Here is a 115,343-nt window from a genome sequence, read left to right as displayed (position 1 = left end):
GCGCGGCAACCTGCGGCATCGTCTGGTTAAGAATACGCGCCCCCTGGCTGCCACCGACCACCAGCACGCGAATCGGACCCATGCGGCCACTCAGACGTTCTGCGGGCAAAGGCAGTGCCAGCACATCGGTGCGCACTGGGTTGCCAACGACATCCGCGGTGGGAAATGCACCCGGAAAAGCTTGCATCACTTTGGTGGCGATTTTCGCCAGCCATTTATTGGTCAGCCCGGCAATACCATTCTGCTCGTGCAGTACCACAGGGATACCGCAGCTCCACGCCGCGAGACCACCCGGTCCGGAAACATATCCGCCCATACCGAGCACCACATCCGGCTGCCAGTTTTTCATGATGCGGCGCGCCTGACGCCATGCATTGAAAATTCTGACCGGTGCCAGTAACAAAGCTTTCACGCCTTTTCCGCGTAAACCGCTGATGCGGATAAACTCAATCTCGATGCCATGCTTCGGTACCAAATCCGCTTCCATGCGATCAGCGGTTCCCAGCCAGCGTACTTGCCAGCCCTGTTCGATCAGGTGATGGGCCACTGCCAGACCCGGGAACACATGTCCTCCGGTTCCGCCGGCCATCACCATCAGCCGCTTGCTACTCATCGAGCACCTCGGGTAAACGCCTGTGCTTTTGCCAGACGCGTTTCATAATCAATACGCAATAAAAACACGATGGCAGTCGACATGATGATCAGACTCGAACCACCGTAACTGATCAGCGGCAATGTCAGACCTTTGGTCGGCAGCATACCTGCAGCTGCACCGACGTTAACCAGCGCCTGGAAGCTAAACCACACGCCAATTGAACAAGCGAGGAAGCCCGAAAAGCGCTGATCGATCTCCAGAGCACGGCGACCAATCGACATCGCGCGAAAAGCGACGAAGAATACCATCAACAGCGCTAAAACCACACCGACATAACCCAACTCTTCACCAATAATGGAGAAGATAAAGTCGGTATGTGCCTCCGGCAGATATTCCAGTTTCTGCACCGAGTTGCCTAAGCCCTGTCCCCAGAATTCACCTCGGCCAAAGGCCATCAGGGACTGCGTCAGCTGGTAACCGCTGCCGAAGGGATCTTCCCATGGGTTCCAGAAGGAGGTCACACGGCGCATACGGTAAGGTTCAGCGATAATCAGCAGGACCACGGCGAAAATACCGGAGCCGATAATCGCCAGGAACTGCCACATCTTCGCCCCCGCGAGGAACAGCATCGCCAGCGTGGTGACGAACAACACCACCACGGTGCCGAGGTCAGGCTGTGCCAACAGCAAGACGGCCAGCACCACCATCACGCCCATTGGCTTGCAGAAGCCCCAAAAGTTATTTCGCACCTCTTCCACCTTGCGCACCAGATAACTGGCGAGATAGCAGAACAGCGAGAGCTTCGATAACTCCGCGGGCTGAATACGTAAGGGGCCGAGCGCGATCCAACGTGATGCACCGTTAACGGAGCTGCCAACCACCAGCACGATCAGCAGCATCACCACCGATGCCATCAACATCACGTTGCTGTAACGCTGCCAAAAATCCATTGGCACGCGCAGTGTCACCAGCGCCATCCCCAAAGCGAGCGCGATGTAAAACGCGTCACGCTTGGCAAAGTAGAACGGGTCTTCATTCAGACGCTGCCCAACCGGCATTGACGCCGACGTCACCATCACAAAACCAATGATCGCCAGGCCAAAGGTCAGCCACAGCAGCGTGCGATCGTACAACACTACCGGCGCGTCATCATTTTCACGACCGCCCATCACCCAATCGCGTAAGCGAACGGAGAGGAAGCTGGCAATACTGGCACCCGGAATGCGCATCAGCTCAACTCCTTCGCCAGTTGCGCGAACTGATCGCCGCGCTGTTCAAAATTACGGAACTGGTCAAGGCTGGCACACGCAGGGGAAAGCAGCACCATATCGCCGGCTTTAACCTGAGGGGCAATCAACGCCATCGCTTGCTGCATGGTCTCAGTGCGCGTGGCAATCTCCGGGCGCAGCGCGGCGAGTGCATCACCGTCGCGACCGAAGCAAAACAGCTGTACGTTGTCACCCTGCAGATAAGGCGTCAGGGTATTGAAATCAGCCGACTTGCCGTCACCGCCCATCAGCAGCCACAACGTGCCTTTCACCTGCAAGCCGTTGAGTGCCGCTTCGGTGCTGCCGACGTTGGTGGCTTTGGAGTCATTAATCCAGCGCACGCCGTTAGCTTCATGCACCAGTTGGAAACGGTGCGCCAGGCCGGTGAAGGTGGTTAACGCTTTCAGGCTTGATGCGCGTGGAATATTGACGGCATCAGCCAGCGCCAGTGCAGCGAGGGCGTTGGTGTAGTTATGTTGCCCCACCAACGTCATATCATCGGTGTTCAACACGCGTTCGCCCTGGGCACGCAGCCAGGTGCTGCCTTGCTGTTGCGTCAGATGGTAGTCGCCAAGGTTAATGCCGAAACTGACACAGCGCACGTCAACGCCACGAACGGGCATGGTCATGCCATCGTCGGCATTCACCACGCAGATGCGGGCATTTTCATAAATGCGCAGTTTCGCCGCGCGATACTGCTGCATACCCAACGGATAGCGATCCATATGATCTTCAGTCACGTTGAGGATGGTCGCCGCTGCGGCCTTTAAGCTGTAAGTGGTTTCGAGCTGGAAGCTGGAAAGCTCCAGTACATACAGCTGCGCCGGGGATTTCAACAGGGTGAGTGCGGGCAAGCCAATATTGCCGCCCACCCCTACCTGCCAGCCTGCCGCACGCGCCATCTCGCCCACCAAGGTGGTGACGGTGCTTTTGCCGTTCGATCCGGTGATGGCGACAATCGGTGCCTGCGCTTCACGGCAGAACAGTTCGATATCGCCGACGATTTCAATCCCGGCATCCGCAGCTTCACTCAACGCCGGATGCGCTAACGCGATGCCCGGGCTGGCGATGATCAAATCAGACGCCAGCAACCAGTCACTGTTGATACCGCCAACATAGCGTTCTACCGACTCAGGCAGTTTATCGAGGCCCGGCGGAGACACACGGGTATCCATCACGCGAGGCGTAACGCCCTGCGCGAGGAAGAAATCAACACAGGATAGGCCGGTAATGCCTAATCCGATGATGACGACTTTTCTGCCCCGATAGTCAGCCATGATTAACGTACCTTCAGCGTTGCCAGGCCAATCAGCACCAGCATCAGTGAAATAATCCAGAAGCGCACAATCACGCGCGGCTCCGGCCAGCCTTTTAATTCATAGTGGTGGTGAATCGGTGCCATGCGGAAAATACGCTGACCGCGCAGCTTGAACGATCCCACCTGCAAGATCACCGACAGGGTTTCAACCACAAACACGCCGCCCATGATCACCAACAAGAACTCCTGACGCAGCAGCACCGCGATGGTACCCAGCGCGCCACCCAGCGCCAGTGAGCCGACATCACCCATAAAGACTTGCGCCGGGTAGGTGTTGAACCACAGGAAGCCCAGCCCGGCACCGACGATGGCGGTACACACAATCACCAGTTCACCCGCGTGACGCAGATACGGAATATGCAGATATTCAGCAAACTTCACGTTACCAGTCGCCCATGCCACCAGCGCAAAGCCTGCGGCGACAAACACGGTTGGCATGATTGCCAGACCATCCAGACCATCGGTAAGGTTTACGGCATTACCGGTACCGACAATCACAAAGTAGGCCAGCAACACATAAAACAGGCCCAGCTGCGGCATGATGTCCTTAAAGAACGGCACCACTAACTGCGTGGCTGGCGTGCCGTGTCCTGCGGCATACAGGGCAAAAGCCACGCCCAGCGAGATCACCGACATCCAGAAGTATTTCCAGCGGGCAATCAGACCTTTGGTGTCTTTGCGTACCACTTTGCGATAATCATCGACAAAACCAATTACGCCAAAGCCCACCAGCACCGCCAACACACACCACACATAAGGGTTGGAAGGATAAGCCCACATCAGCACCGAAACGGTAATCGAGGTGAGGATCATGATGCCGCCCATGGTCGGCGTACCACGTTTACTGAAGTGCGACTCTGGACCGTCGTTACGTACCACCTGGCCAATCTGCAATTTCTGCAGCCAGGCAATCAAACGCGGTCCCATCCACAGCGAAAGGAACAGAGCGGTCAGCAGGCTGACAATGGCGCGAAACGTCAGATACGAGAAGACGTTAAAGCCGGAATAAAGTGCGACCAGATGTTCGGCCAGCCAGACTAGCATGTTCCTTTCTCCTGTAAGCTCTCGACGACCTGCTCCATGGCGGCGCTACGTGAGCCTTTAACCAAAATAGTGATGTCCCGATGTTGGGACAGCAAAGTGCGTAAACGTTCCGTCAGATCGGCTTTAGTGGCGAAATGTTCGCCTTTACCGCTGCTTTCACCGATCAATCGGCTCAGCGTGCCGGTACTCAACACACAATCAATACCCGCTGCCTTCGCGGCTTCCCCTACCTGCTGATGACATTGTTCGGCTTCATCGCCCAACTCGGCCATATCCCCGACCACCATCACGCGATAGCCCGGCATATCGCCTAACACTTGCGCAGCCGCCGTCATGGAACCGACGTTGGCGTTGTAGCTGTCATCGAGCAGTAACTGATTGTCAGCAAGACGAATCGGGAACAGGCGGCCCGGCACGGGCTGCAGGGTTTTCAGGCCAGATTGAATCGCGCTCAGCGGCGCATCAACCGACAGTGCCAACGCTGCCGCCGCGAGTGCGTTGGCAATGTTGTGACGTCCGGGTAAAGGCAACGCCACAGCAATGTCACCGCGCGGAGTAAGCAGGGTAAACAGCGTGGCATCCGCACGCAGCACAATGTCGCTGGCGCGGAATTCCGCCTCTGCCATCGGTTGCGGGGAGAAGCGCCACAGCGTTTTATCGACAAACTGTGATTGCCAGTTGGCGAGGTCATTGCTCTCGGCATTCACAATCGCGGTGCCATGTACTGGCAATCCGCCAAAAATTTCGCCTTTGGCTTTCGCCACGCCAGCCAGTGAACCGAATCCTTCCAGGTGCGCCGCGGCCAGGTTATTCACCAGCGCGGTTTCAGGGCGCACCAGATCGGTGGTGTAAGCAATTTCGCCTTGATGATTGGCACCCAGCTCAATCACTGCGTAATCATGATCCTGCGTCAGGCGCAGCAGTGTCATCGGCACGCCAAAATCATTGTTCAGGTTGCCCGCGGTGTACAGGGTCTCACCACACTGACGCAGAATTGCCGCCGTCATCTCTTTGACGGAGGTTTTGCCAGATGAACCGGTCAACGCCACCACACGGGCTTTCGACTGCTGACGTACCCAGGCACCTAGCTGACCAAAGGCAATACGCGTATCCGCGACCACCACCTGTGGCACATCCACCGGCAAGTGCTTACTTACCAGCAGTGCCTTGGCACCATTAGCGATGGCATCCTTCGCAAAATCATGTGCATCAAAACGTTCACCCACCAGCGCCACAAACAGACTGCCGTCGGCGACCTTACGCGTGTCGCTCGTCACATCCGCAATGGTCAGGTCTGCGCCCAGCAATTCACCGCCGCTAATCTCTGCCAGTGTTTTCAATGAAATCGGAATCATGCCATCACCCCCAGCAAGCGGGCGACAGTTTCACGGTCGGAGTAATCAAGGCGGCGGTTGCCAATAATTTGATAGTCTTCGTGGCCTTTACCGGCCACCAGCACGATGTCATCAGCGCTGGCTTGCATCACCGCGTTAGTGACCGCTTGCGCACGTCCTGCAACGATGCGAGCGCGGCCGGGATCGAGCAAGCCAGTCAGAATATCGTTAACAATCGCGCCAGGCTCTTCGCTACGCGGATTGTCGTCAGTGATCACCACAATGTCAGAGAACTGCTCGGCAATCGCGCCCATCAGTGGACGTTTGCCTTTGTCACGATCGCCGCCACAGCCAAACACGCACCACAGCTTGCCTTTGCAGTGCAAACGAGCGGCTTCCAGCGCTTTTTCCAGCGCATCGGGAGTGTGAGCATAATCCACCACTACCGTGGGTTTTTCTGGCGCGGTGAATACTTCCATGCGACCGCATACCGGCTGCAACTGCGAGGCGCTTGAGACCAGCGCCTCCAGCGGATAATCGAGCGTCAGCAAGGTCGCTAAGGCCAGCAACAGATTGCTGACGTTGAATGCGCCCATCAGGCGGCTGTCAAATTCACCGTTACCCCAGCTTGAGCTGAACTGAATATGCGCACCGCCATCGTGATAGTTCACTGCGGTGGCTTTAAGCCAGCGACCACGGCAACCCGGCTGCAAATTGTCGCCCATGGTAACGGCAACCGCATCCGGTAATTTTTCCAGCCAGCGGCGGCCCACTTCGTCATCGGCATTGACGATCGCAGCGTTCACCAGATGCTCAGAGAACAGCAGCCATTTCGCCGCTTCGTAGCTCTGCATATCGCCGTGATAGTCAAGATGATCGCGGCTGAGGTTGGTGAACACGGCGGCGGCAAACGGCAGCGCAGCCACACGGTGTTGCACCAGACCGTGTGAAGAGACTTCCATCGCCGCCAGAGTTGCGCCCTGCTCGACCAGATCATTCAACACATGCTGCACATCAACCGCAGAGCCGGTGGTGTTTTCGGTAGGCACCAACTGACCATACAGGCCATTCCCCACCGTGCCCATCACTGCGCCGGTTTCGCCTAGCAGGTTGGCCCACTGAGCAATGAGCTGTGTTGTGGTGGTTTTTCCATTGGTACCCGTCACGCCGATCAATTTGAGTTTTTCAGCAGGCTGCTGATAAAAGCGCCCGGCCAGTGCAGAGAGACGCTGCTGCAACTGCGCCAGATAGATAACCGGGACGCCGTGCATCTCGCGGATATCTCCATCGCTGGCTTCGCCCTCGGCTTCGGCAATCACTGCCGCTACGCCCTGAGCAATAGCTTGCGGAATAAAACGACGTCCATCAGCATGATGGCCCGCCACGGCGATAAACAGATCGCCAGCAGCCGCTGCGCGGCTATCCAGTGTCATGTCACGGAGTGGACGCGCCGGCGCACCCGGCACCCACGGGGCCAGTAATTCGCGCAGGTTACGATCGGTCACTTGATTCCTCACTTCTGTTCTTCACCAACTCGTTCTTATCAATTGTTGGCAACGCATCAGGCTCGATGTTCATGGTACGCAGCACACCGCCCATGATGGCGCCAAACACCGGTGCAGAAACCGCACCACCATAATATTTACCGGCCTGGGGATCGTTGATCACCACCACCAGTGCAAAACGAGGGCGACTGGCAGGCGCAACGCCTGCGGTGTAAGCAATGTATTTATTGACGTAGCGTCCATCCGGCCCGACCTTTTTGGCGGTACCGGTCTTGATAGCGATGCGATAGCCTTTGATAGCGGCTTTCACACCACCACCGCCAGGCAATGCAACGCTTTCCATCATGTGCATCACCGTTTTCACCAGGTCTTCCTGGAAAACGCGTTCACCCGCCACCGGCGGGTCAACTTTGGTGATCGACAGCGGGCGATTGATGCCATAGCTGCCAATGGTTGCGTAGACTCGCGCTAACTGTAACGGCGTTACCATTAGCCCGTAGCCGAAAGAGAAGGTGGCCCTCTCTATGTCAGACCACCGTTGTTTTTGAGGGTATAAGCCACTACTTTCCCCGACCAGCCCCAAATTGGTCGGTTTACCCAGTCCAAAGCGCGCGTAAGTTTCTACGAGTGCTGAGGAGGGCATCGCTAACGCCAAACGTGAAACCCCGACGTTACTCGACTTCTGTAAAACCCCGGTAAGGGTCAATTCGTTATAGCGCGCCACGTCTTTGATCTCATGACCATTCACGCGGTACGGCACGGTATTCAGGACGCTGTTCTCTTTCACCACACCGCGTTGCAGTGCGGTCATCACCACCATCGGCTTCACTGTGGAGCCTGGCTCGAAGATGTCGGTAATCGCGCGATTACGCATCACATCTTTCGGGGTGTTGCTGAGATTATTGGGGTTGTAGGCTGGGCTGTTAGCCATCGCCAGCACTTCACCGGTGTTCACATCCACCAGAACCGCGGTACCCGACTCCGCTTTGTTAAACGCCACAGCATTATTCAGTTCACGGTAAACCAGCGCCTGCAAACGCTCATCAATGCTCAGTGTCAGGTTGTGAGCAGCGCGGCTGTCTACCGAAGAAATATCTTCAATCACGCGGCCATTGCGATCTTTACGCACGGTACGTTCGCCCGGTGCACCGGTCAGCCATTTGTCGAAGCTTTTTTCGATTCCTTCGATGCCCTGACCATCAATGTTGGTAAAGCCAATCAGATGCGCGGTGACCTGGCCTGCAGGGTAATAGCGGCGTGACTCTTCACGCAGGTAAATGCCTGGCAAACGGAGTTTTTTGACATACTCACCAATCGCCGGGTTGACCTGACGTGCCAGATAGATAAAGCGCCCTTTCGGGTTTGCGTTGATGCGTGCAGCCAGTTGATCCAGTGGGATCGATAGCGCATCGGACAGCGCTTTCCAGCGGCTATCCAGAGAGACCCCGCCATGTTCTGCCAGCTCTTTGGGATCGGCCCAGATCGCATTCACCGGCACACTCACGGCTAAAGGACGACCTGCACGATCGCTTATCATCCCACGAGCAGTAGGAACGGATTGCACACGCAGGGAACGCAAATCCCCTTCTTTCACCAGCTTGTCAGGATTGATCACCTGCAACCACGCAACGCGTGACAGCAAGCCGCCCAGAGCCAGTAAAATACAGCCGCACAGCAACGCAAAACGCCAGCTTATAAAGCTGGCCTTATCTTCCTGTTTTTTTAACTTCAGCGTTTTGCCTGCGCCGCTCATTGAAATCTGCGATTCCTTATTTCTGCACCACAATATTTTCCTGTGAAGGATCAACATGCTGCATCTGCAGCTTATCGGTTGCTATCCGCTCTACCCGGCTGTGATCGCCAAGCGCATTCTCTTCCAGAATCAGGTTACGCCACTCGATATCGAGGGCATCGCGTTCTAATACCAATTGCTCACGCTGTGCCGTCAACAGACGGGTTTTATGCGTGGTGGTCACCACCAGAATCGAGGACACCAGCACCGCAACCAGCAGCAACACCGGGATCTTGCCGAATCGCAGCAAGTCACCCCCAATGACGCCGGGCAGGCTATGTCGCTCGTTTCCAATCATGTCGCGGTCCTTTCAGCAATACGCAGGACTGAACTGCGTGCGCGTGGGTTTTCATTCACTTCAGCTTCGCCAGGAATCAGCTTGCCCAGCGTTTTCAATTCGCGTCCACCCAGCGCTTTTAGCTGGCTTTCAGTCATTGGAATACCCGCTGGCACTTGTGGGCCTCGGCTTTGATCGCGCATAAAGCGTTTCACTAAGCGGTCTTCCAGTGAGTGGAAGCTGATAATGGACAACCGACCACCCGGTGCCAGTACCGACATCGCGCCTTTCAACGCGGTATCAATCTCTTCCAGTTCGCTGTTGATCCAGATACGGATCGCCTGGAAGGTGCGCGTTGCCGGATGCTTAAATTTGTCTTTGACTGGCATCGCAGCGGCAATCACCGTGGCTAACTCTTTGGTACGCGTCATTGGCTGTTCGCGGTTGCGTTCCACAATGGCGCGTGCGAGGCGTTTGCCAAACTTCTCTTCACCGTAGGTCTTAATCACAAAAGCGATATCGGCCTCTTCCGCGCTCATCAGCCACTCTGCGGCAGATTGTCCCCGCGTCGGGTCCATGCGCATGTCCAGTGGGCCATCACGCATGAATGAAAAACCGCGCTCTGCATCATCTAACTGGGGTGAAGAGACGCCCAGATCCAGCAATACGCCATCGATCTTGCCCGTCAGGCCACGCTCTTCAACATAGTCAGCCAGGGCGGAAAACGGCCCGTGCACAATCGAAAAGCGCGGGTCCTGGATTTCAGCGGCAGCAGCGATGGCTTGCGGATCGCGGTCAATCGCCAGTAACTGTCCATTCGCGCCAAGCTGCGAAAGGATCAGGCGTGAGTGACCGCCGCGACCAAAAGTGCCGTCAATGTAAATGCCGTCTTCCCTGATATTGAGGCCGTTAACCGCCTCATCCAGCAGCACTGTGGTGTGTTTAAAATTATCCTGCATAGCTATAGCGACAAGTCCTGCAACCGCTCAGATAAAGGCTCCTGAGCTGACTGTTCTGCGTCAATATCGTCCTTAACTTGTTGATACCAGGTCTGTTCATCCCACAGCTCAAACTTGTTGAACTGTCCAACCAGCATCACTTCTTTGGTGAGGCTCGCATGTTGGCGTAGCGTATTGGCCAGCAACAAACGACCTGCATTATCCATCTGACATTCACTGGCATGCCCTAACAGCAGTCGCTGCACGCGACGTTCATTCGGATTCATGCTGGATAAGCGCGCCAGTTTTTTCTCAATGATTTCCCATTCGGGCAGGGTATAAAGCAACAGGCAGGGCTGATGGAGGTCAATGGTGCACACCATTTGACCCTGAGACTCTGCGACGAGCAAATCACGATAGCGCGTAGGTACCGCCAGTCGGCCTTTGCTGTCGAGATTGACTAACGTTGCCCCACGGAACATGCCAGCCTTACCCCTCAGTCACCCGTTTTCACCACTTTATCCCACTTTTTACCACGAAACGAGTTTACGGAGCCTATGAAATCCTTGTCAAGCCGCAACGACAAGTGAATATCACTCTTTACAAGGGATAGAATTATTTAGTGGAGGGAAATGACAGCTGAAGAATGGCAAAATAAAAAATTAACCTAATGAATAATGGAATAAAAATTTTCACGATTTGAGAAATGGTGAAAAATAAAGCGCTTTTACCGCGAAAGATAATTATCCCGGGATATGCGACAGCGGCTGCATTTTAGGGGATTTCTGAAAGGAAGCCCAGCACCATCGCGCCAGCTCTGCTACGCATCACTGTTGAAGATGTAAACAAGTAAGAAAATGTAGCGCTGTTAATTCGTTAGCAGAGGTGGCGATAATTTACGCTTTTTTACCGCAATCCGCTGGCAATAAAATATTTGCAGGATGAATAAACGCGGGCAAGCTTCTGCCCACGATTTCATTTTGTGCGACGACTTAATTGTCCTCGGCGGAATAAATTTCGACGAATGCGGGTTAATCCCGGCTTGGGTTTCCGCGGTTCATCCAGCGAGGCTAATACTAATTCCAGCACGCGCTCGGCCACATCACGGTGACGCTGCCCAACGGCCAGCACCGGACACTCAAGGAAGTCCAGTAATTCGTGGTCGCCAAAGGTGGCGATCGCCAACTCAGTCGGCAAGCGTCCTTCACGTTTCAGTGTGACGTCCATCACGCCCTGCAACAGACCAAAAGAGGTGGTAAACAGGGCTTCCGGCATCGGATGATCTTCGAGGTATTTCTCGAAAAGCGTGGCAGCAGCGGCACGGTCAAAGCTATTACAGTAGAGGTAATCGATAGGACGTTCGTCATCTTTCCACGCATCACGGAAGCCCATCTCACGCAGAAAACTTACCGATAGCTCCGGAAGCGCCCCGAGGAATAGCACATTCTTCACCGGAAGCTGACGCAATTCAGCGGCCAAAGCATGTGCATCGTCCTGATCGGCTCCCACCACGCTAGTGAAGTGTTCACGATCCAGCGCACGGTCAAGCGCGATAATTGGCAGTGGATCGTTGATCCAGCGCTGATAGAACGGGTGCTCAGGAGGAAGTGAGGTTGAAACGATAATCGCATCCACCTGACGCTGCAGCAGATGCTCGATACAGCGCATTTCGTTATCAGGCTGATCTTCTGAGCAGGCAATCAGCAATTGATAGCCACGCTGACGCGCCTGGCGCTCAAGGTAGTTCGCGATACGCGTGTAACTGGTGTTTTCCAAATCAGGTATGACTAAGCCAATCGAACGCGTTCGACCCGCGCGCAGGCCCGCCGCAACGGCATTGGGGTGATAATTGTATTCACGCACCACCGCCATCACTTTTTCAACGGTTTTGTCGCTGACACGATACTGCCGCGCTTTGCCATTAATGACATAGCTGGCCGTGGTGCGCGACACGCCCGCCAGGCGCGCAATTTCATCCAGTTTCACGATGACACCTTAATTCTGATTAGCTATGGCTGGCGGAAATGTCCGCAGTGTAGCTAGGGGTAAAACATTTGTAACATCTAACCGCAGAAAACTACGCTGAGCAACCGCTTTTATCTGGCAGCTATCACAAGCGCATAAAATAAAAAAAACCCGGCATTACGCCGGGTTAGCTTTGATACACAATGGTCACATGGCGGAATTAACGCATCACGCGGTCGCCACGCGAGACGCCAACAATACCCGAGCGTGCCACTTCAACGATCTCAGCGACGTCGCGCACCGTGTTGAGGAAGGCGTCGAGTTTATCACTGGTGCCCGCGAGCTGAACCGTGTACAGCGTTGGTGTGACGTCAATAATCTGACCACGGAAAATCTCCGCGCTACGCTTCACTTCTTCACGGCCATAACCGCTCGCCTGGATTTTCACCAACATGATTTCACGTTCAACGTAGGCACCCTGCCCCAGTTCGCTGACACGTAACACGTCCACCAGCTTGTGCAGTTGCTTCTCGATTTGCTCCAGCACTTTCTCGTCGCCGACGGTCTGAATGGTCATGCGTGAAAGTGTAGGATCGTCCGTTGGTGCAACCGTCAGGCTTTCGATGTTGTAGCCGCGCTGAGAGAACAGGCCCACCACGCGAGACAATGCGCCGGATTCATTTTCCAGCAGAACTGATAAAATACGACGCATAATTATGTCCTCTCCGTTTTGCTCAACCACATCTCGTCCATCGAGCCACCACGAATCTGCATTGGATACACGTGCTCGCTGCCATCAATATTCACATCCACAAACACCAGACGCCCTTTCGCCAGGGTATCCAATGCCAGCTGTAGCTTCTCTTCCAGCTCGGCAGGATGGGCAATCGAAATCCCCACATGGCCATAGGCTTCCGCTAAACGCACGAAGTCAGGCAGAGATTGCATGTAAGATTGCGAGTGGCGACCGGAATAGATCATGTCCTGCCACTGCTTCACCATGCCGAGGAAGCCGTTGTTCAGGTTCAGCACCAACACCGGCAGATCGTACTGCAGCGCGGTCGACAGCTCCTGAATATTCATCTGGATACTGCCATCGCCGGTAACACAGATAACGGTTTCATCAGGCAGCGCCATTTTCACGCCCAGCGCCGCTGGCAAGCCGAAGCCCATGGTGCCGAGACCGCCGGAGTTGATCCAACGACGCGGCTTGTCGAACTGATAGTAAAGCGCAGCAAACATCTGATGCTGACCCACGTCAGAGGTGACGTAAGCATCGCCTTTGGTCAAACGCCAGATGGTCTCAATAACTGCCTGCGGTTTGATCTTGTCACTGGTGCGGTCAAACTCCAGACACTTGCGGCTACGCCAGCCATCAATGGTCTGCCACCAGTCACGCAGGCTATCCAGCTCTTGTTTGGCATCGCTTTGCGCCAGCATTTCCAACATCTGAGACAGCGTTTGTTTGGCATCGCCAACAATCGGAATATCCGCGCTCACCGTCTTCGAAATCGACGTTGGGTCAACGTCGATATGCATGATGGTGGCGTTCGGGCAGTATTTCGCCAGATTGTTGGTGGTACGGTCATCAAAACGCACACCAATGCCGAAAATCAGGTCGGCATTGTGCATCGTCATGTTGGCTTCATAAGTACCGTGCATGCCGAGCATGCCCACACACTGACGGTGTGTGCCAGGGAACACGCCCAGCCCCATCAGCGACGTGGTCACTGGGATGTTCAGCTGTTCTGCCAGTTGCAGCAGTTCCGCTTCACAGCCTGACATAATTGCGCCACCACCGGCGTAAATCACCGGTTTGTGTGCGGCCAGCAACGTTTGCAGAGCACGCTTGATTTGCCCTTTGTGACCCTGAATGGTCGGGTTATATGAGCGCATGCTCACTGTTTCCGGCCAGACATACGGTAATTTGTTCGCAGGATTCAGGATATCTTTTGGCAGATCGATCACCACCGGGCCTGGGCGACCACTTGCTGCCAGCCAAAAGGCTTTTTTCAGCACGGTTGGGATCTCTTCCGCGTTTTTCACCAGGAAGCTGTGCTTCACCACTGGACGGGAAATCCCGACCATGTCGCACTCCTGGAACGCATCGTAACCAATCAATGAAGAGGGTACCTGTCCCGACAGAATCACCATCGGAATAGAATCCATGTACGCGGTAGCAATACCGGTAATCGCATTGGTTGCGCCCGGGCCTGAGGTGACCAGCACCACACCGACTTCGCCGGTTGCGCGCGCCAGACCATCAGCCATATGAACTGCGCCTTGCTCATGGCGAACCAGTACGTGGTCAATACCACCGACCGTTTGCAGCGCATCATAAATATCGAGCACCGCTCCGCCCGGATAGCCGAATACTTGCTTAACGCCCTGATCGATTAACGAACGGACGACCATTTCGGCTCCTGACAACATCTCCATTTTCTGCCTCCAGGCTTGAGGATCAGCACCCAGCAACGCGAATTATCCCTGCGCGACTGGCATACCGCTCTCTATTCGCCAATTAAGATCAAAATCTTATGTTTATGCTCAGAACACAGAATTCATTTCTGTCTTCCAGGTACAGGGAATCTACTTTTAGGCTGCGTCCCGCCATTATTCGCGGTGCCGTCACATCCCAAAAAGCCGTTATCAAGGCGGAGGGTGAAGGCCATAGTGGGCCTATGGCCAAACCCGACAACGATGAGAACGGCTTTTTGGGATGCGACCCGTAGGGCTGGAGCTAAATGGCCTTGCAGCTGCGTTATTCATCACGTATTTGGGCCCACCAAACCTCGTGATTCATGCCTTGCCGCAAGGCCATTTAGCATCCAGCGGCATCCACGAATAATGGCGGGACGCAGCCTGAATTCTTTTAAGAGTAGGTCGATTACCATAACCGTAGAAAACCCGCCCTGCAAACGTCAGGACGCCACGGCGCGCTTAATCCGGCAGAAAAGGCACTGACGCGTGATAATTGCTCGCGAGGATTAAACTAATCGGACTGCACAACCACAGAGGAATATGCTGGTTTGGCGATTATTTGCAGCGTGTTCTAAGAAATATGATTTTCATATTGCCTGACCGCTCAGTCCACAATTTCCCCTGAGAATTACTTTCTGGCGTGATTAACTTTGAAATCCTGTATTCGCATGACATTGTGCTATGCAATGCGCTGAACGCTCTGTATAAAACCACATATATCACCAAGAAAAACAATTAAAATTCAACACCTTAAAGTTAATTGGCTTTTTTAAAAGATTTTTTAGGATGATTAACCCCTTCAGGCAGCAGCTAATTAACGCCAATGCTCTGCACAGCCAGATATTCACAGCAGATCGCCCTTAGCCACCTTAAGAAATACCCTTTCACTTAGGGTTGACTTCCCGCCGCAATCCCAGTATCAATATGGGCAACACAAAATTTACGAGGTTCGAATCATGTCCCGTTCTTTCCGTCTACTCGGTCTACTACTAAACGCATTCAGTTTGCGCGGTAGACTTGTGGGCGGAATCAATCACTGATTCGAACCTGAAGAAGTTTAAGAAACCCGCGCCGATGCGCGGGTTTTTTTATGCTCGCAACGGCGAAGTTAAAGCAAAAGGAAGATGACCATGAGCCAGCAAGTTATTATTTTCGATACCACTCTGCGTGACGGCGAACAAGCATTACAGGCCAGCCTGAGTGTTAAAGAAAAACTGCAGATCGCCTTGGCACTGGAACGTATGGGCGTGGATGTAATGGAAGTCGGTTTCCCTATTTCCTCACCTGGCGATTTCGAATCGGTACAGACCATCGCCCGCTCGGTGAAAAACAGCCGTGTTGCCGCTTTGGCGCGTTGCGTTGATAAAGATATCGATGCCGCTTACGAAGCACTGCGCGTTGCAGAGGCATTTCGTATCCACACCTTCCTCGCCACTTCGCCGATGCATATCGCCACCAAATTGCGCAGCACCCTGCCCGAAGTGATTGAGCGCGCGGTAGCCTCTATTAAACGTGCCCGTAACTATACCGACGACGTAGAGTTCTCTTGTGAAGATGGTGGACGCACGCCGATCGACGATTTGTGCCGCGTGGTCGAAGCCGCTATCAACGCAGGCGCCACCACCATCAACATTCCGGACACCGTTGGCTACACCTTGCCGCATGAATACGCCAACATCTTCAGCCAACTGCGCGAACGTGTACCAAATATCGATAAAGCGATTTTGTCGGTTCACACCCACGATGACTTAGGTATGGCCACCGGCAATGCGGTTGCCGCAGTATTGGCCGGTGCTCGCCAGGTTGAAGGCACGATCAACGGTTTAGGTGAGCGCGCCGGCAACTGTGCGTTGGAAGAAGTGATCATGACGATTAAAACCCGCCAGCAGATCATGAATCTGCATACCAATATCCATCATCAGGAAATCTACCGCACCAGCCAGTTGATCAGCCAGATCTGCAACATGCCGATTCCGGCCAACAAAGCCATCGTCGGCACCGGTGCTTTCGCCCACTCTTCTGGCATCCACCAGGATGGCGTATTGAAGAACCGCGAGAACTACGAAATCTTGACGCCAGAATCTATTGGCCTGCACAAAATCCAGCTGAACCTGACCTCTCGTTCAGGCCGCGCGGCGGTAAAACATCGCATGGAAGAGATGGGCTACAAAGATTCCGACTACAACGTGGATGCTTTGTACGATGCCTTCCTGAAGCTGGCGGACAAAAAAGGTCAGGTATTCGATTACGACCTGGAAGCCTTGGCCTTCATTAATAAGCAGAACGAAGAGCCTGAATATTTCCAGTTGAAAGAGTTCAACGTGCAGACCGGTTCGAGCGTCACTGCTACCGCCTCTGTCCAGCTGGGCTGTGGTGAAGAGACCAAAGCGGATGCAGCGACCGGTAACGGTCCAGTTGATGCGGTTTATCAAGCCATCAACCGTATTACCGGTTTTGAAGCTGAACTGGTGAACTACAAATTAACAGCGAAAGGTCACGGCGAAAATGCCCTGGGCCAGGTCGATATCGTCGTTAATTACAACGGTCGTAAATTCCATGGCGTTGGTCTGGCGACCGATATCGTCGAATCTTCTGCTAAAGCGATGGTGAATGCCCTGAACAACATCTGGCGTGCCAAGCAGGTAGAAAAAGAATTGCAGCGTAAATTTAAAGATCAGAAGGAAACGGTGTAACTATGACTCAGTCTTACCATATTGCGGTAATGCCCGGCGACGGAATCGGCCCGGAAGTAATGGCGCAGGCCATGAAAGTGCTCGATGCGATTCGCGCGCGTTTCGATATGCGCATCACCACCAGCGAATATGACGTGGGCGGTATCGCCATCGATCGTCACGGTGAACCTCTGCCACCGGCCACCGTTGCGGGTGCTGAGCAGGCCGACGCGATTCTGTTCGGTTCAGTGGGTGGACCAAAATGGGAACACCTGCCACCAGCCGCTCAGCCTGAGCGCGGTGCACTGCTGCCGTTGCGTAAGCACTTCAAGCTGTTCAGCAACCTGCGCCCTGCTGCCCTGTACAAAGGTCTGGAAGCGTTCTGCCCACTGCGCAGCGATATCGCAGCACGCGGTTTCGACATTCTGTGCGTGCGTGAATTAACCGGCGGTATCTACTTCGGCCAGCCAAAAGGTCGTGAAGGCAGCGGCCCACACGAGCGTGCTTTCGATACCGAGGTGTATCACCGCTTTGAGATTGAACGTATCGCCCGTAACGCCTTTGAAGCTGCACGTAAGCGCCGTAACAAAGTGACTTCCGTTGATAAAGCCAACGTGTTGCAGACCTCCGTAATGTGGCGTGAAATCGTCAACGAAGTGGCAAAAGATTACCCGGATGTGCAGTTGAGCCATATGTACATCGACAACGCCACCATGCAGCTGATTAAAGATCCATCACAGTTTGACGTGCTGCTGTGTTCTAACCTATTCGGTGACATTCTGTCAGATGAGTGCGCGATGATTACCGGCTCAATGGGCATGCTGCCTTCTGCCAGCATGAACGAAGAGAGTTTTGGTTTGTACGAGCCCGCAGGCGGCTCTGCGCCAGATATCGCCGGCCAGAATATCGCTAACCCGATTGCCCAGATTCTCTCGCTCTCTATGCTGTTGCGTTACAGCCTGAATGCGGATGACGCAGCGAACAGCATCGAGCGTGCGGTGAGCCGTGCGCTGGAAGCGGGCCATCGCACCCGCGATTTGGCCGGCAACGGCCCAGCCGTGAGCACAGATGAGATGGGCAGCATCATTGCCGGTTTCATCGCTGAGGAAAAATAATAAAATGAAAAGCTTATACCAGAAATTATTTGATGCACATGTCGTCCACGAAGCACCAAACGAAACCCCGTTACTGTACATCGATCGCCATTTGATCCATGAAGTGACGTCACCGCAGGCCTTTGATGGCCTGCGCGCCCACGGCCGCAAAGTGCGCCAGCCGTCAAAGACGTTCGCCACCATGGATCACAACGTTTCAACCCAGACCAAAGACATTAATGCGTCGGGTGAGATGGCGCGTATTCAGATGCAAGAACTGATCAAGAACTGTGCTGAGTTCGGTATTCAGCTGTATGACCTGAATCACCCGTTCCAGGGCATCGTGCACGTGATCGGGCCTGAACAAGGCATGACGTTGCCAGGCATGACCATTGTCTGCGGTGACTCTCATACCGCCACGCATGGCGCGTTCGGTTCACTGGCCTTCGGCATCGGGACCTCTGAAGTGGAGCACGTCTTCGCCACACAGACCCTGAAACAGGGTCGTGCCAAAACCATGAAGATTGAAGTCCAGGGCGAAGCTGCCACGGGCATCACCGCAAAAGACATTGTGTTGGCGATTATCGGTAAAACCGGCAGCGCCGGCGGTACCGGTCATGTGGTGGAGTTCTGTGGCCCGGCGATTGAAGCGCTGAGCATGGAAGGCCGTATGACGCTGTGTAATATGGCGATTGAAATGGGCGCGAAAGCTGGCCTGGTCGCGCCAGACGACACCACTTTCGCGTATCTGAAAGATAAGCAGTTCGCGCCAAAAGGCGAGCAGTGGGAAGAGGCCGTAGCTTACTGGCGCACCCTGAAGTCCGACAGCGATGCCAAATTCGATACCATTGTCACCCTGAACGCGGCTGATATCGCACCACAGGTGACCTGGGGCACCAACCCAGGCCAGGTGATGGCGGTGGATCAGGCTATCCCGAATCCACAGTCCTTCGCCGATCCGGTTGAGCGCGCCTCTGCCGAAAAAGCCTTGGCTTATATGGATTTGCAGCCAGGCATCAAACTGACCGACGTAGCCATCGATAAAGTGTTTATCGGTTCCTGCACCAACTCACGTATTGAAGATCTGCGTGCGGCTGCCGCTATCGCTAAAGGCCGCAAAGTGGCACCAGGCGTCGTCGCGATGGTGGTACCGGGTTCCGGTCCAGTGAAGGCGCAAGCCGAAGCGGAAGGTCTGGATAAAATCTTCCTAGAGGCGGGTTTTGAATGGCGTCTGCCGGGTTGCTCCATGTGTCTGGCGATGAACAACGACCGTCTGAATCCAGGCGAGCGTTGCGCATCCACCAGCAACCGTAACTTTGAAGGTCGTCAGGGCCGTGGTGGTCGTACTCACTTGGTGAGCCCGGCGATGGCTGCAGCTGCGGCGGTAACCGGTCGTTTTGCCGACATTCGTGAATTGACTCAGGGAGCTTAAGCCATGGCGAACAAATTTACTCAGCACACCGGGATTGTGGCCCCACTGGATGCCGCCAACGTCGACACCGATGCCATCATCCCTAAGCAGTTCTTGCAGAAAGTGACCCGCACCGGGTTCGGCGCGCATCTGTTCCACGACTGGCGCTTCGAAGATGACGCCGGCACCGTGCCCACCGCCAGCTTCGTGTTGAATAAACCGGAGTTTAAAGGCACCAGCATTCTGTTGGCGCGTGAAAACTTCGGCTGTGGCTCATCCCGTGAGCACGCTCCTTGGGCACTGACTGATTTCGGTTTCCATGTAGTGATTGCACCAAGCTTCGCGGATATTTTCTACGGCAACAGCTTCAACAACCAGTTGCTGCCAGTGAAATTAAGCGATGAAGAAGTTGATGAGATGTTCAAACTGGTTGCCGCGCAGCCGGGTGTGACATTCACGGTTGACCTGGAAGCGCAGACGGTGACGGCGGGTGATAAGACCTATAGCTTTGAAATCGACAGTTTCCGTCGCCACTGCATGATCAATGGCCTCGACAGCATTGGCCTGACGCTGCAACACGAAGCGTCCATTGCCAACTACGAGACCAGCCAGCCCGCGTTTTTACGTTGATATAAACAGGTGCGCATGATGCGCACCCTACGTAAAATGTGCCCTAAGGTCGCCATTTATGGCGACCTTTATTTATTGCGCATCCCGCACGCGTGACGCCAGTCCCAACGCGACTATCGCCATTACCAACGCCAGCCAGTACACCGATTCATGTCCGAAGCGCTCACTGAGCGTGCCTTGGATCAATCCCGCAATGATTAGACCGGTCGAAATGGACGTGGTGAACATTGTGGTAGCCGCACCGGCGCGTCCCGGCATCAAATCCTGGAACCACAGCATGCCAATCCCCGCCACAATGCCGATAAACGCGGCATTAAACAGTTGCAGCACCATCAACGCCGTGCGCGAATGGAACAGCACCAAACCGAGATAAAACAGAATGGCCGCCACCAGCGCCAGCAGCACTAACTTGCGTTTGCCAAACCGTTTTGCGTAGTGACCGGCCAATAGCATGATAGGGATCTCCAGCCCAGCCGCGGTACCCATCAACAGACCTGCCAGCTTTTCCGGCAGGCCCAACGTTGCGCTGATATACAGCGGCATATCGATGATATACATGGTGTTACACGCCCACATCACCACCGATGCGATGAATAGCATGCGCACCTGGCTGTCTTTCCATGGGCTGAGCTGGGTCAGCACTTGCTCGGGTGTGGCTGCAACACGCGGCACTGATGGCAGCGTGCGCCAGATCAGCAGCAAACTCAGCAGGAAAATCGCGGCCGCCACGCAAAACAGCGTCACGAAACCGTAGTTGAGCGCCAGTGCAAAAGAGAGCGGCGGGCCAATCACCCACGCCAGGGACAGCTGCGCACGCATCACCGAACTGAACATCACCACTTCACGTGCCGACTGATCGGCATACTCACGTGCCAAGGCAAAGATCTGCGGAATCGCCACGCTAGCCAGTCCTGACAGCAATACGCCCACACTAATTAACGTCAGATAGTGACGGTTAAAGGCGAACAACAGGGCATTGAGCACCGCCATCAGACAGCAAAAAAGGATCAAATTACGCCGGTCACCCCGGCTGTCCGAGCGCTTCGCCATCAACAGGCTAATCACAATCCCGGCTATGGCGTTAATGGTGAAAAACAATCCCACCCAAAACGGCCGCACCTGCACTTCACGCGTCAGGAACAGACTGAGCGTGGGTGCCTGTAAGGCCCCTGCCACACCCGTCATAAAGGACACAGCCATAAAAGAGAGATAAACCGGATTGAGACGGCGCTGGCGCGTTAACAGCGATTTCATGCAGAAATCCCTTTGAGGAGAATCGGACAACAGAAAAGAGGGTAGAAGATTCCACAGCAAAACGAAAAAAGCCAGCAGAGAAAACGCTGCTGGCGGTGAAAATGCACCCTACTCAGAAAGAGGTTCTACGTCGGCAGAACCGCTGGCAGAGCGCCATTCATTGCTGAATGCCTCCCGCTCTTCCATTGCTGGGCAGTATGCCTCTAATATGGGGCAGGAAAAACTGAGCGATTCTGAGAAGGAGTTCCCCTTTTATGTCCTCTGCGCGACTGCAACAGCAGTTCATCCGCCTGTGGCAAAGCTGCCAGGGCCAGGATCAGGAAACCACACTAAGCGAGCTGGCCGATCTTTTACACTGTTCACGACGCCATATGCGTAACCTGCTCAATGCCATGCAGGCCGCAGGTTGGCTGATCTGGCAGGCAGAGGCGGGGCGCGGTAAACGCTCCACTTTAAGTTTCAATTACACCGGTTTGGCACTCCAGCAGCAGCGCGCCGAGGATCTGCTGGAGCAGGATCGCATCGAGCAGTTGGTGCAACTGGTGGGTGACAAGGATCAGGTGCGCCAGATGATCGCCGCCCACCTTGGGCGCAGTTTCCGTCAGGGGAAACACATCCTGCGCGTGCTCTACTACCGCCCATTGCCTAATCTGCTGCCCGGCTCGCCGCTGCGTCGCTCTGAAACCCATCTGGCGCGACAAATTTTCAATGGCCTGACGCGAGTAAATGAGGAAAAGGGGGAAGTCGAACCGGATATCGCCCATCACTGGCAGCAAACCTCACCGCTGCACTGGCGATTCTTTTTGCGACCGGCGATTCGCTTTCATCATGGTCGTGAACTGGAGATGGAAGATATCATCGCCTCGCTGGACCGCGTGCGCACCCAGCCGCTGTTTTCCCATATCGAGAATTTGCATTCCCCGGCGCCCTGGACGCTGGATATCCACCTGAGCCAACCTGACGATTGGTTGCCCTGGCTGTTGGCTAGCGTCAGTGCCATGATCCTGCCGCGCGAATGGCCCACGCTGCGCCATTTTTCACGCCAACCCATCGGCACCGGACCCTACAGCGTGGTGCGTAATCAGCAGACACAGCTAAAAATCGCCGCCTGGGATGACTATTTTGGCTATCGCGCCTTAATTGATGATGTGTCTATTTGGGTATTGCCTGAGATCAGTGATGAACTGGTGTACGCCGGGGTGAAACTGCAGGGTGAAACCGCGGATGAGAAGTCCGAAGAGAGCCGGCTTGAAGAAGGCTGCTATTTTCTGCTGTACGATCAGCGGTCCGAACGTGGACGCGATGCCCATTTTCGCCGCTGGGTCAGCTATCTGTTCAATCCCATCGCCCTGCTGAACCATGCAGGAGTAGGTTATCAGCGCTACTGGTTCCCGGCGTACGGTTTACTGCCGCGCTGGCACCATCGTCGCGACCTGACGCCTGCCACAAAACCTGAAGGGTTAACGCAACTGACACTGAGCTGGTACAGCCATCATGTCGAACATGAGGGCATCGCAAATGCGTTACGTCCGCTACTGGCGGAACAAGGTGTTGAGCTAATTACCCAAGAACTCAGCTATGAAGCGTGGTTCGAGGGCGCGGGTGAAAGCGATATCTGGCTCGGCAGCGTCAATTTTACGTTACCACTGGACTACGCACTGTTTGCCCAACTGTACGAGCTGCCGCTGATGCATCACTGTGTGCCCATTGACTGGCAAGCCGATGCTGAACAGTGGCGACAAAAAAACCTGCCTCTGGCCGAATGGAGCAAACATCTGGTCAACAATGACTTCATCCATCCGCTGTTTCACCACTGGTTATTGCTTGAAGGTCAACGCAGTATGCGTGGGGTGCGCCTGAACACGCTCGGCTGGTTTGACTTTAAATCGGCCTGGTTTGCGCCGCCGGAGTTGTGAGGCTTTCACGCTGTCACAGAAGTGTCTAAACTAGGCCGTTCTCAACGGGGTGCCCTTTTCGGGCTGAGATAAACCCGTCGAACCTGATCCGGTTAATACCGGCGTAGGGATTTGAGATGTCCATTAACTCAGATCCTTTGCGACTCGAACTTATTATTCTCCTTAAGGAGCGCAAAGTGTTAAACAAAGTCCTGCCTCTGGTCCTGCTGGTTGCTGCCCCGGCTTTCGCCGCAAAACCAGTACTCACCGTGTATACCTATGATTCCTTCTCTGCGGACTGGGGCCCTGGCCCAGCGGTTAAAAAAGCCTTTGAAGCTGAATGTGGCTGCGAGCTGAAATATGTCGCCCTGAAAGATGGTGTGTCACTGCTCAACCGCGTGCGCATGGAAGGCAAAAACAGCAAAGCTGATGTGGTGCTGGGTCTCGACAATAATCTGGTGCAGGCCGCCGAGAAAACCGGCTTGTTCGCCAAGAGCTCCGTGGACACCAGCAAACTCCAGTTACCGGATGCCTGGCACAACGACACCTTCATTCCGTTTGACTACGGCTACTTCGCATTCGTTTACGATAAGAACAAGCTGAAGAACCCGCCGAAAAGCCTGAAAGAGTTGGTGGAAAGCCCTGAGAAGTGGCGCGTGATTTATGAAGATCCGCGCACCAGTACGCCAGGCCTCGGTTTACTGCTGTGGATGCAGAAAGTGTACGGCGATCAAGCACCTGACGCCTGGCAGAAGCTGGCAAAAAAGACCGTCACGGTCACCAAGGGTTGGAGTGAAGCCTACGGTTTGTTTCTGAAAGGGGAAAGCGATCTGGTGCTGAGTTACACCACCTCTCCGGCTTACCACATCATTGAAGAGAAAAAAGAGAACTACGCGGCAGCACCTTTCAGCGAAGGGCACTATTTGCAGGTGGAAGTTGCAGCTCAACTCGCCAGCAGCAAGCAACCGAAACTGGCGCAGCAATTTATGCAGTTTATGGTCTCTCCGGCCTTCCAGCAGACCATTCCCACCGGCAACTGGATGTATCCAGTGATTAAAAGCGATCTGCCAGCGGGTTATCAGTCATTGTCCAAACCGGCGACGGCGCTGCAGTTCACACCTGCACAAGTTGCTGACCATCGCGCCGATTGGATCAGCGCATGGCAACGCGCCGTTAGCCAATAATGCCCGGTTGGTTGATTCCTGGCACGGCCATCGCACTCCTACTCTGTGCGGTGGCGCTGCTGGCCTTTGGCGCGCTGGTCGTGGCCGCGCCAGTGACAGACTGGTGCGCCCTGCTCACTGACAGTTATCTGCATCATGTGCTGGCGTTCTCCTTTGAGCAGGCGCTGCTGTCGGCCCTGTTCTCCGTGCTGCCCGCCATTTTGCTCGCGCGGGCGCTCTATCGCCGTCGCTTCCCCGGACGAACGCTGTTGCTACGCCTTTGCGCCATGACGCTGGTGCTGCCGGTGCTGGTCGCGGTGTTCGGGCTGCTCAGCGTCTACGGTCACAGCGGCTGGCTGGCCCAACTCTGTGCTCTGTTGGGCCTTGATTACCGCTTCTCACCTTATGGTTTGCAGGGCATTCTGCTGGCGCACGTGTTCTTCAATCTGCCTTTGGCCACGCGCATTCTATTGCAGGCGCTGGAGAATATTCCCGGTGAACAGCGCCAGCTGGCCGCACAGCTTGGTCTGCGTGGCTGGAACCAGTTTTGTCTGCTGGAGTGGCCGTGGTTGCGCCGCCAAATCCTGCCCACCGCCGCGCTGATCTTTATGCTGTGCTTTGCCAGTTTCGCCACGGTGCTGGCGTTGGGTGGTGGCCCGCAAGCCACCACGCTGGAGTTGGCGATCTATCAGGCGTTGAGTTTCGATTACGATCCCAGCCGGGCGGCGCTGCTGGCACTGCTCCAGCTCGGTTGCTGCTTAATGCTGGTGCTGTTAAGCCAGCGCTTTAGCAAAGCCATCCCCACGGGCAGCCAGAACATTCGCGGTTGGCGTGACCCGCAGGATTCCTGGCAGGCACGCATCAGCGATACCCTACTGATTGGCCTTGCGCTCTTGCTGCTCCTGCCGCCCTTAGCCGCAGTGGTTGTTGATGGCTTACGCGGCGGCGTGGCGGGCGCGCTGCAACAACCTGCGCTGTGGCAGGCGACCTTGACGTCACTGCGCATCGCGCTCGGTGCCGGGCTGCTGTGCGTGATACTGACCATAATGCTGCTGTGGAGCAGCCGAGAATTACGCCAGCGCCAACGTAAGGTGGCGGCTCAGGCGATGGAACTGAGCGGTATGCTGATTCTGGCGATGCCCGGCATCGTGCTGGCCAGTGGATTCTTCCTGCTGTTCAACGCCACGGTCGGTTTGCCACAGCGGGCCGACGGGCTGGTGATTTTCACCAATGCGTTGATCGCCATCCCTTATGCCATGAAAGTGCTGGAAAACCCGATGCGCGATATCAATACGCGTTACAGCCAGCTCTGTGCTTCGCTCGGCATTGCCGGGTTTAATCGCCTGAAAATGATTGAACTGCGCGCGCTGAAGCGCCCATTGGCCCAGGCGCTGGCATTTGCCTGCGTGCTCTCCATCGGCGATTTCGGTGTGGTCGCGCTGTTTGGCAGCGCCGATTTCCGCACCCTGCCGTTCTATCTGTTCCAGCAAATTGGGGCCTATCGCGGTGAGGATGGTGCCGTCACGGCACTGCTGCTGTTATTGCTGTGCCTGTTACTCTTTACTCTGATGGAAAAATTGCCGGGTCGCCATGCTGACACTGAATAACCTCACCTACCTGTACCAACACTTGCCGATGCGCTTCCGTTTCGAGGCGCAGGCGGGTGAGCGCCTGGCGATCCTTGGCCCCAGTGGCGCGGGTAAAAGCACCTTACTGAGTCTGCTGGGCGGCTTCCTGCCCGTCAGCCAGGGAACCTTGATCATGAATGGCGTCGATCACACGCGCAGCGTCCCCTCGGCGCGACCGGTATCGATGCTGTTTCAGGAGAACAATCTGTTCCCGCACCTCACGGTGCAGCAGAATCTGGGATTGGGTTTACACCCCGGCCTGAAACTCACGCCGCAACAGCAGCAACAGATCGCCGCCATCGCCGAACAAACCGGTTTGCAAAGCCTGCTGACGCGCTTACCCGATCAGCTGTCAGGCGGTCAGCGTCAACGCGTCGCGCTGGCGCGCTGCCTGCTGCGCAATCAGCCAATCTTACTGCTGGATGAGCCTTTTTCCGCGCTCGATCCGGCACTGCGCGGTGAGATGCTGCAACTGGTGCGCTCGGTGTGCGAAAGTCGCAACATTACCTTGCTGATGGTGTCGCACAGTCTGGAAGATGCGCAACAGATTGCCCCACGCAGCCTGGTGGTGGTGGATGGTCGGATTTACTGGGATGGCAGCACAGAAAGTTTGATCAACGGTGAGAGTGAAGCGGCCGCCATCCTTGGCGTGAGAAAGTCTTAAGCGAAGAACACCTTCCACAGCAACTGACGGAAGATCGGCATCATCGGGTGGTATTGAATGGCAATAAATGCCGCCACGCCGATGGCTGCCGACAGCGGTGCCAGCCAACGCAGACGGGCGAGCGGCAGATATTTGGTCGCCCAATCGATCGTTTTGCCACTGCGATACCAACGCCACAGCAGCCAGCAACCCAGCCACACCAGCACCGCAACCAGCAACAGCAGCCATTTGAAGTTGCCTCCTTGCGCCGCCTGCGGCACATCAATCGCCACACCCGCCAAAATACCCGGCATCAGATAGGCGGGCGGCCAGAGAATACAGCCGATCAGGTTAGGCGGCAGGAACTTGCGTACCGGCAGCTCCAGCATGCCCGCCGCCAGTGGAATCAGTGGTCGGGTCGGACCGACAAAGCGCCCCACCAGGATGGTGAACATGCTGTGTTCGTGCAGAGCATGCTCGGTTTTATCCAGCAAGCCTTTATACTTTTTCAGATATTTCCAACGATGCAGCGGCCCCTGAAACTTCCAGCCGATACCGTATGACACCCAATCGCCGATTAGACAACCGGCAAAACCAGCCGCCCAGGCGGGATAAAGGCCAATCTGTCCGCTACCGACCAGCGCCCCAAGGCTGGCCATCAATACGGTGCCTGGTAACAGCAATCCCACGAACGCCAGCGACTCCAGAAAAGTGACCAGCGCCACGGCAAAGAGGGCGAACTCCAGCGATTGCGTAAACAGGTGTTGAATCCAGGCTTCCATAACTATCCTCTGCGGAATATAGAGGCTGGATTGTCCGGAGCCAGCGCCACAGCGTCAAGCCAAGATTTGTACGTCAATATTGACAATTCAGCCAACAGCACACTGTATAAACATCCATGATATACTCAATGTAATTCAATCTCTGGAGTTCACGTGACCGATCCGCGCGCAGGTTTTCTACTCACCCGACACTGGCGAGACACGCCAACCGGCAGCGAAGTGGTGCTGTGGCTGGCCACCGACCAAGGGCCACAACGCCTGGTGCTGCCCGCGCAGGAGTCGGTGGCGTTTATTCCGGAAGAGTTTCGCAGCCAAACCGAAGCGCTGATCGCTGATGAGCGCCATACGCGTCTGCAAGCACTGACCCTGAAAGATTTTCGTCTCCGTCCGGTATTTGGTCTCTATTGCCGCAGCAACCGCCAGCTGCAAAATCTGGAAAAGCGCCTGCGCGAAAATGGCATCTCCGTGTATGAAGCGGATATTAGGCCGACTGAACGCTATTTAATGGAGCGTTTTATTACCGCGCCAGTGTGGTTCAGCGGTGACGTTCGCGGCGACAGCGTGGTCAATGCGCGCCTGAAACCGCATCCTGATTATCGTCCGCAGCTGAAATGGGTGTCGCTGGACATTGAAACCACCGAGCACGGCGAACTCTACTGTATCGGACTTGAAGGCTGCGGTCAGCGCCAGGTTTACATGCTCGGTCCGCCAAACGGCGATGCCAGCGCGCTGGATTTCGACCTGATCTATGTGGACAGTCGCCCCCAGTTGCTGGAGCAGCTCAATGCCTGGTTTGCGCGTCACGACCCGGATGTGATTATCGGCTGGAGTGTGGTGCAGTTTGACCTGCGCGTGCTGCAAAAACATGCCGACCGTTATGGCATTCCGCTGCGTTTAGGCCGGCAAAATCAAGCGCTGGAGTGGCGTGAGCACGGTTTCAAACCGGGTGTGTTTTTCGCCCAGGCCCAAGGGCGGCTGGTGATCGATGGCATTGAAGCGCTTAAATCAGCGTTTTGGGATTTCCCCTCATTCAGCCTCGAAGCGGTATCGCGTCAATTACTCGGTGAAGGCAAAGCCATTGATAACCCCTGGCAGCGCATGGAAGAGATCAACTGGCGTTTTGCCCATGACAAACCGGCATTAGCGAAGTACAACCTGAAAGACTGCGAGCTGGTGACGCGCATCTTTCAGCACACTGCCATCATGCCGTTTCTGTTGGAACGCGCCACCGTCAATGGCCTGGCGGTGGATCGCCACGGGGGCTCGGTGGCCGCGTTCGGTCACCTCTATATTCCGCGCATGCATCGCGCCGGGTTTGTCGCGCCTAATCTCGGTGAAGTGGCCCCCGAAGCCAGCCCTGGCGGCTACGTGATGGATTCACGTCCCGGTCTTTATGATTCGGTACTGGTGCTGGACTACAAAAGTCTCTACCCCTCGATTATCCGCACGTTCCTTATAGATCCGGTGGGTCTGGTTGAAGGGCTGGCACATCCGGATGATAAAGATTCGGTGCCCGGTTTCCGCCATGCGCGCTTCTCGCGCCATACACATTGCTTACCGGCGATTGTGCAGCAGATTTGGCAAGGGCGTGAAGCCGCAAAGCGCGAGGGCAATCAACCCTTGTCGCAGGCATTAAAGATCATCATGAACGCCTTTTATGGCGTGCTCGGCACCAGCGCCTGCCGCTTCTTTGATCCTCGCCTGGCGTCATCGATCACCCTGCGCGGGCACGCCATCATGCAGCAAACGCGTCAACTGATCGAAGCCGAGGGTTTTGATGTCATTTACGGCGATACCGATTCAACCTTTGTCTGGCTAAAAAGCGCGCACAGCGAAGCTGATGCCGCAGCGATTGGCCGTCGCCTGGCAGAACAGGTCAACAGCTGGTGGCAGCAACATCTGCAGCAAACCTACGGGCTGGAGAGTGCACTGGAGCTGGAATACGAAACCCATTTCAGCCGCTTCCTGATGCCGACTATTCGCGGGGCCGAGCAAGGCAGCAAAAAGCGTTACGCCGGGATGATTCGTACCGACGGCACGGAACGATTGGTGTTCAAAGGGCTGGAATCGGTGCGCACCGACTGGACGCCGCTCGCACAGCAGTTCCAGCAAAATTTGTATGGTCGCATTTTCCGTGGCGAGCCCTGGCAAGACTATATCCGTGAAACGGTAGCCGAGTTGCTGGCGGGCGAACTGGATGATCAGTTGATCTACAAAAAACGGCTGCGTCGGGCGTTAAAAGATTATGAAAAAAATGTGCCGCCCCATGTGCGAGCAGCACGTATTGCCGATGAGCAAAATCGGAAACTACAGCGCCCGCTGCAGTATCAAAATGGCGGCTCCATTCGCTATGTGATGGCGACCGCTGGCCCGGAACCGCTGGAAGCACGCAGCACGCCCCTCGACTACGATCACTACGTCACCAAGCAGTTACAACCGGTGGCGGAGGGCATTTTACCCTTTGTTGGCGATGACTTTGCTACACTCATTACTGGGCAGTTGGGGCTTTTTTGACAGGTGACGAATGCCTTGCCATCCAGTACCATAGCGCCCTTCCTGATTCTCACCGCAGATACAATCTGACCAAACTCTCGTTTGGCGGCGATGTATTGCCTGAGTACAGGTGAACTTCTTTATGGCATGTCAGAGAGTCGAGCTAAAAATATATGGTTTTTACACTGGGTCAACGCTGGATTAGTGATACAGAAAGTGAACTGGGACTGGGAACGGTTGTGGCGATTGATACGCGCATGATCACCATGATGTTTCCAGCAACCGGCGAAAACCGCCTGTATGCCCGCAATGATGCGCCCGTCACGCGTGTGATTTTTAATCCGGGTGACACCATCACCAACCACGAAGGTTGGCAGATGAGCGTCGATGAAGTCCGTAACGATAACGAATTAATGACTTACATCGGCACACGTCTCGACACCGCAGAAAGCGGCGTGGTGATGCGTGAAGTGATGCTGGATAGCAAACTGGTATTCAGCAAGCCCCAAGACCGTCTGTTTGCCGGTCAGCTCGACCGCATGGACCGCTTTGCGCTGCGTTTCCGCGCGCGTAAATACCAGAGTGAGCAGTATCGCTTGCCGATCAGCGGCTTACGCGGGATGCGCACCAATCTGATCCCCCATCAGCTGCACATCGCCCATGATGTGGGTCGCCGTCATGCCCCTCGCGTTTTACTGGCCGATGAAGTGGGCTTGGGTAAAACCATCGAAGCCGGGATGATTATCCAGCAGCAGTTGCTGGCTGGCCGCGCCGAACGTGTGCTGATCGTGGTACCGGAAACCTTGCAGCATCAGTGGCTGGTTGAGATGTTACGTCGCTTCAACCTGCGCTTTGCGCTGTTTGATGATGACCGTTACACCGAAGCGCAGCACGACAGTGACAACGCCTTTGAAACCGAGCAGCTGATTATCTGCTCACTGGACTTCGTGCGTCGTAATAAACAGCGTCTCGAATTACTGGCCGATGCCGAATGGGATCTGTTGGTGGTCGATGAAGCCCACCACCTGGCCTGGAGCGAAGAGGCACCCAGCCGCGAATACCAGGTGATTGAGCAGTTAGCGGAGAAAACCCCAGGCGTGCTGTTGCTGACCGCCACACCTGAACAGCTGGGCCTGGAGAGCCACTTCGCACGTTTGCGCCTGCTGGATCCCAATCGCTTCCACGACTTCAGCCAGTTTGTGGCTGAGCAGCAGAACTATCGTCCGGTGGCCGATGCCGTCAGCTCGCTGCTCGCCGACCACGCGATCAGCAAAGAAGAGATGAACCTGATCAACGACCTGATCGGCGAGCAAGATATTGAGCCGCTGCTGCAGGTCGCCAATAGCGATCGCGACGGCAAAGAGGACGCGCGCAAAGAGCTGGTTTCCATGCTGATGGATCGCCACGGCACCAGCCGCGTCCTGTTCCGTAACACGCGTAATGGCGTGAAGGGCTTCCCAAAACGCGAACTGCATCAGATCCGTTTGCCACTGCCCGCGCAGTATCAAACCGCGATCAAAGTCTCTGGCATCATGGGAACGCGTAAAAGTGCTGAAGAGCGTGCGCGCGACATGCTGTATCCAGAAAAGATTTACCAAGAGTTTGAAGGTGATAGCGGCACCTGGTGGAACTTCGATCCTCGCGTTGAATGGTTGATGGGCTATCTGACCAGCAACCGTAAAGAGAAAGTGCTGGTGATCTGCGCCCAAGCCGCTACTGCACTGCAGCTTGAGCAAGTGCTGCGTGAGCGCGAAGGCATTCGTGCCGCGGTGTTCCACGAAGGGTTATCGATTCTGGAACGCGACCGCGCAGCGGCCTTCTTCGCTTCTGAAGAAGAAGGTGCACAGGTGCTACTGTGCTCAGAAATCGGATCGGAAGGTCGTAACTTCCAGTTCGCCAGTCGCCTGGTGATGTTTGACCTGCCATTCAACCCGGATTTGCTGGAACAGCGTATTGGTCGTCTCGATCGTATCGGTCAGATGCACGATATCCAGATTCTGGTGCCGTGGCTGGAAAAAACCGCACAGGCGGTGCTGCTGCGTTGGTACAACGAAGGGCTGGATGCGTTTGAGCATACCTGCCCAACCGGTCGCACCATTTACGACAGCGAATACAGCAAACTGATTGAATTCCTCGCGGCACCAGAGAACCCGCAAGGTCTGGATGAGTTCATCACAGAAAGCCGGAAACAGCACGACGCGCTGAAAGCCCAGCTGGAACAAGGCCGTGACCGCTTGCTGGAGTTGAACTCAAACGGTGGTGAAGCGGCGCAAGTGCTGGCGAATGCGATTGGCGAGCAGGATAACGACACCGATTTGGTCAACTTCGCGCTGAATCTGTTTGATATCGTCGGTATCAATCAGGAAGACCGCAGCGACAGCTTAATCGTGCTGACCCCCTCCGATCACATGCTGGTGCCGGATTTCCCAGGCTTACCAGAAGACGGCTGCACGGTCACGTTCAACCGTAACCAGGCGCTGTCACGTGAAGATACCCAGTTTATCACTTGGGAACATCCGCTGATCCGCAACGGTCTCGACCTGATTCTGTCGGGCGATACCGGCAGCTGCGCGCTGTCGCTGTTGAAAAACAAGGCGCTGCCAGTGGGCACGCTGCTGGTTGAGATGATTTACGTCGTGGAAGCCCAGGCGCCGAAGAGCCTGCAGCTCACCCGCTTCCTGCCGCCGACACCGGTACGTTTGCTGATGGACCGTGCCGGTAACAACCTGGCAGGCAAAGTGGAGTTTGAAAGCTTCAACCGTCAGCTGAATGCCGTTAATCGCCACACCGGCAGCAAGCTGGTTAATGCGGTTCAGCAGGAAGTGCACGAGATTCTGACGCAGGCCGAGAAGATGATTGTGCCGGAAGCACAGGCATTGATCGCTGCCGCGAAAGTGGAAGCGGATGAGAAGCTGAGCGCCGAGTTGTCACGCCTGGAAGCGTTGAAAGCGGTCAACCCTAACATCCGTGATGATGAGGTTGAAGCGCTGGAAAGCAATCGCGAGCAGGTGCTGGAAAGCCTGGGCGATGCGGGCTGGCGTCTGGATGCGCTGCGTCTGATCGTCGTGACGCACCAATAATCGCTTAAGGTCATTACGACATGTTGATGGAAGCCTACAATCCGCCGCTGGAACCCTGGTTACATATTCTGTATCAGGACGAGCATATTATGGTGGTGAACAAGCCAAGTGGCTTGTTGTCCGTGCCGGGCCGGCTTGAGGAGCATAAGGACAGCGTGATGACGCGCATCCAGCGTGATTTTCCTCAGGCGGAATCGGTACATCGACTGGATATGGCGACCAGCGGTGTGATCGTAGTGGCGCTGAATAAAGCGGCGGAGCGAGAGCTAAAGCGTCAGTTCCGTGAGCGGGAGCCTTCTAAGTACTATGTGGCCCGCATCTGGGGCCATCCTGCTGCTGAAGAGGGTTTGATTGACCTACCCTTAATTTGTGACTGGCCAAATCGGCCAAAGCAGATGGTCTGCTTTAAGAATGGTAAAGCCGCGCAGACCGAGTATCAGGTGCTGGAGTATGAGGCAGGAAACAGTGCTCGCGTGCGGCTTAAGCCGATTACCGGACGCTCGCATCAACTGCGCGTGCATTTGCTGGCACTGGGCCATCCGATTCTGGGCGATCGTTTTTATGCCCACGAAGAGGCATTAGCCATGGCCGAGCGTTTGCAGTTACATGCGGAGTCCCTGACGATCACCCATCCGGCCTTCGGCAATAGCATGACGTTTAAGCAGCCAGCGGATTTTTAACGGCTTCCCTTATCCCAGCCTTCTCCCGCAAGCGGGAGAAGGTGACGTACAGTGTGATGTGTCAGTCTGAAGCTTTAATAGAAATTCGCTCGATCAGCCCTCTCGCCCGCTTGCGGGAGAGGGCCAGGGTGAGGGGAAAAAAGCCCTACTTAAACCCCTTTTCCTTACGAATCAGATCATAAGCCGCCTGAATCTCCTGCGCTTTCTGCTTCGCCATCTCCATCATTTCCGGAGGCAATCCTTTCGCCACCAGTTTATCCGGGTGGTGCTCGCTCATCAGTTTGCGGTAAGCCCGTTTGATGGTGGTGCTGTCGTCACTGCTCTTCACGCCGAGCACGCTACAGGCATCCTCTAACGTTGGCCCACGTTTCGCCTGCTGATAGGCACCGCCGTAAGACGAACCACCGCCGCCAAACTGTTGCCCGCCTTCCATCATGCGCAGGAACTGATCAAATTGAGTGCGCGAAATACCCAGCTCTTCAGCGATCACATACAGCACCTGACGCTCGTTGGGATGCAGCGATCCATCGGCGAACGCTGCCTGAATCTGAATTTCCAGAAACATCCTAATCAGGTCGAAACGGCCAAAACAGGCGCTACGCAGCTCACGCAATTTATTCCGCAACGGATAGTCGCTCTGCTTGCCTTCGCGGAATGCCCTTTGGGCAGCCACGCGTGCATCGCCATGCAACTGCATACGATCCATAAATAAAGAAGCAATCTGAATATCAGCTTCGGTGACGCGTCCTTTTGACTTGGTCAAATGGCCCATCACTTGAAAAGTGGTACTGAAAAACAGCGTTTGTCGCGCCTGATTGTTGGCGAAATAACCCTGTCCTTTTACACTGCGCACCTTGTCAAACATATGGCCAATGAGCAGACCCAGTACAATGCCCCAAAAGCCTGCCCCGGAAAGTAAGCCGAGAGCCAGACCAATAACTTTTCCCCAGTAGCGCATAAACTCCTCAATTCGCCATGCTTGCGGCTGAAAATTGCATTATCATACCTTTCATTTACTTCAGTGCCTAACAGCAACGCGATCAGACAAGGATTAACACTGGCACAACGCCGGGCAGTAAGTTAGTCTCTGAGCCGATTGTCGGCATGATGCCCGTTCTCATGGAAATCCCGAACCGCGTATGAAAAAACAGATACCTACCCTGCTGGCAACCATGATTGGTGCAGCGCTCTACAGTCAGCAGACGTTCGCCGACGACCTTATGTCGCAGTGTATGCTGGGCGTGCCGAGCTACAACCGTCCACTGGTCAGTGGCGATACCAATTCGTTGCCTGTCACCATTCACTCTGACTCGGCCAAGGGTAACTACCCGAATGACGCGGTTTTTACTGGCAATGTTGACGTGCAGCAGGGCAATAGCCGCTTACGCGCCGATGAGATGCAACTGCATCAGCGCCAGCAGGATGGGCAAACCACGCCAGTACGTACAGTCGATGCGCTGGGTAATGTGCACTATGACGACAATCAGGTCATCCTGAAAGGTCCGAAAGCATGGTCCAATCTTAATACTAAAGACACCAACGTCTGGAACGGTGACTATCAAATGGTCGGCCGTCAGGGGCGTGGCGTCGCCGATCAGATGAAACTGCGCGGTGATAACCGCTATACCATTCTGGAAAACGGCAGCTTTACATCGTGCTTGCCGGGTTCCAACAGCTGGAGTGTGGTTGGCTCCGAAGTGATCCAGGATCGCCAGGAAGAAGTGGCCGAAATCTGGAATGCGCGCTTCAAACTCGGCAATGTCCCGGTATTCTACAGCCCGTATCTGCAGTTACCGATTGGCGATCGCCGTCGTTCTGGTTTCCTGATCCCCAACGCGAAGTACGGCAGCAACAATGGCTTCGAGTTCATGCTGCCGTATTACTGGAACATCGCGCCGCAGGCAGATGCCACCATTACGCCGCATTACATGAGTAAACGTGGTCTGCAACTGCAGAATGAATTCCGCTATCTAACCGTGTTCGGTGCCGGTTTGATGGAACTGGATTATCTGCCTTCTGATAAGCAGTACGACAACGACAAAGCGGTGCGTGGAATCGCCGAGAATGACAGCTCCGATCGCTGGCTGTTCTATTGGCAGCATGCGGGCGTTTATGAGCAGCACTGGCGCTTCAACGCTAACTATACCAAGGTGAGCGATCCTTACTACTTCAACGATCTCGACTCGAAGTATTACAGCTCTACCGACGGTTATGCGACGCAGAAATTTAGCTTTGGCTATGCCGATACCAACTGGGATGCGACGTTGTCGACCAAAGACTTCCAGGTCTTTGGCACCACGGATTCCACCAACGTGTATCGTGCGATGCCACAGCTGGATCTCAACGCTTATCAAAACGATATTGGTCCGTTTGATGGCCGCATTTACGCACAGGCAGTGAAATTCACTAACGTGAACAGCAAAATGCCGGAAGCCACCCGTCTTCACATTGAGCCAACGCTGAATCTGCCGCTATCGAATGGCTGGGCAAGCCTGGATACCGAAGCCAAATTCCTTGCAACGCACTACCAGCAGGACAATATCGATCGTTATAACAATAACGAAATCTCGGGCGTAGACAGCACCGGTAATCGGTTGGACAGCTCGGTGAACCGCACCATGCCACAGTTCAAAGTGGATGGACGTCTGGTATTTGACCGCAATATGGATTGGGAGCCGGGCTACACGCAAACCCTGGAGCCGCGTGTTCAGTACCTTTACATTCCGTATCGCAACCAGAGCAATATCTATCCATACGACTCCACCCTGCTGCAAACGGACTACACCGGTTTGTTCCGCGATCGTACTTACAGTGGTCTGGACCGCATCGCTTCGGCTAACGAAGTATCAACCGGTTTGACCACACGAATTTATGATAACGATCTGGTTGAACGTTTTAACGTTTCCGTAGGTCAAATCTACTCGTTTACCCCGTCTCGTACCGGCGTAAACCAGACAAGTGACGAAGATGATACCGGCAGCCTGGTGTGGGCTGGCGATACGTACTGGAAAATCAGCGATCGCTGGGGCGCGCGCGGCGGGCTGCAATATGACACCCGCCTCGATAACGTCGCTCAAGGCAACGCCATTCTGGAATATCGCCAGGATGCCGATCGTATGGTGCAGTTAAGCTACCGTTACAGCAGTCCGGAGTATGTTGCTCAGGCCCTGAACAACTCCAGCTTGCTGACTAACCCGATTTATAAAAACGGGATTTCACAAGTAGGCGCGACCGGGAGCTGGCCGATTGCCGATGCCTGGTCACTGGTGGGGGGCTATTACTACGATACCCGCAACAGTCGTCCGGCTGAGCAGCTTATCGGCCTGCAGTACAGCTCGTGCTGCTATGCCATTCGTTTGGGGTACGAGCGCAAGATCAACGGTTGGGAAAACAACGACAGTAAGTACGACAACCAAATCTCATTCAACATTGAGCTACGTGGTCTGAGTTCTAACTATGGCTTAGGCACCAATGAAATGCTGCGTCAGGGCATCATCCCTTACCAGCGCGCTTTCTGATGTTGTGATGTTTGACAGGCTATCCCGCAGTGCGGAAACAACAATGGATAAAGTATGAAGAACTGGAGAATGCTGATTCTTGGTGTAGCGATTACCGCTAACACTGCGTTCGCAGCCCCACAAGAGGTTGATAAAGTTGCCGCAGTCGTGAACAACGGTGTGGTGCTGGAAAGTGACGTTGATAACATGATGCGCACCGTGAAATCACAGGCGCAGCAGGCACATCAGCAGTTACCTGATGACAAAACCTTGCGTCATCAGATCCTTGAGCGTCAGGTCATGGATGCCATCATTCTTCAGATGGGTGAAAAAGCCGGCCTGCAGGTCAGCGATCAGCAGCTGGATCAGGCGATCCAGAACATTGCCGCACAGAATAAGATGACCATGGATCAGCTGCGCAGCCGCCTCGCCTATGACGGTATGAATTACAATGCTTACCGTGCGCAGATTCGCCAGGAGATGCTGATTTCTGAAGTGCGTAACAACGAAGTGCGCCGTCGTGTGACCATCCTGCCACAGGAAGTTGATGCGCTCGCCGCTCAGGTTGGTTCACAAAACGCCCAGGGTACGGAGCTGAATGTCAGCCAGATCTTGCTGCCGCTGCCCGAAAATCCAACCCAACAGCAGGTGGACGATCAGGAAGCGCTGGCGCGTCAGCTGGTGGGACAACTGAAAGGCGGTGCCGACTTCGGTAAACTGGCTGTCACCTACTCTGCTGATCCACAAGCGCTGAAAGGTGGCAACATGGGTTGGGCAAAAATTGAAGAGCTGCCAACCCTGTTCTCGCAGGCACTGAGCACGTCGAAGAAAGGCGACATTGTTGGCCCAATTCGTTCAGGCGTGGGCTTCCACATCCTGAAAGTGAACGATCTGCGCGGCGAGAGTAAAAATATCTCGGTGACCGAAGTTCATGCGCGTCACATTCTGCTGAAGCCGTCACCGATTCTGACTGACGCGCAGGCACAGGCGAAGATCGAGCAGATCGCTGCTGATATCAAAAGTGGTAAAACCACCTTTGCCGCCGCAGCAAAACAGTTCTCTGACGATCCCGGTTCGGCTAACCAGGGTGGCGATCTCGGCTGGGCAACCCCAGAAATCTACGATCCGGCATTCCGTGATGCACTGCTGAAGTTGCAGAAAGGCCAGATCAGCGAGCCAGTACACTCATCCTTCGGCTGGCACTTGATTCAGCTGCTGGATACCCGCCAGGTGGACAAAACCGATGCAGCGCAGAAAGAGCGTGCTTATCGCCTGTTGTTCAACCGTAAATTTGCTGAAGAAGCACAGACCTGGATGCAGGAACAGCGCGCCAGTGCTTACGTGAAAATTCTGGATGGCAATGGCCAGTAACTATCGTGTGGTGATCACGCCCGGCGAACCCGCCGGGATTGGTCCTGATCTCACCGTTCAACTGGCCCAGCTTGACTGGCCAGTTGAGCTGGTGGTGTGTGCCGACGGTAATCTGCTCCGCCAACGCGCCAGCCAACTCGGCTTGCCGTTAACGCTGCGTGATTACCAAGCTGGTGTAGCCGCGCAACCGCAGCAGGCGGGTACGTTAACGCTGTTGCAGGTCGATACCGCTCAACCCGTGACGCCCGGTGAGCTCACCGTCGCAAACGGTCACTATGTGCTGGAGACGCTGGCACGTGCCTGTGATGGCTGCCTGAATGGCGAGTTCGCTGCGCTGATCACCGGTCCGGTCCATAAAGGTGTGATCAATGATGCCGGCATTCCGTTTACCGGCCATACCGAATTCTTTGCCGATCGCGCAGGCGGAGACCGCGTGGTGATGATGCTGGCAACGGAAGAGTTACGCGTTGCTTTGGCGACCACCCATCTGCCATTAAAAGATGTCTCCGATGCCATCACCCGCGACAGCCTGCATGAAGTAATCACCATTCTGCATCAGGATTTGCAGCAGAAATTTGGCTTAGCGCAGCCACACATCTTCGTTTGCGGCTTAAACCCTCATGCTGGCGAAAGTGGTCACATGGGTCGCGAAGAAATTGATACCATTATTCCGGCGCTCGACGAACTGCGTCAGCAAGGCATTCAGCTCACTGGCCCTTTGCCAGCGGATACCTTGTTCCAGCCGAAATATTTGCAACATGCCGATGCCGTCCTGGCGATGTATCACGATCAGGGCTTACCGGTGCTAAAATTTCAGGGGTTTGGTCGTGCGGTGAATATCACCCTTGGCCTGCCCTTTATCCGGACCTCTGTCGACCACGGCACCGCGCTTGAATTAGCCGGCCAGGGCAAGGCAGAACCGGGCAGCTTTATCACGGCGCTTAATCTCGCCATCACTATGATCAAGAGCAGTAATGAATAATCGCGTCCACCAGGGGCACTACGCCCGTAAACGTTTCGGGCAAAACTTCCTGAACGATCAGTACATTATCGACAGCATTGTCTCCGCTATTCACCCGCAGAAGGGAGAAGCTATCGTGGAGATTGGTCCCGGCCTTGGCGCCTTAACGGAGCCCGTCGGCGAACGTCTCGATGCATTGACCGTTGTTGAGCTGGACCGCGACCTGGCCGCGCGTTTGCAGACCCATCCGTTCCTCGGCCCTAAGCTGACCATCTATCAGCAAGATGCGATGACCTTTGATTTCTCCGCTCTGGCGCAGGAGAAAGGTCAGCCGCTGCGAGTGTTCGGCAATCTGCCTTACAATATCTCCACGCCGCTGATGTTCCACCTTTTCAGCTATACTGGTTCGATTAAAGACATGCACTTCATGCTGCAGAAAGAAGTGGTTAACCGTTTAGTTGCCGGACCAGGCAGCAAAGCCTATGGTCGTCTGAGCGTGATGGCGCAATATTACTGCCAGGTTATTCCGGTGCTGGAAGTGCCACCTGAATCCTTTACCCCACCACCTAAAGTGGATTCCGCCGTGGTACGTTTGATGCCTTATGCACAGCCACCGCATCCGGTCAGCGATATTCGTCTGCTGAGCCGTATTACCACGGAAGCGTTCGGTAAACGTCGTAAAACTCTGCGTAACAGTCTCGCACATATGTTTGCGGCCGGTGCGCTGGATCAACTCGATATTGATGCCTCGCTGCGTGCAGAAAATGTCACCGTGGCGCAGTATTGCCAACTGGCCAACTGGCTGGGTAACCATCAGGCTGAAACGCCGGAGAGCTGAGTGTATGAGTGAATTGGCCCGCGTCTGTGTCCATGTATTGAGCCAATATGTGGAATCGCAATCCTTGCCCGACGAGGATCGCTACGTGTTTGCCTACACCATCACCATTCGCAATCTGGGGCGTAACAGCGTGCAGTTGCAGAGCCGCTACTGGCTAATCACCAATGGCAACGGTCGCGAGACGGAAGTACAAGGTGAAGGCGTGGTAGGCGAGCAACCGCACATTGCTGCTGGCGGAGAGTTCCAATACACCAGCGGTGCGGTGCTTGAAACACCAATGGGCACCATGCAAGGTCACTATGTGATGATCGACGAAGAAGGCGAAGAGTTCCACGTCGAGATTCCGGTGTTCCGACTCGCAATACAAACCCACATTCATTAATCCTCCTCCGCCCGGCCAGTCCGGGCGGCGCGTTTTGATCGGACTGACGTAATGAGCACATACCTGATTGGCGATATCCACGGCTGTTATGACGAATTACGTGCGCTGTTGGCGCGCGTTGATTTCGATCCACAGCAAGATGAGCTGTGGCTAACGGGCGACTTAGTCGCGCGCGGACCGGGTTCGCTGGACGTCTTACGCTACGTGAAATCGCTGGGAGATTGCGTGCGCCTGGTGCTGGGCAATCACGATCTGCACCTGCTGGCTGTTTATGCGGGCATCAGCCGTAACAAGCCGAAAGATCGCCTGACGCCGTTGTTAGAGGCTGCCGATGCGGATGAACTGATTAACTGGTTGCGTCGCCAGCCGCTGCTGCAGGTTGACGAAGAAAAGAAGCTATTGATGGCGCATGCGGGCATCACGCCGCAATGGGATCTCGATACCGCGAAACTGTGCGCGGCTGAAGTGGAAGCGGTGCTTTCCAGCGATACCTACCCCCTGTTCCTGGATGCAATGTATGGCGACATGCCAAACAACTGGACACCGGAACTGACGGGTCTGGCACGCCTGCGATTCAGCACCAATGCGCTGACACGCATGCGCTTCTGTTTCCCCAACGGTCAGCTGGATATGATCTGTAAAGAAGCGCCGAACTCTGCCCCACCGCCACTCAAACCCTGGTTCAATGTTCCCGGCAAGATTGGCAGTGAATATACGCAAATTTTTGGTCACTGGGCTTCACTGGAAGGTAAAGGCACGCCAAGCCATGTGATTGGCCTCGATACCGGTTGCTGCTGGGGCGGCACGCTGACCTTGTTGCATTGGGAAACCATGCAGTATCACGTGCAGCAATCGAATCGCGTGCAGGCGATGGCAGAAAGCGCAGTCAGCGCACATCCACCACTCAGTGACGCGCAGTAAGTAAAAAGCCCCGCCAGTTGAGCGGGGCTTTTTATCGGTCGCCATAAATGGCGCCCCTACGATGACGCTGCACGACCTTCGTAGGGTGCGCATCAAGGCAGACGCAGCACGGCCTTTGTAGGGTGCGCATTGATGCGCACCAGGCAAAATTAGCGGCGGCGGTCCAGAATCTCAAAGCAGTAGCTGTGTGAATTCTGCGCATCCGCATCGTGGAATTCACTAAAGGTAGACTGCCACTCATCCGGCTCGTAATCCGGGAATTGGGTATCGCCTTCTACTTCCGCATCAATATGGGTCAGATACAGACGATCCGCACGTGCCAGCATCTGTTCATAAATGCGGCCGCCACCGATCACCATTATCTCCTCGACGTCGCCGGCAGCTTTAACCGCCTCATCCAGTGAAGTGACCCAAGTGACGCCTTCATGCGTCCCCGGCTGGCTGCTGACCACAATATTCAGACGACCCGGTAATGGGCGTCCAATGGATTCAAAGGTCAGGCGACCCATAATCACCGGCTTATCCAGCGTATGACGTTTAAACCACGCCAAATCTGCTGGCAGGTTCCATGGCATGGCGTTTTCCATACCAATAATGCGATCGGCTGCCAGTGCCGCGATGAGACTAATCATGTTAAAAGACCTACAGGAAAAAAATTGGCGCCATCATACGTAAAGGCGAAAGTTTCGTCGATAGGCCGACCCCGCTATTTGCGTAAAGCTCCTATGCCACCGCATTTTTGTTATTGGACAGAGTTTTACACCGAGTTTCGCAGCATATCTGGGAAGAGGCGCCAGAATAGTTCGGCGAAGCGGCACAATTCAGGGTGAAAACAGGGATTGATGGGATGGAGTGTAAAGAAAATCGCACTCTATGCGACAAAGAAAAACGGCTCCCGCAGGAGCCGTTAAAACCACGATTAGAAGTCGTAGCGCACACGCACCAGGTTCATGTTACCCAGTGATTTATCGGTGCTGGAGGTAATCACATATTCGTAATCAATCTGGAAGCCGTAGTCCAGCTTGGTGCTGATACCTACGCCGTTATCGATACGCTTGTAGTTACGTCCGTTGACGAATTCCAGACGGTCGCCCATGAAGTATGGCTGGATAGATTTAACCGCATACTGGCCGATTGGGAACTTGTAACCCGCGAAGTATTCCACGCCCCACGCATCATCCGCGAAGTAGTTATTCACGGTGTTACGTTTGGTTGGTGAGAAGTTCTGATACCAGCCGCCGCCTGCAGACAGCGTCCAGTTATCTGGCGTCCAGCTCAGCGCGGTGCCATAGATGTTCTGGTCGTAATCTTTGCTTTCGCCAGTGCCTGGGTTGTGGATATCAGCACGCGTGTAGTTCCACGCGGTGCCCCATGCCAGATCTTTGGTGATGTGATAGTTCACGCCCAGTGAGCCGCCGCCTTTACGCTTGTAGCGCAGGCCGTTACCTGGCAGGTAGTTGTTATCTTCAAACAGGTATGACGCATAAACATCTACATCGCCGAAGGTGTTTTTGTACTTCAGCATCTTACGTGAGCGATAAGAACCGTCGTAGTCGCCGTTGATACCGTTGCCTGGTGCCTGGGCCAGCATGTCGTAGTCCCAGATATCGGTCTTCGCGCCAACCACATCATAGTAAATGCTGTTCTGCTGTCCAAAGGTCAGCTGACCCCAGGTTTTGCTTTTCAGACCGGTATACAGCTGACGACGCGTGGTGTTGTGAGCGCCATCTGCATAGTGGTTATCCCAGCCCCACCATGCCGGGAAGTTCACACCCAGCTCGTAGTAGCTGACCCAGCTGATGTCATCAAACAGGTAGTAATCAGCAGAGAAACGGAAACGTGAACCGCCATCAAAGCCATTACGCTTGTAAGACTTGTCGTTCACACCCGCCTGATGCTGGAACTGTGGACGAATACTGCCGCCCACTTTGAAATCAAGACGGCTGAGTGGATCGCCCGCCTGCGGATCCTGCTTGAGCAGGGTAATTTCCGCCTGGCTGGCGAGAGGAGCAGCAACTAACAATGCAGCCACTGCACTGAGGGTGAAAGCACGCATTTTCATTTTTTATATCCCAGTTAAGGTGAGCGCTCTATTAATGAGCGTGCGAAATAGTACGGTGCGCTGCCCGGGATCTTATTTATAAATTTGTGCGAATAATCCGAGGTGTAACCGCTATCGCATCAACTGATAAAAACTATGTCAAATCAATAGATTTTTAACACATAACGATATTCAACCAGGGGAAAACAGGCGAAAAAAAACGGCCCTTTTAGGGCCGTTTTATTCAGGTCAATCGCGGGATTAACCTTTGATTTGCGCGTGCATTTCCTGCACAGAAATCACTTTCTCGGTTGGGTCAGCGTTCAGCGCCATGGCTGTAGCGAATCCACCGTTCAACGTGGTGTCATAGTGCACCTTATATTGCAGCGCACTGCGGCGAATCAGTTTTGAATCTTCAATCGCCTGACGTCCTGCGGTGGTGTTCACGATGTAGGTGTATTCACCGTTCTTCAGGCGGTCCTGGATATGTGGACGGCCTTCATGCACCTTGTTCACCAGACGTGGGTTGATGCCCGCTTCGCCCAGCACCACGGCGGTACCGTGCGTGGCATCTAACTCGAAGCCAAACTTCTGCAACTTAGCGGCCAGGTCAACAATACGCTTCTTATCACCTTCGCGCACTGACAGCAGGGCACGACCGGTTTTCTTCATATTGCTCTGCGCACCCAGCATCGCTTTGGCGAAGGCTTCAGCGAAGGTACGACCAACGCCCATTACCTCACCAGTAGAGCGCATCTCTGGGCCAAGGATAGGGTCAACACCCTGGAACTTGTTGAACGGCAGTACCACTTCTTTAACAGAGTAGTAAGGTGGAATCACCTCTTCCGTTACGCCCTGCTCGGCCAGCGTTTTGCCTGCCATCACGCGTGCGGCCACTTTCGCCAGCGGTACACCCGTGGCTTTTGACACAAACGGCACGGTACGCGCGGCACGTGGGTTCACCTCAATCAGGTAAACTTCGTTGTCTTTCACCGCAAACTGCACGTTCATCAGACCGCGCACGTTCAGCTCAAAGGCCAGTTTCTCCACCTGCTGACGCATGACGTTCTGAATATCAGTGCTTAAGGTGTAAGCCGGCAGTGAACAGGCAGAGTCACCAGAGTGAACACCCGCTTGTTCGATGTGCTCCATGATGCCGCCAATCAGCACGCGCTCACCGTCGCAAATTGCGTCAACGTCGACTTCCACCGCATCATCCAGGAAGCGGTCCAGCAGTACCGGCGCATCGTTAGACACAGAGACGGCGGTCTGGAAGTAACGCTTCAGGTCGTTTTCATCGTAAACGATTTCCATCGCGCGGCCGCCCAATACATAGGAAGGACGTACCACCAGCGGATAGCCGATACCGGCCGCTTTCTCTACCGCTTGTTCCAGGGTAGCAACGGTGGCGTTAGCCGGTTGCTTCAGGCTCAGGCGATCAACCGCCTGCTGGAAACGTTCACGGTCTTCGGCACGGTCAATCGCATCCGGGCTGGTACCAATCACTGGCACACCGGCTGCTTCCAGCGCACGCGCCAGCTTCAGTGGAGTCTGACCACCGTACTGCACGATCACGCCTTTTGGCTTCTCAATGCGCACAATTTCCAGCACGTCTTCCAGCGTTACCGGCTCGAAGTACAGACGGTCTGAGGTGTCATAGTCCGTCGATACGGTTTCCGGGTTACAGTTCACCATAATGGTTTCGTAACCGTCTTCGCGCAGCGCCAGCGCCGCATGTACGCAGCAGTAGTCGAACTCGATACCCTGGCCGATACGGTTTGGACCGCCACCCAGAATCATGATTTTGTCACGATCCTGGTTTGGATTGGCTTCACACTCTTCTTCATAGGTTGAGTACATGTACGCGGTATCGGTTGAGAATTCCGCCGCACAGGTATCCACGCGTTTGTAAACCGGATGCAGGTTGAACTGCTGACGCAGTTTGCGGATTTCGCTCTCAGCGACGCCCGCCAGGTTTGCCAGACGCACGTCAGCAAAGCCTTTGCGCTTCAGAGCACGCAGGAAATCAGCGTTCAGTGAGTTCACACCTTCACGGGCAACCTGCTCTTCCAGACGCACCAGCTCTTCGATTTGCACCAGGAACCAGCGGTCAATGTTGGTCAGGTTGAACACGCCATCCACAGACATACCCGCACGGAATGCATCCGCGATGTACCAGATGCGGTCAGAACCGGCATCTTTCAGCTCGCGGCGGATACGGGTCAAGGCTTCTGCGTCATCCAGATCCACTTTCGGGTCGAAACCGTTCGCACCGACTTCCAGACCACGCAGTGCTTTCTGCATTGACTCCTGGAAAGTACGGCCAATCGCCATCACTTCACCCACCGACTTCATCTGCGTGGTCAGACGGTCATTCGCGCCCGCAAATTTCTCGAAGTTGAAGCGAGGAAGCTTGGTAACAACATAATCGATTGAAGGCTCGAACGACGCTGGGGTACGACCACCCGTGATATCGTTCATCAACTCGTCGAGCGTGAAGCCTACCGCCAGTTTCGCCGCCACTTTTGCAATCGGGAAGCCGGTGGCTTTAGACGCCAGCGCTGATGAGCGTGAAACACGCGGGTTCATCTCGATAACAATCAGGCGACCATCTTTCGGGTTCACCGAGAACTGCACGTTTGAACCACCGGTTTCCACACCGATTTCACGCAGTACCGCCAGCGAGGCGTTACGCATGATTTGGTACTCTTTGTCCGTCAGGGTTTGTGCTGGCGCCACGGTGATGGAGTCACCGGTGTGGATACCCATCGCATCGAAGTTTTCGATGGAGCAGACGATGATGCAGTTGTCGTTTTTATCACGCACCACTTCCATCTCGTACTCTTTCCAGCCAATCAGCGACTCATCAATCAGCAGCTCATTGGTCGGCGACAGGTCAAGGCCGCGCTCACAAATCTCTTCAAACTCTTCACGGTTATAAGCGATACCGCCGCCGGTGCCGCCCATAGTAAAGGAAGGACGGATGATGCAAGGGAAGCCAACATCTTCAGCCACGGCCAGCGCTTCTTCCATGGTATGTGCGATACCTGAACGCGCGGTGTCCAAACCGATGCTCTTCATCGCAACGTCGAAACGGCGACGGTCTTCGGCTTTATCAATGGCGTCTGCGGTGGCACCAATCATGGTGACACCGAACTCTTCCAGTACACCCTGACGCTCCAGCTCCAGCGCGCAGTTCAGCGCGGTCTGACCGCCCATAGTTGGCAGCACTGCATCCGGGCGCTCTTTTTCGATGATTTTGCGCACCACTTCCCAGTGAATTGGCTCGATGTAGGTCGCATCGGCCATTTCCGGGTCGGTCATGATGGTAGCCGGGTTGGAGTTGACCAGAATGACGCGGTAACCCTCTTCACGCAGCGCTTTACAGGCCTGCGCACCGGAGTAGTCGAATTCACATGCCTGGCCGATAACGATCGGGCCAGCGCCAAGGATCAGGATGGATTTTATGTCTGTACGTTTTGGCATCGTGGGCTCCTGATTACTTCGCGTTAGAACGGTAAGCTTCGATCAGTTCGATAAAGTGATCGAACAGCGGCGCCGCATCGTGCGGGCCTGGGCTCGCTTCGGGGTGTCCCTGGAAGCTAAAGGCCGGTTTATCGGTGCGATGAATACCTTGCACAGTCTGGTCGAACAGCGACACATGCGTAACACGCAGATTCGCCGGCAACTGGCTGTCATCAACGGCAAAACCATGGTTCTGCGCGGTAATCATCACCGTGTTGTTATCCAGGTCTTTCACCGGATGGTTGCCGCCGTGATGACCAAGCTTCATCTTAATGGTCTTAGCACCGCTGGCCAGCGCCAACAGCTGATGGCCGAGGCAAATACCGAACACGGGAATATCGGTTTTCAGGAACGCCTGAATGGCGTTGATGGCGTAATCGCACGGTTCCGGGTCACCCGGGCCGTTTGACAAGAAGATGCCATCGGGATTGAGTGCCAGCACCTCTTCAGCGCTGGTTTTCGCTGGGACAACCGTCAGGCGGCAGCCGCGATCCACCAGCATGCGCAGAATGTTGCGCTTCGCACCAAAGTCATAAGCAACAACATGGAATGGCAGCTCTGCGGCAGTTTTCTGCTCTGGCAGATCACCTTCCAGCGTCCAGCTACCCTGTTGCCACGCGTAGGTTTCCGCGGTGGTCACTTCTTTTGCCAGATCCATGCCTTTCAAACCCGGGAACGCCTGTGCCTTTTGTAGCGCCAGTGCGGCGTCTGGGTTATCCCCTGCAATGATGCAGCCACTCTGTGCGCCCTTCTCACGCAGCAAACGGGTCAGTTTGCGCGTATCAATATCGGCGATGCCCACAATGTTATTGCGCTGCAAGTAAGCTGACAGGCTCTCTTCACTACGGAAGTTGCTGGTGATCAGCGGCAGGTCGCGAATGACAAGGCCTTGAGCATGGATTTGGCTGGATTCTTCATCGGCGGCGTTAACGCCAACATTGCCGATATGGGGATAAGTAAGGGTAACGATTTGGCGGGAATAGGAAGGATCAGTGAGGATTTCTTGATAACCAGTCATTGACGTATTGAAAACGACTTCCCCCACTGCCGACCCCGTTGCCCCGATGGCCCGACCGTGGAATTGGGTTCCGTCTTCCAGAACCAAGAGCGCTGACTTAATCAAAACATCCTCCAGGGAATAAACAGTCACAATATTTGCATATTAATTCAAAATACATGCCCGAATCAATGCAAAATCCGCCTGACTGCTCGAATTTTGGCAAATTGCGCGCATTCTAATGATCGACCTGCAGCTTGTCTACCCTGAGTGGTTATTTTTTTGTATTTTTAGCGCACTTGAATGTTAAAAACTGAGAAAGGCGATAAAAGAGTAAGGAAACTGGGAAAAATAAACGGTTGCTGAGCGGAAATAATCGGAAATTCGTGCTACACCGCATAAATTTTTGACCAAATGGTCAAAATTGGCATCATTTTGAATAAAAATAGATCGCAAACTCATTAAAACAATGACCTCAGCCAATTAAGAAGCCCAAACCATCATTTTAAAGACAAAATAAAGGGCAATGAAAACATTGCCCTATTCAATCAACATCTTACCGATTGAAATAACCACATCACGATGGTTCACAACACTCACAACATCGATAAATCCAGCACATCACGCATATCATAAAGGCCAGATTTCTTAGTCTTTAGCCAACTTGCCGCTTTAACCGCGCCATTTGCGAAGGTCATACGGCTGGAGGCCTTGTGGGTAATCTCTACGCGCTCACCAATATCGGCAAACATAGCAGTGTGTTCACCTACGATATCGCCAGCGCGCACCGTGGCAAAACCAATGGTTTGCGCTTTACGCTCACCGGTATGGCCTTCCCGCGCGTAGACCGCGTGTTCGTCCAGTTTCCAGTTCATCGCATCGGCAATCGCTTCACCCATTGCCAAGGCTGTACCTGATGGTGCATCAACTTTATGACGATGGTGCGCTTCAACGATTTCAATATCGGCATAGTCGCCCATCACCTTCGCCGCCTGCTGTAACAGGTTCAGCACCAGGTTGACGCCCACGCTGAAGTTGGCGGCGAACACGATGCCAATCTCTTCCGCCGCAGCGCGAATCGCGTCTTTTCCTGCTTCATCAAACCCAGTGGTGCCAATCACCATCGCCTTTTTGTGCTCACGGCAGAACGCCAGATACTCCAGCGTGCCTTCCGGGCGGGTAAAGTCGATCAGCACATCGAAATCATCTACCACTTTCAGCAAATCGTCGGTCAGGGTCACACCGATTTTACCGATGCCCGCCAACTCTCCAGCATCAGTCCCCAGCAGCGAAGAACTGCTACGGGCCAAAGCGGCGCCTAAGGTTACGCCTTCCGCCTGCTGCGCGGCCTGAATCAAATTGCGTCCCATGCGGCCCGGCGCACCAACGATAGCAATGCGGATATCACTCATATTTATTCATTCCTGATACAAATCTATGCATGCAAAGCGTAAACAGGTTAACGGTCAGATAACAGTCACGCCACAATAAAAAAGGGATAATAAGAATTTTACGCCAGCCGCCAAACATTATCAGTAATTGCAATCCCACCTGCTGGAAGTGGTCTTTGGCATGGCGACAGACAAAGAAAAGGCCGAACAATGTCGGCCTGATTGTGAAACAGCGGTTGTCATCGCTTACTGCACGTTGCGCACTTCGACGCGCAGCTCTTTCGGTACTTCAAACACGATATTCTCTTCACGGCCAATCAACTCGATGGCTGCTTCACCGCCCAGTTCACGCAGGCGTTGAATCACCTGCTGCACCAGAATATCAGGCGCTGAGGCACCGGCTGTCACACCAATGATCTGTTTGTCTTTCACCCACTCTTCCTGGATGTCATCCGCTGAATCAATCAGCTTCGCCAGTTTCCCTGCACGCTGTGCCAACTCAGCCAGGCGATTAGAGTTAGAGGAGTTTTTCGAACCGACCACCAGTACCACTTCAGCATCACGCGCCAATACACGCACCGCTTCCTGACGGTTGGTCGTGGCATAACAGATATCATCTTTGCGCGGCCCGATAATCGCCGGGAAGCGCTGGCGCAGTGCATCGATCACGTCCGAGGTATCGTCAACCGACAGCGTGGTCTGCGTCATAAAGCACAGATTGCCTTCATCTTTGACGCTCAGCTTAAACACATCTTCCGGCGACTCCACCAGATACATGCCACCCTTAGGGTTGTTGTACTGCCCCATGGTGCCTTCCACTTCTGGATGACCGGCATGACCAATCAGAATGGCTTCAACACCTTTACGGCTGGCACGTGCGACTTCCATATGCACTTTGGTCACCAGCGGGCAGGTGGCATCAAACAGCATGGTGAGGTTACGTGCTTTGGCTTCAGCACGAACGGCCTGAGAAACCCCGTGCGCTGAGAAGATCAGGATGGCGTTATCGGGCACTTCGCTGATCTCTTCGATAAAGATCGCGCCGCGCTCACGCAGGCTGCTCACCACGTAGCGGTTGTGCACCACTTCATGACGCACGTAGATAGGCGCGCCGTACATCTCCAGCGCGCGCTCCACGATACTGATGGCGCGATCCACGCCAGCACAGAAACCGCGAGGGTTAGCTAACAGGATTTGCATCACTACCCTCCAGTACCGGATCAATCTCCAGCACTTCAATTTCAAACTGAATGCGCTGACCGGCCAGCGGATGGTTGAAATCAACGGTGATTGAGTCACCGGAAACTTCACGGATTACGCCGGGCATTTCACTGCCACCCCGACCGCTGAACAGCATGATGGCCCCGACTTCCGGCTCACCTGCATCCTTGAAATCACGACGCGAAAAGTACTGGATCAGGTCCGGGCTGGTGCCACCAAAGGCATCATCCGGTGCCAGTGTAAAGGTGTGCTTATCACCGACTTTACGCCCAAGCAGTTCCTTTTCTAACGCACCAGACAGGCTGCCATCACCCAGACGGAACAGCGCTGGTTTGCCGTTGGCGCGCGTGGATTCGGCGGTTGAGCCATCTTCCAGCTTCAATGTGAAATGCACCAGCAACGCGCTATCGCGCTGAACGGAGTCCATCATCTGTTGTTACCCTTTCTCTTTGACCTGTTTATCTTTCGGCGTAAGGAAACCTTCCAACACCACCAAGGCAGCACCGATGCAAATTCCGCAGTCGGCGATATTAAAGGTGGCGAAGTGCCAGTCGCCGACATAGAAGTCGATGAAATCGACCACGAAGCCGTGATAAGCACGATCAAACAGGTTTCCCAACGCTCCGCCGATAATCAGCGCATAAGCAATATTAGTTAATTTGTTGCTGGCGCGGTTGCGATACATCATCACCACCAGCGACACGACAATCGCAATCGCGATGCCGGCAAAGAACCAGCGCTGCCAGCCGCCTTTGTCCGCCAGGAAACTGAACGCCGCGCCATAGTTGTGCGCGTAGAACAGATTCAAAAACGGTATCAGCGGCTTGGTCTCGTGCAGCATCATGTTGTTCATGATCCACTGCTTGCTGGCGAAATCGATCACGATCACCACCAGCACCAGCCACAACCAACGCAATCCGGTAGAGCAGAGTTTACTCATCAGGCAAATTTCCGCACTTCACCGTTGCCGGCTACGTTGGTGTAACAACGACCACAGACCGCAGCATGCTCCGGATTCTGGCCAACGTCGGTAGTGTAATGCCAGCAGCGCGGACATTTCTCGCCTTCTGCTTTATGCAGCGCAATTTTCAGACCTTTCAGTACTTCGCTCTGCTGCGCTTCAACACTCGCGGTAGCGTAATCGGCCACGATCGCGCCTGACGTCAGCAACACAAAGCGCAACTCATCGCCTAATGCCTGCAACTTGGCCGCCAGCTCAGCGTCTGCGTACAGCGTGACGGTGGCTTCCAGTGCACCGCCGATGCGCTTGTCGCTACGTGCCTGCTCGATCACTTTGTTGACTTCACCGCGCACTTTCAGCAGGTCATCCCAGTAAGCATCGTTCAGAGCTTCGTTATCGGCCAGATCAAACAGACCTTGGTACCACTCTTCGGTGAACACGTATTTCGCGCGATCGCCCGGCAGGTAGCCCCAGATCTCATCGGCCGTGAAGGACATGATTGGTGCCATCCAGCGTACCAGCGCTTCAGCGATGTGCCACAGCGCGGTCTGGCAGCTGCGACGCGCCAGGCTGTCACCTTTAGCGGTGTACTGGCGATCTTTGATCACATCCAGATAGAACGAGCCCATTTCGATGGAGCAGAAATGCATCAGACGCTGCACCACTTCGTGGAAATCGTAGTTGTCATAAGACTGGACGATATCTTGCTGGGCTGCCAGCGCACGGCCAACGGCCCAACGATCCACTACTACCATCTCTTCTGGCTTCACGCAATCAGTGGCCGGGTTAAAGCCTGCGAGGTTAGCCAACAGGAAGCGCGCGGTGTTACGGATACGACGATAGCTGTCCGCCGCACGCTTCAGGATTTCATCGGAAACCGCCATTTCACCGGAGTAATCGGTTGAGGCCACCCACAGACGCAGAATGTCCGCGCCGAGTTTGTCCATCACGTCTTGTGGTGCCACGGTGTTACCGATGGATTTCGACATCTTGCGGCCCTGACCATCCACGGTGAAGCCGTGCGTCAGTACCTGACGATAAGGCGCTTTGCCTTTCATCGCCGTAGATATCATCAGAGAAGACATGAACCAGCCGCGATGCTGATCGGAACCTTCCAGATACATATCCGGCGTATGGCCGCCGAATTCAGGGCGCGCATCCACCACGGAATAGCTGGTTGATCCAGAGTCGAACCACACATCCAGCGTATCCGGCACTTTGACGTAGTTGTCTGCGTCATCGCCCATCAGATCGCGTGGATCGAGATCCCACCAAGCCTGAATACCATCCTGCTCAACGCACTTGGCCACTTTCTCCATCAGCTCAAGCGTATCTGGATGCAGCTGCTCGGTCTCTTTGTGTACGAACAGCGCCATTGGCACGCCCCACGTACGCTGACGTGAGATACACCAGTCAGGACGATTCGCCACCATCGCTTCGATACGCGCCTGGCCCCAGTCTGGGATCCACTGCACGCCTTTGATCTCTTTCAGCGACTGCGCACGCAGACCTTTCTGATCCATGCTGATGAACCACTGCGGGGTCGCGCGGAAGATGATCGGCGTTTTATGACGCCAGCAATGCGGATAGCTGTGCAGCAGTTTCTCAACGTGCAGCAGTGCACCTTTTTCTTTTAACAGCTCAACGATCATGTCGTTGGCTTTAAACACATTTACGCCATCCAGCGTTGGATAAGTACCTGGCAGATACGCGCCATCTGGACCCACTGGGTTAGCGGTTTCCAGACCGTATTTCTGACCAATCACATAGTCATCCGGACCGTGGCCAGGTGCGGTATGTACCGCACCGGTACCCGCTTCCAGCGTCACGTGCTCGCCTAACACCACTTTGGATTGAATCTGCTCAAGGAATGGATGCTGGAACAGCTGCAGCTCAAGCGCGGCACCGTTGCATTCGCCCAGTACCGTCCACTCAGCGATGCCCGCGCGCTTCATCACGCTCTCAACCATCTCTTTAGCGAGGATCAGGCTACGACCTTCGATCTGCAGCAGCTGGTATTCGAACTCTGGATGCAGAGAGATACCGCGGTTAGCTGGCATGGTCCACGGCGTAGTGGTCCAGATCACCAGTGAAACCGGACCTTCTGAGGCTGCAACACCAAACTTGGCACGCACCGCGTCCGCATCGACGGCGTTGAACATCACATCGATAGAAGGAGAGGTTTTGTCGTAATACTCGACTTCAGCTTCAGCCAGCGCTGAGCGGCAATCCATGCACCAGTGCACCGGCTTCGCACCTTTGTGCAGATGGCCGTTGCCGATGATTTTACCCAGCGCACGAATGATGTTGGCTTCAGTTTTGAAGTTCATGGTCAGGTACGGACGATCCCAGTCACCCAGCACGCCCAGACGGATGAAGTCTTTCTTCTGACCTTCAACCTGCTCTGCGGCATAGTTGCGGCAGGCTTCACGGAACTCCGCGGCGCTGACTTTCTCGCCCGGCTTACCGATCATCTGCTCAACTTTGTGCTCAATCGGCAGACCGTGGCAGTCCCAACCTGGCACATACGGCGAGTCATATCCCGCCATGCCTTTCGACTTAACGATAATGTCTTTCAGAATCTTGTTAACGGAGTGACCAATATGAATGCTGCCGTTCGCATAAGGAGGGCCATCATGCAAAATAAAGGTTTTTTTCCCTTTTTTGGCTTCGCGGATGATGCCGTACAGGTTGTCATCATACCAACGTTGCAGCATTCCCGGTTCGCGTTTGGCCAGATCGCCACGCATCGGGAACCCCGTTTCCGGCAAATTCAGGGTAGATTTATAGTCACTCATCAGATTCTCGGTTCCGTATTTCGGTCATTAAGCCGGTGCGTTAAGCCCAAAGAATTGGCGGGCCGTCACCACATCTTTCGCAATTTGTTCTTTCAGCGCGTCCAGCGAAGCGAAACGCTGTTCGTCGCGAATCTTCTGTTTCAGCACCACATCAATGTGATGCCCATAGAGATTCATATGTGTGTCAAGCAGGTGAACTTCAAGCTGCTGACGCAGACCTTTTACCGTCGGACGTGTGCCAATGTTAGCCACGCCGGGAATGGGTTGGTCACCCAGGCCTAAAACTTCAACCGCAAAAACCCCCTTCACCGGCGTTACCGTGCGGCGTAAAGGAATATTCGCGGTGGGAAAACCAATCGTGCGGCCCAGTGCATCACCGTGCACCACGCGGCCTGAAATGCTGAACGGATGGCCCAACAGCGCCTGTGCCTGCGCAAAATCATCCTGCGCCAGCGCCTGTCGTACCGCAGTGCTGCTGATACGTTTGCCGCCATCACAATAAGACTGGGTGCTGATGACTTCGAAGCCATACTCGACACCGGCTTTCTGTAATAACAGGAAATCCCCCTGGCGACCAGCGCCAAAGCGGAAATCATCCCCCACTGCGAGGAACTTCACATCGAGCTTATCCACCAACAGTTCGGCAATAAAACTTTGTGCGGAGTGCGCGGCAAAGCGGCGATCAAAACGGACACAGAGCACGGCATCAACGCCAGCCTGTTCGAGATACTTTAGTTTTTCGCGCAAACGCGTCAGGCGCGCTGGCGCTTTATCACCAGCAAACAACTCAAGCGGTTGCGGCTCAAACAGCATCACCACCACCGGCAGGTTGCGTTTACGTCCCTCAGCAATCAATTCCGCCATCAAAGCCTGATGGCCGCGATGGACGCCGTCGAAATTGCCAATGGTCAGGACGCAGCCGCGATGCTGCTCTTTCAGATTATAAATACCGCGGATAAACTTCATGGCTGACTCAAACCGGTGGAAATCGGCGGATTATACCCTTGAATGGCCCTCAGGTTAACCCGTATACGTGCCTTTCCTGTGTATGGTGCAGCTTAAAGCGCACGCAACCCATTGCTCAGGCAGGTAATGAAGATTTTTAGTGCGAAATACTGTATTCAGCGACGGGTTGCTGGTAGAATCCTGCGCCATCAATTACGTAATCAAGCGCCGTTGCTAAAACGACGCTTATTTGCACAAATCCATTGACAAAAGAAGGCGCAAAAGGCATAGTCCTCGGCCTTTGATTTGTCCATATAGATCACATTTGGGAGTTGGACCTTGGCTAATATCAAATCAGCTAAGAAACGCGCCGTAACATCTGAGAAACGTCGCAAGCATAACGCAAGCAACCGTTCAATGATGCGTACTTTCATCAAGAAAGTATACGCGGCTATCGCAACAGGCGACAAAGCTGCTGCGCAGAACGCATTCAACGAAATGCAACCAATCGTGGACCGTCAGGCTGCTAAAGGTCTGATCCACAAAAACAAAGCTGCACGCCATAAAGCAAACCTGGCTGCACAGATCACCAAACTGGCTTAATCGCCTGTTAGGTTATCGCTTTGTCGAAAGAACCGGCGCTTAGCCGGTTTTTTTATGCCTGCTATTTCGCATTAAACAAGTCGCTGAAATCCCGATTGCAGATGCGCTGCACCGCCGGATGTTGAATCATGCGCTCGGCAAAGATCACGTGATACTCCTCCATGACCGCCTCTAACCGCCCTATCTCACGAATCGAATTGTCGTGATACCTCTCTGAGCCGTACAGCGTCGGCGCCACGAAAATCGCGTTGTTTTGCGCGCCAAAGGCCTTCATTAATGCCGCATCATCAAACTCACCGAGAACCTCGACCTGCAATCCCTGATGGTGAATCCAGTTCAGTAACTTGCGCCCCAACATCGATCGACGCCCCGGGAGCAGCAAACGGCGCTGCTCTAAGCAAGCGGGAAACGGGCGATCCGGTAGGGGGTCGTTGCACCAGAAGCTGATAGGGCACTCCCCGAGCTTCACCGAAAACAGCCCTTCCTGTTGCGTCGAGTCGATGGGGCAATCAGAGAGGATCATATCCAGCTTGTGCTGGCTTAACTGCTCCAGCAGCATCTCGTGCGTTGACTCAAAACAGCGCAGATGAATGCTCTCATCCGAGACCACAGCCGCTTCCAGTACTTTGCTCACTAATTGCTTGGACAGCGCATCCGCCACGCCCACATCAAACAGCACGTGAGACTCTTTGCGGTAGTTAACGATATCCAGCATCTCCTGGCTGAGCATGAACATGCGATCGGCATAGCGAAACACAAGCTGACCCAGCTCGTTAGGCACTAAACCGCGCCCTTGTCGACGAAACAGCGCGCCCCCTAACTGCAACTCCAGTGCTTTGATTTGCCCGGTGACCGTTTGTGGTGTGAGGCACAGTACATCGGCGGCACGCACCACCGAGCCGGTTTTACACACCTGCCAGAAATAATAGAGATGATTAAAGTTGAGCTGATTCATCATAAAAAAAGGAGGCTTTCGCCTCCTTCCCTGTTAGCGCAGTTTGATGCGCAGCAGTGTGTAGCCAATCACTGCCGACAACAGCGAACCACTGAGAATACCGAGTTTGGAGAAGGTCACCAGTTGCTCATGAGCGGCATCAAAGGCCAGCGAGCTAATAAATATCGACATGGTGAAACCAATGCCACAGAGCACGCCAATCGCCATGATATCGCGGATTCTGGTGCCGTTCGGCAACACGGCCAGCCGCCACTTCACCGCCAGCCAGCAGAACAGCGTAATACCTAATGGCTTACCAATTAGCAGACCAAGAATAATACCCAGTGGCTCCGGTGACAGCACATCACCAAAGGTAATGCCGCTCAACGAAATCCCGGCGTTGGCAAAGGCGAACAGCGGCAGAATCAACCAGTTCACCCACGGCATCAATCCGTGTGCCAAATGCTCTGCAGGCGAGTGGCCCTCCTTCTCTTCCAGTGGCACAAAGAAGCCGACAATCACACCCGCCAGCGTGGCATGGACACCCGATTTCAGCACCGCCGTCCACAGCACGATACCCACCAGCATATAGACTGCGATGTTACGCACGCCGCAGCGATTCAGGATCGCTAACAACACAACCGCGCCTGCCGCCACGCTAAGCGACAGCACAGAAAGATCGCTGGTATAGAACAGCGCGATAATCACGATAGCGCCGAGATCGTCAATAATCGCCAGTGCCATCAGGAAGACTTTCAGCACTGTAGGTACACGGCTGCCCAGCAACGCCAGCACACCGAGCGCAAAGGCAATATCGGTTGCGGTCGGAATCGCCCAGCCATTACGCGCGATCTCGTCACCGTGGTTGAAGTAGAGGAAAATCAATGCGGGCGCGACCATGCCGCCAAGTGCCGCAATCACCGGGAAGATGGCGCGATCACGGCTTGCCAGTTCACCGGTGATCAGCTCACGTTTGACTTCCAAACCAATCACCAGGAAAAACAGCGCCATCATGGCATCGTTAATCCACAGCAACAGGTTTTTGCTAATATCCAACGCGCCGAAGCGAATTTGCACCGGCTCCGCCAACAGCGATTGATAGCCTTGCGCGGTAGAAGGATTATTCGCGAGAATCATGGCCGCTACAGCAGCCAGAATTAATACAATGCCGGTGCTGGCATCGCTGGAGATAAAGCTTTTCAACAAGCTTCGAATACTACGAGGTTTGTTCACAACTCCTCCTGAGCAGGACAATTTTGACGGCTAGTGTAGCGGCGGACATACCTCGTTAAAAGCAGCTTATGTCTCGTTTATAGATCGGAAAAATCGATCTATTAACGTGCAGGCATAAAAAAAGCGGAGAGTCTCCTCTCCGCTTCATTGTGAACCACCATCCCGATTAACGAGTCAGATCGTCAAAGAACTTTTTCACACCGTCAAAGAAACTCTTGGAGCGCGGGCTATTTTTCTCACCCGTTGGGCCACCAAAGCTCTCTTCCAGTTCACGCAACAGCGCTTTCTGTTTGTCGTTGAGGCTAACCGGAGTTTCCACCACCACACGACACAGTAAGTCACCCACTGCACCGCCACGCACCGATTTCACGCCTTTACCGCGCATGCGGAACAGCTTGCCGGTTTGGGTTTCCGACGGCACTTTCAACTTAACTCGGCCATCCAGGGTCGGTACTTCAATCTCACCACCCAGCGCGGCCATGGCAAAGTTGATCGGCACTTCGCAGTACAGGTTGTTATCTTCACGCTCGAAGATTGGGTGTTTCTTCACTGAAACCTGAACGTAGAGATCGCCTGCTGGTGCACCGTGCTCACCGGCTTCACCTTCACCGCTCAGACGAATACGGTCACCGGTGTCAACGCCTGCCGGAATTTTCACCGACAAGGTTTTCTGACGCTCCACGCGACCATGGCCGTGACAGGCGTTGCAAGGATCTTTGATCACGGAACCCCGACCGTGACAGGTCGGACACGCCTGCTGCACGGTAAAGAAGCCCTGGCGCATCTGCACCTGGCCCGCACCATGACAGGTCGAACAGGTCTGTGGCTGCGTACCCGCTTTGGCACCGCTGCCGTGGCAAACGTCGCACTCTTCCAGGGTTGGAATGCGGATCTCTTTGGTCACGCCGCGTACCGCTTCTTCCAGCGACAGCTCCATGTTGTAGCGTAAATCGGCGCCACGGGCAGCACGCTGACGGCGTCCACCACCAAAAATATCGCCAAATACGTCGCCAAAGATATCGCTAAAATCAGCACCGCCGCCGCCGAAGCCACCGCCACCAAATCCACCGCCGCCCATGCCACCTTGTTCAAAGGCTGCATGACCATACTGGTCATAGGCCGCACGCTTTTGCGCATCGGTCAGGATCTCGTAGGCTTCTTTGATCTCTTTAAACTTCGCTTCGGCTTCTTTATTGTCCGGATTGCGATCCGGATGGTATTTCATCGCCAGGCGCTTATAGGCCTTTTTGATTTCACGCTCATCTGCGGATTTAGAGACGCCTAAGATCTCGTATAAATCACTCTTAGCCATATTTGTTCTGCCCTTAACATGATCGCACGGGCGTGGAGAGATCTCCTACGCCCGTGCTGGTTTCAACGACTGTCAGGCCAGCCGTTGTGCCCGGTCAGGGGCAATTATTTTTTGTCTTTAACTTCTTCGAATTCAGCATCGACAACATCGTCATCTTTCTTTGCTGAAGCGTCGCCCGCATCTGCTGCGCCCGCCTGGCCTTGCTGCTGTGCCAGTTCCATCAGTTTGCTTGAAACTTCCATCAGAGCCTGCATTTTGGCTTCGATGTCTGCTTTGTCTTCGCCTTTCAGCGCGGTGTTCAGCTCGGTCAGTGCAGACTCGATCGGTGCTTTGTCTTCAGCAGACAGTTTGTCACCGGCTTCATCCAACTGCTTACGGGTGCTGTGAGCAATCTGGTCACCCTGGTTACGGGTCTGTACCAGCTCTTCGAACTTACGGTCAGACTCAGCGTTAGCTTCCGCGTCACGCACCATTTTTTCGATCTCTTCTTCGTTCAAACCTGAAGAAGCTTTGATGGTGATCTTCTGCTCTTTACCGCTGTTTTTGTCTTTCGCAGACACGTGCAGGATACCATCGGCATCGATATCGAAGGTGACTTCGATCTGCGGCATACCGCGCGGTGCAGCCTGAATACCGTCGAGGTTGAACTGGCCCAGTGATTTGTTATCACCCGAACGCTTACGCTCACCCTGCAGCACGTGAATGGTCACGGCAGACTGGTTATCTTCAGCGGTTGAGAACACCTGGCTGTGCTTGGTTGGGATAGTGGTGTTCTTGCTGATCAGCGCCGTCATCACGCCGCCCATGGTTTCGATACCCAGTGACAGTGGGGTAACGTCCAGCAACAGAACATCTTTCACTTCACCCGCCAATACCCCCCCCTGAACCGCAGCACCAACAGCCACCGCTTCATCTGGGTTCACGTCTTTACGTGGCTCTTTACCAAAGAATTCGGTCACTTTGGCTTGAACCATTGGCATACGTGTCTGACCACCGACGAGGATCACGTCGTTGATGTCAGAAACAGACAGACCTGCATCCTGCAGCGCAACTTTCAGTGGCTCGATAGAGCGGGTCACCAGATCTTCAACCAGTGATTCCAGTTTCGCACGGGTCACTTTGATGTTCAGGTGCTTAGGACCGGTCGCATCTGCAGTGATGTACGGCAGGTTGACGTCGGTCTGCTGTGCAGAAGACAGTTCAATTTTCGCTTTCTCAGCGGCTTCTTTCAGACGCTGCATTGCCAGCGGATCGTTGTGCAGATCGATGCCCTGATCTTTCTTGAATTCTGCCACCAGGTAGTTGATCAGACGGCTGTCGAAGTCTTCACCACCGAGATGAGTATCACCGTTGGTTGCCAGAACTTCGAAGGTCTTTTCGCCATCTACTTCATCGATTTCGATGATAGAGATATCGAAAGTACCACCGCCCAGGTCGTATACCGCGATAGTGCGGTTGCCCTGGCCTTTATCCAAACCGTAAGCCAGTGCCGCTGCGGTTGGTTCGTTGATAATACGTTTTACGTCCAGACCCGCGATACGGCCGGCATCTTTGGTTGCCTGACGCTGTGCATCGTTGAAGTAAGCTGGAACAGTGATAACCGCTTCGGTTACCGCTTCACCGAGGAAATCTTCCGCGGTTTTCTTCATTTTTTTCAGCACTTCTGCAGAGATCTGCGGCGGTGCCATTTTCTGGCCTTTCACGTCCAGCCATGCGTCGCCGTTATCAGAACCGATGATTTTGTACGGCATGATTTTGATATCACGCTGCACTTCTTCGTCCTGGAAACGACGACCAATCAAGCGTTTGATTGCGAACAGGGTATTCTGCGGGTTAGTCACCGCCTGACGTTTAGCCGGCTGACCAACCAGAGTTTCGCCATCCTGTGTATATGCAATAATTGACGGTGTGGTGCGATCGCCTTCGGCGTTTTCAAGCACACGTGCTTTACCACCATCCATAACCGCAACACATGAGTTGGTTGTACCCAAGTCAATACCAATAATCTTACCCATCTAAACGTCTCCCACTTAAATTCTTGTCAATTAGCGTTGTTAGCAGAGATGCGGCCAAACTGGCTTTTTTCAACTGCTGTGTCAGGCATTTTTTTGCTGCCTGACATCACTCGATGACAACTAAATGGGGCCGCTTCAGAGCGCATCAAGGGTTAAAACTAAAATAATTTTAAAAAAATGCGGAAATGAAAAAGGCGCTTACGCGCCTTTGATTACACATTCACTTGATTCAGTATGGATTCGCGCTGCTTTTCACTCTGCAACCAGAGTCCAACCAATAGGCCAATCAGTGCCAGCGCCAGCACATACCATGCTGGAGCCATCGGCGTTAGCTGCATCATTAACGTCACGCTGATTGGCGTCAGACCACCGAAAATCGCATAGGCCACATTGTAAGAGAAGGAGATGCCGGTGAAACGTACCGCTGCCGGGAAGGCTTTAACCATCACAAAGGGCACCACACCCACCACGCCAACACTCAATCCCGCCAGTCCATACCAGACAAACAGCATCTCCGGTGAACCACCGAGTTGATGGAAGAAGTTCCAGCTAAAGATAGCGAGCAGCAAAGAGCCGATAATCAGCGTCAGCGGAGCACCAAAGCGATCCACCAGCCAGCCCGCTATCACACAGCCAAACAGCAGCATAATGGTGGCGACACTGTTGGCTTGCAGACTTAATGCCGCAGGGATGCCATGCTGTTTCTGCATCAAGGTTGGCGCCATCAGAATGACAACGACAATACAGGCAGAGAGCAGCCAGGTCAGCAACATTGAGATCACAATACCGCGTTTGTGGCTAGCGAGGATGGTTTGCAGCGGCAGCTTTTCAGACAGCGCTTTGCGCTGCTGCATCTGCTGAAACACTGGCGTTTCGTGCAGCCAACGGCGCAGATACATCGCCAGTAAACCAAACAGGCCACCGAGGAAGAATGGAATGCGCCAGCCGTGATCGCGAATCGCAGCCGGTGAAAGTGTGGTGTTCAGCACCGTCGCCACCAGCGAGCCGAGTAAAATTCCGGCAGTTAACCCGGCGGTCAGCGTGCCACAGGCAAAGCCGATGCGTTTTTCCGGCACATGTTCCGCCACGAAGACCCACGCACCTGGCACCTCTCCACCAATCGCGGCACCTTGCAGTACGCGCATCAGCAGCATCAGTAACGGCGCGGCGATACCGATGCTGGCATAGGTCGGCAGTGCCCCCATCGCCAGCGTCGGCAGTGCCATCAGCAGAATACTCAGGCTAAACATCTTCTTGCGCCCGACTTTGTCACCAAAGTGCGCCATGACAATGCCGCCTAATGGACGCGCCAGATAACCGGCGGCAAAAATGGCAAACGTCTGAACCTGACGCAGCCACTCTGGGATGTCGGGTGGGAAGAACAGCTCGCCAATCACGGCAGCAAAGAAAACGAAAATAATAAAATCGTAGAATTCCAGCGCCCCACCAAGAGCAGCCAGCGACAGAGTTTTGTAATCCTGTCCGTTAAGTCGACGCGTCGTATGTGCATCCATCATCGTGCGGTATCCAGAGGCAAATTCAGAATAGTTGTAAAGCTGGCCTTACTATACCGTCAATAATTTGCCACACCAGTATCGCTAGATTTTATGCCTCAAAACGGTGATTTTCAGACGTTTGTCTCACGACGTGCGCTTTTAGGGCGGAATGCTGCTACCACTTCAGGATTGGTCTCCACATAGGGCCCTTCCAGCAACTGTAAACAATAAGGTACAGCCGCGAAAATGCCGGGCACTTTTACTGTGCCATCTTCCGCTTTCAGTCCTTCAAGGGTTTCTTTAATGGATTTTGGCTGCCCCGGCAGATTGAGGATCAGAGACTGCTTACGGATCACCCCTACCTGGCGCGAGAGAATCGCGGTGGGCACAAATTGCAGGCTGATTTGGCGCATCTGTTCGCCGAAGCCCGGCATTTCACGGTCGGCCACCGCCAAAGTGGCATCGGGAGTGACATCACGGCGCGCCGGTCCGGTTCCGCCGGTGGTCAGCACCAGATGGCAAAACAGCTCATCGACCAGTTCGCAGATGGCCTGCTCAATCATTGGCTGCTCATCTGGCACCAGACGGGTTTCGATTTCAAACGGCGTGGTCAGCGCGGCAGCAAGCCAACTCTCCAGTGCCGGGATGCCCTGATCCTGATAAATGCCGTTAGCAGCACGGTCGGAAACGGAGATTAATCCAATACGTAAAGTATCCATTGAGTTATCGCTGTGGTTGACCGCAAGGCGGCAAAAAAAGGGGGATGCAAAGAGGATAATACAAAGCGGAGGCGAGGGAAAAGCGTAATACCGTGGCGACCGGTGCCGCCACGGCCAATCACCTTACAGCAGTTCGGCGATCATCTTCTCAAGTTTGCCCTGGTCGATGGCAAAGTTGCGGATACCTTCAGCCAGTTTGGTCACGGCCATTGGATCCTGGTTGTGCTGCCAGAAGAACTCAGCTTCGGTCATTTTCGCTCGACGCGCTTTGACTTCACCGGTGTAGCTCAGTTTGCGCTCAACCGCACCTTCGCTCTCTGCCAGCTCTTTCAGCAGGTTCGGTGAGATGGTCAGACGGTCACAACCGGCCAGCTCAATGATCTCGCCGACGTTACGGAAGCTGGCACCCATTACCACAGTTTCATAACCGTGCTGCTTGTAGTAGCTGTAAATTTCAGAAACAGACACTACGCCTGGATCTTCGTGCGCAGCGTACTCTTTCTTGTCGGTGTTCTGCTTGTACCAGTCGAGGATACGGCCCACGAATGGTGAGATCAGGAACACACCCGCTTCTGCACATGCACGCGCCTGCGCGAAGGAGAACAGCAGGGTCAGGTTACAGTTGATGCCTTCTTTTTCCAGCTGCTCAGCAGCACGGATGCCCTGCCAGGTTGAAGCCAGTTTGATCAGGATACGGTCGTTGCTGATGCCCGCATCGTTGTACAGTTTGATCAGGCTACGCGCCTTCGCGATGCTCGCTTCGGTGTCGTAAGAGAGACGTGCGTCAACTTCAGTAGAAATACGGCCTGGGATCAGTTTCAGAATTTCCAGACCAATGTTAACGGCCAGCTTGTCAGAAACCAGTGCCAGCTGCTCTTCTTTGTTGCTGCTCTGCTGACGTGCCCAGGTAATGGCTTCGTCAATCAGTTTGCGGTATTCAGGGATTTGAGCGGCGTTGAGGATCAAAGAAGGGTTGGTGGTCGCATCTTGCGGCTGATAAAGCTTCATCGCCGCGATATCACCGGTGTCGGCGACCACAGTAGTCAGCTGACGCAAGGAAGTAAGTTTGTCCGTCATGGTTCTCTTTCTCTTAGGTTGACTGTCAGGGTGTAAAAGGCTGTTGGGATAATATCACGCACAAATCAGTGCGCAACATCACGAAGTGCCTCATTACGATAGCGCCGACAAATGGGAGTGATTTGCCGATCCGTGCAGCTTTTTTGCTACACTCGTCGCAACTTAATTCCCACCAATCCCCTGTAAACAGGCGGGTCAACAAGGACAAACACGATGCTGATGGTTATCTCGCCAGCGAAGACACTGGATTTTGAAAGCCCGCTGGCGACACAGCGCTTTACGCAGTCAACCCTGTTAGAAAAATCACAACAGCTGATCGATGTTGCGCGCGATCTCTCACCCGCGCAGATCAGTTCGCTGATGGGCATCAGCGACAAACTGGCGCATCTGAATGCCGATCGCTTTAACCAGTGGCAGCCGCCCTTCACGCTCGACAATGCACGTCAGGCGATTCTGGCGTTTAAAGGTGATGTCTACACCGGTTTGCAGGCAGAGACGTTCAGTGAGGCAGATTTTGATTTCGCTCAGCAGCACCTGCGCATGCTGTCTGGTTTATACGGCGTGCTGCGCCCGCTGGATTTGATGCAGCCTTACCGTCTGGAGATGGGCATCAAGTTGGCCAACCCGGCAGCGAAAGATCTCTACGGTTTCTGGGGCGATTTACTGACGCAGAAGCTCAATGACGCGATGGCCGAGCAAGGCGATGAGGTGCTGATCAACCTGGCGTCCGATGAGTACTTCAAAGCGGTGAAGCCGAAGCAGTTGAACGGAGCGTTGATCAAGCCGGTGTTCCTTGATGAGAAGAACGGCAAGTTTAAGGTCATCAGCTTCTACGCTAAGAAAGCGCGTGGATTGATGAGCCGATTCGTGATTCAAAACCGCCTGAGCAAGCCAGAGCAGCTTAAAGAGTTTGATGTGGATGGCTACTTCTTTGCAGCTGACGAGAGCAAGGGTAACGAGCTGGTGTTTAAGCGCCGCGAGCAGTAGTCTGGCGCGCACATTCTGTACTCATGGAAAGCAGGTCGCCCCCATGGCGACCTGAACGAACCACCGACAGTTAACCGTAGCGGCGTGACTTATCACGCTTGCCTTTAGCGCAAATGCCCTTTCTGCCGTAGATGGCGCACCAGCACGCGGCCTTCGGGCATAAACTCGGTGCCAAAGCGCACCAGTCCCACCTGCTTCAACTCAGCTTCTAACGTATAGCGCAGATGTCCCGGTGTGCGCTGTTCCATTAAGGTCAGCTGGACCTCTTTAAGGCGGGGCTCATATTTCAGCAGCGTGTAGCGCAGGATCGCCATCAGCCGATGCGCGGTAGCGGGCAATCCCTGCAGGATCACACTCATGTCCGGCAGGCCATAATCAGGCAGATGCGCCAGCGATCCGGCGCGGCTGTTAAGAATACGCTGCATGTTATCCAGCACCGACAGGATCACCTGCTCCCGCTCATCCACCTGATTCAGATCTAACTCCCCCTCAAAGTTGAAGGAGAGCATTTCATACAGCGAAGGATTCATCGCTATTCCTTGTGCTTCAGCGCTAAATCGCCATTGCCTAGCACGATCACTCGCGCATCATCGGCGTCGAGATCGTTGCGATCCAGCACTAAACGCCAGCTGTTCTTTTGCAAATCAGGCGAGCGGAACAAGCCGACCACGGCAACGTATTTGGCCTCTTTATCCATCGGCACATCCAGTGACACGCTGCCGCCCGGCATCACAGTCACATCCCGCTGCGCCAGCAGGTCGCCTTTTAACGTGCTATCCGCCTGGGTTAACAGCGTCTGATAATCGGCTTTATCAAACGCCTGACGATCCTTCAGCTGATAGACCCGCAGTAGCGTGGCGAGTGGCACATCACCTTCATCGCTGTTAACGCCACTGCGCGTGGTGAAATCGAGATGCAGCGTAGTGATCTTCTTATAGAAGATGGAACGCGTCATTGAAGCCGTGCCTTCGGAAACGCTCTGCGTTAAACCACAACCGCTAAGCAGTGCCGCGCCAATCATCGTGACTGCCGCGAATTTAAAATTGATAACCGCCATCAATGGCCTCTCGTTGAACAGGATTAGGAGTCAGTCCCTGGTAGACATCCAGGTTTATCGTGATGTTGTCTGGCAGCGATGCCGGCTTACGTTTGGCGCTGAAGCCCAGAATCGCGCTGCGCCCCAACTGCACATGGTGACGCTGCAGCCGGGCATCGGGCAGTACACTGTGCGGTAACGTCAGCTGGAGTTTGGCGCTGCAGCGCCAGCCAAGGTAAACCCGCAGTAGCACCAGCAGGTCGCTGTGCAGTTGACCGCCGGGTTGCCAGCCGCGCGCCTCTTCGGCATCAGCGGTATAGAGCTTGAGCAGCAGCTGGCTGTTGGCATCGACGCCCACTTTGCCCAGCACCTGGCGCTGTGACAGTAAGGTGCGCCGCTGCGGATTAAAGCTGGCGGGTTGCGCCAGCGGCACCGATTGCGGCCAGTGGGCGATCACCCGCGCACGCGTATGCGGGGCCAGCAGCGTCACCAGCGACTGCACACCTTCAGCGGTGCGCGTTGGCAATCGCATGGTGCTGAGGAGCGCAAGAAAGCGCGACATGGGCGTGGCGATCTTGCGGGCCGATCCCGGAATGCCCAGGCCGATCAACCCCAGCAAACACTGTGAGGTGGCATCGCTGCCGCCCGCTTCATAGCTGGCGGGATAAGAGTATTTGCGCCAGATGCGATAAAACTGCGTCAGCATGCGGTGGTTGAAAATATCCAGAAAGCCTTCAATCGCCTGATGCCCTTCGCGCCGCTGGGCAATGTCATCGAGATAGCGCGTGGGTAGTGGCGAGTCCACGCCGTATAAGCCCAGGAAGGTGGTGCGCACCGAAGGCAACTGATCGGGGGTTTCTCCCCACTCGACACGTTTCATCTCACTGCTGGGAAAGCCCATACCCGGATGCGGTCGAAAACGCAGCGGATCGTCAGCGGGCGATGAGGTCGATCCCAGTGGCGCAGCACCGGCGTTGGCATTTTCCACCAACTGGCAGAAACGATAAAAATTGGTTTTGTGGATCACCGGCGCGACCCGCGCAATCACCCCGGAATGCGCTGACTGTGATTCTCTTTCCATCGCAGGCATCGTCCTCCTGGTTGCAATATCAAGGTCAACTGATTGAAAAGATGGATATCAGCGTAACGTGCAAAGAACTGATTCAGCATCTCGCCAAACAAGCAGATATCGCCCTCGCCGCTGAAGCCATCACTGTTGAGGGTCACTTCGATATCCACGCCGCGTAGCAAGAAGCCCTGTTCAAAGCGCTGAATCAGATGATGTTTCACTTCCACAATGGCTTCCAGACGGCGACGGTTCATCTCGCTGTCGGTCCAGTCATACAGCGCCAGCGTGCCGCGAAGCACTTCGGCATTGTCCATCATGCTGAGGAAGTTCGATCCCAGGTGACTCAGAATGCGCCAGTGAAAACGATCTTCTGCCGGTGGGTAGCATGGCAGCGTAGGCGCGCAGAGATTTTGCACCCGCAGCGGCACCTGGGTAGTTTGCAACGCGGTGTCGAGTAAGGTGCTGCGCAGCGCTTTGCGCGGTAACTGACCGTTGGTGCCGGTGATGCGCAGCGACAGGGTTTCGCCCGCCTGTTGCTTGTCGTCCTCAAACGCGTCGCCACCGAGAATGATCCAGGTATCGTGCAAACCGGATGGCCCGCGTCGCACGCGCGTGTGGAAATAACGCTCTGGCGCATTGTGCCGTAGCATCCCGCCACGATGGCGGAAGCTGGTGAAAGGCACATACTCCTGCTCGTTGGCACGTTTAGAGGATCGTACTGAATCCACCGAATAAATTTCGGTGTGCCCATCCTGCACGCGCAGTGGCCGCAGCAAGTACTCGTTTTCCAGCCCGGTGATGGTGAGCGGATCAGCATCCATCGTGAACAGATTCACCACGGGCACACAGTGCAGGCGGAAGCTGTCGCGGTTAAATGGCAGGTCATACTGCCAGTGCTCGCTCAATACAATATCGATTTCGAACCACGGCAATGAGGCGGGCAGCAGCACCTGTTCGAGGCCATTAAGCGCCACAAACATAAACTTCTCGCGAAAGGTGAAGTACTCCAACAGCAGTTGGTAGCCGCTAAATGCGGTGTCGCTTTTCGGCCACAGACAGTCTTCTGAGGCAAAACCCTTTGGCGAAAAATATCCGTTCAGTCGACGACGATCCGGTACTGGCTGTCCGGGGTAGCGCAGATAAATCGCGTGGGTCTGTCGGGTCAGCGCCAGGTGCAGTGCAGAAGACACGGGCGTATCGGCATTGAGATAGAGTGGCAAAGCGCTCAAATCCACTTCACGCCAGTCTGCTAAAGCACTGCAATCAAAGCGCAGACGGATCATCGAACGTCCATCTGCCTCGGTTTGTAGCGAGGCATCGCTCAGCGTCAGCGGATTGAGGGTCATGGGCTGCGTGGTGCGATAACGACAACGCGTCCCTTTGCTGCCCACCGGTTGCGACATCACTTCAAAGCCGCTGTCGAGGGTTTCACTGACTTTCATCGCCCGGTGCTGCGGCGCCAGTTCGACAATTGATAAAGATGGAATGGTACGCAGATAGTGCGGCCACAACAGGCTGACCAACCCTTCGGTGAGTTCTGGCAGGTCATCATCCAGCTTCTCTCTCAGCCGGCCCATTAAAAAGGCAAAACCTTCAAACAGACGTTCCACGTAAGGGTCGCGGTCACCCACTTTGTCCAGATTCAGCATCGCGGCACGATCGGGATGCGCTTGGGCAAACTCGTGTGCGGCCTCTTTCAGATAACGCATTTCCGCTTCGTAATAGCGCAGCGTTAAGTCATCCATGTAAACCTCATTGGTTCTTGTCGTATCAGGTGTTAAACAGCACCGCCGCTTGCACTGGGTCGATGGCGACCAGGCCCGCCAGCAGTGCGTCGATTTGTCTTGATAGCGCGGCTTTATCTCCTTCGCTGCGTTGCAGTTTCAGGCGCAGCAGCTTTAGCAAACGTGCTTTCACCTCAAACAACAACGTGGGTTCCCACTGATCCAGACGCAGCGACTGATCGCCCCGGTCCAGTTCGCTCAGCAGATGCTGTGCCATATCATTTTTGCCGCATGACTCCGCCACCCGCGCCATCAGCAAGCGCTGCAACCAGCGCTCCCGACGGGTGCTGACCTCCGGCGCGTCACTGATCCAGCGCAGCGCCGCATCCAGGCCATCGCTATCAGCGCGGGTCAGAGCCTCCTCTTCCAGCGCGGTGATGTCATAACCTGCGCCGCTGCTGACCACGCGCGTTTCCGGCTGCCAGCGCGGCTGATTACCCTGCACGTGCTGGGCAATCCACTGGCGCGTGGTGTCATCCGCGAAGGCGGTGCCATCGTTGAAGCGCTGGTTTTCCAGCTCGGGTAACCGTTCGAGGAACATGCCGAGGTCGCGTTTGGCGATTTCCGCCCACTGCGAATAGGGATGGCCAGATTTACTCAGCGCCTGATTGGCATACCAGTGCAGATCCAGCCAAAAGTGATTCACGCCTTCGATAAACATGCGTTCCACTTGCTCCAGCAACTCCATCCAACTCTGTTGCAGATGCAAGCGTTTCAGCTGGGCGCGGAGTTCGCTACGCGGCGGGATCAGGCGTGTATTGCCGCTGCTATCCTGTGCCGGAAGCTGATGTACCGTATCCCAGCGCACGCTGCGCATCATGCGCGAACTGGCTAGCCAGCCCTGAGGTTGGTCGCGCAGGTAACGGGTCAATTCTCGCGCCTGATCGAGCAGATCACGGCCCGACTGAATCCGGGTCACGGCAACCGGCGCACTCTGTACTGCCGCCGTCGATGACTCTGCGCCGGGTGTACCCTGTGGGCTTTGTTGGCTGGCACCGCCCGCCAGTTGCAGACGGGTTTCCAGCATTTTGACCAGCCCATCCAGATCGGGCTGATTGGTTGCCTCCCACGTGGCAAACTGGCTGTTGAGCAGACCGAGTGCGGCGATAGCTTGTTCTATTGCCTCGCGATTGGCCTCCGGAAACAGCGAAAGGCTGTCCTGGACTTTGCTCCCCGCCAACCACTCCAGCGCGACCTTACGGCTTTTGCCTCTGGCGGGCAACAGCTGCTCACCAAAGTTTGCCACCAGCCCGGACAGCAGCGTGATGCCTGCCGCCAGCCCGGCATCGCCCTGCTGATGCAATCTCGCCCAGCAGTAATAGGTGGCGACACGGACATCCTTGCACTGCTGCGTCAGCTGTTTTTCCGCCAGTTGCGCGATCAGTGCGGTATCCACGCCAGAGAGTTTATTAACTTCTTCGCGCATCAGCTGGAAATCATCTTCATACGAAGGGTCTTCACCAACGGGAGAGGATGCGCTAATGGGTTGCAGCCACGGCTGCCACGCTGCAAGCTGCTGTTGCGCCTGTTGATCGGCATCGCGCTGCCCGAAGCAGCGTTGAATCAGTTTTTGTAACATCATGATGGTGTTTAATCTGAAAAGGTGAATAGCGGTTCGAGGACCGTAGGGTTCGTGCAAACGATGAATACGATTATAAAGACGCCTTACTGTCAGGATTGGGCGCGCTGATAGAGTGACGCGTCGCCCGCATCACTCTGACCAGAAACACAATCAGCAACAGCAAGCCTGCCAGCATTACTAACTCGCCGGAAAACGACAGCATCCGCGCATTTTCAGGGTGTTGTGGATCATAGTAGAGGGTGACATGATTACCGCGTTGAACGCTGACGAGCCAACTGTTAGCACTCGTTTTGACGCGCCGGAGCTGACCATCTGCCGAGTGATATTCCACAATCGGGATGCGAGTGACGCGCTCGGAGCCAAAGTAACAGACGTCATTTTCGCAGGAGTAGTCACCGTCGCTTTTTGTCTTCCAACGTGTCCTTTCAATGTAATCGACAATCACACCTTCGGTTTTCTGCCAGTACATCATTTGGTGCCATGAGTGCCAAAGCCCCCTCACGCCAAAAAAGCCGAAAAACAGGATACCTATCAGTGCGCCAAAAAAGATCCCGCGCATAATACGTAGGTCTATACGCTGCTCGCGCTGCTTGCGTTTTAACCACTTACGGCGAACACGTTTTCGTGTGGATTTGTTCATGGAATATGAAAAGTCCTGTTGAGGTAGGTACTGTCTATTTCACGGAAGACATATTAAGAAAGAGAAATCAGCAAGCGTGCGAGAGGTGAAATTGAAACCTATCTATTAACAGGATAAGCAAGTGCCTAATTATTCATTACACAGCGTGCATTGTAATAGGGTAAGTACCAACTTCTGTTGCCAAGGGTAGGATCCTTTGAATTACGAAATACGGTCTGATTACTCAAAGCACCGCCTCCACCCTCATAACCTCTTATGACTTTTTTGGTTCCATTTTCAGGGCCTGTGGGGTTTTTCTTAGCTGAGTGGGAATAATAGTCTTTTGCGTACCAATCCTGCATCCAGTCCACTCCGTTCCCGGCCATATCATATAAACCCAATGGCGTAGGTGGATATTTCCCTACGGGATAATTGAACATTTCCCAGGTCATTTCTTCACGCTGTTCGGTTGAAGGAACATTCCTTCCCTCTTCATACTTCCCGTTATCCGTAGCATAAATTACATATTTACCACCATCACGGGCAGCATATTCCCATTGTGCTTCAGTGGGTAAGCCTACTTTTTTCCCAGAAACTTCACCTAACCAGTGACAATAATCCTGAGCCTGTTGCCAGTTTAAAGCAGCAGGCATATCGGGTGCCTGCAATTTCTCCCCGTCGTCTTCATTGCCTGGCGGCAAATCAGGCCGTGACAGGTTTTTCGCTTGTAAATAGACATCATAATCCTGCCAGGTTACTTTGTATTTACTGATGCTAAAATCATCGAGCGTAACTTTATGCAGCACTTTATCATCTTCGCCAAGTGAAATGGGCAATTTTTCATCAGTTAATGGGCCAAAATCCCCCATTTCAAACGTTCCACCTTTGACCTTAACCATATTAGCCAGCGAAGAAACAATTAGATTATGATACGCCTCTACTTTTTTATCATCTGTTCTATCACAGGCGCTCAACAATAATGTCAAAAGAATCATATAAAAATTACGCATTGTATTACCCCTAACATTCCGTTTAAATCCCTTTACTTATTAACTACGCAACGGGCATTATAATAAGGTAATACTTCTTTACTTCCACCTAATGCTGGATCCTCATACTGACGAAAAACAGTTTGATTTGAATATTCATCACCGCCACTTTGATATCCTCTAATCACCTTTTTAGTGCCAGAATCAGGGCCTTTAGGATTTTTTCTTGGCGAAACTTCATAGTAATTTTCCGAATACCAATCTTGTGTCCAATCCACTCCATTACCTGCCATATCATAGAGGCCCAATGGTGTTGATGGATACTTACCTACAGGATAATTTATTATTGTATCTGTCATTTCTCTTCTTTGTTTTGATGAGGCAAGGTTTTTACCTGGCTCATACTTTCCATTATTTGTTGCATAAATCACAAGTTTACCACCATCCCTCGCAGCATATTCCCATTGAGCTTCGGTGGGTAAATCAATTTTTTTATTTGTTGCTTTACCTAACCATTGACAATAATTTTTAGCCTGCTGCCAATTCAGTGAAGCAGGCATATTATCCGCTCTAACTTTATTTAAATCACTTTGATAAAGATAAACTACATCTGGAATAACTATGCCTTTTAACTTTGCATAAACTTTATAATCCTTCCAGGTCACCTTATACTTACCAATGCTAAAATCACTTAACGTGACATCATGCAAAAATTTATCATCATCGCCCAATGAGATAGGTCGCCTGTCATTTATTAAAGGACCAAAGTCACCCATTTTAAATGTACCCCCCTTAACCTCCACCATATTAGCCAGTGAGTGCCTGACTAAATCTTGCTGTACCTGAAAAGCATTATTATTTTTAGGATCACAAGCAGTTAAAATCAACGAAAAAAAAATCACTAAATACTTGCTCATTATTCATTCCAGTTATCAAAAACAGGTATGATCAATGACTAATTATTAATCACACAGCGTGCATTGTAAAAAGGTAAATTCCAGCTTCTGTTGCCACGAGTAGGGTAATTTGATTTGCGAAATACGGTCTGATTGCTCAAAGCACCGCCTCCACCCTCATAACCTCTTATGACCTTTTTGGTTCCCGTTTCAGGGTCGGTAGGATTTTTTTTAGCGGAGTGTGAATAATAGTCTTTTGCGTACCAATCCTGCATCCAGTCTACTCCGTTCCCGGCCATATCATATAAGCCCAATGGCGTAGGTGGATATTTCCCTACGGGATAATTGAACATTTGCGATGTCATTTCTTTACGTTGTGCTGTCGAAGGAACATTCTTTCCCTCTTCATACTTCCCGTTATCCGTAGCATAAATTACATATTTACCACCATCACGGGCAGCATATTCCCATTGTGCTTCCGTGGGTAAGGCTATTTTTTTTCCAGAAACTCCACCTAACCAGTGGCAATAATCCTGAGCCTGTTGCCAGTTTAAAGCAGCAGGCATATCGGGTGCCTGCAACTTCTCCCTGTCGTCTTCATTGCCTGGCGGCACATCGGGCCTTGACAGGTTTTTCGCGTGTAAATAGACATCATAATCCTGCCAGGTGACTTTGTATTTACTGATGCTAAAATCATCGAGCGTAACTTCATGCAGCACTTTATCATCGTCGCCAAGTGAAATGGGCAATTTTTCATCAGTTAATGGGCCAAAATCCCCCATTTTAAACGTTCCACCTTTGACCTTAACCATATTAGCCAGCGAGCGATCTACCAGATCCTGCTGTAAGTGAGCTGTTTTAACATCCTTGTTCCCGTCACAGGCATTTAGCAGCAACAGTGAAATGATGGCTAAATATTTAAGCATCTTTAGTTCCAGTTATTAAATACCAATCAAATAAATCACTGGTTATTCATTACACAGCGTGCATTGTAAAAGGGTAAGTACCAGCTTCTGTTGCCAAGAGCAGGATCAATTGATTTTCGAAATACGGTCGCATTAGAAAAAATACCGCCGCCACCCTCATACCCTCTTAGGACTTTTTTGGTTCCCGTTTCAGGGCCTGTGGGGTTTTTCTTAGCGGAGTGGGAATAATAGTCTTTTGCGTACCAATCCTGCATCCAGTCTACTCCGTTCCCGGCCATATCATATAAACCCAATGGCGTAGGTGGATATTTCCCTACGGGATAATTGAACATCATTCTCGTCATTTCTTCACGCTGTTCGGTTGAAGGAACATTCCTTCCCTCTTCGTACTTCCCGTTATCCGTAGCATAAATTACATATTTACCACCATCACGGGCAGCATATTCCCATTGTGCTTCAGTGGGTAAGCCTACTTTTTTTCCAGAAACTTCACCTAACCAGTGACAATAATCCTGAGCCTGTTGCCAGTTTAAAGCAGCAGGCATATCGGGTGCCTGCAATTTCTCCCCGTCGTCTTCATTGCCAGGCGGCAAATCAGGCCTGGACAGGTTTTTCGCGCGTAAATAGACATCATAATCCTGCCAGGTGACTTTGTATTTACTGATGCTAAAATCATCGAGCGTAACTTTATGCAGCACTTTATCATCTTCGCCGAGTGAAATGGGCAATTTTTCATCAATTAATGGGCCAAAATCCCCCATTTCAAACGTTCCACCTTTGACCTTAACCATATTAGCCTGCGAGCGCTCAATTAAGTCATGCTGCGCCTGCAAGGATTCCTTATCTTTTTTACCATCGCAGGAACTTAACAATAATGGTAAAAATATAATGGCGAAATATCGCGCCTTTTCATTTAATTTAAAATACATAATCCTATTCCCTAAACCATTCTCAACGCAAATCCCTTCCAATGTAAAAAAATGTTCTGCATTGCGCTCTATTTTATTTCCACTCCAAACAGCAAATATTTCCTTATTCAGGGTGGATTACAAAAAGATCTGCTGAGGTAATCGGAATCCTTTCAGCGCCAGCAGTGCTAACGGGCCGGAGCCGGCTTCAGTGCGAAGAATGTAGTTCAGCGGCAAGCCATCCTGTGCGGCGAAGGTCAACTGATAGCGACTGCTATCAAGTTGCTTCACCGTGGCGCGCTCCAGCAAGCGAATCAGCCCCCAACTTCCCTGATAATCGGCGTACTGGCGACTTCCGGCGTTGACACTCGACCAGTTCAGCAATACGCCAGGCTTAAAGACATTGCCCGGCCAGCTCACCGCGCTCCAGCTCTCCATCTGGTTAAAATACTTGATGTCTTGTCCATCAATGGTGATGTCGGTCTGCACCACATTGCGTGAAGGGCGTGCCATCAGCTCAAATCGCATTCCCGCATCACCGCTGGCAAACAGAATGTCGGAAAGCGCACTGAGTTGGTTGACCGCTTTCAGGAAGTCCGGGTTAATTTGCATGCCCTGGCTGTTGATGGCATCCGGCATCCACTGATTGCCTTCTTTGTGCAACACACCGCTCAACCTCGATTTGATAAAGGCATCGATACGCCCGGTGTCGCTGCGCAGGTATTTCGCCAACAGCGGCATAGAGGCATCGCTTTGGGTGGCATTAAATGGATAGCGCCCGGCAAAAGACTTCTCCCACTCGCTGACAATCGATTGCTGCCACTGGCTATTCAGACTTTCCGAAGTCGGTGACAGCACCTGCTGCCAGGCCTGCTCCAGCGGACGCACAAAGACATTGTCACCAAAGCCATTCCACTCCTGACCAAGGCTGGCTGACATCAGACTGCCGTAATCACGGGTGTCCGCCAAATCCCCCGATTTCCCCTGAAACACGCTTTGAGCAAGTGACTGCGCCATGGCCTGCGGATCGGCTGCGTTGGTGATCTGCTGCAGTTTCAGACGCACACGATTCACTCGCGTCATAAAGGTTTGCAGGCTGAGGTTATTGTTGCCCTGCCCGCCCGCATCGCCCTTGCTGAGCGCAAGCAGCGGGTCAAACGTCGCTGCCAGCGGTTCTGGCAACGTGGTGGGCGCTTTGCCTGCGGCGGCATCAGCGCTAAACAGGGTTTTAGCATCAGGAGCCAGCGCTTCACCCGCTCGAGCCTGATACTGTATCGTGCTCATCAATGCCACCAGTGGGGACTGGCGCGCATCGGTCATCAATGTCATCTGATCAATGGCATCCGCGAGGTTCTCCGCACTGTTCCAACGCAGGCTGTTGAGGAAATGCTGCCATGCATCCGCGTAATCGGTGAAGTAGCGCTGAGTGAGTCTCGCTTGTAGCGCCTGAGGCGACAAATCATCCGCTGCTGTTACGCTGTTATCACTCAGCACCCAATCGAAGGCTTCCCGACGCTGATCGACCCGTTTGGCAATAGCAGCCTTCACTTGTTGATCCCAGGCCTGACGCGTAAACACCCCCGGTACGACGTCATCGGTGGTGAACAGTGAAGCGGCATCAGTATCACCTACCATCTGGTTCAGGGTCATGTCGCTAAAGGCTGGAACGAGCTGATGCATCATCTGCTGATACAGCTTGTCTTCCAGACTACGTGCTGCGGTGGTGCGTAATAAGGTACGACGCGCGGCGCTAATTTGACTGGCATCTGGCGTGATACGCCACGCCGGATGTTGCGGCAGATTTTGTGCATAGAAGCCGTACAACGCCGGTGCGCTGCTGCGCCACAATCCTGCACCAACTTCTGCACGTTCAGGCCAACTGCTCAATAAGGTCTTGCTGAGAAATGCCGCATCACTCTTTTCTGGATGCGCCATCATCAGTAACGCTTTGAGATGGTTGTAATCACTGCGGCTAGCCACTTTTGGCATCGCAGCGAGTTGCTGCTCAAGATGAGATGCGGTGGCATCGCGCATCAACTCATTATTACTGCGCGCATACCATGGCCAGAGCGCGGCCAGTTGTTGGCGACTGCTATCAAGGCCAAAGCGTTGATACCAGGGTGCGCCCTGCGCGGCTTGATATTGCAAACGGGCAATCTGCTGCTGTAGTGCCAGTTGACGAATAATGTGGGTGTTAAGGGGTTGATTGCCCTCAACGGCAGCCTGCGCCAACTCCCTGCTATTTTGTAACTGTGCACGATTACTGGTGAATGATGTCACGCTGCCTAACGCCCAAGCGGCGGCCAAGCCCAAAATGCCCCACTGCACACTTTTCTCCCACGGCAAGCCTAGACGATGCGCACATTTATGTCGGGAATCTTCCAGCAAACTTTTCCAACCCGTGTCTGCCAGCCAGCTATGTGGTGCGGCTGCGGCGCCATTCGTGGCGGTGGGTAAACTAAACATCAATCCAGCCAGATGAAGTGACTGTGGTCCATTCATTAACGGCTGCAAACTTTGTTTAAAGCGCGTGCCTCCTCCGTTTGCCAGTTTTTGCGCCAACCGCAGAAGGAAGTCATGTTGTGGATTGAGCATCAATTGCTGCATACCCTGCCTGCTCAACATCGGCGTCAAAGACTCCAGGCCTTTCTCTAAATCTACAGGAGCACTGTGCTCCGCTAACAAACACCCAACTGATTGAGTCATTCGGTCATGTTGCTGCCAATCGCTGTGCTGCACTTCCCATAAATAAATCGGTATCCGCCAGCCGATGGAGTGATAGCGCTGATGGATTTTTCTGACGAGCCCATCGACTTGCGTTGCCTGGTGAAATTGTTGTCCATCACTGACCCAAATCATCGCGTCCAGCGGGCGGCGGCGAAGTTTCTTCAATGCACTCAATTGTTGATTTTCATCGGTAGTGTTCAGGGAGCCACTCCAAATGAGCACTGCACCATCTCCCTCAAGCCACTGATTAAATGATAAACCTGGCGCGACCTTGTCAACTGCAGCAGCATCACCTAAGAGATATAAGAATTGGACCTTCTGTCTCCAACTGCGGCCATAACGATAGCGGAGATGGTCACGCATCTCCTGGATCCAATCCGTCATGCTTGATGGCGTCGAATCGAGTACTGGCAGTTCCGCAGGGTCTTGTCGAAATTTCAAACCACCACGCCCCGCATTCATTGCCGCGTTGAACGCAGCAAGAATGGCACAACTCGCTCCCATGGCCATCAGCCACAAGTAAAACTGGCGTCTTGCTCCCCCCCAACCTAATGCGTCAGCAAAAAAATAGCTGAATGCAGCAGCGGCTATGCCTATGAACAATACGAAAAAAAACAATCCAATTGTTCGCCAAAAATTAAACGCTTTCATTTCAAGCCTGCTCCATGACTTTTGAGAAGGGAACTAACACATTGAGAATAATTCGCCCATTGGTTTCGCAGGCTACCAATTGAGATTCATGCTGCTTGTCTATTGCTGCCAATGCAAAAGCGAGGTTCAACCAAATACTGTTCCGCCTAATGGGCCCCAAAAATAAATTTAACTCTCTAATTGGCGGAATGAATTCATATTCATGAACTTTGTATTGCTGATTTACAGTTATCGTCAACTCAGCAAGTTGTTCGCTGGAAAGATTAGAACACCAGATATTTTTCGAATCTGACATGCACGATTGGTAATGAAGCATATCAGAAACATCTAAAGACAGATTTAATGGCTGGCTAATTTGGGGTCTCAATAAGCGAGCCTTATTATTCATCTTTTCCAGTTGCAGGTTATTTGAAAGCAGCAAGGCCGCGCCATACTCTGTTTCGACCCTGTCTCCATCCGGAAGATCATTCAAATGAACATCAATGACAATATAGGTTTTATTTGTTGCTCCCTTGAGCCAACATCCAATTTTTTCTTCATACTCTACAGGAATGAAATGGAAAGCCGATATTAAGTCTACCGAGAAGCCCATATCCTTCCAGCACGCAATAAAATCGGCCTGACTGGCTTGATCCGGCGCCCTAACAAAGCAAACATCAAAGTCTGTGAGTGCCACGATTTGCTGAAAACGCCCGCGTAAAGAGAATAGCAACTCCTGCATAATTTTTTGATTAGAAACAGTGTTGGATAGCGCTGAATTCAGCAAAGCTGCATTTTCTTTCCTGACCATGAAGTCTTCATTATCAATGAAGACATTCTTATCTACGGAGGGTGGGGTAATTAATTTAGCATCAATCACTATTAGGCTTTCATTACACCAGGCTTTCCAATGCTTTTCAACCTTGCCAGCTTGATCTAAGTAGTAATGATTGTAATCAATATCAGTACCATACTTGTAACATCGTAGTGACCAAGCAATCATCAGTAATATGACCACCCCAATAAAAGATGCTGTCAATAATCGGTATAATTTTGTTTCAGGATGGAAGTTATTGATGAAATAAAATGCTATAAAAAATGACACACCTACGAGCGTTATGGCGCGAATCCATCGCTGCCGGACAATTTTCTTCGGGTCCGCTGGCGGTATGACCTTTTGTATGGGCCAGGACATTCACCCACCTCCATTTTACATGTAAAATATATAGAAAATATTAGCATGGGTGTTGTGGAAATTGCTTTTGACAATCTTCAACAATTCTCGTCCAATCTATATTCTGCAGGAAATCGGCCATCGGCTGATAATTTTTATCGATTGATCTTTCCGTTCTGGCGATCATAACAGCTATATCTTCATGTAGATAAACAGAAGGATGTTGGGTCAAAATTGCGATACTTAGGGGCAAATATACTTCAGGCCGAGACCACACTGACGTATGAGAAAGGTCGTCCATTGCAGCCTCTAACCATAGTCTGGCGTTTTTTTCACTGACAAGTACTTCATTACGAGAGGTTTTGCGATAAGTGTTTAAGCAAATATTTAATACGCCTGCACGCTTTATCTTCTCCCATGTCGTTCCAGAGATAGATAGCGAGAAATCCAACTGCTCTTCTCCGCGATAATAGCCTTGCTGGCACATAACTTTTCCGTCTCCATCGAGGAAAAACCAGTCGTTTACTGCACCAAATAGTCTATTCCGCTGCCAATCATCTAAATGCTTTGAGGTCATCGCAATAACAGTAGGGTCGTAAAAACGCAGCATATACGTTCCCAAATCTAAGACAGGCTGTATCGAGGTCTCCGATATATGTCGTTTTAGATAATCTATCGATGCGGATGATATCAGCCACCCGCAAATGGTGCGCCCTCGACCCTGCGTCAGTTTTTCAGGCTTCAATTCATTCATCGCGGCCAACATACTCTCATTTAACAGCACATCATTGTCGGGCGTGATCGCCACTAACCATAGCTCCATCACCCCATCAAGATCTGGATGGGGGAAAAGAATTCTGTGGCAGTTCAATTCATCGACAATAGGCCACAAGTCGCTGTCTTCATGCAAAGTACGTAAAGTAGGATCGATAAGCAGCCAACATTTTTCATGTTTCCTAAGACTTCTCGCTTTAAGCCGAGCAAGGTTTTCACTCGTAATTAATTCGCCACTACAGGTCATGTCATTAAGCATAGTAAATTTCCTGACGCGTCTACCAGTTTAATAAAAGGTAATACTAATCAGCTCCAGATAATAAAACGCAGACACAAACAGCAGCGAGCTTATGACAAAAATGGCTGATAGTTTCAACAGGCGAATAAAATATGAAGTAGCCGGTGGACGTTCCTGCATGTTGCAGTCGAAGTTTTTAGCCATAAAAGGATAGGCGCTTAAAAACAAGCATAATGACAACACAAGAATCAATACCAGATCGCTATGAAAGTGTCCAATAGTGAGTCCTCTCACGCCATTGTTAAGAAGATTAAAAATGGAAACAAGAATGCCACAGAAGCCAATAACTGAAGGCCACATAAAATCGCTTACATAAAACATTTTCTTTATAAAGCGAAACTCAACCGTATCTCCTAAACCAATAAAGTTAAACCATTTCGATTTGCCTCCCTGGTTTTGATAAAAATGGGCAATCGCCGATCTCATTTCATCTAAAGGGGGCAGCCGTATTTTATCAGAGCAGGAGTAATACGTTTTTTCTAAAGTTGATTGTGTCATGGTGTTTTCCCTAACGGTTACATGGTGTATTTAATGATAAGGTCGCCGTCATTGTTCTTATCAATTTCGTAAATTTGTTTAGATGTAATCATCATGCCAGGCATAGTAAATGACGTTTCACACTTGCGATAAAATGGATTGTCATTTTCTTTCCCCACAGTTTAAATTGACTCAACATGTATTAATAAATCTTTCGTCTTCATACTATGTTGCATTAGCATCGTGGTTTTAAAGGCTAAATAGCTGCGCCTAATACCGCTACACTTTTGCCAGACCATGTTTCCCACCGGGGAAGGGGCTGGCAGTTTCCATAAAGTGCCGTACCTTTTTCAGCAACTGCCACATTGAATGGCACTGGTGATTGCGCGTTATTGTGTCATGAAGCGCCTGCCATAAGCGTTCAACGTGGTTCACCCATGGTGAGTAAACTGGCTGATAAATCACTCTGAACTTCGGATTCTCCTTTAGCCAACGCTGCGTTTTCCTGCTTTTATGGATGATGTAATTGTCCACGATGAGTGTTATCGTTTTTGCCCGTCGGTACGTGGCTTTCAGGTGTTTCAGCAGGCTAATAAACAACACCGAACTTTTAATGTTTCCGACAACGTAGCTCACTTTTCCCGTGCCGCTGTGTAACGCACCGACCAGACAGTATTTTTCATTCTGTCCCGGTGTGACGACGCGTTTTTGCTTCCCCCGAAGCTGCCAGTCCGCGCCGATTTTGGGATTGAGATGGATATCAACTTCATCCTCATAAAATACCGGATGTTCAGCACTGCATTTGTCCAGCGCTTTATGGATTGCCGCCATCTTTTCGTCTTTATGTGGGTCACGAATACGCAAGGTTGGCGCTGCTCTGCGCCACACAAGCCCGGCAGCATGCAACCTGCAGCCGGTTATGTCTTTAATTTTTATAGCTAACAATTCCGTACTCCAGCGTGAACGCTGATAACCAAAATCGCCGGGAGAGTGCTTTATCAGTTCGCGCAACAGCGTGCAGATATGCTCAAAGGGCCAGCGACGTGAACGCCCGGCAGGCAAGGATTTCAGTTCTTCAATACCCGACAGCGTAAACCAGTTAATCCAGCGCCCAATGGATGAACGGGGGCAGCAGAGGGTTTTGGCCACGTCGTTGACACGGTCACCACGATGCAGCATCAATATTGCGGTCAACCTGCGGGCGTGGTTCTTGTCATGCGTTTTATGTATCGCTTTCTGCATCAGGCGTCGTTCGTCGCGGGGGATTGGTGCTATGATCGGCATCGCTCAGTCCGGTTGGTGACAGGGTTGGTTTGGCGATTGATCAGATCGCACAATCCGGACTGAGTTCCCTCAAAGTGATCTACTATTCCGCGCAGCTATTTAGATGTTCGAAGGGATAAGGAATGAAGCAGCACACAAGTAGCAATGCGCTGCTTTTATCAATTAGCATTTTCTACTTTTAATTCAAATGGCTCAACTCATCACAACTCTTCTTATAACCTTTATCACAAGATGTCTTAAACATATCTATTGCCTTTTGTATGGATTTATTTACTCCCTGGCCATTTACATACATAACACCTAGCTGATACATAGCATCCAGTTGATAATCTTTGCCAAGATCATACATACCGCTATTAGTTAGTGTGGTTGAAAGAACTTGATAGTAATGAAATGATTTTTTAAAATCAATCTTAGGAAAAGATTCATTACTGTTATATGAATCGCGACCATGATAATAAAAATAAGCCATCTTGTGTACAGCTTGTAGATTGTGACGTTCTGCTGCTTTTTCTAAATATTCAGATGAACGAAGGGAGTCGGGTTCATGCTGATATTGATAATATTCAAAAAGAGCGTATGACGCGTTGGAATTGCCCTGTTTATCAGACTCAATTAGATATTTAAACGCCTTATCACGTTCAACTTTTACACTATTAGTTCCTCGAAGATAGATATATCCTATTTCATACTGTGCATCTGCATTACCTTCTTTAGCAGCCTTTTTCAGATAGTATATGTATTTTTTTTGATCGTATTTTTGAATTTTATCGTCACCACCATACATCAAAGCTAGTTTATAGGATGCATCGGCATTTCCATTATTGGAAAGACTCTCTAATTTAATTTTATTTGTCTCATGGAAATGTCTAAATTCTTCACCTGCACTTTTGAGATCATCATATTCAGCAAAATTATTTTCGAGCATAACCTTTATATTTAACACAGCCTTAAATTCACCTAACTGCGCTGCCTTATGAAGTAATTGTTTAGCTAATTTAACATTTCTTCCCTGAATTCCTTCCCGTGAATAATATAACAAACCTAATCCATTTAAAGACTGAGCATTACCTTTTTTAGACGATTCTTCCCATAGTGTCTTTGCCTTCTGAAAGTTCTGGGGAAGCCCCTCACCTGTATAATACATCTTTCCTAAATTATATTGAGCTTGTGCATCACCATGTTCAGCAGCTTGCTGACATGCTTGCACATCAACCTGGCAGCTATCATAAGCCTCATATATCTCCTTATCACTTTGAGCACAGGCCGGACTACTAATCAGAAATACCTCTAACAATAACAAACTGCAATAAAGACTTTTTTTCATCATATTTACCTGCCTGTCATATAGGGAAGGAAAATACTACCCACTAATTATTTTTAGGATGGTAGCAATATTAACTAATATTCAAAATTATTTTTCAATGCAAATCTCTTTGACATTATTGTAGAGCCGGAAAATTAATACTCAAAGTTAAATGTGTATATTATCTTTTAAAATGCTTATTGCACCATAAGAAGAATGGATCATTTGTATCTTTATCTCCTGTTTCTGACTTCACTTTTACTATGGCAGATGCATCATGAAATTTTTATATACCAAATGAACAATTTGACCAATCAATAAATGATTTATTGCATTCTGCTTCTCGCGCCTTCTGGAGTAATTGCTTTGGATCAATTGCTTTTCTTTTCTCACGTTAGCCCCTTCACGATAGTGATTTGGCAGGTAAAAAACCTCACAAAAAATTAATAATTCACACCTATCAAATCTGAAACTTTAAAATAACCCAACGAGAACGAATCCATAATTACTATTAAGACCCCACAACTAATGATATGGGTTGAACTCTGTATTGTACTTACTCCTCAATCCTAAACATCAAAGCATTTTTTAATAATAGTACCAAAATTCCATAAAACCCACCCATGTTGTAGTTGGCCTTGGTGGATTACTTTTATCTCCTGGCGAATACCATCCTCCATTACGCTTAAGCTCTTTTTCTTTCTTGGAGGTTATAGCTCCCAGGCTAATGTTTTTTGGTTTCTTCCACTCATATGCATGAAATATATTTTCAGCAAAAGCACAGGCTATTTTAGCATAACCAAGATAAATACTATAAAAAAGAAGCCCGATAACCGAACCTCCGACCAAAACTATAGTTAACGTAAGAACATAGAAACTATGCTTGTTGTAAATAATGCTTTCATACATAAAATCAGAAACAGAACCTTTTATCATAGATATTTGTATTCCATGAATTATTATTAGCATCAAAAGCACAAACCAAACTGTGTGTTTTATTTTTAATTTAGCTTGAATATACCGGCCATGATCAGCTCTAGGACAGACTGAAACCACTCGCTCCGCAGGTAAAGCAATCGCATAAACCTGATAATGGTCATCCTGCCATTCTGCCGCCAATTCGACCTCATCACCGACCTTAAGGTAAGTGAGTCCGACCCAACCTGCAAAAGGTTTACCGTTGATCATGCCCTTAATATAGTCCGCGTCACTGCTCATCGGCAGCTCTTCTTTTAGAGCCAATCCGGCCAGCGCAGGGCTGTCGAAAGCAATCGCCGCTGCACCCATTCCCGCTTTTTCACCGGAAGACATCTGGTGATAGGGGTGGCTGATATAGAAATCAGGCATGAAATCTGCCTTACAGCGTATGCGACTGAATTCCTCCAGTCGGCCAGTTATTTTTTCCAGCTGGCCGCGGGGTGGCAGTACTGGCGGCGGGGGAAGAGCTTCCAGCGCAGCCAGCGCTGACTCCAGTCGTGTCTGCGCCTCTATCAGGTCATTATGCGTTTTACCCGGCTCATTATTTCTAAGCTCATTTTCGATAAATAATTTATGGCATTCTGCTTCCCGCGCCTTCTGGAGTAATTGCTTTGGGTCGATTGGTTTTTCTTTTCTCATGACAGCCCCTTCACGATAGTGATTTGGCAGGTTAACTCTTTAAAGTAAAATTAATAAATCGCATCTTATACATTAAAAATATAGCAATCCAATGAAAATAAATTTATATCATTAAAAACAACCATTAATTGATAAAGAGATTGACTTTAATATTGTAGCCACCCCTATAGTTAAACTAAAATACCTAAAAGTAAATATCATCTTTCAGTAATAGTACCAATACTCCATATAACCTAACCCCTTCATTGTTGGGCGAGGTGGTTTGCTATTATCGTCAGGCGAATACCATTCCCCACTACGTTTAAGTTCTTTTTCTCTATTTAAGGTTAACGCCTCAAGATCTATTCCTTTCGGATTCTCCCACCCAAACGCTCTAAATACATTCTCAGCTAGCGCACAAGAGGTCTTAACATAGCCAAGATACATACTGTAAAATATCACCCCTATAATAGGAACTCCTACAGCCGTTTGAATTGCCGCGTACAAATAAAAACGGTCCTTATTATTAACTAAACTATCAAATACATTTTGTAAAAATGGACCATCGGCTAAAGAAATGTATATACCTTGAATGAGGACCAGCATAAAAGTCAAAAACCATATTGTATGTTTTAATTTCAATTTTGCCTGAATATAACTGCCATGATTAGCCCTTGGACAGACTGAGATCATTCGCTCGGCAGGAAGTGTTATTGCATAAACCTGATAGTGGTCATCCTGCCATTCTGCCGCCAGTTCGACTTCATCTCCTACCTTTAGATGGGTGAGTCCAACCCAGCCAGTAAAAGGCTTACCGTTGATCATGCCCTTAATATAATCCGCTTCACTCGTCATCGGCTGCTCCTCTTTTAGAGCCAGTCCGGCCAGCGCAGGGCTGTCGAAAGCAATCGCCGCTGCACCAATTCCCGTTTTTTCACCGGAAGACATCTGATGATTGGGGTGGTTGGTATAGAAATCCGGCTCAAAATCCGCCTTACAGCGGATGCGGCTGAATTCCTCCAGTCGGCCAGTTATTTTTTCCAGCTGGCCGCGGGGTGGCAGTACTGGCGGCGGGGGAAGCGCATCCAGGGCAGCCTTTGCTGCCTTTAGCCTCTCCTGAGCTTCAGTCAGGTCACTTAGCGTTGTCTCCGCGTCGTTATTCGCCAAGAGTTTTTCAATAAATGATTTATTGTATTCGGCCTCCCTCGCTTTCTGCAGTAGATCTTTTGGACTAATTGCTTTTTCTTTTCTCACATAATCTCCTTCAGAGTGGTCTGTAAACTGGTAAGTTGCTCGTCATAATTATCAAACCCAGGCTTTTGTCCAAACACACAATGGGTACACCAGACTTGTAAATCATCATCGGAAAATGAGGTGATTATCACTTGCAATAGAATTAAACCAACCTGAACTTGCCACGATGCCAGAATACCTAATAACCGTAGCGCCCCTGTTCGAGCAACGAAGCCAGCCCCAATTTTCTCTCCACTTTGCAATGCAAGTTGTGCTGCTCTGCCGCCACCACTTTCCCCCAGAGAAGCTAAAGTTCCTGCTGAAGATAAAAATTGTCCTAAATACTTCACTAAACCAACCACATCAACAACTGCTTTAATCGTATAAAAACAAACCATACCAAATCGGTTCTGATCAAATGACTTCTTACCATTCATCACATCAAGATATACAGTCGCCACAGATGCAGTCGCACCCAGGAGTGCCCCTGAAAGCTTTATGCTTTCAATGGTCTTTACTGCCGATGCCTCACCCTTTTCAAAAGCTGGTAGTATTAGGTCGCTGATAAGCGATAAAGCGCTTAACCCACTAGCAGCAAGCGCTGCCTGGCTTTTAATATCACTTTCTTTAACTTGACTCGTCAAATAAGCCAAATCCAAACCATTAAGGAATAACATTAATAGGCCAAGGCGGGAGGTTTTTATTGTTGTTGGCCCTCCATCGCTTTTAGAAAATTCATTCCAGGCATCATTTAACTTTGCGTACTCTTTTAACCGCTTATTATTCTCAGGCAGAAACCTCTTATCACTTTGTAGATCATGCAATATCTGGCTTCTGAGCTTTGGCATCTCCCTGAACTGGATATCCAGATGTGAGATAAAGTGTTGATAGGGTACGCCAGCTCTCAGTGAGAAGATGGTTTTATAGATAGTATGTACCAGACCATCTAATTTATTTCCTAAACGCCCAAAGTTAAAGACGCGCTCTCCGACAGTTGCTAAGAATAAGTCTGACTTACCAAATGCACGATTAAGCCAGTCGGCGTTTTCTGGCAGTGCTTTAGCAGACTCTTTGATCGCTTTAGAAACAAAGCCGGTGTATTTTTTCAAATCCCCGGCTTTTGCAACTACTGCCAATAAAACCGGCGTAGATGTCGGATCGGTATCGTTGTTATGGCTTTTCGCCGATGACAGCAGAACTTCAAGCTCACTCTTAACCTCAGGGTTATTCCCCGCCACCGTATTCCAGACCAGGTTGCTATCATTGGCGGTACTTTGCTCCTGCACCCAACGGTCCAGCAGAGCTACCCCCTGAGCGGTATTGCTTATACCGCTGATTGCTACGCTAACAATACTGGCGTAGCGGTAATTATCCATAAATTCGGTGGTCTTATAATCCTGCAGCGTGGCGATAAACAATTTTGCCTCAAGCCATTTCACTACATTCGCCACACGCGCTTCATATTCCGCTTTGACCTGCGCGCTAAAGGTGGTGTAACAATCCACAAACTTCTGTCGCTTCTGCGTATTCAATCTGGCTTCATATTTTTTCCAGCTGTTCTTGCGCCATTCTGCATCAATACCAGGGTAGGTTGCTTTCCACGCCTCAACTTTCTGTTTCAGCGCGGCAAACTGCCCTTTACGCACAGTCACATCTTTCATGTTGAAACGCATCATCTCTGATTGATACATGTCAGTCGGCACTTTCTCTAGCTGCCACTGCTCGACTTCATCGCATTCACTCAGCAATTGGTTTTGCATCTCAGGACGTTCGGCAAAATTACTACGAATGCCGGCACGCTGTTTAATCATCTGCTCTGAATCAATGCCACCTCGCGACAGCGCTGAACGTCTGTTACTCAAATCTGCACTGGCGGCATCGCTGAGTAATCCCTGTACGGTGGTGAGATCGGTGTGGGTTTTCAGCTCAAACGCTTTCTCTTCGAAAAACTGCGTCTGACGCCCTGCCACATCCATACTCCAGCAGTTTAGTTCGTGTACGATGCCTACTGCATCCCATAGTGGAAGCAGCAGCGGCGGGCACGCTTTGCCGTCTTTATTGAGGCTACGGCTTTGCATTTTTTCCGCAGTCACGGCACTTTTACTGCGACGAGTCAGTGCCCAAGGGTAAAGTGTTGAGACGCGCTCCAGTAAATGTTGATTAAAGCCGTAGTTATCGGCTCCGGCTCTGCTTTCCGCTTCTGACGGCGTACTAATGGTATTGCTCAGCACAAACGAGCGAAAGTTCACTGAGGGTAGAATGTTCTCAACCCCAACATCCTGATATTCAATCACACTCTGCAACGACTGAGCATTCGCTTGGGTAGCTCCAGCCTGCTGCGCTTGATTCATCCATTGTGCTGGCTGGATTTTTTGCATGCGTGCATCGCGGGCGCCACTCTCCTGCTTGTAGCGATTAAGTGTGGTTTCACTCCAGGCATGCTGACTGAAGGCCAGCCACACATCGCCGCATTTTTCCGGCTCCGCAATACAAAAAAACTCGACCATGGCGGCATCATGTTGCTTCGAATGGCAAGAGGGCGTGCTCTGCGCGACGGGTGCATCAGCATGTGTTTGCAACCAAAGCGAACCGTCATCAGCGATGCTATAACACTGCCAGTAATTGCTGCCCTGCGGCCCTTGCGCATAGAACAGATAGAGGAAGCCGCGTCGCATTGCCCTGAGTGCATACTGGTCGCCATGATCCAGCGGCACGCCGGTTACAGGTGCGCTTTGTGCCCATGCAGGCAACGTCGTGGGAATGGTTTTAGGAACGACGGCATAACGCACCGGCAAAATGGCCAGTCCGGTGGAATTACATTCGTTATTACAAGCCATGGTAGAGTCCTTTACGCTTCACGTTTATTTATTGAAGATTTGTGCTTGCGCCACGACGCGATGATCACTGCAACGGCACATGACCTTATCTTGATCCTGCACCAATCGAGTGGATCCATTCATTATGCCGTCACAAGTCCCCGATATCGGGAATGTGCCTTTGCAACTCAGGCAGCTTGCCATGTCTCCATGCTGTGCAACCTGTTTGCCCTGTTCGAAATAATTGGATGTCGCCGTGATAATGCTGCCATTGGTGGTGCGATCACCCATGCAGGCCAGTTTCTTTGTCATATTTTCTCCAGGCTTGTCTTATTCACTCAGAGTGACGAAAGATTCTTGCCCACGGGCAGCAGAAATCACGCCAGGAGCACAACCTTGCGGCAATTGCGCTGCTGCATTGAGGCTTGCTGAGCCCTGGCGTTGAATGGTGGGGGTTTTCATTACGACGTTACTGGGCGCACCCATCTCTATCTGACCATCTTTAATGCGGATGAAAGCACCGCCGCAGGTGAGTAGTAGTTCGGTTTTCGCCGTCACCACCACTTTGTCATCCTGGCTGGCAATCGTAAGCTGCTTCTGTGCAAGGAGGTCGAGTGCATCACTTTGTGCCTGAACTTCAACTTTTCCTTTTGCCGCAAACATTTTGATGCCTAACCGATGGGCAAACAGACTCAATGTATCCCCTACCGCCAACGTAAACTTTTTAGCGATGCTGATATCACCGTCGGCGCCAGAGGTGGCAATTAAATTTTCACCCGCTGAAAGCTGTAGGCTGCTGGGTGTCACCTGCGCAATCCCCTCCGGGGCTGACATGAGAAGCGTCCGTTGCTTGAGCTCTTTCAGTGATTCATTCATCAGTGCCGTTTGCTTTTCCAGATCGGCCAGCTCGGCTTTCGCGGCATCGGCTGCATGGCGTAGCCCTTGCGTAACCTGCCTGGCGTTTTCCAGTTCGCTTAATGCCGCCTGCATATCCAACGCCTGCCCCTGCGCCAGCTCCTGACCATCCGCACTAATAAACAGACCTTTCCCTGCACGAATCGCACCCCAGCTGTCACTGCGCAGTTCAAAGCCTTCGCCACGCTGGGTGCGTTCACCATCGACCAAATGGCCAAGGTTTAGCTGGCTTTTACCGCCGTATTCGGTGGAGAGTTTGATGTGCTCTTTGCCGCGCTCATCTTCCATGCGCAGCTTGTTGTTGGCCGGGGTGCGAATCACGTTGCGCTTGTGGTTGGCGGCACTGACGTGATCTTCATTGCGCGAGTCGTGCAGCGCATAAGCGATATAAGGACGATCGGGATTGCCCGCTTCGAAGGCGATCGCCACTTCGGTGCCCGCGATCAGCGGCATATGCCAACCGTAGGTATCGCCGCTGTACGGTTTCGCCAGACGCACCCACAGACTTTCGTAACCGGTTTTCCACTGCGTCAGGTCGAAGTCAAACTTCACCTTGTAGCGACCGCTCTCATCCAGATGCGCGTAGGTGTCATTTTCCGTCACGCTGGTAACGCGTGCCTGCAAGGTCCCGGCGATGGTGGGGCGTTTGAGCAGTGGCGGGCGGTAGCCCACAGTTTCGCTGTAAGGAATACCTTGCCAGCTGAGCGTAAATGACGCGTCACGGCCGCCCTGAGCGCTGATGGCGGTGATCACCACGCCCGCAGTAAACAGCGGTGGCACATCACCGATGATTTCCAGCATCTGCCCTGGTTGCAGTGTAGCCGCGTTGCTGGCACCGCTCAGTTGATGCTGGGCGTTGAGCAAACGTTCGTGGCGCAAACGGGCATAGAAGGCACCGGTTTCTGTTTCGGCGTCCTGCTGCGCGCCTTGCGTCAGGTAGTTATCGCTATAGCGATAGACTTCGCCATAAGCAGTGCTGTCGGCACCGGCATCACCGTCGGTGAGCAAGCCGTTTTGCGCATCGCGATAGTTGTAATCTTTGACTTTGACCGCCTGGCTCACCACCTGGTGGCTGCTGCTGAGCTTCCACACCGATTCGGTGGCGCCGTCGTTCATGCCCGAGAGAGCGCGCAGCGGCAGTGACACATCAAACTGATAGAACTGCTGGTCGTCAGCGAAAATCACGATCTCTTGCTGCATGCGGCTGTCGGCTGCAAAGCGATACCAGATGCCCACTTCAGACAGCAGACGCTCGATAAACGCCAGATCCGATTCTTGCCACTGCATCACCTGTTCGCGACGCGGATAAGTGCCACGCAGGCGGAACTCAAATTGCCAGCCTTCAAACTGGTGATTATCACGCAGGATCTGTTCAACGATCTCCGGTACTGACTGGTTCTGGAAAATCGCCGGACGGCTGGCATTGCCCAGCAGCGCCAGTCGTGGCTCCAGCGTGACCTGATAGCGGGTTTCATCCAGCGAAGAAGAGAGACGTTGGAATTGGGTGATCACGCCATGCACGGTACGCGGTGATTCCATGCCCGGCAGAGAAAAACCCGCGAGCTGCATACCCGGCGCATTGAAGCTGAAGCTGGCGTTTTTTAGCAGCATCTGTTGCGGCGTGATGCCGCTGTCGAGGCTGCTAAAAATGATCTGATAACCATAAAGACCACTCAGCGCTTCATCCCCTGTAAAGGATTCCACATCCAGCGCCGCTGCACCGCCCTCCACCTTAAGGTCATAACGGTTCATCGAGCCACTTAAGGTCTGGCCGATTTTTGTCGCGATATCTGCCAGCGCCATTATGCGTTCTCCCCATGCTGTGCCGTCAGGCTCAGGGTGATGCCGGTTTCATCATCGAAGCCCAGCGTCAGGTGCGTCGGTTTCTCCTGCTGCGCCAGTTGCTGCAGCAGCGTTTGCGACAGCACCGGCAAAATCTGCTGGTTCAGCAAGCTGTCGATGTTGCGTGCACCGCTGTCCGGCAGCAGACAAGCGCTGACCAGCGTGTCATACAGGCTCTCCTCGATGTGGCACTGCAGGCCGTAGTGACGTTGCAGCCGTTTGGCGACCTGCCCCAGTTTGATCCTGACGATTTCGCGCAGCGCCGCTGCATTGAGTGGGCGATAGATCACCGTCTGGAATCGCGCCAGCAGCGCAGGCTGGAAGTGACCGCGCAGGATTGGATGCAGCAGTTCATTGACTGTGCTGGCCGGAGCTTCCGGCTGCTGCTCCAGCAGTGCCATCAGTTCATCGCTGCCGAGGTTGGAAGTCATTAATATCACGGTATTGCGGAAGTCGATTTCACGCCCTTCGCCATCGCGCATCACGCCACGATCGAACACCTGATAGAACAGGTTGAGGACATCGCGGTGCGCTTTTTCCACTTCATCCAGCAGCACCACGCTATAAGGGCGTTTGCGTACCGCTTCAGTGAGAATGCCGCCCTGACCGTATCCTACGTAACCCGGCGGCGAGCCTTTCAGCTGCGATACGGTATGCGCTTCCTGATACTCCGAGAGGTTGATGGTGATCAGCGCACGTTCGCCGCCAAACAGCGTGTCGGCCAGCGCCAGCGCCGATTCGGTTTTACCCACGCCGCTCGGTCCCACCAGCAGGAATACCCCCAGCGGGCCGTTTTCTGCCGTCAGGCCGGTTTTCGCGGCACGCAGACGCTGAGCAATCGCGTGCAATCCGACATCCTGGCCAATCACCCGTTTGCCCAACTGCTGTTCCAGTTCGAGCAGGTTGGTCTGTTCATCTTTCAGCAAACTGCCCAGCGGCACGCCGGTCCAGTCGGCAATCACTTCTGCCACGCTGCGCGCATCCACATCCAGCGACAGCAGTGGCGCGTTGCCCTGCAGCGTGCTGAGTTGCTGCTGTAGATCGCTTAAAGTCGCGCCCTGCTCCGGCTGCTGGCGAGCTGTAAGGATCTGCTCTGCCAGCGTTTTTTCCTGCTGGAAGCGCAGTTCAAGCGCGGAGCATTGGGTTTGCAGCGCGCTGCGTTGTTCCGCCAGCGTGGTCAGGCGCGTGGCATCACCTTGGGGATTGAGTGCCAGATCGTCCTCAATCGCCTGTTGTTCCATCGCCAGTGCCGCGAGCTGCGCCTGCAACTGCATCAGCGCTTCTGGCTGCGTGTCGAGGCTCATGCGCACACGCGCACTGGCGGTATCCAGCAGATCCACCGCCTTATCCGGCAGTTGGCGGGCGGTGAGGTAACGACGCGAAAGCGTCACCGCTGCCTGAATCGCCGCATCCTGAATGTGTACGCCATGATGTTGTGCGTAGCGAGATTTCAGGCCGCGCAGCATCAGAGTGGCGTTGGCGTCATCTGGTTCATCCACTTTGACCATTTGAAAGCGACGCTCCAAAGCGGCATCGCGTTCGAAATACTGTTTGTACTCTGACCAGGTGGTAGCGGCGATGGTGCGCAGTTCGCCACGCGCCAACGCGGGTTTCAGCAGGTTAGCGGCATCCGCGCCACCCGCCTGGTTGCCCGCACCGATAAGGGTGTGGGCTTCATCAATAAACAGCAGCACCGGTTCAGGGGATTGCTGGACGGCATCGATCACGCTTTTCAGGCGCTGCTCAAACTCCCCTTTCACTCCCGCACCTGCCTGCAAAATACCCAGGTCAAGGGTGCGCAGTGAAACCGGCTTCAGGCTTTCCGGCACGTTGCCCTCGGCAATGCGCAGCGCCAGTCCTTCTACCAACGCGGTTTTACCCACACCCGGCTCGCCGACCATAATCGGATTGTTTTTGCGGCGGCGAGAGAGGATATCGATCATCTGGCGGATTTCATTATCGCGGCCAAGTACCGGATCGATGTTGCCTGCACGCGCCTGCGCGGTGAGGTCGTGGGTAAACTTGTTCAGTACCTGCTGCAGCGCGTCAGACAAGGTCTGTTTGCCGTTCAATGCGGGTGGCGCGTTGTCATCCGCCAGCACCGTTGCACTCTCCGCCAGCGCCTGCTGTTCGGGACGCTCTTCTGACTGAGCGTCCAGCAGCGGACGCAGTCGTTGCAGTTGGGTAGCGCTCAAACTCAGTAGCGGCCAGGCCTGTTGCGCGTGCAGCCAGGCCGGTTGGGTGATCAACGCCTGCAACAGATGTGCAGAGCGAATCGATGTCGCATTCTCTTCCAGCGAGGCCACCAGCCAGGCGGATTGCAGCAGGCCACTGAGCGCGGAAGAGAGCTGAGGACGCTGGGTGACGCTGTGCGGCAAGGTCTCAAGATGGCTGAGCAGCGATTGCCACAGCCCATCCAGATCCCACTCATAGCGGCGGGCTACGGTGACGATATCGCCTTCACCGCTTTCCAGCAGTTTCAACAGCCAGTGCTCCACGGTAATTTCCCGGTGTGCGCGGGTTTGGCAGAGCGCGGCGGCGGCGTCCAGCGCCCGAGCGCAAAAGGGGTTTAGTCGGCGAAGTAAAGCAGGTGAAGAGATGTCCATAATAGTCCCGTCCTATGGCAAAAAATCGGGGCATTCATCGTGTTGCGCCATGGCTACCGCACGACCGAGGATCGTTCGTTGGGTAGAACAGCAAGTTGTGCGATGAATCCAGTCACTGACGCATCGATGTCAATGAGGTACGTAACAGCAGAACAGGCGCCCCACACGGGGCGCACTGAGATTACTCACGCAGCGGCATTACGCCTGTGCGCGCTCATTCCAGGAATCGGAGTGAATGATGTTGCCGTCTTTGTAGGTCCAGATAACTTTTTCATAGCGCAGCTCAACCACTTCCAGGTGGTTGTGCTTCTCTTTGGCGGGATCTTTGATGTCATGCATCAGCGGAGCCACTTTCACCACCTTCACGTTTTCCAGCTTGGTGTTGAAATACTCTTTTTCCTGACCGGCATCGTCGATTTTGTACCATTTGAATTCAGCTGATTTCAGGGTCTGGCCTGAAGTCACCGCCTTATAGAGATACGGGGTTGAAGAATCGACTTCTTTAGTAAACACTAACGGCGCGTGCACGCGGGTTCCGGTCAGCTTGCCAGTGTTGTTGTCCGTTGGGATGTACAGCGCATGGTCCAGTGCCACGACTTCGATGCTGCCTTCACGGTTCTGTACAGTAACGGAACCTTTGATATCAGCACCGCCGTCGTCCTTCAGCCAAAGGTATGCTGGAATAGCCATGATTAACTCCTGTTGTTTATGGGTTTTTGTCACCTGATGGCGACGAGAGTGATAAGTCTGATTGCCGTGCAGCTGGCTGGCAGGCCGCTGCGTTCGGTACCAGACTGATCTCAACCCTGCGGTTAGCAGCCCGCCCCGCAGAGGTTGTATTGGTGGCGACCGGCCGCGTTGCACCATATCCCTGAATCGCAAAACAGGTTTCAGGGATATCGCTGGTGGCGATCATCCAGTCGCGCACGGCGGCCGCACGAGCCAGCGAAAGTTGCTGGTTCGCGTGCGTATCGCCGGTACTGTCGGTATGCCCGGTGACTAACACCATCCAACCGGGCTTGGCTTTGATATCTATCAGGGCATCCACCAGCACTTTGGTCGATCCCGTTTTCAATGCGGATTTCCCCACCTCGAACAGCGACATGCTGTCCAGACGGACCAGACGTGGCACCCCTTTTTCAGGCGGTTTCGCCGGAGGAACGTAGCCGCGAATCTCTGCCATAACCGGCGGATAGAGCTGCTCTCCCGGATAGAGCCCCAGCGCTAAATGCACGGGCGCGCCGTTGCGCTGATACTTCTCCAGCAGTCGCGCATCGCTCTGTAACTGGTTTAATGCCGGGACTTTTAGCGCCGTGTTGGTCATCGCAATCGCACGATAGCGTGCGACATCACTGGCGATAGCGCGCAGCAGACGATGGTTGTTCCACGATGAGCACGCCAGCGCGATCACGCTAAATAGCGTCACCAGCGCCAGGGCATACACGGCGGCACGTTGGGGGGGAGAGTAGCCACGACGTACCGGCAACTGAGCCAGAAGAAAGTCGGGGAAGCGGCCATGGCTGGAAACTGTATCGGTTGCCAGCGACCGCAGCGTGGTGCGTTGCTGCAACCACTGCTGCCACAGGTTACGCGGAACTGATGCCACCTCGGGCTGCCAGCTCATCGCCATCGCGTGCAGATGCAGTGGCGCACTGGCTTGCTCAGTGCCACTGAACTGCGGCAGAACCTGCTCACGCAGCCAGGCAATCTGGCTGCTTAGCATCACGCCCTGCGCCAGTCGCGAGGCTTTTTCACTGTCATCCGCATTCGCTACCCAGCGACTCAGCGGCGTGCCCTGTTGCTGTTCATCCCACACGCGCACGCCGGCCTGTGCGGCCTCCACGCTAAACCACGGCGAAGGCGCGCCCTGTAGCAGACAAGCCAACATTGCGGGTAGCACATGGCCGCTGTGTTGTGCACAGCGCTGTACCTGAAAACGAAATTCGCGCAGCTGTGCCGCCAGTACCGGCTGGTCATGGTGCTGCTCGGGTTGCAGCACCAGCAGCGCACTCAGTTGTGTGCTCCAGCCGGGACGTATCGCCAGCAGCATCTCGCTGTAATGTGCCAGTTGATCCGGCTGAGGAATGAGGATGTAGCATCCCTGCGCGGTTTCACGCACCGCTTCGCCAGCAAACAGCGCCTCTGCACATTCGCCCACGGTCAACACTACCGGCAGACGATAGTCCACGTCCGGCAGGGCGGCGACCAGTTGTTCACCTAAAGGCGCATGGCGTAAGGCCTGTGCGGCGCGACCTGTGCGCCACCAGGCAACGGCAGCGACCAGCACGGCAGCTACCGCACCTGCCCAGGCCGCACTGCGGCTCACAGGCAGGAAAACCACGCAGATGATCAACGCAGCGAGGCAGCTCATCAGCCATAGCGTGCGTTTCAAGAGGATACTCAACGGCTGCTCCTTAGCCCTGTGATTCCTGTAACCAGTCACTCAGTGACTGTTGAAGCTGGTAATGCAGGCCAAACCACACCACGGCAACGATGACTACCGCGCTCGCTGCCCAGAACCACAGCGAACGGCCGCGCCACAGTCCGGTTGAACGGCGGCCGACATGGGCGAGAATTGGCGTCTCTTCTGCAACATCAAACGGCGGCACCCGCGCAGCCAGTTCGGCGATCAACGCCTGGCGCTTCTGCTGCGGCTGATTCCGATAGCGCCCCTGGAAGCCGAGCATCAACACACGATGGAAGCAGCTCAGTACCAGTGGGTTTGGCGCGGGCTGCGCCAGCACCTGCTGCATACGCTGATAGAGCAACTCGCCACCTTGCAGCGTATTGAAGAAACGCGCCTGCAGTGGTGTACGCATCCAAAAGGCATAGCCGTTGTCATCTAGCGGGCGATTGAGCACTGTCTCATCCAGCAGCACACACTGCGCATAAGCAATGTGGTCGCTGTCTTCGCTGACAATCCCCTGCCCGGCCAAACGCTGGCGTGTCTGTTCAACCAGTTCAACGCCGCGCTGATAGAGCGCTTCGCCCTCTTCCGCCACATCGCCGTTGCGCAGGGCAACCACCAGCAGCCAAGTGTCGCGCAGCAGTTCATCAATGGAGAGTTGTTGTTTCATGAGCGCAGCACCGCATAGAGTTCTAATTTAATGCCCGGCAACACACCTGGAACGTAAATGGCACAGGTGCCTGCCGTGAGCATCGCGACCGCCGAGGGATGCGCCAGATCCAGCGCAAAGTATTGGTTCTCCAGCCGCAGTGGGATCGCTGCTGGCACGTGGCTCAGCGGAATGAGCGGCACGCCGTTCAGTGCGCCATTGATGATGTTGTTCACTTCATCTGGCGTACCGATTTTGCACAGCGGCGGGAACTGACTCTGCAGCTGATGCGCAGGCAAGTCGGAACGCACGGAGAGGTAGAAATCAGCCTCTTCACGCAGGCGGCTATCGGTCAACTGGGCGCGCCACTGGTTCTCACGCACCAACTCCAGCTCCACGGCCACCACGCGCGATGGCAGGCTCGCCTCCAGCAGCGTGCTGATCAGGGTAAACAGTGGGGGAAAGACGTCGGCTGGCCTGGCGTGGTCATAACGCGGGATGGCATCCATGTCGTGCTCCAGCGAGAAGGTCAACATGCTGCCCGCCAGCTTGACCAATTCGCGATAAACCAGTTCAGGATGAATCATCGGTGAGGTTTCAAAATCCAACAACACCGGTTCGTAAGTGTTAAGCGCATTCAACAGCCAGAACAGCGAAACATCCGCGACGGCAAAATCAGCCATGCGCTGATTATTCTCGCGGCGCATGCCCATCAAACGCATACGTTTGGCACGTAACTGCGCGACACGCAGGCTCAGTTGATCCTGCAATAACTCACTGCTACCAAACGCCAGCAGTGGCGGGATAAACGCGTTGTCGATCTGCCATCCGTTCTGCCCATCGCGCTGTAAGCGCACCAGCGGACAAGTGAAGTATTCGTCATTATTGTCGATGTCAAAACGCAGCGAGAGTGCGTACCGCTCAACGGCGATCGACTCTTGCTCGGTGCCGAACACATCCTGCACTGACACCCACTCCTGCTGATAACGCAGTGGGCGCTCGGAAGCTTGCGTACCGGTCTGGCAGTTGCCGCCGTTGGCGTGTTCCAGTGGCAGCGCCAGCAGCACCGTCACCTGATGACAGTCCGCGGGAATCGCCCGCTGCAGATCCACCGCCGCAGGCAGCGCGTCGGCACGGTCGCTGTCAATCAGGGTGCCATCCTGCAAACGCACCGCCAGATGTTGTGCATTCAGGCGATTGACGCGCAGCGCCTCCCCATCGAAGCGCGCGTTCAGCACGCCCCACGGGTGTGTCAGACTCAACTGTGCAATGCACTGGTTGGTGAGCGCTTCCCAGCGCGCCTGTTGCTGGAACTGATGCGGCGCAAGGAATGCGCCTTCAATCCACAGCGGGCGTGAAACCTTCATTGTTGCTCCCTGACTTACGCTTTCGCCTTCGGCATTTGAGAAACCAGCGACAGGTTGACATCCAATCCTTCAACCTGGAAATGCGGAACTGCATAGAGTTTGACGCGGAAGAAACCGGGGTTATCTTCGATATCTTCCACCGTCACACGGGCTTCACGCAGCGGATGCGAGGCTTGCAGATCGTCCGAGGGATCGGTCATCTCCGTGACCAGCGTGTTGATCCAGTTATTCAGCTCCAGCTCCAGCATGCGACGATCTTTGGTGGTGCCGATGTTTTCCCGTTGCAGCAGCTTGAGGTAGTGCGCGATGCGCGACAGCAGGAAAATGTAAGGCAGACGCGCATTGATGCGGCTGTTAGCCGTGGCTTCGTCGGTGTCATACAGCGCCGGTTTTTGTGCCGAGTTCGCTGAGAAGAAGCAGGCGTAATCACGATTTTTGTAATACGACAGCGGGATAAAGCCGAGGTTAGCGAACTCAAATTCGCGCGTTTCCGGAATCATCACTTCAGAAGGAATTTTTACCTGATTACCGGTGCCGAGATCGTAAAGATGAATCGGCAAATCCGTTACCGCACCACCCGCCTGTGGGCCGCGAATCTGTACGCACCAGCCGTTGTTCACAAAGCTTTTCACCATGTTAGCGGCGAACGCAAAAGAGGCGTTGCTCCACAGGTAGCTGTCGTGATCCGGGCCTTTGACCTCTTCGACGTAGTTGAAACTGCGCACGGGCACGGTATCGGGACCATAAGGCAGGCGCCCTAATACGCGCGGCAGCGTCAGACCGATGTAGCGCGCATCATCGCTGTCGCGGAATGACTTCCACTTGATGTATTCCGCGCGGTCAAAGTAGTTGGCGATATCTTTGATGCCCGCCACTTCTTCCATGGTTTCTTTGCCGAAGAAGGCTGGTCCCACGGAAGCCACAAACGGCATATGCGCCGACGCCGCCACTTTGGAGATGTTACGCAACAGCGCAATATCCTGTGGGCTACGATCAAACTCGTAGTTGGCGATGGTAGAACCAATCGGTTCGCCGCCCGGCGTGTCGTACTCTTGGGTATAGGTGTGGTGATAGAAACCGCTTTGCACGATTTCTGGCGCGTCTTCAAAATCCAGACGCAAGTCGTCTTTCGAGACATCCAGCACTTCAATCTTCACGTTCTGACGGAAGTCAGTACGGTCCACCAGGAATTTCAAACCGCGCCACGCAGACTCCACTTTCTGGAATTCTGGATGATGCATCACCGCATCCAACTGGCGGCTAATCTGATTATCCAGTTCGCTGATGTGATTATCGAGCAGCGTCTTATCCAGACGCTCGACTTTCTGCGATGATTGCTTGAGCAGATTGAGGAACACGCTGACGGCGGCGGTCACGCGCTCATCGGCAGAGGTATCTGCCAGTGCATCGTTATCCTGGAATGCATCAATGCCGTTTAATTGGCTGACCGGGTTGAGGTTGATCTTCTCGAAAAGCGACTGATAGACGCCACCCTCCAGCGTTGCATGGCCTGGGCTGGCGGTCGCCTGAGTTTCTCGTTGTGACATAGTTAGCTCCTTGCTGATAACGGACGTTTACGCTTGCGGTGCCAATGCGGCCAGCTCTGCGCGCAGCTCATCACTGAGTGCTTCGTCTTTGAGAATATTTTCCAGTTCGCGGCGGAACGTGGCGTTATCCAACAGGTTGGACTTCAAATCGCGTAGCAGATTGCGCATCGAGAGCAGTGCACGCAGTTGAGGAATTTGGCGGGCGACCTGCTCGGGTTCAAAATCAGCCATCTCTTTAAAATCCAGCTTCACTGCCGCTTCACTGCCATCCGCTGCCAGCGTATCGGCAACGGTGAGATTCACCTTTGGGTTGTACTCCGCCAGTACCTGGTTGAAGTTGTTTTTGTTAATCGAGATTTTTTCACGTTCTGAAACGGCGCGATCGTCCTGACCGTTGCTGTAATCCCCCACCACCATCAGCTTTAATGGCAATTCCACTTTTTTCTGCGCACCACCGGTGTGCAAATCGAGTTTGATATTGACGCGTGCTGCGGGTACTTCGTCCTGAAAGCTATTAGCCATGTGAATACCTGTTTTTTGTCTTTTGACCGAGCGCGTCCCTGACGGAATAAAGTCGCCATGTCATCGAAGAAAGAAAAAGTATCCGGCTCTACCGTGAGAGTGAGCAGGTAATGCTATTACCTGGCGGTGATAGCCGAAATTGTTGAGGGCTGAACTTTAACCAGATTGAAGAGTGCTGTCTGTGGTCGGAGGAGGACGACCTGTTACAAAATGTGAAAAAAAATAAGTGACAGGTTCTATTAATTAATTTGTCGTAGCGCCAACGATAATAAGAGATCCATAAGAAACGAAGCGACAAAATCACAGGAAATCAATTTTACATTTAGTAACACTCTCAGCATTTATGGAAAATATCCTTTAAAATGAGATCATTGCAATATTAGCTGATATATAATCACCACCAGAAAGCAATCTCACTTCAGTAAATATATTAAGATTTATCTGTATTCCATTGCAGAAAATGGCTTTAAAACACCTGGTTAATGGCCATGGCGTTAAGCTTTAATAAGCAAAATTTCACTTATCTCCTGCTTGGTTAGTGATTTCTTTAGTGACTAAAGTGCGTTTTTTCATGCGTTAGGACGTTTAGTAACATGAATTCATAACGATAGTTAAATTTAATTAATGTGATCATGCTAAGCCAATTTCCAGTCTGATAATGTAAATAAACATGTAACTACGCTATCTCCCGCTGTCGTCACGTGGAAAAAAGACAAAAAAAAACCTGCCGTAATATCCGGCAGGCTTTTTTTCAACGAACGGACGTGGATTAAGCTTTTAGCAAGAACTTACGCAGCTCTGCGAAATCCGCTTTCAAGTTGTGTGACAACAATGGCAGCTCAGCGCGCTCTGCCAGTTCTGGCGGCAGTGGCAGTTCCTGGCCCAGAATCTCATCCACGCTCTCTTTGAATTTGGCCGGATGCGCGGTGCCGAGGAACAGACCGAATTCGCCTTCCTGCAGGTTGTCGCGCAGCATGCGGTAAGCAATCGCCGCGTGCGGTTCTGAGATGTAGCCAATCTCCGCCAGCTCGCGCATGGTGGATTTGGTGGTCTCATCGGATACCGCGCCAGACACCAGATCGGTCAGACGCCAGGTTTTGCGGCGGAACAACTCTTCCACGCGCGGCCAGTTGTTTGGCTGGCTGACATCCATCGCATTCGACAAGGTTGCCACGGTCGCATTCGGCTGCCATTCACCGTTACCCAGGAAGCGCGGCACGGTATCGTTGGCGTTGGTGGCCGCGATAAAGCGCTTGATCGGCAAACCGAGTGATTTCGCCAGCAGGCCAGCCGTCAGGTCACCAAAGTTACCGCTTGGCACCGAAACCACCAGCTGATTACGTTGCTCTTGCGGCAACTGCGCCACGGCTTCAAAGTAGTAGCAGATCTGCGCTAACAGACGGCTGATGTTGATGGAGTTCGCCGAGTTCAGGCCAATCGCCTTCTTCAGCTCTTCATCATCAAACGCCTGTTTCACCAGCGCCTGGCAGGCATCGAAATCGCCTTCCACCGCGATGGTTTCAATGTTGCCACCCAGCGTACAGAACAGTTTCTCCTGCAGCGGGCTGATTTTGCCCTGCGGATACAGGATCACCACGCGCACGTTTTCCATGCCGTAGAACGCATGGGCCACCGCTGCGCCGGTATCACCGGAGGTCGCGGTCAGAATCGTGATCTGCTCATCGGCACCGGACACATAAGAGAGCATCTGCGCCATGAAACGGCCGCCGAAATCTTTGAATGCCAGCGTTGGGCCATGGAACAGTTCAAGGCAAGCCACATCGTCACTGACTTTCGCCACCGGTGCCGGGAAGGCAAAGGCGTTTTTCACGCGCTCAGCCAACTGGTGTGCGGCAATCTCATCGCCAATGTATGCAGAGAGAATTTTGCTGCTGCGGCTGACGAAATCCATCTCCAGCATCGCATCGATGTCGGTCAGTTCGAATTCCGGCAGTTCGAGCGGGAAGAACAGGCCTTGCTGCGAGCCGAGGCCCTGCTTAACGGCCTGAGCAAAGCTCACCTGCTCGTTGTGATCCTTAAGGTTGTAGAGTTTCATGCGTTATCCCAAGTTACGTGCGCCAGCCGTATCAAGACGGCAGATATGGACGAAGCCTTCATCATTTTGCAGATAGTGCTGGCTCAGCCAGTCTGCCATCCGCTGTGCCGTTGCCATCTCGTTGCAAACAGCGAAAAGTGTCGGGCCTGAGCCCGAAATACCGCAAGCCAGCGCGCCAATATCGGCTGCGGCTTGACGCGCCTCGGCAAAGCCTGGCAGCAGTTTGGTGCGGTAAGGTTCGGCAATCACATCCTGCATCAGTTTAGCCGCCAGCAGCGGCTGGCGGGTATGGCAGGCGTGAATAAAGCCCGCTAACAGGCGACCATGCTTGATGGCATCGTCTTTGCGATATTGCGCAGGCAGAATCGCACGCGCTTCCGCAGTTGAGACCTTGATGCCCGGATAGGCCATCACCCACAGCCAATCGTCAAAGCACGGCACCTCCTGACTGATGATGCCGTTCTCTTCAATCATCAACTGCACGCCGCCGAGGAAGCAAGGTGCGACGTTGTCGTAATGCACGCTACCCGAAATACGCCCTTCCAGCTCGCCCATCAGCGCCAGCAGTTCGGTATCATTCAGCGGCTTGCCGCAGAATTCGTTCATCGCCATCAAACCGGCCACCACGGAACAAGCGCTGGAACCCAGACCTGAACCGATCGGCATGTTCTTTTCCAGCGTCATCGCTACCGGCACTTCTTTGCCAATCGCCTGGCAGAAGCGCTCCCAGCACTGATACACGATGTTCTCATGCGGATTGGTCGGCAGCTTGCTGACAAAACGCCCGGTGTTGACCAGGCTAAAGCTCTCAGCCGCTTCTACTGATACGCAGTCACCCAACAGGGTGCCATCCACCGGCGAAACCGCCGCGCCCAGCACATCAAAGCCGACGCTGACGTTACCTATCGAGGCCGGTGCATAAATTTTTACCATCATCAAACTCCCAACTTCCACGACAGTGTACGCAGCAGATCGGCAAATACGCCGGCCGCTGTGACATCATTCCCCGCGCCATATCCACGCAGAACCAGCGGGATTGGCTGATAATAGCGGCTGTAAAACGCCAGCGCGTTCTCGCCGTTCTTCACTTTGTACAGTGGATCGTTACCGTCCACCGCATCGATTTTCACTTTGCAGACGCCACCTTCTTCAATCGCGCCGACGAAGCGTAACACTTTACCTTCATCACGCGCTTTGGCAACGCGGGCGGCAAAAGCATCATCCAGTTCCGGCAGGCGAGCCATAAATTGCTCAACGTCGGCGATGTCAGTCAGTTCGGCGGGCAGCAGCGGTTCGATCTCAATATCGCTCAGCTCTAACTGATGACCGGCTTCACGGGCCAGAATCAGCAGTTTACGCGCCACATCGGTGCCGGAAAGGTCGTCACGCGGATCCGGCTCAGTAAAGCCCATCTCACGCGCCATCTTGGTGGCTTCTGACAGCGAAACCCCCTCGTCCAGCTTACCGAAGATAAAGGAGAGCGAACCGGAGAGGATACCGGAGAATTTGATCAGCTCGTCTCCAGCGCTCATCAGATTTTGCAGGTTTTCGATCACCGGCAGACCGGCACCAACGTTGGTGTCATACAGGAACTTGCGGCGAGACTTGGCGGCGGCTGCACGCATCTGCTGATAGTAATTCCAGGATGCAGTGTTGGCCTTTTTGTTTGGCGTCACCACGTGGAAACCTTCTGCCAGGAAGTCAGCATATTGATCGGCCACGGCCTGGCTTGAAGTACAGTCCACAATCACCGGGTTAAGCAGGTGATACTCCTTCACCAGACGAATCAGGCGACCGAGATTAAACGGCTCTTTAGCCTCGCTCAGTGCAGATTTCCAGTTGCTGAGATCGATGCCGTGGACGTTAGTCAGCAAGGCACGTGAATTGGCGATACCGCACACGCGCAAATCAATGTGCTTCTCTTTCAGCCACGCCTGCTGACGGTGCAGCTGCTCCAGCAATGCGGCACCGACACCGCCCACGCCCACCACAAACACTTCGATCACCTGATCGGTGGCAAACAGCATCTGATGCACCACGCGCACGCCGGTAGTGACTTCATCGTTACTCACCACCACCGAAATGGAACGCTCGGAAGAGCCCTGTGCAATCGCCACGATATTGATGTTGGCACGGGCCAGCGCCGAGAAGAATTTCGCGGAGATACCGCGCAGGGTGCGCATACCATCACCGACCACCGAGATCACCGCCAACTGCTCCAGCACATCGAGCGGATCCAGCAGGCCATCTTTCAGTTCGAGGTAGAACTCCTCTTCCAGCACGCGACGCGCACGCGCCTGCTCGCTCTGCGGCACACAGAAGCTGATGCTGTATTCAGAAGAGGATTGGGTGATCAGTACGACAGAGATACCGGTGCGAGACATCGCGGCAAATACGCGCGCCGCCATGCCGACCATGCCTTTCATACCGGGACCCGAGACGTTAAACATCGCCATGTTGTTAAGGTTGGTGATGCCTTTCACCGGATTCTCATCCAGCTCGCCTTCACCACCGATTAAGGTGCCGGGCGCTTGCGGATTGGCGGTATTTTTAATCAGGCAAGGGATCTGGAACTGAGCAATCGGGGCGATGGTACGTGGATGCAGCACTTTCGCGCCGAAGTAGGAAAGCTCCATCGCTTCCTGATAGGACATCGACTTCAGCAGGCGAGCATCTGGCACCTGACGCGGGTCGCAGGTGTAAACGCCGTCTACGTCAGTCCAGATTTCGCAGCAGTCGGCGCGTAAGCACGCTGCCAGCACCGCCGCCGAGTAGTCGGAGCCATTACGGCCCAGCACCACCAGTTCGCCCTTCTCGTTACCGGCAGTGAAACCGGCCATCAGAATCATGTGATCGGCAGGGATTTGGCTTGCGGCGATACGGCGGGTGGATTCGGCGATATCAACAGTGGATTCGAGGTAGTGACCCACCGCCAGCAGTTTCTCAACCGGATCGATCACCGTCACTTTGTGGCCACGTGCCTGCAGCAGCGCTTCCATAATGGCGATAGATAGCTTTTCACCGCGGCAGATGATGGCAGCATTCACGGCATCCGGGCATTGACCGAGCAGGCTGATACCGTGGAGCACCTGTTTCAGCTGCGCGAATTCCAACTCGATACGGGTTTTCAGTCCATCGAAGTCAAAACCCGGCTGGGCTTCTGTCAGGCCTTGCAGCAGTTCGGCAAAAATACGTTCGGCATCGCTGATATTCGGCAGCGCGTCCTGGCCACTGATGGTTTTCTCAATCATCGCCACCAGATGATTGGTGATTTTCGCTGGCGCAGAGAGCACGGTGGCAACCTGTCCCTGTTGCGCGTTGCTTTCCAGAATATCTGCCACGCGAAGAAAACGTTCCGCATTGGCTACTGAGGTTCCGCCGAATTTCAGCACTCGCATGATTGAAGCTCTCCTGAATTTTTGCCGAAAAAAAAGCCCGCACTGTTTAGGTGCGGGCTTTTTTCTTTGTTTTTCCTGTATGCGTCAGCCCGCACCGTTACCTGTGGTAATGGTGGTGGTAATAATAATTGTGGTGTTCAGGCTGTGATTACGCATTGAGATTTTTTCTGTCTGTCTTTGTCTTGTCCGTCTGCCTTCCAGAAGTAAAGCAAAGCGCACGTTAAGTCAACGAATTTGTCTTAGCCGCGATTTTACGGCTGCTGCGCAGAGTTCGGTTTCTGCGCGCAAATCATATTGGGATCGTTCAACAGATCGCCTGGTTTCCCGATCTGTCACTAAGAACCCGCATATTCACCGATTATTTATCTATAAGTTTTTTTTCTACATCATGCAGCAACCGATGCAGCATGGCGCTATCACGCTGTTCCAGTAAGCCGATACGTTGATCGATCCAGTCCGCCATTTTCGCATCGTCACTCACCTCCAGCTTCACCAGCAGTTGATGGAAGCGTTCACGTAAAGCCTGCAACTGATGTTCATTTGCCGCTTCATTGCGTTCAACCGCAACCTGATTGAGCGCAGATAACTGATAGCAGTACACCATCACCGCCTGGCCGAGATTGAGCGAGGGATAATCATTGGCCATCGGAATACCGGTCAGCAGATCGACCTGCTCCAGCTCTTCATTGGTTAACCCGCTGTCTTCACGACCAAACACCAGCGCGATGCGACTCAGCCATTGGCGCTTCTCCTGCAGGATGGTTTCTACCTGGGTTGGCGTCGCGTAGTAGCGGAACTTCGCGCGGCTGCGTGCAGTGGTGGCGACAGAGAAATCCACGTCTGCCAGCGCTTCACTCAAGGTGCCGTAGGTTTTAACGTTATCAAGGATCTCACCGGCACCGTGCGCCACACGGCGCGCGGCGGGATCTTGCCAGGCATCGCTGGCCACAATGCGCAATTCGCTAAAGCCCATGGTTTTCATGGCGCGGGCTGCCGCGCCGATATTCTCTGGACGGGCGGGTGAGACAAGGATCAGGGGGAAATGCATGATTTTTCCATCGAACTGTTAACAACTCGCCCTATGTTGGCATGCAGTGGCAAAAATACCAACCACACGGGTGAGAGAAAATAAGATGTTAAGGATGTTAAAAGAGGATAAAAGCCATGGGGAGAAGAATACGTGGCATATAAGCGAAATTTCTACGTTTAATTAATATAAAATCATTGTTTTTCATATTATTGAAATATTATTTCCTGCAGGTTTTAGTTTTAATGTTATGCAGCCAAAATGTAGCAAAAATGCTGCTTTTTGTGAGCTAAGCTTGCATTCCTGGAGAAGTTTTTCATAAAAGTGTTAACGTGCTACACTTGCATTTGATATAAGTCAACGAAGCGTTGTTTTTATGCTTATCGGTTGTTGTTGGTGCTGTTAGGTTGCTGTTAATACGGTTAGGATAAGCGCCAGTCCGATACCCACGGGGCACGCAAATATTCATCCTGACTGGCTGAGCTAACACTGAAGTTGACGTTGATGGATGGTGTATTCCGAAGATTATTTCGTACACCGGTTGCGAAAGATATTCTGTTCAGGTGAACAGTGTGCGCAACCCGGTACGCCCTGTTTTCGATTTGTTGGCAAATTTTAGGTAGCGAAACATGCAGACCCCGCACATTCTTATCGTTGAAGACGAACTGGTCACGCGTAACACCCTCAAAAGTATTTTTGAAGCGGAAGGTTACGTGGTCTATGAAGCCACCGATGGTGCTGAGATGCACCAGGTTCTGACGGAAAATGACGTCAATCTGGTGATTATGGACATCAACCTCCCAGGTAAAAACGGTTTGCTGCTGGCGCGCGAGCTGCGTGAACAAGCAAACGTTGCGCTGATGTTCCTGACAGGCCGTGATAACGAAGTGGATAAAATCCTCGGCCTGGAAATTGGCGCCGATGATTACATCACTAAGCCGTTCAACCCGCGCGAACTGACGATTCGTGCGCGCAACTTGCTGTCGCGTACCATGAATCTGGCGATGCCGAGCGAAGAGCGCCGCACGGTGGAAAGTTATCGCTTTAACGGCTGGGAGCTGGATATCAATAGCCGCTCACTGGTCAGCCCGAATGGCGAACAATACAAACTGCCTCGCAGTGAATTCCGCGCCATGCTGCACTTCTGCGAAAACCCGGGCAAAATTCAAACCCGTGGTGACCTGCTGAAGAAGATGACCGGCCGCGAGCTGAAGCCGCATGACCGCACGGTGGATGTCACCATCCGCCGCATCCGTAAGCATTTTGAATCTACGCCGGACACGCCAGAAATCATCGCCACTATTCACGGTGAAGGTTACCGCTTCTGCGGCGAATTGCAGGATTAAGTTTGCTGCGGTAAAAGAAAAACGCCCAACAGGGCGTTTTTTTATACCTTATTTCCACGGCATAATCGGCACGGCGCTCAATGCATTCTTCGGCGAGCCCTCAACCACCTTATCGGAATAGCTTAGATAGATCAGCGCATGGCGTTTCTGGTCAAAGAAGCGCACCACCTGTAGTTTCTTAAACACCAAAGAAGTGCGTTTTTGGAATACCACTTCACCCTGCGCCTTGCCTTGTGCGATTTTATCGCTAAGCTCTACGGGCCCAACCTGCTGACATGAGATGGCCGCGTCGGAAGTGTCTTCTGCCAGACCCAATCCGCCCTTGATCCCACCGGTTTTTGCCCGGCTGATATAACAGGTTACATTTTTTACATCGGGGTCATCGAAGGCTTCCACCACGATCTTATGATCGGGGCCAAACATCTTGAATACCGTGTCAACTGAGCCGATCTCTTCGGCCTGGACGCCCGCGCTGAACACACAAGTTGCAAGCGTGATTATAAGAAAGCGAGTTATTGTCATTGAGTTACCATTGGCAATCGAATAGATGAGACTGTAATGTACTGTCAATCGAACCCGGAACCAAACCTAAACGGGTTGTAACCCGCATTGATTTAGCACAGCCGATTGACAAACCGCCCCCACGCCTTTGTGCATTTCGTGCTATTATTCGACGACTTCATAGTTGCGCCACCAGAGAGTTATGAGGATGTTTTATGGACCAAGCCGGTATCATTCGCGATTTGCTTGTCTGGCTGGAGAGCCATCTGGATCAACCCCTTTCACTCGATAATGTTGCGTTGAAAGCGGGCTACTCCAAGTGGCACCTACAGCGTATGTTTAAGGAAGTGACAAGCCACGCCATCGGTGCTTACATCCGCGCGCGTCGTCTGTCGAAAGCCGCTGTGGCCCTGCGCCTGACCAGTCGCCCGATCCTCGACATCGCTCTGCAATATCGCTTCGATTCGCAGCAAACCTTTACCCGTGCGTTTAAAAAACAGTTCAATCAAACGCCTGCCTGGTATCGTCGTTCATCGGAGTGGAACTCCTTCGGCATTCGCCCGCCGATTCGTCTTGATGATCACCACATGCCTGAAGCGAGTTTTGTCACGCTGCCGGAAACCGTGTTGGTCGGACAAACGCAAAGTTATACCTGTACGCTGGAACAAATTTCCAGCTACCGTGACGAGATGCGCATTCACTTTTGGAAGCAGTTCTTGCTGGAAACCGACACTGTACCGCCGGTGTTGTACGGCCTGCATCAGGTACGCGCCAGCCATGAAAAAGATGATGAGCAGGAAATTCTCTACACCACGGCGGTGCCTGCCGATCAACAGGCGTTGAGTATGCAGTCGAATCAGAGCGTAATTCTGGAAGCCGGTGATTACGTGCAGTTTACCTATAACGGTCCACGTAGCGCACTGCAGGAGTTCATCCTGCTGCTGTACGGCACCTGTATGCCAACACTCGGACTGGTGCGCCGTCAGGGCCAGGATATCGAACGCTTCTTCACACACGGTGGCAAGAAACGCAGCGAGCCGCCAACGGAGATCCGTTGCGAATATCTGATTCCTATTCGCCCACAAGCGAGTCGCTGATATGAAAATGCCGTCATGATGACGGCATTTTTTTTGACTCGATAACTTGCGGTCGCCATAAATGACGACCCTACAATGTCCGGTGCGATTTTCGCAGAGTGCGCATTTATGCGCACCGGAATCGAATGACAATTAACGCTGTAACTCATCCAGCGCAGGCGCATCCAGGTGCGACACATCGCCTGCTGTTTCTACCACCCATCCTGCTGCCAGCCACGCGCTTTGTTGGTGATCCACGCGTGAGATAGAGCAGTTGCGCAAGCGCAGACGACGTTCAGCATGCGCCGGTAATCCCAGCAGCGTGCTGACCAATACACCCAATGCCATACCGTGGCTGACAATTAACGGGCGGCTGCCTGCGGGCAGTTCCAGCAACGCGTTCAGCGCTTCATGCATGCGCGTAGCCATCTCCAGCATCGATTCACCACCCGGAATACGACCGCCTTCCGTGCCATCGACCAGCGTTTTACGCCAGCTCTCCTCTTCCGGCGTCAGACCGTCGAGTGGGCGCTGTTCCAGGCAACCCATATTCAGTTCGCGCAAGCGAGCATCAACTGACACCGTGACGCCACACGCATCGGCGATAATCTCTGCCGTGCGGCGCGTACGCCCTAAATCGCTGGCAATCACGTGAGTAATGCCCAGCGATTTCACGCGTTCGCCCACTTGTTGGGCCTGTTGCTCACCTTTTTCCGTCAGCGGACTGTCGGACTGCCCTTGAATGCGTCGGGCCGCATTCCATACCGTTTCGCCGTGACGAACAAGATAGACCTGTAGCATGCTTAATTTCCGTTATACTGCGACAAATTTGCCTTGAGGGTTCAAACAATTATGTACCACGTTGTCGCAGCCACCATCAACCCGGCAAAAATTCGCGCGATTGCTCAGGCGTTCAACGACGTCTTTGGCGAAGGATCCTGCCACATTGAAGGGGTCGAGGTCGAGAGTGGCGTTGCCGCTCAGCCGCTGAGTGATGTCGAAACGCGAACTGGCGCACGTACCCGCTTGGCGAACGCGCGTCAACTGCGCCCGCAGTCTGACTATTGGGTAGCGATTGAAGCCGGTATCGAAGGCGATTGCGCCTTTGCCTGGATGGTGATTGAAAACGCCCAGCAGCGCGGAGAATCACGCTCTGCCAGCTTCACCTTGCCGCCGATTGTGTTAGCGGGTTTAGCCGATGGGCACGAATTAGGGGATGAAATGGCGCGTCTGACCGGGGTGGACAATATCAAGCAGAAAGGCGGCGCGATTGGCGCCTTCACGCACGGTTTGTTAAGTCGTTCCAGCGTCTACCATCAGGCGTTGATTCTGGCACTCTGTCCGTTCACTCATCCGCTATACACTCAATAAGTTAACGACGTCCTAAACGCGCTTCCAACCAGCGTTTCAGCTCGGGAGGCGCCTCTTTCAGGCTGTTGGAGCCACGCGTGATGGTGGCGATCCCCACGCCAAGCTCATGTTTCAACTCACGCTGACTCATTTCACCGTTCATCAACTCTTCAATAATACGCAGGCGGGTGCCGTAGGCTTCGCGTTCGTCGGGTGTCATCATCAAGTGCAGTAAAGGCAAGGAGACGCCGTCAGCAAAGGCGTTTTGCATCAAATCAATAAAACGCAGCCAGTTATCTTCAACAGGCTGAGCCGAATCCGGCTGGGATGAAAGGGGTTGGCTCATGAAGGGCTTCCGTACTCATTGACGAGTACGGAAGCATAGCACAGCTAGTAACGGCGATTCCACTCACCATCGGCGAGAATCTTATCCGGCTTGCCCATGAAGTAACGGTAGTAGGCATCATACGCCAGCACGTTTTTCACATAGCCGCGCGTTTCCGAGAATGGGATGGTTTCGATAAAGGCCACCGCATCCAGTTTGCCGCCGCTGTTGTTCAACCAGCTACGCACGCGTCCCGGTCCGGCATTGTACGCGGCCGAAGAGAAGATACGGTTCTGGTCGAACTGCTGATAGACATACTCCAGATACTGCGTGCCAATCTGGATATTGGTTTGTGGATCCAGCAACTGGCTGCTGTTTACGTAGCCAGGAATGTTATACATCTTCACCGTGTGCGTCGCCGTGCCCGGCATCACCTGCATCAGACCGCTGGCCCCGACCGGCGAGCGCGCTTTCGGATTCCAGGCGCTTTCCTGGCGAGAGATCGCCATGGCATAGCTCTGCGGAATGCCTTTGTCGCTGGTGTATTGCTGATACAGATTGCGCCACGCCAGCGGGAAACGCTCTTTCAGGCTGTCCCACATTTTCGCGGTAATCGTGGCCTGCACGCTAAGATCCCACCAGTCCTGCTCATTGGCATAACGCGCCAGCATCTGCTGCTGCACATGCGTTTTACTGGAGATGAGATTGGCCCACTCGCTGCGCGCCAGATTATCCAGCCCCCAGTACATCAGCTCTCGCACCCGCGCCAGTTCTGGCCCCTGCACCACTGAACTGTCAGCAGCCGGTGCCTGGTCAACCTGTAACGGGTATTCCACGCCCAGACGCTGCGCCGCCACCATCGGGTAGAAACCACGCGCCTGCATTAGTTTACGCAGAATCTCATCGGCTTCTTCTTTACGTCCTTGGGAGATCAGTAAATCAGCCTGCCAGTATTGCCACTCGTCTTTCTCTTTGGCTTCCACCGGCAAACGGGCGATCCAGGTATTCAGCCCACGGCGATCGTTCTGGCTCAGCGCCAGACGTACCCGGCGCTCGATAAGTGCGGTGGATTCGCTGTTCATCACTACCGCATCGCGCCAGCGCGCCTGTTCCGAGGTGAGATCCGCGCCCATCATGCGCCACACCACCGTTTCTTTCAGATCCTGCTCTTCCGCGGGGCCCATTTTCTGCGCCTGCACCAACTGCGGGATCATCATGCGGGCATTATCCATATCTTCACGCGCTACGCGGGCGAAGGCATAACTGGTGGCCATGCGCGTGAAATCAGTAGGACCGAGACTGCTGGCAAAGGTGGTGACGGTCTGCGGGTTCTGCTGCAGCGCAATCAAGGCGCTGGCAGTGGTCTGGTAATCCGCAGGCAACATTTTAGCGAGGTAGTTAACCAGACTGTCGTTACCCGCTTTCATCGCCAGACGGATGCGTTCGAGGATGGTGATCGGCGACAGTTGTCCAGAAGCTTGCCATACGGAGAACAGCTGGTCGCAGTCGTTCGGCAGCGCTGAACCGCGCAGCCAGATAGCTTTAGCACCATCAAATGCCGCCTGCTGCTGGCCGGTCGCCCATTTGGCGTAATACCAGTTGCAGCGCGCCTGTACGGGTTTCGGCTCATCCGGGCTGAAGCTCAGCACGCCCTGCCAGTCCTGACGATGCGCCAGCACGTTCACAAAGCGAGTAGAGAGCGAACGCGCGGGCGGCAACGTTGGATATTGCTGAATAAAATTCTTCACTGCCAGCGGCGTTTCCTGATCCAGGTCCTGCGCCAGCAGACGGTACTGTAAATAAGGATAGAGCGGATAGTCCTGCAGCGTGGGCATCAGCTGCGAGACCTGGTCCATTTGATTGTTATCCCAAGCCTGTTTGATCTGTGCATAGCGCTGCCGTTGCTGATCCAGCGAGTCGGCCCACACGCTGCTGGCCGTGCTGACCAGGCAGATTCCTATCATCCAGTTACGCCACTTCTCCACTCTGCTCTCCTCTCTGCTGCGGTCCAGCTCATATGAACTGAACCCCTTAACCTGGACTCTTTAAGTCAGCTTAATTTGATTATGAGTCCGGTACTCCACCGGACTCAGTCCGCCCAGTCCCATCTTTATCCGC

General features: G+C 53.2%; 93 protein-coding genes, 1 riboswitch and 1 other annotated feature (1 of these 95 running past the window's edge). Of the genes, 23 read left to right on the top strand and 70 right to left on the bottom strand.

Annotated features, from left to right (window positions below; translation table 11 throughout):
* The 13 genes from murG to ilvI all read right to left on the bottom strand — a co-directional run.
* Window positions 1-613 carry the 5' portion of an undecaprenyldiphospho-muramoylpentapeptide beta-N-acetylglucosaminyltransferase gene (gene murG, locus ACPUC8_RS08355; protein WP_039329342.1) on the bottom strand. Its footprint begins 446 nt before the window's first position, so 613 of the gene's 1,059 nt are visible here — the first part of the coding sequence; the start codon lies at window positions 611-613; its stop codon lies beyond the left edge, outside the window.
* Window positions 610-1,824, bottom strand: a complete 1,215-nt coding sequence (ftsW, locus tag ACPUC8_RS08350; RefSeq protein WP_039329344.1) for a cell division protein FtsW — start codon at window positions 1,822-1,824, stop codon at window positions 610-612. Before ftsW ends, murG begins: the two co-directional genes overlap by 4 nt.
* Complete coding sequence (murD, locus tag ACPUC8_RS08345; RefSeq protein ID WP_494926026.1) at window positions 1,824-3,140, bottom strand: UDP-N-acetylmuramoyl-L-alanine--D-glutamate ligase; 1,317 nt, start codon at window positions 3,138-3,140, stop codon at window positions 1,824-1,826. Before murD ends, ftsW begins: the two co-directional genes overlap by 1 nt.
* A 2-nt stretch (window positions 3,141-3,142) precedes the next feature.
* Window positions 3,143-4,225, bottom strand: coding sequence for a phospho-N-acetylmuramoyl-pentapeptide-transferase (gene mraY, locus ACPUC8_RS08340; RefSeq protein WP_039329348.1), 1,083 nt, complete (start codon window positions 4,223-4,225; stop codon window positions 3,143-3,145).
* Window positions 4,219-5,580, bottom strand: a complete 1,362-nt coding sequence (murF, locus tag ACPUC8_RS08335) for a UDP-N-acetylmuramoyl-tripeptide--D-alanyl-D-alanine ligase (protein WP_039329349.1) — start codon at window positions 5,578-5,580, stop codon at window positions 4,219-4,221. The genes mraY and murF overlap by 7 nt, the downstream gene beginning before the upstream one ends.
* On the bottom strand, window positions 5,577-7,064 hold the full coding sequence (gene murE / locus ACPUC8_RS08330) for a UDP-N-acetylmuramoyl-L-alanyl-D-glutamate--2,6-diaminopimelate ligase (protein WP_039329351.1): 1,488 nt from the start codon (window positions 7,062-7,064) through the stop codon (window positions 5,577-5,579). The genes murF and murE overlap by 4 nt, the downstream gene beginning before the upstream one ends.
* Window positions 7,051-8,817, bottom strand: a complete 1,767-nt coding sequence (locus ACPUC8_RS08325; protein ID WP_039329353.1) for a peptidoglycan glycosyltransferase FtsI — start codon at window positions 8,815-8,817, stop codon at window positions 7,051-7,053. The genes murE and ACPUC8_RS08325 overlap by 14 nt, the downstream gene beginning before the upstream one ends.
* Before the next feature lie 16 nt (window positions 8,818-8,833).
* Window positions 8,834-9,154, bottom strand: a complete 321-nt coding sequence (ftsL, locus tag ACPUC8_RS08320) for a cell division protein FtsL (RefSeq protein ID WP_039329354.1) — start codon at window positions 9,152-9,154, stop codon at window positions 8,834-8,836.
* Window positions 9,151-10,092, bottom strand: a complete 942-nt coding sequence (gene rsmH / locus ACPUC8_RS08315) for a 16S rRNA (cytosine(1402)-N(4))-methyltransferase RsmH (RefSeq protein ID WP_494926025.1) — start codon at window positions 10,090-10,092, stop codon at window positions 9,151-9,153. The genes ftsL and rsmH overlap by 4 nt, the downstream gene beginning before the upstream one ends.
* A gap of 2 nt (window positions 10,093-10,094) precedes the next feature.
* Window positions 10,095-10,553, bottom strand: coding sequence for a division/cell wall cluster transcriptional repressor MraZ (gene mraZ / locus ACPUC8_RS08310; protein ID WP_039329356.1), 459 nt, complete (start codon window positions 10,551-10,553; stop codon window positions 10,095-10,097).
* 493 nt (window positions 10,554-11,046) lie between these two features.
* A complete protein-coding gene (gene cra / locus ACPUC8_RS08305; RefSeq protein WP_039329358.1) occupies window positions 11,047-12,057 on the bottom strand; it encodes a catabolite repressor/activator in 1,011 nt (336 codons plus the stop codon).
* A gap of 199 nt (window positions 12,058-12,256) precedes the next feature.
* Window positions 12,257-12,748, bottom strand: a complete 492-nt coding sequence (ilvN, locus tag ACPUC8_RS08300; protein WP_008108620.1) for an acetolactate synthase small subunit — start codon at window positions 12,746-12,748, stop codon at window positions 12,257-12,259.
* A gap of 2 nt (window positions 12,749-12,750) precedes the next feature.
* Window positions 12,751-14,475: an acetolactate synthase 3 large subunit gene (gene ilvI, locus ACPUC8_RS08295; protein ID WP_039329361.1), complete on the bottom strand. Its 1,725-nt coding sequence runs from the start codon at window positions 14,473-14,475 to the stop codon at window positions 12,751-12,753.
* A gap of 998 nt (window positions 14,476-15,473) precedes the next feature.
* Here ilvI and leuL point away from each other — a divergent pair.
* The 5 genes from leuL (at window position 15,474) to leuD (ending at window position 20,324) form a co-directional block, all read left to right on the top strand.
* Window positions 15,474-15,557: a leu operon leader peptide gene (gene leuL, locus ACPUC8_RS08290; protein ID WP_153011429.1), complete on the top strand. Its 84-nt coding sequence runs from the start codon at window positions 15,474-15,476 to the stop codon at window positions 15,555-15,557.
* Window positions 15,558-15,647: 90 nt separating this feature from the next.
* Entirely contained in the window at window positions 15,648-17,210 is a 1,563-nt protein-coding gene (leuA, locus tag ACPUC8_RS08285) for a 2-isopropylmalate synthase (protein WP_058971194.1), read from the top strand.
* Between the two features lie 2 nt (window positions 17,211-17,212).
* Entirely contained in the window at window positions 17,213-18,304 is a 1,092-nt protein-coding gene (leuB, locus tag ACPUC8_RS08280) for a 3-isopropylmalate dehydrogenase (protein WP_494926024.1), read from the top strand.
* A gap of 4 nt (window positions 18,305-18,308) precedes the next feature.
* Window positions 18,309-19,715 (top strand): 3-isopropylmalate dehydratase large subunit, encoded by a 1,407-nt coding sequence (gene leuC / locus ACPUC8_RS08275; RefSeq protein WP_039329366.1) that lies wholly within the window; start codon window positions 18,309-18,311, stop codon window positions 19,713-19,715.
* Between the two features lie 3 nt (window positions 19,716-19,718).
* Window positions 19,719-20,324: a 3-isopropylmalate dehydratase small subunit gene (gene leuD / locus ACPUC8_RS08270; RefSeq protein WP_039329368.1), complete on the top strand. Its 606-nt coding sequence runs from the start codon at window positions 19,719-19,721 to the stop codon at window positions 20,322-20,324.
* Window positions 20,325-20,396: 72 nt separating this feature from the next.
* On the opposite strand, the gene ACPUC8_RS08265 is transcribed toward leuD, so the two are convergent.
* On the bottom strand, window positions 20,397-21,578 hold the full coding sequence (locus tag ACPUC8_RS08265) for an MFS transporter (protein ID WP_039329369.1): 1,182 nt from the start codon (window positions 21,576-21,578) through the stop codon (window positions 20,397-20,399).
* A gap of 254 nt (window positions 21,579-21,832) precedes the next feature.
* Here ACPUC8_RS08265 and sgrR point away from each other — a divergent pair, with 254 nt between their 5' ends.
* The 4 genes from sgrR to thiQ all read left to right on the top strand — a co-directional run bounded on the left by sgrR (window position 21,833) and on the right by thiQ (window position 26,928).
* Window positions 21,833-23,494 carry an HTH-type transcriptional regulator SgrR gene (gene sgrR / locus ACPUC8_RS08260; protein ID WP_039329371.1) on the top strand — a complete coding sequence of 554 codons (1,662 nt, stop codon included), beginning with the start codon at window positions 21,833-21,835 and terminating at the stop codon, window positions 23,492-23,494.
* Window positions 23,495-23,529: 35 nt separating this feature from the next.
* A riboswitch (TPP riboswitch) is annotated at window positions 23,530-23,622 on the top strand.
* Window positions 23,623-23,670: 48 nt separating this feature from the next.
* Window positions 23,671-24,657 (top strand): thiamine ABC transporter substrate binding subunit, encoded by a 987-nt coding sequence (gene thiB / locus ACPUC8_RS08255; RefSeq protein ID WP_494926023.1) that lies wholly within the window; start codon window positions 23,671-23,673, stop codon window positions 24,655-24,657.
* Window positions 24,657-26,243 (top strand): thiamine/thiamine pyrophosphate ABC transporter permease ThiP, encoded by a 1,587-nt coding sequence (gene thiP / locus ACPUC8_RS08250; RefSeq protein WP_494926022.1) that lies wholly within the window; start codon window positions 24,657-24,659, stop codon window positions 26,241-26,243. The genes thiB and thiP overlap by 1 nt, the downstream gene beginning before the upstream one ends.
* Entirely contained in the window at window positions 26,227-26,928 is a 702-nt protein-coding gene (gene thiQ, locus ACPUC8_RS08245) for a thiamine ABC transporter ATP-binding protein ThiQ (protein WP_039329375.1), read from the top strand. The genes thiP and thiQ overlap by 17 nt, the downstream gene beginning before the upstream one ends.
* Here the strand turns inward: thiQ and ACPUC8_RS08240 are convergent.
* Window positions 26,925-27,689 carry a DedA family protein gene (locus tag ACPUC8_RS08240; RefSeq protein WP_039329378.1) on the bottom strand — a complete coding sequence of 255 codons (765 nt, stop codon included), beginning with the start codon at window positions 27,687-27,689 and terminating at the stop codon, window positions 26,925-26,927. The two genes, thiQ and ACPUC8_RS08240, sit on opposite strands and share 4 nt — an antisense overlap.
* A 153-nt stretch (window positions 27,690-27,842) precedes the next feature.
* On the opposite strand from ACPUC8_RS08240, the gene polB reads away from it, so the two are divergent.
* The 3 genes from polB (at window position 27,843) to rluA (ending at window position 33,942) form a co-directional block, all read left to right on the top strand.
* Window positions 27,843-30,203 (top strand): DNA polymerase II, encoded by a 2,361-nt coding sequence (gene polB, locus ACPUC8_RS08235; protein WP_494926021.1) that lies wholly within the window; start codon window positions 27,843-27,845, stop codon window positions 30,201-30,203.
* Window positions 30,204-30,355: 152 nt separating this feature from the next.
* Entirely contained in the window at window positions 30,356-33,262 is a 2,907-nt protein-coding gene (rapA, locus tag ACPUC8_RS08230; protein ID WP_058971215.1) for an RNA polymerase-associated protein RapA, read from the top strand.
* Window positions 33,263-33,282: 20 nt separating this feature from the next.
* A complete protein-coding gene (rluA, locus tag ACPUC8_RS08225; protein ID WP_494926020.1) occupies window positions 33,283-33,942 on the top strand; it encodes a bifunctional tRNA pseudouridine(32) synthase/23S rRNA pseudouridine(746) synthase RluA in 660 nt (219 codons plus the stop codon).
* A gap of 145 nt (window positions 33,943-34,087) precedes the next feature.
* Here the strand turns inward: rluA and djlA are convergent, their stop codons facing one another.
* The gene (gene djlA, locus ACPUC8_RS08220) at window positions 34,088-34,900 is read right to left on the bottom strand and encodes a co-chaperone DjlA (protein ID WP_039329384.1); all 813 of its coding nucleotides are present in this window, start codon (window positions 34,898-34,900) and stop codon (window positions 34,088-34,090) included.
* Window positions 34,901-35,081: 181 nt separating this feature from the next.
* Between djlA and lptD the strand changes: the two genes are divergently transcribed.
* Genes lptD through apaH form a run of 6 tightly spaced genes read left to right on the top strand, consistent with a single transcriptional unit; the run spans window position 35,082 to window position 41,912 of the window.
* Complete coding sequence (gene lptD / locus ACPUC8_RS08215) at window positions 35,082-37,460, top strand: LPS assembly protein LptD (protein WP_494926019.1); 2,379 nt, start codon at window positions 35,082-35,084, stop codon at window positions 37,458-37,460.
* Window positions 37,461-37,514: 54 nt separating this feature from the next.
* Window positions 37,515-38,810, top strand: a complete 1,296-nt coding sequence (gene surA / locus ACPUC8_RS08210) for a peptidylprolyl isomerase SurA (RefSeq protein ID WP_494926018.1) — start codon at window positions 37,515-37,517, stop codon at window positions 38,808-38,810.
* The gene (gene pdxA, locus ACPUC8_RS08205) at window positions 38,800-39,792 is read left to right on the top strand and encodes a 4-hydroxythreonine-4-phosphate dehydrogenase PdxA (RefSeq protein ID WP_494926017.1); all 993 of its coding nucleotides are present in this window, start codon (window positions 38,800-38,802) and stop codon (window positions 39,790-39,792) included. Before surA ends, pdxA begins: the two co-directional genes overlap by 11 nt.
* A complete protein-coding gene (gene rsmA, locus ACPUC8_RS08200; RefSeq protein WP_058971227.1) occupies window positions 39,785-40,609 on the top strand; it encodes a 16S rRNA (adenine(1518)-N(6)/adenine(1519)-N(6))-dimethyltransferase RsmA in 825 nt (274 codons plus the stop codon). The genes pdxA and rsmA overlap by 8 nt, the downstream gene beginning before the upstream one ends.
* A gap of 4 nt (window positions 40,610-40,613) precedes the next feature.
* Window positions 40,614-40,991, top strand: a complete 378-nt coding sequence (gene apaG, locus ACPUC8_RS08195; protein ID WP_039329393.1) for a Co2+/Mg2+ efflux facilitator ApaG/CorD — start codon at window positions 40,614-40,616, stop codon at window positions 40,989-40,991.
* A gap of 51 nt (window positions 40,992-41,042) precedes the next feature.
* Window positions 41,043-41,912: a bis(5'-nucleosyl)-tetraphosphatase (symmetrical) ApaH gene (apaH, locus tag ACPUC8_RS08190; RefSeq protein WP_039329395.1), complete on the top strand. Its 870-nt coding sequence runs from the start codon at window positions 41,043-41,045 to the stop codon at window positions 41,910-41,912.
* 149 nt (window positions 41,913-42,061) lie between these two features.
* Here the strand turns inward: apaH and folA are convergent, their stop codons facing one another.
* From folA to ribF, 10 genes are all read right to left on the bottom strand, one after another.
* A complete protein-coding gene (gene folA, locus ACPUC8_RS08185) occupies window positions 42,062-42,544 on the bottom strand; it encodes a type 3 dihydrofolate reductase (RefSeq protein WP_494926016.1) in 483 nt (160 codons plus the stop codon).
* A 287-nt stretch (window positions 42,545-42,831) separates the two neighbouring features.
* Window positions 42,832-43,974 (bottom strand): porin, encoded by a 1,143-nt coding sequence (locus ACPUC8_RS08180; RefSeq protein WP_039329398.1) that lies wholly within the window; start codon window positions 43,972-43,974, stop codon window positions 42,832-42,834.
* 240 nt (window positions 43,975-44,214) lie between these two features.
* The gene (gene carB, locus ACPUC8_RS08175; protein ID WP_494926015.1) at window positions 44,215-47,439 is read right to left on the bottom strand and encodes a carbamoyl-phosphate synthase large subunit; all 3,225 of its coding nucleotides are present in this window, start codon (window positions 47,437-47,439) and stop codon (window positions 44,215-44,217) included.
* Window positions 47,440-47,452: 13 nt separating this feature from the next.
* Window positions 47,453-48,601: a glutamine-hydrolyzing carbamoyl-phosphate synthase small subunit gene (gene carA / locus ACPUC8_RS08170; RefSeq protein WP_039329402.1), complete on the bottom strand. Its 1,149-nt coding sequence runs from the start codon at window positions 48,599-48,601 to the stop codon at window positions 47,453-47,455.
* Between the two features lie 470 nt (window positions 48,602-49,071).
* Window positions 49,072-49,887 carry a 4-hydroxy-tetrahydrodipicolinate reductase gene (gene dapB, locus ACPUC8_RS08165; protein WP_494926014.1) on the bottom strand — a complete coding sequence of 272 codons (816 nt, stop codon included), beginning with the start codon at window positions 49,885-49,887 and terminating at the stop codon, window positions 49,072-49,074.
* 225 nt (window positions 49,888-50,112) lie between these two features.
* Entirely contained in the window at window positions 50,113-51,066 is a 954-nt protein-coding gene (ispH, locus tag ACPUC8_RS08160) for a 4-hydroxy-3-methylbut-2-enyl diphosphate reductase (RefSeq protein ID WP_039329407.1), read from the bottom strand.
* Window positions 51,047-51,517 carry an FKBP-type peptidyl-prolyl cis-trans isomerase gene (gene fkpB, locus ACPUC8_RS08155; protein ID WP_039329409.1) on the bottom strand — a complete coding sequence of 157 codons (471 nt, stop codon included), beginning with the start codon at window positions 51,515-51,517 and terminating at the stop codon, window positions 51,047-51,049. The genes ispH and fkpB overlap by 20 nt, the downstream gene beginning before the upstream one ends.
* A 6-nt stretch (window positions 51,518-51,523) precedes the next feature.
* Window positions 51,524-52,027 carry a signal peptidase II gene (gene lspA / locus ACPUC8_RS08150; RefSeq protein ID WP_039329411.1) on the bottom strand — a complete coding sequence of 168 codons (504 nt, stop codon included), beginning with the start codon at window positions 52,025-52,027 and terminating at the stop codon, window positions 51,524-51,526.
* Entirely contained in the window at window positions 52,027-54,846 is a 2,820-nt protein-coding gene (gene ileS / locus ACPUC8_RS08145; RefSeq protein ID WP_039329413.1) for an isoleucine--tRNA ligase, read from the bottom strand. Before ileS ends, lspA begins: the two co-directional genes overlap by 1 nt.
* 27 nt (window positions 54,847-54,873) lie before the next feature.
* Window positions 54,874-55,812: a bifunctional riboflavin kinase/FAD synthetase gene (gene ribF, locus ACPUC8_RS08140; protein ID WP_039329415.1), complete on the bottom strand. Its 939-nt coding sequence runs from the start codon at window positions 55,810-55,812 to the stop codon at window positions 54,874-54,876.
* Window positions 55,813-56,130: 318 nt separating this feature from the next.
* Between ribF and rpsT the strand changes: the two genes are divergently transcribed.
* On the top strand, window positions 56,131-56,394 hold the full coding sequence (rpsT, locus tag ACPUC8_RS08135; RefSeq protein WP_034826107.1) for a 30S ribosomal protein S20: 264 nt from the start codon (window positions 56,131-56,133) through the stop codon (window positions 56,392-56,394).
* A gap of 61 nt (window positions 56,395-56,455) precedes the next feature.
* On the opposite strand, the gene nhaR is transcribed toward rpsT, so the two are convergent.
* The 7 genes from nhaR to tal form a co-directional block, all read right to left on the bottom strand.
* Window positions 56,456-57,349, bottom strand: coding sequence for a transcriptional activator NhaR (gene nhaR, locus ACPUC8_RS08130; protein ID WP_494926057.1), 894 nt, complete (start codon window positions 57,347-57,349; stop codon window positions 56,456-56,458).
* 33 nt (window positions 57,350-57,382) lie between these two features.
* Window positions 57,383-58,561 carry a Na+/H+ antiporter NhaA gene (nhaA, locus tag ACPUC8_RS08125; protein WP_039329419.1) on the bottom strand — a complete coding sequence of 393 codons (1,179 nt, stop codon included), beginning with the start codon at window positions 58,559-58,561 and terminating at the stop codon, window positions 57,383-57,385.
* Window positions 58,562-58,727: 166 nt separating this feature from the next.
* Window positions 58,728-59,873 carry a molecular chaperone DnaJ gene (gene dnaJ, locus ACPUC8_RS08120; protein ID WP_039329421.1) on the bottom strand — a complete coding sequence of 382 codons (1,146 nt, stop codon included), beginning with the start codon at window positions 59,871-59,873 and terminating at the stop codon, window positions 58,728-58,730.
* A gap of 104 nt (window positions 59,874-59,977) precedes the next feature.
* Window positions 59,978-61,888: a molecular chaperone DnaK gene (gene dnaK / locus ACPUC8_RS08115; protein ID WP_039329423.1), complete on the bottom strand. Its 1,911-nt coding sequence runs from the start codon at window positions 61,886-61,888 to the stop codon at window positions 59,978-59,980.
* A gap of 212 nt (window positions 61,889-62,100) precedes the next feature.
* Window positions 62,101-63,402 (bottom strand): MFS transporter, encoded by a 1,302-nt coding sequence (locus ACPUC8_RS08110; protein WP_039329574.1) that lies wholly within the window; start codon window positions 63,400-63,402, stop codon window positions 62,101-62,103.
* Between the two features lie 113 nt (window positions 63,403-63,515).
* A complete protein-coding gene (gene mog, locus ACPUC8_RS08105; RefSeq protein ID WP_039329424.1) occupies window positions 63,516-64,103 on the bottom strand; it encodes a molybdopterin adenylyltransferase in 588 nt (195 codons plus the stop codon).
* A gap of 123 nt (window positions 64,104-64,226) precedes the next feature.
* Window positions 64,227-65,180: a transaldolase gene (gene tal / locus ACPUC8_RS08100; RefSeq protein WP_494926013.1), complete on the bottom strand. Its 954-nt coding sequence runs from the start codon at window positions 65,178-65,180 to the stop codon at window positions 64,227-64,229.
* Window positions 65,181-65,393: 213 nt separating this feature from the next.
* Here tal and yaaA point away from each other — a divergent pair, with 213 nt between their 5' ends.
* A complete protein-coding gene (gene yaaA, locus ACPUC8_RS08095; RefSeq protein ID WP_039329428.1) occupies window positions 65,394-66,167 on the top strand; it encodes a peroxide stress protein YaaA in 774 nt (257 codons plus the stop codon).
* A gap of 104 nt (window positions 66,168-66,271) precedes the next feature.
* Here the strand turns inward: yaaA and tssE are convergent, their stop codons facing one another.
* The 33 genes from tssE to ACPUC8_RS07930 all read right to left on the bottom strand — a co-directional run bounded on the left by tssE (window position 66,272) and on the right by ACPUC8_RS07930 (window position 108,648).
* On the bottom strand, window positions 66,272-66,697 hold the full coding sequence (gene tssE, locus ACPUC8_RS08090; RefSeq protein ID WP_182059038.1) for a type VI secretion system baseplate subunit TssE: 426 nt from the start codon (window positions 66,695-66,697) through the stop codon (window positions 66,272-66,274).
* Window positions 66,698-66,699: 2 nt separating this feature from the next.
* Window positions 66,700-67,224, bottom strand: coding sequence for a type VI secretion system lipoprotein TssJ (tssJ, locus tag ACPUC8_RS08085; RefSeq protein ID WP_039329430.1), 525 nt, complete (start codon window positions 67,222-67,224; stop codon window positions 66,700-66,702).
* Window positions 67,205-68,284 carry a type VI secretion system baseplate subunit TssG gene (gene tssG / locus ACPUC8_RS08080; RefSeq protein WP_039329576.1) on the bottom strand — a complete coding sequence of 360 codons (1,080 nt, stop codon included), beginning with the start codon at window positions 68,282-68,284 and terminating at the stop codon, window positions 67,205-67,207. The genes tssJ and tssG overlap by 20 nt, the downstream gene beginning before the upstream one ends.
* Window positions 68,248-70,017 (bottom strand): type VI secretion system baseplate subunit TssF, encoded by a 1,770-nt coding sequence (gene tssF, locus ACPUC8_RS08075; protein WP_039329432.1) that lies wholly within the window; start codon window positions 70,015-70,017, stop codon window positions 68,248-68,250. Before tssF ends, tssG begins: the two co-directional genes overlap by 37 nt.
* 25 nt (window positions 70,018-70,042) lie before the next feature.
* Window positions 70,043-71,635 carry a type VI secretion system protein TssA gene (gene tssA / locus ACPUC8_RS08070; RefSeq protein WP_081998075.1) on the bottom strand — a complete coding sequence of 531 codons (1,593 nt, stop codon included), beginning with the start codon at window positions 71,633-71,635 and terminating at the stop codon, window positions 70,043-70,045.
* 73 nt (window positions 71,636-71,708) lie between these two features.
* Complete coding sequence (locus ACPUC8_RS08065) at window positions 71,709-72,278, bottom strand: DUF3592 domain-containing protein (RefSeq protein WP_039329435.1); 570 nt, start codon at window positions 72,276-72,278, stop codon at window positions 71,709-71,711.
* Between the two features lie 125 nt (window positions 72,279-72,403).
* A complete protein-coding gene (locus ACPUC8_RS08060) occupies window positions 72,404-73,267 on the bottom strand; it encodes a formylglycine-generating enzyme family protein (RefSeq protein ID WP_039329437.1) in 864 nt (287 codons plus the stop codon).
* A gap of 32 nt (window positions 73,268-73,299) precedes the next feature.
* The gene (locus ACPUC8_RS08055; protein ID WP_039329439.1) at window positions 73,300-74,163 is read right to left on the bottom strand and encodes a formylglycine-generating enzyme family protein; all 864 of its coding nucleotides are present in this window, start codon (window positions 74,161-74,163) and stop codon (window positions 73,300-73,302) included.
* Between the two features lie 38 nt (window positions 74,164-74,201).
* The gene (locus ACPUC8_RS08050) at window positions 74,202-75,068 is read right to left on the bottom strand and encodes a formylglycine-generating enzyme family protein (protein ID WP_494926012.1); all 867 of its coding nucleotides are present in this window, start codon (window positions 75,066-75,068) and stop codon (window positions 74,202-74,204) included.
* A gap of 35 nt (window positions 75,069-75,103) precedes the next feature.
* On the bottom strand, window positions 75,104-75,997 hold the full coding sequence (locus ACPUC8_RS08045) for a formylglycine-generating enzyme family protein (RefSeq protein ID WP_494926011.1): 894 nt from the start codon (window positions 75,995-75,997) through the stop codon (window positions 75,104-75,106).
* 117 nt (window positions 75,998-76,114) lie between these two features.
* A complete protein-coding gene (locus ACPUC8_RS08040; protein WP_158649443.1) occupies window positions 76,115-78,925 on the bottom strand; it encodes an ImcF-related family protein in 2,811 nt (936 codons plus the stop codon).
* 430 nt (window positions 78,926-79,355) lie between these two features.
* Window positions 79,356-80,528 (bottom strand): KPHS_23130 family T6SS system protein, encoded by a 1,173-nt coding sequence (locus tag ACPUC8_RS08035; protein WP_039329443.1) that lies wholly within the window; start codon window positions 80,526-80,528, stop codon window positions 79,356-79,358.
* Window positions 80,529-80,568: 40 nt separating this feature from the next.
* A complete protein-coding gene (locus tag ACPUC8_RS08030; RefSeq protein WP_494926010.1) occupies window positions 80,569-81,540 on the bottom strand; it encodes a DUF4123 domain-containing protein in 972 nt (323 codons plus the stop codon).
* A gap of 27 nt (window positions 81,541-81,567) precedes the next feature.
* Entirely contained in the window at window positions 81,568-82,077 is a 510-nt protein-coding gene (locus ACPUC8_RS08025) for a hypothetical protein (protein WP_059109811.1), read from the bottom strand.
* Between the two features lie 258 nt (window positions 82,078-82,335).
* On the bottom strand, window positions 82,336-83,340 hold the full coding sequence (locus tag ACPUC8_RS08020) for an IS630 family transposase (RefSeq protein WP_039329450.1): 1,005 nt from the start codon (window positions 83,338-83,340) through the stop codon (window positions 82,336-82,338).
* Window positions 83,341-83,518: 178 nt separating this feature from the next.
* Window positions 83,519-84,667 carry a tetratricopeptide repeat protein gene (locus ACPUC8_RS08015; protein ID WP_494926009.1) on the bottom strand — a complete coding sequence of 383 codons (1,149 nt, stop codon included), beginning with the start codon at window positions 84,665-84,667 and terminating at the stop codon, window positions 83,519-83,521.
* A gap of 567 nt (window positions 84,668-85,234) precedes the next feature.
* Window positions 85,235-86,263 carry a putative type VI secretion system effector gene (locus ACPUC8_RS08010; RefSeq protein ID WP_494926008.1) on the bottom strand — a complete coding sequence of 343 codons (1,029 nt, stop codon included), beginning with the start codon at window positions 86,261-86,263 and terminating at the stop codon, window positions 85,235-85,237.
* Between the two features lie 204 nt (window positions 86,264-86,467).
* Entirely contained in the window at window positions 86,468-87,496 is a 1,029-nt protein-coding gene (locus ACPUC8_RS08005; protein ID WP_039329455.1) for a putative type VI secretion system effector, read from the bottom strand.
* Entirely contained in the window at window positions 87,493-90,312 is a 2,820-nt protein-coding gene (locus ACPUC8_RS08000) for a T6SS effector BTH_I2691 family protein (RefSeq protein WP_039329457.1), read from the bottom strand. Before ACPUC8_RS08000 ends, ACPUC8_RS08005 begins: the two co-directional genes overlap by 4 nt.
* A 24-nt stretch (window positions 90,313-90,336) precedes the next feature.
* Window positions 90,337-90,603 (bottom strand): PAAR domain-containing protein, encoded by a 267-nt coding sequence (locus ACPUC8_RS07995; protein WP_039329458.1) that lies wholly within the window; start codon window positions 90,601-90,603, stop codon window positions 90,337-90,339.
* A gap of 18 nt (window positions 90,604-90,621) precedes the next feature.
* Window positions 90,622-93,009: a type VI secretion system Vgr family protein gene (locus ACPUC8_RS07990; RefSeq protein ID WP_052205989.1), complete on the bottom strand. Its 2,388-nt coding sequence runs from the start codon at window positions 93,007-93,009 to the stop codon at window positions 90,622-90,624.
* Complete coding sequence (tssH, locus tag ACPUC8_RS07985) at window positions 93,009-95,654, bottom strand: type VI secretion system ATPase TssH (protein ID WP_039329460.1); 2,646 nt, start codon at window positions 95,652-95,654, stop codon at window positions 93,009-93,011. Before tssH ends, ACPUC8_RS07990 begins: the two co-directional genes overlap by 1 nt.
* Window positions 95,655-95,852: 198 nt before the next feature.
* A complete protein-coding gene (locus ACPUC8_RS07980; RefSeq protein WP_039329461.1) occupies window positions 95,853-96,344 on the bottom strand; it encodes an Hcp family type VI secretion system effector in 492 nt (163 codons plus the stop codon).
* 16 nt (window positions 96,345-96,360) lie between these two features.
* Window positions 96,361-98,058 carry an OmpA family protein gene (locus ACPUC8_RS07975; protein WP_039329462.1) on the bottom strand — a complete coding sequence of 566 codons (1,698 nt, stop codon included), beginning with the start codon at window positions 98,056-98,058 and terminating at the stop codon, window positions 96,361-96,363.
* A gap of 10 nt (window positions 98,059-98,068) precedes the next feature.
* Window positions 98,069-98,731: a type VI secretion system protein TssL, short form gene (gene tssL, locus ACPUC8_RS07970; protein WP_039329464.1), complete on the bottom strand. Its 663-nt coding sequence runs from the start codon at window positions 98,729-98,731 to the stop codon at window positions 98,069-98,071.
* On the bottom strand, window positions 98,728-100,077 hold the full coding sequence (gene tssK, locus ACPUC8_RS07965) for a type VI secretion system baseplate subunit TssK (protein WP_039329466.1): 1,350 nt from the start codon (window positions 100,075-100,077) through the stop codon (window positions 98,728-98,730). Before tssK ends, tssL begins: the two co-directional genes overlap by 4 nt.
* A 14-nt stretch (window positions 100,078-100,091) precedes the next feature.
* Window positions 100,092-101,624: a type VI secretion system contractile sheath large subunit gene (gene tssC, locus ACPUC8_RS07960; protein WP_039329468.1), complete on the bottom strand. Its 1,533-nt coding sequence runs from the start codon at window positions 101,622-101,624 to the stop codon at window positions 100,092-100,094.
* 27 nt (window positions 101,625-101,651) lie between these two features.
* Window positions 101,652-102,146: a type VI secretion system contractile sheath small subunit gene (gene tssB / locus ACPUC8_RS07955; RefSeq protein WP_039329469.1), complete on the bottom strand. Its 495-nt coding sequence runs from the start codon at window positions 102,144-102,146 to the stop codon at window positions 101,652-101,654.
* A 769-nt stretch (window positions 102,147-102,915) separates the two neighbouring features.
* Complete coding sequence (gene thrC / locus ACPUC8_RS07950) at window positions 102,916-104,202, bottom strand: threonine synthase (protein ID WP_039329471.1); 1,287 nt, start codon at window positions 104,200-104,202, stop codon at window positions 102,916-102,918.
* 3 nt (window positions 104,203-104,205) lie between these two features.
* The gene (gene thrB / locus ACPUC8_RS07945) at window positions 104,206-105,135 is read right to left on the bottom strand and encodes a homoserine kinase (protein WP_039329582.1); all 930 of its coding nucleotides are present in this window, start codon (window positions 105,133-105,135) and stop codon (window positions 104,206-104,208) included.
* Window positions 105,136-105,137: 2 nt separating this feature from the next.
* Complete coding sequence (gene thrA / locus ACPUC8_RS07940) at window positions 105,138-107,600, bottom strand: bifunctional aspartate kinase/homoserine dehydrogenase I (protein WP_039329473.1); 2,463 nt, start codon at window positions 107,598-107,600, stop codon at window positions 105,138-105,140.
* 26 nt (window positions 107,601-107,626) lie between these two features.
* Window positions 107,627-107,749: a sequence feature (Thr leader region), on the bottom strand.
* On the bottom strand, window positions 107,685-107,756 hold the full coding sequence (thrL, locus tag ACPUC8_RS07935; protein WP_128601299.1) for a thr operon leader peptide: 72 nt from the start codon (window positions 107,754-107,756) through the stop codon (window positions 107,685-107,687). Its footprint overlaps the feature before it by 65 nt.
* A gap of 202 nt (window positions 107,757-107,958) precedes the next feature.
* On the bottom strand, window positions 107,959-108,648 hold the full coding sequence (locus tag ACPUC8_RS07930; RefSeq protein ID WP_039329474.1) for a tRNA/rRNA methyltransferase: 690 nt from the start codon (window positions 108,646-108,648) through the stop codon (window positions 107,959-107,961).
* A 608-nt stretch (window positions 108,649-109,256) separates the two neighbouring features.
* Here ACPUC8_RS07930 and arcA point away from each other — a divergent pair.
* The gene (gene arcA, locus ACPUC8_RS07925; protein WP_039329476.1) at window positions 109,257-109,973 is read left to right on the top strand and encodes a two-component system response regulator ArcA; all 717 of its coding nucleotides are present in this window, start codon (window positions 109,257-109,259) and stop codon (window positions 109,971-109,973) included.
* A gap of 48 nt (window positions 109,974-110,021) precedes the next feature.
* Here the strand turns inward: arcA and creA are convergent, their stop codons facing one another.
* Window positions 110,022-110,495, bottom strand: coding sequence for a protein CreA (gene creA / locus ACPUC8_RS07920; RefSeq protein ID WP_039329478.1), 474 nt, complete (start codon window positions 110,493-110,495; stop codon window positions 110,022-110,024).
* A 194-nt stretch (window positions 110,496-110,689) separates the two neighbouring features.
* Here creA and robA point away from each other — a divergent pair, with 194 nt between their 5' ends.
* On the top strand, window positions 110,690-111,571 hold the full coding sequence (robA, locus tag ACPUC8_RS07915) for an MDR efflux pump AcrAB transcriptional activator RobA (protein WP_039329480.1): 882 nt from the start codon (window positions 110,690-110,692) through the stop codon (window positions 111,569-111,571).
* Window positions 111,572-111,703: 132 nt separating this feature from the next.
* On the opposite strand, the gene gpmB is transcribed toward robA, so the two are convergent.
* Window positions 111,704-112,351, bottom strand: coding sequence for a 2,3-diphosphoglycerate-dependent phosphoglycerate mutase GpmB (gene gpmB / locus ACPUC8_RS07910; protein ID WP_039329482.1), 648 nt, complete (start codon window positions 112,349-112,351; stop codon window positions 111,704-111,706).
* Between the two features lie 51 nt (window positions 112,352-112,402).
* On the opposite strand from gpmB, the gene yjjX reads away from it, so the two are divergent.
* A complete protein-coding gene (gene yjjX, locus ACPUC8_RS07905) occupies window positions 112,403-112,921 on the top strand; it encodes an inosine/xanthosine triphosphatase (protein WP_039329483.1) in 519 nt (172 codons plus the stop codon).
* A gap of 1 nt (window position 112,922) precedes the next feature.
* Here the strand turns inward: yjjX and trpR are convergent, their stop codons facing one another.
* Together trpR and sltY are read right to left on the bottom strand one after the other, a co-directional pair.
* Window positions 112,923-113,246 carry a trp operon repressor gene (gene trpR / locus ACPUC8_RS07900; RefSeq protein WP_039329485.1) on the bottom strand — a complete coding sequence of 108 codons (324 nt, stop codon included), beginning with the start codon at window positions 113,244-113,246 and terminating at the stop codon, window positions 112,923-112,925.
* A 44-nt stretch (window positions 113,247-113,290) separates the two neighbouring features.
* The gene (sltY, locus tag ACPUC8_RS07895) at window positions 113,291-115,210 is read right to left on the bottom strand and encodes a murein transglycosylase (RefSeq protein ID WP_039329486.1); all 1,920 of its coding nucleotides are present in this window, start codon (window positions 115,208-115,210) and stop codon (window positions 113,291-113,293) included.
* Window positions 115,211-115,343 lie beyond the last annotated feature (133 nt).

It is taken from the genome of Pantoea sp. CFCC18177, assembly GCF_059412425.1.
The sequence above is the reverse complement of the archived record's forward strand: the minus strand, read 5'-3'. Positions and strand labels throughout refer to the sequence as shown.

Bases quoted from the DNA above. Each gene is read 5' to 3' on its own strand.
- ACPUC8_RS08000 (WP_039329457.1), bottom strand. From the start codon at position 90,312: ATGGCTTGTAATAACGAATGTAATTCCACCGGACTGGCCATTTTGCCG.
- mraZ (WP_039329356.1), bottom strand. From the start codon at position 10,553: ATGTTCCGTGGGGCAACGTTAGTCAATCTCGACAGCAAAGGCCGACTG.
- apaG (WP_039329393.1), top strand. From the start codon at position 40,614: ATGAGTGAATTGGCCCGCGTCTGTGTCCATGTATTGAGCCAATATGTG.
- nhaR (WP_494926057.1), bottom strand. From the start codon at position 57,349: ATGAATCAGCTCAACTTTAATCATCTCTATTATTTCTGGCAGGTGTGT.
- leuL (WP_153011429.1), top strand. From the start codon at position 15,474: ATGTCCCGTTCTTTCCGTCTACTCGGTCTACTACTAAACGCATTCAGT.
- dapB (WP_494926014.1), bottom strand. From the start codon at position 49,887: ATGAGTGATATCCGCATTGCTATCGTTGGTGCGCCGGGCCGCATGGGA.
- murD (WP_494926026.1), bottom strand. From the start codon at position 3,140: ATGGCTGACTATCGGGGCAGAAAAGTCGTCATCATCGGATTAGGCATT.
- ilvI (WP_039329361.1), bottom strand. From the start codon at position 14,475: ATGGAGATGTTGTCAGGAGCCGAAATGGTCGTCCGTTCGTTAATCGAT.
- ACPUC8_RS08110 (WP_039329574.1), bottom strand. From the start codon at position 63,402: ATGGATGCACATACGACGCGTCGACTTAACGGACAGGATTACAAAACT.
- rapA (WP_058971215.1), top strand. From the start codon at position 30,356: ATGGTTTTTACACTGGGTCAACGCTGGATTAGTGATACAGAAAGTGAA.
- rsmA (WP_058971227.1), top strand. From the start codon at position 39,785: ATGAATAATCGCGTCCACCAGGGGCACTACGCCCGTAAACGTTTCGGG.
- ACPUC8_RS07980 (WP_039329461.1), bottom strand. From the start codon at position 96,344: ATGGCTATTCCAGCATACCTTTGGCTGAAGGACGACGGCGGTGCTGAT.
- ACPUC8_RS08025 (WP_059109811.1), bottom strand. From the start codon at position 82,077: ATGACACAATCAACTTTAGAAAAAACGTATTACTCCTGCTCTGATAAA.
- thrB (WP_039329582.1), bottom strand. From the start codon at position 105,135: ATGGTAAAAATTTATGCACCGGCCTCGATAGGTAACGTCAGCGTCGGC.
- ACPUC8_RS08015 (WP_494926009.1), bottom strand. From the start codon at position 84,667: ATGAAAAAAAGTCTTTATTGCAGTTTGTTATTGTTAGAGGTATTTCTG.
- apaH (WP_039329395.1), top strand. From the start codon at position 41,043: ATGAGCACATACCTGATTGGCGATATCCACGGCTGTTATGACGAATTA.
- ACPUC8_RS07990 (WP_052205989.1), bottom strand. From the start codon at position 93,009: ATGGCGCTGGCAGATATCGCGACAAAAATCGGCCAGACCTTAAGTGGC.
- tssK (WP_039329466.1), bottom strand. From the start codon at position 100,077: ATGAAGGTTTCACGCCCGCTGTGGATTGAAGGCGCATTCCTTGCGCCG.
- surA (WP_494926018.1), top strand. From the start codon at position 37,515: ATGAAGAACTGGAGAATGCTGATTCTTGGTGTAGCGATTACCGCTAAC.
- ACPUC8_RS08180 (WP_039329398.1), bottom strand. From the start codon at position 43,974: ATGAAAATGCGTGCTTTCACCCTCAGTGCAGTGGCTGCATTGTTAGTT.
- murF (WP_039329349.1), bottom strand. From the start codon at position 5,580: ATGATTCCGATTTCATTGAAAACACTGGCAGAGATTAGCGGCGGTGAA.
- ribF (WP_039329415.1), bottom strand. From the start codon at position 55,812: ATGAAGTTTATCCGCGGTATTTATAATCTGAAAGAGCAGCATCGCGGC.
- tssC (WP_039329468.1), bottom strand. From the start codon at position 101,624: ATGTCACAACGAGAAACTCAGGCGACCGCCAGCCCAGGCCATGCAACG.
- ACPUC8_RS08050 (WP_494926012.1), bottom strand. From the start codon at position 75,068: ATGCTTAAATATTTAGCCATCATTTCACTGTTGCTGCTAAATGCCTGT.
- ilvN (WP_008108620.1), bottom strand. From the start codon at position 12,748: ATGCGTCGTATTTTATCAGTTCTGCTGGAAAATGAATCCGGCGCATTG.
- ACPUC8_RS08010 (WP_494926008.1), bottom strand. From the start codon at position 86,263: ATGAGAAAAGAAAAACCAATCGACCCAAAGCAATTACTCCAGAAGGCG.
- ileS (WP_039329413.1), bottom strand. From the start codon at position 54,846: ATGAGTGACTATAAATCTACCCTGAATTTGCCGGAAACGGGGTTCCCG.
- ftsW (WP_039329344.1), bottom strand. From the start codon at position 1,824: ATGCGCATTCCGGGTGCCAGTATTGCCAGCTTCCTCTCCGTTCGCTTA.
- ACPUC8_RS08265 (WP_039329369.1), bottom strand. From the start codon at position 21,578: ATGAAATCGCTGTTAACGCGCCAGCGCCGTCTCAATCCGGTTTATCTC.
- folA (WP_494926016.1), bottom strand. From the start codon at position 42,544: ATGATTAGTCTCATCGCGGCACTGGCAGCCGATCGCATTATTGGTATG.
- thrC (WP_039329471.1), bottom strand. From the start codon at position 104,202: ATGAAACTCTACAACCTTAAGGATCACAACGAGCAGGTGAGCTTTGCT.
- yaaA (WP_039329428.1), top strand. From the start codon at position 65,394: ATGCTGATGGTTATCTCGCCAGCGAAGACACTGGATTTTGAAAGCCCG.
- djlA (WP_039329384.1), bottom strand. From the start codon at position 34,900: ATGCGCTACTGGGGAAAAGTTATTGGTCTGGCTCTCGGCTTACTTTCC.
- ACPUC8_RS08035 (WP_039329443.1), bottom strand. From the start codon at position 80,528: ATGTCCTGGCCCATACAAAAGGTCATACCGCCAGCGGACCCGAAGAAA.
- rluA (WP_494926020.1), top strand. From the start codon at position 33,283: ATGTTGATGGAAGCCTACAATCCGCCGCTGGAACCCTGGTTACATATT.
- robA (WP_039329480.1), top strand. From the start codon at position 110,690: ATGGACCAAGCCGGTATCATTCGCGATTTGCTTGTCTGGCTGGAGAGC.
- gpmB (WP_039329482.1), bottom strand. From the start codon at position 112,351: ATGCTACAGGTCTATCTTGTTCGTCACGGCGAAACGGTATGGAATGCG.
- mog (WP_039329424.1), bottom strand. From the start codon at position 64,103: ATGGATACTTTACGTATTGGATTAATCTCCGTTTCCGACCGTGCTGCT.
- ACPUC8_RS07995 (WP_039329458.1), bottom strand. From the start codon at position 90,603: ATGACAAAGAAACTGGCCTGCATGGGTGATCGCACCACCAATGGCAGC.
- ispH (WP_039329407.1), bottom strand. From the start codon at position 51,066: ATGCAAATCCTGTTAGCTAACCCTCGCGGTTTCTGTGCTGGCGTGGAT.
- thiQ (WP_039329375.1), top strand. From the start codon at position 26,227: ATGCTGACACTGAATAACCTCACCTACCTGTACCAACACTTGCCGATG.
- leuD (WP_039329368.1), top strand. From the start codon at position 19,719: ATGGCGAACAAATTTACTCAGCACACCGGGATTGTGGCCCCACTGGAT.
- rsmH (WP_494926025.1), bottom strand. From the start codon at position 10,092: ATGCAGGATAATTTTAAACACACCACAGTGCTGCTGGATGAGGCGGTT.
- tal (WP_494926013.1), bottom strand. From the start codon at position 65,180: ATGACGGACAAACTTACTTCCTTGCGTCAGCTGACTACTGTGGTCGCC.
- trpR (WP_039329485.1), bottom strand. From the start codon at position 113,246: ATGAGCCAACCCCTTTCATCCCAGCCGGATTCGGCTCAGCCTGTTGAA.
- ACPUC8_RS08065 (WP_039329435.1), bottom strand. From the start codon at position 72,278: ATGAACAAATCCACACGAAAACGTGTTCGCCGTAAGTGGTTAAAACGC.
- tssE (WP_182059038.1), bottom strand. From the start codon at position 66,697: ATGAATCCTTCGCTGTATGAAATGCTCTCCTTCAACTTTGAGGGGGAG.
- leuB (WP_494926024.1), top strand. From the start codon at position 17,213: ATGACTCAGTCTTACCATATTGCGGTAATGCCCGGCGACGGAATCGGC.
- lspA (WP_039329411.1), bottom strand. From the start codon at position 52,027: ATGAGTAAACTCTGCTCTACCGGATTGCGTTGGTTGTGGCTGGTGCTG.
- sgrR (WP_039329371.1), top strand. From the start codon at position 21,833: ATGTCCTCTGCGCGACTGCAACAGCAGTTCATCCGCCTGTGGCAAAGC.
- carB (WP_494926015.1), bottom strand. From the start codon at position 47,439: ATGCCAAAACGTACAGACATAAAATCCATCCTGATCCTTGGCGCTGGC.
- ACPUC8_RS08325 (WP_039329353.1), bottom strand. From the start codon at position 8,817: ATGAGCGGCGCAGGCAAAACGCTGAAGTTAAAAAAACAGGAAGATAAG.
- lptD (WP_494926019.1), top strand. From the start codon at position 35,082: ATGAAAAAACAGATACCTACCCTGCTGGCAACCATGATTGGTGCAGCG.
- ACPUC8_RS08030 (WP_494926010.1), bottom strand. From the start codon at position 81,540: ATGCTTAATGACATGACCTGTAGTGGCGAATTAATTACGAGTGAAAAC.
- thrA (WP_039329473.1), bottom strand. From the start codon at position 107,600: ATGCGAGTGCTGAAATTCGGCGGAACCTCAGTAGCCAATGCGGAACGT.
- tssF (WP_039329432.1), bottom strand. From the start codon at position 70,017: ATGGATGACTTAACGCTGCGCTATTACGAAGCGGAAATGCGTTATCTG.
- fkpB (WP_039329409.1), bottom strand. From the start codon at position 51,517: ATGATGGACTCCGTTCAGCGCGATAGCGCGTTGCTGGTGCATTTCACA.
- ftsL (WP_039329354.1), bottom strand. From the start codon at position 9,154: ATGATTGGAAACGAGCGACATAGCCTGCCCGGCGTCATTGGGGGTGAC.
- tssJ (WP_039329430.1), bottom strand. From the start codon at position 67,224: ATGGCGGTTATCAATTTTAAATTCGCGGCAGTCACGATGATTGGCGCG.
- ACPUC8_RS07930 (WP_039329474.1), bottom strand. From the start codon at position 108,648: ATGCATTTCCCCCTGATCCTTGTCTCACCCGCCCGTCCAGAGAATATC.
- pdxA (WP_494926017.1), top strand. From the start codon at position 38,800: ATGGCCAGTAACTATCGTGTGGTGATCACGCCCGGCGAACCCGCCGGG.
- tssB (WP_039329469.1), bottom strand. From the start codon at position 102,146: ATGGCTAATAGCTTTCAGGACGAAGTACCCGCAGCACGCGTCAATATC.
- ACPUC8_RS08045 (WP_494926011.1), bottom strand. From the start codon at position 75,997: ATGTATTTTAAATTAAATGAAAAGGCGCGATATTTCGCCATTATATTT.
- creA (WP_039329478.1), bottom strand. From the start codon at position 110,495: ATGACAATAACTCGCTTTCTTATAATCACGCTTGCAACTTGTGTGTTC.
- leuC (WP_039329366.1), top strand. From the start codon at position 18,309: ATGAAAAGCTTATACCAGAAATTATTTGATGCACATGTCGTCCACGAA.
- ACPUC8_RS08020 (WP_039329450.1), bottom strand. From the start codon at position 83,340: ATGCCGATCATAGCACCAATCCCCCGCGACGAACGACGCCTGATGCAG.
- tssG (WP_039329576.1), bottom strand. From the start codon at position 68,284: ATGGAAAGAGAATCACAGTCAGCGCATTCCGGGGTGATTGCGCGGGTC.
- arcA (WP_039329476.1), top strand. From the start codon at position 109,257: ATGCAGACCCCGCACATTCTTATCGTTGAAGACGAACTGGTCACGCGT.
- tssA (WP_081998075.1), bottom strand. From the start codon at position 71,635: ATGTTACAAAAACTGATTCAACGCTGCTTCGGGCAGCGCGATGCCGAT.
- ACPUC8_RS08055 (WP_039329439.1), bottom strand. From the start codon at position 74,163: ATGAGCAAGTATTTAGTGATTTTTTTTTCGTTGATTTTAACTGCTTGT.
- leuA (WP_058971194.1), top strand. From the start codon at position 15,648: ATGAGCCAGCAAGTTATTATTTTCGATACCACTCTGCGTGACGGCGAA.
- thiP (WP_494926022.1), top strand. From the start codon at position 24,657: ATGCCCGGTTGGTTGATTCCTGGCACGGCCATCGCACTCCTACTCTGT.
- ACPUC8_RS08240 (WP_039329378.1), bottom strand. From the start codon at position 27,689: ATGGAAGCCTGGATTCAACACCTGTTTACGCAATCGCTGGAGTTCGCC.
- dnaK (WP_039329423.1), bottom strand. From the start codon at position 61,888: ATGGGTAAGATTATTGGTATTGACTTGGGTACAACCAACTCATGTGTT.
- tssH (WP_039329460.1), bottom strand. From the start codon at position 95,654: ATGGACATCTCTTCACCTGCTTTACTTCGCCGACTAAACCCCTTTTGC.
- ACPUC8_RS08060 (WP_039329437.1), bottom strand. From the start codon at position 73,267: ATGCGTAATTTTTATATGATTCTTTTGACATTATTGTTGAGCGCCTGT.
- tssL (WP_039329464.1), bottom strand. From the start codon at position 98,731: ATGAAACAACAACTCTCCATTGATGAACTGCTGCGCGACACTTGGCTG.
- mraY (WP_039329348.1), bottom strand. From the start codon at position 4,225: ATGCTAGTCTGGCTGGCCGAACATCTGGTCGCACTTTATTCCGGCTTT.
- dnaJ (WP_039329421.1), bottom strand. From the start codon at position 59,873: ATGGCTAAGAGTGATTTATACGAGATCTTAGGCGTCTCTAAATCCGCA.
- yjjX (WP_039329483.1), top strand. From the start codon at position 112,403: ATGTACCACGTTGTCGCAGCCACCATCAACCCGGCAAAAATTCGCGCG.